This window comes from Allobosea sp. 2KB_26, assembly GCF_052115715.1.
Taxonomy (GTDB): domain Bacteria; phylum Pseudomonadota; class Alphaproteobacteria; order Rhizobiales; family Beijerinckiaceae; genus Allobosea.
Genome location: NZ_JBFRHE010000003.1, coordinates 452,078 through 564,188, shown reverse-complemented (window position 1 = coordinate 564,188; position 112,111 = coordinate 452,078). Strand labels below are relative to the sequence as shown.

Below are 112,111 nucleotides of genomic sequence, written 5' to 3'. Positions count from 1 at the left end.
TCCCGTGGCGCTGTGTACCGCAATCCGGTGACCGGGGTCGGACCGATGGAAGGGCGTCCGCCCGGTGAGTTCTTCGCGCATCAGCGCTGGGAGGAACTCTATCCCCAAAAGGGCTATCTGCTGTCGATCGGGCAGGCCAGGCCTGGCAACAAGTTCTGCGACGGCATGCCCGACCAGAACCCGAACGCGATGTGGAGCTTTGGCTCACGGCAGCCGGGACAAGCCGGCAATATGGCGGGCACGCGCAACGGTCTCGGCATGCCGATCCTGATCAAGGCGCGTTATGGCGAGCCGGTCCTGACCCGGATGTACAATGATCTCCCGGTCGACAGGGCGGCCAATGGCGGCTTTGGCCGGAACGAGATCTCGATCCATTTCCACAACGCCCATAATGGCGCCGAAAGCGATGGCGCCTGCAACGCCTTCCACTTCCCCGGGACCTTTTATGACTATCACTGGGGAATCACCATGGCGCGGCGCGACATGCCGAGCCTCTGGCCGACGGGCGACCGCGACTATGTGCGCAAATGCTCCGGCCCCGACGACGGCGATGGGCTCGTCCCCGTTCCCGGAGATTTCCGGGAAATCCAGGGCAGCCTCTGGTTCCACGACCACCGCTTCTTCTTCACGGCCGAGAACGTCCACAAGGGCATGTTCGCGCTCTGCAATTTCTACAGTGGGCCCGATCGCGGGCGGGAGGATCTCGACGACGGCATCAACCTCCGGCTGCCGAGCGGCGCGCAGTTGAAATGGGGCAATCTCGACTTCGACGTCAACATGGTCATTTCGAACCCTGCCTTTGACGCCGATGGCCAGTGCCGTTTCGACATCTTCGACACCGACGGCTTCCTCGGCGACATGCTTTGCGTCAACGGCACCTACTATCCGCATTTCGAGGTGCTGCCGCGACGCTACCGTTTCCGCTTCCTGAATGCGTCCATGTCGCGCTTCATCAAGCTCGCACTGGGCGTGAACAAGAGCTCACGGTTCTCGCAAGGCACGAAGGTACCGTTCTACTTCATCGCCAATGACGGCAACCTGGTGGTCAACCCGATTCTGCTCACCGAGCTGGACGAGCAGGGCGTTGCGGAGCGCTACGACATCGTCGTCGATTTCTCGGCCTTTGCGCCGGGTGACAGCGTCTTTCTGGTGAATCTGCTGGAGCAGACCGACGGACGCAAGCCCAAGGGCGCCGTCTCCATGGACAAGGCCTTCAAGGGCCGGGATGACGACCCCTGCGTCGGCCCGATCCTCGAATTCAGGGTCGTCAGCCAGGTCCAGAGCGTCGACAACCCCGGCAAGGTCTACAACGCCAATAATCCGATCGACAAGGATCGCAGCGCCAACTTTGCCGATCCCGAGTGGAGGGCGGGGACCAAGACACTGACCGCGCAGATTCCGATCGTCGCGCCGGTTCGCGAGCGGGTGATCGAGTTCGGCCGGTCGGGGGACGGCGATTCACGCGGGGCGGACGGGCAGTGCATCCCCGAATGCGGAGACATCAAGGCCTTCCCCTGGAGCATCAAGGTCAATGGTCAGGCGGCGCACACGCTCAACGCCAACCGTATCTCCGCCCTCATTCCAAAGCCGGGAGAGGTGGAACACTGGACGCTCGTCAATGGCGGCGGCGGCTGGGACCATCCCATCCACCTCCACTTCGAGGAGGGCGTCACCATGGACCGGGGCAGCCTCTCCATTCCGGATACTGAAAGGCTCGTGCGCAAGGATGTCTGGCGCCTGCGGCCCTCGGGCAAGGTGAAATTCCAGGTGCGCTTCGGTGAGTTCGGCGGCGCCTATGTGAACCATTGCCACAACACGGTTCACGAGGATTTCGCGATGCTGCTGCGCTACCAGCTGCTCACCCCGCCGCCCGGGGACCCCAACTACAAGGGGCAGCCACACTATGTGCCGACGATGACGCCGATCCCGACACCCAATGGCGTGGTCTGGAAACAGCCCGAGATTCTGCCGGAAGGCGATCCGAGGTCTGTGAAAGTGGCTTCCAAGACCTGAGTAGGCGCAACCGCCCGAAGGTCGGGCCGAAGTCGAGACCGCCTTCGTTACGATAAGGGGACCGTTCATGCTGAGGCGACTTTTTGCGATCAGCGCCGTTCTTGCACTGTTTGGAAGTGTCGGTGGCAGCATTGCGGCCCCTGGCGGCTCACCCTGGGGTCCGGGCTACCTGCCCAACGTCCCGGTCATCACGCAGGACGGCAAGACGCTGCAGTTCTACGATGACGTCATCAAGGGCAAGATCGTCGTCGTCAGCTTCATCTATACGACCTGTCGAGACATCTGCCCTGTGATGACCGCGCGCCTGGCGCAGGTGAAGGACAAGCTCGGCGACCTCGTGGGCAGTCGGATTTTCTTTGTCTCGATCAGCATCGAACCGGAAGTCGACACTCCCGACAAGCTCAAGAACTATGCCGAGGTGTTCCAGACGGGGCCGGGCTGGGTCTTCCTGACCGGCAATCCCGCCGACATCACCGTGCTCCGGCACAAGCTTGGCGAGAGAAGCCGCAAGGTGTTCGAACACCGCAGCGATATCATGCTGGGCAATGACGTGACCGGCGAGTGGGCCAAGGATTCGGCCTTCAGTGACCTGAACACGCTGGCCATGACGATCAAGTCGATGGATCCCGACTGGCGCAACCAGCTGGGGAAAGCCGAGTCGGCTGCGGAAGGCGGCGCGGCCGCGCGTGGCGAGCGCCCGATCGCGGCCACCTCGACCGGCTTGCCGGGCCAAGCCCTGTTCATCAAGGCTTGTGCTTCCTGTCATACCATCGGCAGCGGCAAGCGCGTCGGCCCCGACCTACAGGCGCTCACGGCTCGCCGGGATCGCGACTGGATTGTGAACTACCTCATCGAGCCCGACCAGATGCGGGCCAAGAAGGACCCGATCGCGCTCGAGCTGTCGGGAGCGTACAAGATCCGCATGCCGACGCTCGGCCTGTCGAAGAATGATGCGGCGGATCTGATCGCCTATGTCGACGCCATGTCCTATGTCTCTGCGTCCAACAAGAAAGACCCTCATGCGGGGCATCGTCACTGACCTGCATCCTGCGTGCCGGTGGTTGCCTGCCGATGGCCCGCAACCACCACTCTCGCTTTGGGAATGACATTTCCGGAGGGCAGCGCCACAGTTCCTGGGTCCTTGCCTTGGATTCGGGCGGCAGATGATGAGAGCACGGCCGAGCCGCTATCCCCATCGTCTGCCTGCGGGAAACCCAAGGGCAGCGGACCGCGCGGAAAGCCGCAACGATAGCGGTTTTGCGTTGCTCGTCGTGATCTGGGCGACCGGGCTCCTTGGCCTGCTGTTCATGACCTACATCGTGGCGGCGCGCTATCGCGCCATCGAGGCCGCGAGCCTGTCGCAGCATGCCCGTGCCGAGGCGATGGCGAGTATCGGCATCAAGATCGCGATCCTCGATCTCCTCTCCGGCACTTCGCAGGGGCGGGCTCGCACTGGCCGCTTCAGTGCTGACGGTTCGCCGCTGGGCTGCAGTCTGGGCGATGGCTGGACATTGGCGATCTCCGTCGCGGACGAAGGCGGCAAGGTCGATCTCAACACCGCCAACATGGAACTGGTCGATGCCCTCATCCGAGGTGTGAGCGCGAACGGCGAGGCGGCAGCCCTGATCGTGCGGAACATCAGGGGATTGCGCGAGCTCTCGCAGGACACGGGCAGCGCGGCATCCGGGAGCTCCTCCTCGGTACGGGCGCTGAAATCAGTGTTCGAGCTCAATCAAATTCCCGGTGTGGGCCGCGATCTGTTTCAGGCGCTTCTCCCCTTGGTCACCGTCAATTCCGGCAGCACCGGGTTCGACCCCACCGTCGCCCCTCTTCAACTGCTTGTGGCCCTGGCGCCGGGGGGGGGCGCCCTGTCGCGGGAGGTGGCCCGACGGGACCTGCCGGCCCTCTACATCTCTGAAACGGCAGGCAGGGCTTTCCTGATCGGGAGCGAGGCGTTGACCGGTTCCGGTGTGCGCGTCGCGCGCCACGCCGTCGTGGAGATCTCGCAGGACCTGCCGACGGGCTATCGTATCCGCGAATGGCGTGAAGGGGCGCCGCGTTCGGATGCTGACGCTGGCGGGCGAATGTCGCCATGCTGAAGCATCGTCTCTAGGGGCTGGGAGATGCCGGATCTCGCTCACCTTGCGGCACTCGCGGTTCTCGCCGGGCTGATCTGCTACGCGGCCGCGGTCGATCTCCGGCAGATGATCATTCCCGATCCGGTCAACCTGGCGATCTTCGCATCGGGGATCGCGGCATCTTTCCTTCTCGGTGTGACCGATCCGGTCTCGGCGTTCGCCGGGGCTGCGCTCGGAGGTGGTGGTCTCTGGCTCGTGCAACGGGCCTTTCGGGCTTATCGCGGCTATGACGGCCTCGGGCTCGGCGACGTCAAGTTCGCGGCCGCAGCAGGGACCTGGACCGGCATGGAGGGCCTCCCCTTCGCCCTCGTCCTGGCCTCGCTCTCGGCCTTGCTTTACCTGCTGGCGCGCCGCTTCCTCGATTCGAGTTTCGATGCCCGGCAGCCACTGCCCTTCGGTCCGTTTCTGGGGCTGGGCGTCGCGTCGGTCGCGGGCTTTGCAATCCTGACCGGTGCATCGATGGCCGAGATCATCGATGCCTGGCTCTGGCGGTTTCACGGCGGCTAGAGCATCGGCCCGAAAAGTGGAGCGCGGTTTTCAGGACAGTCGATGCGATCAATGAAGGTTGGAGCATCAGAGCGGATACAATGTCCGGTCCGAAGATCCAGCGGAGCGCTCAGCGCGTCATCGTCGCCGATTGGCCCTGCGCGCGGGCGTGGAGAGGCAGCGTCACCTGCCGTGCTCCACGGGCCAGCGTCACCATCTCCGGATTGATCGATGCGACGACCCACCCCTCATCGGTCGCTTCGCCCAGGGCGAACCAGCGCCCGGCTTCGCGCAACTGTCGGCGCAGCAGCGCCTTGCTCAAGCCGGAGGAGACGACGACCCCCCCGATCAGATAGTTCGGCGGTGGTTCGAAGACCGGGCTTGCGACCGGCTCTGGCAGGGGAGCCCGGGCGACGACACGTGCCGGCGGCCGCCTGCTGGGTGAGAACAGCGGTCTCGTATTCAACATGCCGGGCTGATAGCGCGGCGACTCGGCCGGCGGAGCGAGCGCATCGCTCGTGATCGATGCGGCCTTCGTCACCGCGGAAGCGGGCGGGGGATCGATTGGGCCCGCAAGGCTCCGCCACGCGAAGTTTCCGGCGAAGACCGTCATCGCGGCAAGGCCTGCGAAGCCTGTCGTCTTGGCGAGGCCAGTCCTGCCGACGCTCAGCCCTTTGACCATCGCGTCACCCCATAGATCTCGATCGTGACGCCCAGTTTGTTGTCGATGGCCTCTGCCTCGCTCGGCGCTGTCAGTTTGGCGTTCCGGATGAAGAAGAACGAAGAGCCGTCTTCGAGACTCGACAGGACTTCGGCGATACGTGGCGTCGCAGCGGTGAACTCGACCCTCGCTCCGATCATGCGGTGTCCGGACCAGTTGCGCGCCGGCAAGGTTGCCACCGAATTGAAGCTCACCGCGTGCTGATCGGCAACTTCGCGAAGCCGGGTCAGCAGGTCGGCGGTCGAAAGGCTCTCGGTATCGCCCTGGAGAAAGCGCCGCCTGGCCCCATCGACATCCTCAGGGCGCAGCGCTGACAACGACTGCCTGCGCGCGACAGCCGAACCGAGATGCTCGATCATGACGGCGTTCTGGGTGATCTGGGTTTCCTGATCCCTCAGGATCTGGAGCGCGGGGTCGATCATGAACAGATAGATCCCCGCCAGGATCAATCCGTTCGCGGCGACGAAGGCGATGAAACGGGTCCAGCTCTTGATTTGTCGCCACATCTCATTTGCCCTCCTCGGCTGGGAGACGGGCCTGGCGCAGGGTGGCGCGGAGCGAGAAATTCTCCTTGCCCGTGCTGCGGTCGAACACTAACGGGCCGGAAAGGGTCGCATTGTGCAGGATCGGCGATTCCTCCAGCAGCTTGATCAGGGCCGGAGCCGCGTCGGAATAGCCGGTCGCGCGCAGAGTGGTGCCGGTGATCTCGAGTTCCGTCAGGAAGGTTGAATCGGGAAGGATGCGGGAAAGCTCGTCCCAGACCTGTACGATGCCGGGAGTGCTCCGCTGCGCGGTCAGCCGCGAGACGTCGTCGGCGAGCCCGAAGACGGACCTGAGGCTTTCCGTTGACTGCTGGGCGGGCCCGGAGATCTCGGCAATCTCCGTCTCCATGCTCTTCAGGAGCTGGGCCTGTCGCCAGGCGAGGGCGAGATACCCTGTCACTGCGCCGAGCACAGAGAGCAGCACGAGCGCGATGGCGATCCGCTTGAACCAGGGAGACGGCCTGTGTGGCTTCTGCGCAAACGGAACCGATGCCGGAGGCAGGCCTTCGAAGGCGGGCCCCTCCAGCGTCGCGATCTCGGAAGGAGCGACAGCCAGGCGCGCCAGCATTTGATCGAGCACCGCGCGGGGAAGCAGCAGATAACGCAGCTCCAGCTTGCTGGCGGCTGCGCCTCTCAGATCATAGCCGACAAAGACCTCGTCCGGCTTCAGCGGGGTCTTCCGGGCGATGTTTTCCCGAACGATGTCTTCGGCACGGACCTGAGCACGCCGTGGGATGACGAGGGACTGAGCGATGGCCTGGGGAGCCGACAGTACGAACCGAATGCGGCTGCTGGGCGCGAACGAGGCTGCCCGGTCCTTCCAGCGATTGAGCACGCTGCGGCTGTATTCAGCCCAACTTGCCCGCTCGGTGAACAGTTCCCGGTTATCCCAAGCGAAGAGCGTGATGCTGACGTGATCCTCGGCAGGGCGGATGACGAGCCGCAGGAGGCGTTCGGGCTTGGCCCAACTGCGGAGCGCATCGGGAAGCGATGCGCGGAGCTCCTTGGCCCAGAATTCCGCGACGGAGGCGATCCCGGAACCCAAGCGTCGGGAGCCGCTCATCGGGTCACGTTTCCGCGCTGCGAGGAAAGCTGCCTTTGAGCCAGGCTATCCTCGCCCCCGCCCGGCCGGTCATTGCCGGCAATGGTGATCGCGAAGCCGCGCCCATCATTCTGCACGGCATAGCCATAGGGCCGGCCCCATGGATCGCGGGGAACAGTCGAGCCCTTGAGATAGGGGCCGTTCCAGGATCGCAGATTCGACGGTGCCGCGACCAGCGCCTGGAGACCCTCCTGTTCCAGCGGGTAGCGGCCGTTGTCGATGAAGAACAGTTCCACCGCGTTCGAGAGCGTTGTGGCCTGGATGCGCGCGGTCGAGACCTTGGCGTCGGTGAGATAGCCGACGACGCGCGGGCCGATCAGGCCGACGACCAGGCCGATGATGCTGAGGACGACGAGCACTTCGACGAGCGTGAAGCCGGCCTGGCTTCGCCCCTTGTGCTGATGGCGGGGCGCCGCAGCCATCCCGCGGGGCGGTTGGTGCAGCGGCCCTGCTGAAGTCGGGGGCTTGAGGCGATGCGGTTCCTGATGATCGCCTCGTCCCGCAATCGCAACCGTCGCCGCCGGCGGGCTTGCCGATTGCGACCCCGGTAGCCAGCCAGACCGCAGCTTCGCTGCACTGGCGAGCATGGTGGCACGCATGCTGTCTGTCATCTTGGTCACGCCATCCCCCGCAGTCGAAGCCAGGCCTGAGGGCGTTTATGGCGGCAACGCCGCCACGACGACCAACCTGGCGCACGGGCCGGGGAAACGCCTCGACGCGCTGGAGCCAGGCCCGGCGGAGGCTATTCGATGCGTGAGGAACAGGCGCCGTATCACGTTAAGCGCTCCCTTCCGTGGTCGCTGATTATATCCCTCCTCGCCAGCGGTTTGGAACGGACCTTGGTCTGACGAGCTGGCCCGCACGCTCCCTCGAAACGTCGGATGAAACGCTTGCCCAAATAGGCGGGACCGATGGTTCCGGCGGACAGGCCTCTGCGCGATACTGGCGCCCCGATCGAGTCGTCTGGCCGCGTCCATGCAACTCGATCTGAGTTCAGCGGGACAGAACGCAATGGCAGGTCAGATGGCCGATGAGGCACTCGTTCAGGTCGAGGTCGAGACGCCGGAGGGGGCGTTCCTCCTCGCCATCGACGCGGCGCGTGCGCCGCTGACCGCCCGGAACTTCCTCGCCTATGTCGATGGCGGGCTCCTCGACAATGCGTCGGTCTATCGGATCGTGACGCTGGCCAACCAGCCGCCAGCGACGGTGCACAAGATCGAGGTCATCCAATGGGGGTGGCCGGCGCCCGCCGACGAGCGCGAGCCGCCCCTTCCGCCCGTGCCGCATGAGCCGACCTCGGTGACCGGGCTGCGCCATCGCGACGGCACGCTCTCGCTGGCGCGGCTGGCGCCCGGCACCGGCGGCCATGGCTTCTTCATCTGCATCGGCGACCAGCCCGAACTGGATGAAGGCGGCGGCCGCAACCCGGACATGGCGGGTTTTGCGGCCTTTGGGAAGGTGATCGCAGGGCGCGACACGATTCAGCGCATTTTCGCACAGGCCGAGCCGGTCGAATATCTGGAGAGGCCGATCCGGATCCTGCACGCGCGGCGCCGAATACAGACCTGAACCCGGCATTCCTCCATCAAAGCAGATCGCCCCCGCGAACAGGGTTCGCGGGGGCGATCTGGGACTGTTCTCCGGCCGGACCATGCAGGCCTCGGACAAGGGCTGAAGGGGCTTACTCGCCCTGGTTCATCACGATCGGCTTCAGGACGTTGCTGGGCAGGCCGTATTTGGCGATCAGCGCGTCATAGGTGCCGTTCGCCTGGAGACGATCGAGCGCACCCTTGACCGCATCGCGCAGCTGCGTGCCCTCGGCGGTCTTCGGGAAGGGGATGCCGGTCAGCGAACGGGTGAAGGGCGTGCCGAGCGGCACATAGGTGTTGGGCTCGAGCTTCTGATTGTGGCTCATCGTCTCGCTGCCCTGGACGCCGCCCTGCAGGCGCTGCGTCTTGAGCTGCGTGCGCGCATCGACCGAACCCTCGGTGCCGACGACGTTGATCGCCGGCTTGCCCTTGGCGACGCAATTGGCCTCGCTCCACTCGCCGATCTGGCGGGGCCAGTTGGTCGAGCGGCTGGCGCCGACGCTCTTGCCGCAGAGGTCCTCAGGCGTCTTGATCGAGCCGGCAAGCGCGGTGACAGTGTAGAACTGGGCGCCCGAGACCATGTAGTCGATGAAGTCGGCAGTCTCGCGACGGGCCGGCAGGTCGCTCATGCCGGCCATGACCATGTCGACGCGGCCGGTATGCAGCGACGGCAGCATCTGGGCGAAGGCGGTCTCCTGCCACTCGGCCTTGACGCCGAGTTCCTTGGCGATGGCCTCGCCGAGCTCGTAGTCGAAGCCGGTCATCGTGTTGGTGGCCGGGTCCTTGTAGACGATCGGCGCATAGTTCGGCTGGGTCGCGATGATGATCTTGCCGGCGGTCTTGATGCGCTCCGGCAGGGCCTGGGCCTGGGCGGACAGCGCGGTGGCGGCGAGCAGCGTCGCTGCCAGGGTGAAACGAAGCATCGGGTTCTCCTTTTTGACCGATTATTTCAGAACGGCGGCAATGAAGTCGCGCGTGCGGGCCTGTTGCGGCGCCACAAGAACGGCATTGGGTGGGCCGCGTTCGACGATCTCGCCCTTGTCCATGAAGACGACGTCGGTCGCGACCTCGCGGGCGAAGCCGAGCTCATGCGTGACGACGATCATCGTCATGCCGCTGGCGGCGAGATCGCGCATCACGGCGAGCACTTCGCCGACGAGCTCGGGGTCGAGCGCCGAGGTCGGCTCGTCGAACAGCATCAGCTTCGGCTTCATCGCCAGCGCCCGGGCGATCGCGATGCGCTGCTGCTGGCCGCCGGAGAGCTCGATCGGGTAGGCGTTGCGCTTTTCGGAGAGACCGACGCGGGCGAGCAGCTTCTCGGCCTCGGCGATCGCCTCCTGGCGTGGCCTCCTCAACACCGTGACCGGGCCCTCGATGATATTCTCGAGCACCGTCATGTGGTTGAACAGGTTGAAGCGCTGGAAGACCATGCCGGTCGAGAGGCGCTGGCGCGCGATCTCGGCGTCGCTCAGCTCATGCAGCTCGTCGCCCTTGATGCGATAGCCGATCAGCTGGCCATCGACCCAGATCGCGCCCTGGTCGATCTTCTCGAGCTGGTTGATGCAGCGCAGCAGGGTGCTCTTGCCGGAGCCCGACGGCCCGATGATGCACTGCACGGTGCCGGGCGCGATGGTCAGCGAGACATTGTTCAGCGCGCGCAGGTCGCCGAAGCGCTTGGTGACGTTGGCGGCGGCGACGATCGCGTTTGCAGGGGAGGCATTCATGCTCCGGCCTCCTCGACGATCCGCGGCTTGGTCCGGCGGTCTCCGCGCCCCTTGGAGAAGAAGCGCTCCAGGAAGAACTGGCCGATCTGCAGCAGTGTGACGACGATCAGGTACCAGCCGGCAGCGACGATCAGGAGCTCGATGACGCGGGCATTGGCATAGTAGATCGTCTGCGCGTTGCGCAGGATTTCGGAGAACTGGATGACGCTGGCGATCGAGGTCAGCTTGACCATGCTGATCACCTCGTTGCCGACCGGCGGGATGATGACACGCATCGCCTGCGGCAGCACGATGCGCCTAAGCGTCGTCAGCCGCGTCATGCCGATCGACTTGGCGGCTTCGGTCTGTCCGACATCGACGGAGAGAATACCGCCGCGCACCACTTCGGCGGTGTAGGCGCCCTGGTTCATGCCGAGGCCGAGCAATGTCGCCATGAACGGGCCGATGACGTCGATGGTGCGCCATTCGACCAGGCCGGGGATGCCGATCGTCGGGAAGACCAGCGCCAGGTTGAACCAGAGCAGGAGCTGCAGCAGCAGCGGTGTGCCGCGGAAGAACCAAATGTAGAACAGCGCGACGCCGCGCAGCACCGGGTTCGGCGACATGTACATGATGGCGAATATGACGCCGAGCGCGACGCCAAGCGCCATGGCGCAGACCGTCATGATGATGGTGTTGACGAGCCCGCTCAGGATGGCGGGCGCGGTGAAGAACTGGCCGACGACCTTCCAGTCGATCTGGCCTTCGGCGAAGGCCTTCATCACCCAGGCCAGGACCAGGATGATCAGCGCGGCGGCGACCCAGCGCCCGTAATAGCGGCGCGGCACGAGCTTCAGCCCGGCGATCCCGGCAAGGTCACGCCCTATTCCAATTCCGACTGCGCTTGTCATCGCTGCGCTCCGCGGGTCCATATGTCAAAATCCGCGAGCCAGCTGCGGAACCGGGTGATCTGTTCGGCAACGCGCGCTGGTGCGGTGCCGCCAAAGCCGCTGCGGGCGGCCACCGCGGCATCAAGGGTGAGACAGGCCCTTACATCCTCACCAAGGCGCGGATCAATGGCGCGGAGCTCGATCGGCTCGAGTTGTTCGAGCTCGCGCCCCATTTCCTCGCAGTAGCGGACCAGCGTGCCGGTGATCTCGTGAGCTTCGGCAAAGGGCACGCCCTTGCGCGCGAGATAATCGGCGACCTCGGTCGCCAGCGCGAAGCCGGTGCCGGCTTGTGCCCGCATCACCTGCGGATGCGCCTCCATGCTGGCGATCAGCCCAGCGAAGGCCGGCAACACCTCGCCCAGCACGTCGACGGCATCGAACGCGGTGCGCTTGTCCTCGGCGAGGTCGCGGTTATAGGCGAGCGGCAGGCCCTTGAGCGCGCCGAGCATGGTGACGAGGTCGCCGGTCAGCCGCGCCGCCCGGCCGCGCGAGATCTCGGCGATATCCGGGTTCTTTTTCTGCGGCATGATCGACGAGCCCGTGGCGAAGGCGTCGTCGAGCGTGACCCAGCCGAACTGGCGCGAGGTCCAGAGCGTGACCTCCTCGGCCAGCCGCGAGAGATTGGTCGCGAGCATGGCGGCTACGAACAGAAATTCCGCGACATGGTCGCGCGCGCCGACGGCATCGACCGAGTTTTCGCAGGGCGCGTCATAGCCCAGCGCCTTGGCGCTGAGTTCGGGCGTCAACGCGATCGCCGAGCCGGCAAGCGCCGCCGCGCCGAGGGGCGACTGGCCGGAGCGGCGCTCCCAATCCTGCAGGCGCGAGGCGTCGCGGGCGAGAACCTGGCCATGCGCCATCAGCCAATGGCCGAATGTCACGGGCTGGGCGCTCTGCAGATGCGTGAAACCCGGGCAGACCGAGGCGGCGTGGGTTTCCGACTGGGTCGCGATGGCGTCGAGCAACTCGGCCAGCATGGCGCCGATCAGCCGAACCTGCTCGCGCAGATAGAGTTTCAGGTTGTTGGCGGCCTGGTCGTTGCGTGAGCGGCCGGCACGGAGCTTGGCCCCGGCGTCGCCGATCCGGGCGATCAGGACTCGCTCGACGAAAGTGTGGACATCCTCGTCATCGGCGCTCGGGCTCAAGGTCCCGGCCTGGACCTCCTGCGAGATGGCTTCGAGCGCGGCGATGATCGCCTGCATTTCGGAGGCGGTGAGCAGTCCTGCCCGCAGCAATTCCGCCGCATGGGCCTTGCCGCCGGCGGTATCCTGAGGGGCGAGACGGGCATGGGCACTGGCGGCGCTGGAAAGCCGCATCAGCCGCGGATCCGGCTGCTTGCGGAAGCGGCCGCCCCACAGGCGTGTCGTCTGGTTCATCGCTCTCCCCTTTGGTCTTTTGCAAAGACTGCCTCTTGACCCGGCAGCCAGCAAACGAAACGATCTCCGGAGGGTAGTCCAAAAAGGAATAGCTGCTGTGGCCGGCAATCGCCTTCCGCCATCGACGACGGGATTGAGGGTTTTCCTCGCGGTCGCGCGGCTTGGCTCCACTGCGAAGGCGGCTGTCGCAGTCAATCTGACGCAGAGCGCCGTCTCCAAGCAGATTCAGGCGCTCGAGGAGCATCTGGGAACGACGCTGTTCGAGCGCACGCCGCAGGGGCTGAAGCTGACCGAAGCCGGCTCTATCTATAACCCCTATGCCGAGGCTGCGATCGAGCAGATGGAGCGCGGCGCGCGGCGCCTGAGCGAACGCGCCGCCCAGGGGCGGCCGATCCGCCTCCACATGATCGCCATCGCCGGGGAGCGCTGGCTGATGGAGCGCTTTCCGGTCTTTGCCCAGGCCCATCCCGAGATCGACGTGCAGTTCACCAATTTCGTCAGCGAGGAGGAGACGGAGGAGCCCGATATCGACATCGGCCACCAGAGCGGGCCACTGCCGGGGCGCGAGTCGCATTATCTCTTCGGACGCCAGGTCGCCCTCGTGGCCGCCCCCTCGCTGATCGAGCGCATGGGCGGTTTCCAGCGCCCGGCCGATATCCAGAAGATGACCCTGCTCCAGCATTTCCAGATGCCGACCTTCTGGGCCGAATTCACCGAGACGCATGGCCTGCGGGGCGCGGTTCCGGCCCATACCGTGCGCTACGGCTATTATTCCGTGATCATCCGTGCGGCGATGGCGGGGCTCGGCGTCGCGCTCGCGCCACGCTGCTATGTGGCAGAGGAACTGGCTTCGGGCGCCCTGATCAACCCGCTCGGTCTCGGCTTCGAGAGCGCGACGGGCTGCTGGCTCACCTTCAGTCCGAATACCGAGCACCGGCCGGGTTTCGAGGCGCTCGTTGCCTGGTTGCGCGAGGAGGCGGGCATCTTCGAGGCGGCGACGCTGGCCAAGGCGGCCAACGATGCATCGGCCGTCGCGGCCTGCACTGCTCCCGCGGCCTGGCAGGCAAGACGAGGCAGCGCGTCCTAAGCCGCACTTCTTGGCCCAGGTTCTGCCGAAACACCCCTACAGGAAGCCCGTCGAGATCCACGGCACGGCGGCGACGATCGCGAGGCCGATGAGCAGGGCGAGCATATAGGCTCCGATATATTTCAGGCCCTCGTCCGGATTGACCTTGCTGATCGCGCAGGCGCCGTAATAGCCGACGCCGAAGGGCGGGGCGAAGAGCCCGATGCCCATCGCGAGAACGACCACCATCGCATAATGGACCTCGTGCACCCCGACCTGCTTGGCGATCGGGAAGAGCAGAGGGCCAAACAGCACGACCGCGGGGATGCCTTCGAGCACGCTGCCGAGGATGACGAAGGCGAGGATGGAGATCGCCAGGAAGCCCCAGGTGCCGCCGGGAATTGCAGCCATCATGCGGGCGAGATCCTGCGAGAAGCCCGATTGCGTCAGGCCCCAGGCCATCGCCGTGGCGCAGCCGATGATGAAGATGATCGCGCCGGTCAGCGAGGCGGTATCGACCAGCATCTTCGGCAGGCGCCGCCAATCGAACTGACGGTAGAGCAGCAGGCCGGCGAGCACGGAATAGGCGATGCCGATGGTCGAGACTTCGGTCGCGGTTGCGACGCCTTCGACGACCGCAGCACGGATGACGAAGGGCAGCGCGATGGCGGGCAGCGCGATCAGCGCGAGCTTGCCGATCTGCCGGCGCGACTGGCGCACGACATGGCCGAGGTCCTCGTGGCGGTAGCGCCACCTGACCACGCAGCAGAGTGCGATGCCGAGCACCATCGCCGGCAGCAGCCCGCCGGTGAACAGGGCCGCGATCGAGACACCGGTGACTGAGCCGATGGTGATCAGCACGATCGAGGGCGGGATCGTTTCAGTCTGTGCGCCCGTTGCCGAAAGCAGGGCGACAAGATCCCCCGGCGCCGCGCCGCGCGCCTTCATCTCCGGGAAGAGCACCGGCGCGATCGCGGCCATATCGGCGATCTTCGAGCCCGAGATGCCGGAGACGAGATACATCGCGCCGATCAGCACATAGGACAGGCCGCCGCGAACATGCCCGAGCAGCCCGGCCAGGAACTCGATCATAGCCCGCGCCATGCCGGTCATTTCGATCAGCGCGCCGAGAAAGATGAAGAGCGGCACGGCGAGCAGCATGATGTGGCTCATGCCTTCATCGAGCCGTCCGACCATGACGATCAACGGCGTCGAGGTCGTCAGCGCGAGGTAGCCGAACGTTGCCAGCGCGAAAGAAAACGCGATCGGCACACCGGAAAAGACGTTCAGCGCAACGACCCCCACGAAGAAGATCACCAGGTTGAGCTTGCCGAGCGGCTTCAGGACAGGGCCGGCGAGCCAGAACAGCAGCAGGAGCGCAACCGTCAGGGCTATCGCGATCAGGGCCGGCTTGAACGAAGGCAGGCGCAGCATCCGGCAGAAGGCGACGACCAGCATCAGGCCGATACCGGCCGGAATTGCGGCTGCGCGCCAGGCATTGGTGATCTCGAGCGCCGGAGTGACGATGAACGCCTCCTCCTCGGCATATTCGAGCGCATGCGGCAGGAGCAGCAGCAGGAAGGCAATGCCGGCAGTGATCGCCAGCGCTTCGAGGCAGGCCCGCGTCTGCGGCCCGACGCGGCTGACCAGGCCCGTCATGCGCATATGCTCGCCGCGCCGGAGCGCAACCACGGCGCCCAGCATGGAGAGCCAGAGGAACAGGATCGAGGCTAGCTCGTCCGACCAGACCAGCGGTGCGTGGAAGACATAGCGCGCCGTGACGCCGGCGCCGAGAAGGCCGATCTCGATGACGACGAGCAGCGCCACGACCAGTTCGACCAGCCCGCCGACGCTGCGGTCGAGAAGGCCGACGGCGCGGCCGAGGCCGCTGGAGGGACCGATGGCAGGCACTTGCGACGCTGCGGCCTGAAGCTCCATGACGATTCTTCCAGTGGTTGTTTTCGTGCCTTATAGGCGTGCGCGCGGCATCAGGCGAGCGCGATGGCAGCCGCCTCCCGGGCAACGGGTATTCGCTGGAGTCCGGCCTGAACCTGGCGAATCCACGGAGCGGGAATTGCGCAGCCGGCGCTGCTATGCTGTTGCGGGCGGCTGCTACCTCAGAAACCCTGCCGCCCCAGAAGCCGAGTGAGCCCGTGATTCCCTGGATCCACATCGATACCGCGACAATGCCGGGCGGCGGCGGCGAAATCCGCCTCAAGCGGCGCGGCACGGAATTCTCGATCATGCTGGGCGCGATCGAGCTGATGAACAGCCGCCTCAGCGGTTCGGAGGAGGCGCTGGCAACGCTGGTCGCGGCGCGTCTTGCCGGCCGGCCGGAGCCCCGCATCCTGATCGGCGGGCTCGGCATGGGCTTTACCCTGCGCGCGGCGCTGGCGGCATTCGGGCAAGGTGCGCAGATCGTGGTCTCGGAGCTCGTGCCGGCCGTCGTCGCCTGGGCGCGCGGTCCGATGGCTCAGGTCTTCGGCGATTGCCTCGTCGATCCGCGCGTCGCCATCCGCGAGGAGGATGTCGCTCGGACGATCGGCGCCGCTCCCGCGGCGTTCGATGCGATCCTGCTCGATGTCGACAACGGCCCGGAGGGGCTGACGCGTCGGGCGAATGACGATCTCTACGACATGGCTGGCCTCGCCGTTGCACGCGCGGCCCTGCGCCCTGGCGGTGTCCTCGCCGTCTGGTCGTCCGGTCCCGACCATGGCTTTACCCAGCGCCTGCGCAAGAGCGGCTTTGCGGTCGAGGAGGTGAAGGCCCGCGCCAACGGCAAACGCGGCGGCGCCAGGCATGTGATCTGGCTCGCGACCCATCCCGGTGTCGTCCAGGCCGAGTGCGCCAGTAGGGCCGGGTCATGATCGCTCCTGACAGGAGGGCGTACGCCGCGCCACTATAGACCCGACATGCCGACGCGTCCGCCAACCCCCCTCTCGATCAGCCCGTCGCAGGCCCGCCGGATCTGGCTGCGCGCCCAGCGGCTCGACACGCTCGCTCCCTTTGGCGACGGTCCCGCCGCCACCCCGGCAGCGGTGGACCATCTCGGCTATGTGCAGATCGACACGATCAACGTGGTCGAGCGCTGCCACCATCACATCCTGTGGACGCGTATCCCGGACTACGAGCGCGCGCATCTGCGCCAGGCCCAGAGCGTCGACAAGAGCATCTTCGAATATTGGACGCATGCGCTGGCCTATGTCCCCACCCGGGATCTGCGCTTCTTCCTGCCCGAGATGAAGCGCCGCCGCGAGAACCCTCCGAGCTGGTTCAGTTCGGTGACGAAGAAGGACCTGCGCAAGGTCATGGGCCTCGTCCGGCGCGACGGGGCACTCTCGATCCGCGACATCGAGGACGACGTGCTGGTCGAGAAGGATCATGCCTGGGCGAGCCGCAAACCTTCGAGGCGCGCGCTGCAGCTCGCATTCTTCAGCGGTGCGCTGACGATCTGCGAACGCGCCGGCATGCTGAAGAGCTACGAGCTTCCGGAGCGGCATTTTGGCTGGGAACGGGCGCCGCGTCCGGCGACCGAGAAGCAGGTTCTCGACTATCTCCTCGACCGCGCCCTGCGCTCGCAGGGCATCGTCAGCCTCGACACGATCTGCCATCTCGACGCGCCGCGCAAGCCCGCGATCCGCGAACTGATCGAGGCGAGGCTACGCCGCCGGACACTCCTGCCCGTCGCGATCGAAGGCGCGGGAAAGCAGGAGCATTGGGCGCAACCGGCGACGCTCGAGCCGATGCCGGCACCGGATGCCGAACTGGTCCATATCCTCTCGCCCTTCGATCCGCTGATCATCCAGCGCAAGCGGCTGAAGCTGTTCTTCGGCTACGATCACCTGTTCGAGGCCTATGTGCCGAAGGAGAAACGGGCAATGGGCTATTTCGCCCTGCCGGTGCTGGTCGGCGACGAGATCGTCGCGGCGATCGACCTCAAGGCCGACCGCACGAACGGGACACTCCTTGTCCAGCAATGGAACTGGGTCGGCAAGGGCTCCGCCGAGCGGCACAAGGCGGTCATCGAGGAGGCGCTGCACCGCTTCGAGCGCTTCCAGCTGGGCACCTGATTGGGCCGGCCCAGGCCTGCGTTCAGCCGAAAAGGTTGCGGAACTGCCGCGGCTGGGAGCGCAGATACTGGTTCGGCGCCTGGACGCTGGCACCGAGATGGGCGGCAGCGTGCCAGGGCCAGCGCGGATCGTAGAGGATGCCGCGCGCCAGCGCGACGAGATCGGCATCTCCGGTGCCGACGATCGCCTCGGCCTGATCCGGCTCGGTGATCAGCCCGACGGCGATACTCGGCATGTTGGTCGCCTGCTTGACGGCCCGCGCGAAGGGGACCTGGTAATTCGGGCCAAGCGGGATCGCCTGCTTGGCCGAGAGCCCGCCGCTGGAGACATGCATGAAGCTGCAGCCGCGCGCTTCGGCGGCCTTGGCGAAGGCGACGGTCTGCTCGACGTCCCAGCCGCCGGGGACCCAATCGGTGCCGGAGACGCGGAAGCCGACCGGGATGTCCGCAGGGACCACGGCCCGCACGGCGTCATAGACTTCGAGCGGCAGGCGCATCCGGTTTTCGAGCGAGCCGCCATACTCATCCCCGCGCTGGTTCGAGAGCGGCGAGAGGAACTGGTGCAGCAGATAGCCATGGGCGGCGTGCAGCTCGATCGCCTGCAGGCCCAGCCGCACCGCACGCTTGGCGGATGCGGCAAAATTCTCGCGAATGCGCGCGATGCCTGCGAGATCAAGCGCCAGAGGCGCCCGCGGGTGATCGCCGAACGGGATCGCCGATGGGGCGAGCGTCTGCCAGCCGCCTTGGTCGAGCCCGAGCTGGCCGCCGCCTGTCCAGGGCGCGGCCACCGAGGCCTTGCGCCCGGCATGGCCGAGCTGGATGCCGATCGGCATGTCGGAATACGCGCGGACTGCAGCGAGCGTCCTGGCCAGGGCCGCTTCCGTCTCGTCCGACCACAGGCCGAGGTCCAGCGGGCTGATCCGGCCCTCCGGCTCGACGGCCGTCGCCTCGATGAACATCAGCGCGGCGCCCGACAGGGCGAGATGGCCGAGATGGATCGTATGCCAGTCGGTCGCCCGGCCATCCTCGGCCGAATACTGGCACATCGGCGCGATCACAATGCGGTTGGCGAGTTCGAGGCCACCGAGCTTGTACGGGGTGAAGAGCTGGCTGGTCATGATGCCTCCGGCGGTTCCATCGCGCCGCGCGGACGGACCCGCCGACCGGCTGTTTCTAGCCGTCTCGCGAGGCCGCTGACTACAGGCAACGGCGCAAGGGCACGGTTGCAGTTGCGAAGAAAGCGCTACGGCGCTCCCGTGGCAGCCGAGACCAGCCAGATCGCGACGGGGAAGGTCAGCGCCGCCAGGGCCGTGGAGAGCACGATCGCAGCCGCGATCGGCCGGCTATCGGTCTCGAAGCGCTCGGAGATGACGAAGACGTTGGCCGCGATGGGCAGGGCCGAATAGAGCACGCCGGCCGTGACCCAGAACGCGTCAAGCTTGAGCACGACCGCAAGCACGACCCAGGTCACCAGCGGGTGCAGAACGAGCTTGCCGACGACCAGTGGGGCAATCCCGAGGGCCGGGAGCTTGCTGCCGCCACCGCTCCATTGTCGCGCCGCGAGGCCGAGCGCGAAAACGCCCACAGGCGCCGCCGCATTGCCGAGGAAGGAGAGGAAGCGGTCGACGGGTTCGGGGATCGCAACTCCGCTGACCGAGAGTGTCAGGCCGCCTGCGATCGACAGCATGAAGGGGTTGAGGATCGTGCCGCGAATGAGCCGGCCGGCAATGGCGGGTGCCGAACCGGCGCCGCGCCCGGCCTCGATCAGCCCGATCGACAAGGGCACGACCAGCGCCGTGTCGCAGATCAGGCCGATGGCGATCGGCGCTGCGGCGCGATCGCCGAGGAAGGCCAGCATCAGGGGAATGCCGAGAAAGGCGAAATTGCCGCCGACGAGGCTTTGCCCGCGCGAGACCGCATTGGGGAAGGGCAGGGCGCGCAATCGCGTGCCGATGAGGATGCCAAGCGCCATGATCGTCACGCCGATCGCTGCCAGCGCCACGAAGAAGGTCGTGTTCCAGAGCTCGGCGATCGGCTGCCGCGACATCACCCGCAGCACCATCGCGGGCGTCGCGATCATGAAGGCGAAGGTGTTGAGCACCCTGACGGAATCGGGGCCGAACAGCGTGCGGCCGGAAACCAGCGCGCCGAGCGCGATCACCGCGAAGAACGGCGTGCTGGTGGCAAGGAATTGAAGCATCGATTGCGCTGACGGCTGGAGAACCCGCGCGTCGTCCCGGCTGGACCTGTCCCGGCAACGGGATGACGCGCATTCGCCCGCTCTCTACCAGCCGGGGTTCGGCATTGGCCATGCGGCCCGATGCCTGACCGCCTGCCGCCAACGCAGGCGTCGCCGTGATCAGTTCGCCTGGAAGGCGCCGATCATGTAGCTCTCGTTGCCGATCTCGGTGACGCGACCCTTCACCTCGTAGCTCGCGAGATCGACGATCCAGACCACGCTGGAATTCGACTTGCCCTTGGGCGCCCCGGTGATCGCGGCATATTTGCCGTCAGGCGTGATTGCGATGCCGCGTGGGCGGGAGGGTTCGCCGCCGGGCGTCTTGAGCTCGACCCGCCTGAGCGTTGCCGGCTGCCCGGCGATGGCCTTGGCGACATCGATGATGTCGATATTGTTCGAGCGGAAATGCGTCGACAGGATGCGCTTTCCGTCCGGCAGGAACGCCGCCACGAAGGGACGCGTCGGCACGGACTTGTCGTCGGTGCCGACCAACACGCGGGCGACCTCGGCCTTGGCGGGGTCCGATAGCGCCTTCTCGACATCGATGATCGAGACGGTATTGCCGGGCATGTCGGTCTGCGCGTTCTCGCGGGAGGCATGCGCCACGAGCTTTCCGTCCGGGCTGGTCGAGATGCCGAAGCCACCCGCCTGAACCGGGATACGCGCAATCTCCGCCCCGGCTTCTCCGGCTATCGCCTTCTGCAGGCTGATCACCGAGATATCGTCCGTGCCGCCATTGGCGCCGAAGATCGTGCCGCCGCCGAGCGGACTGATCGTCACGCCGTTGGTGTCGGGGAAACAGCCGAATTTCGGATCGGGTGCGCGGTGCGGCACCGGATCGGGAGGGCAGGGGAAGCCCGGCTTGCCGAAAGCCTGCTCGACCCGACGAATGACCTTGTTGCTGGCGAGGTCGACGATGCTGATATGGCGGCCGCCATCCTCGTCGCCTTTCTGCTCAGCATGGGCGAGCGCGGCATGCCGGCCGTCCGGCGCGATCGCGAAACCGGTCGGCCCAAAACCTTCCGTCTCGATATAGCCCTCGACGGCAGCAAGCGTGCCGTTGCTCGCCGGATCGAGCGCCTTCTTGAGATCAACGATGGTGACGGTGCCGGCATGGCCATGCTGGAAGGCGGCGGCATCCGCCGGTCTGGTGCGGCCGGAATGATTGACCACATAGGCGCGCCGGTAATCCGGCGAGATGGTGATGGTGATCGGTTGGCCGCTGGAGATCGTGTCGGCCTTGCCGGCCCCAGTCGCGTCGATATCGGGCGTGACGCGGATGCGGTTCACCACCGCTTTCGGCGTGCCGTCATTGGCCGGATCGATCGCCTTTTCCAGGTCGATCACCAGGACGACATTGTCCCACCGCCCGCTTGCGAGGAAATAGTCCTTTGCCATGGCAGCCTGTATTCCTCCGGCAGCGATCAGCGCCGTTACGCCAGTCAGAAGCATCGTCCTTAGCATCGTCCGTCCTCCTTCGGCTTAACCCGTTTGTCCGGGTCCTTGGTTGGGATGCCTGCTCTCGCTCCGGCCTTTCGCGTCAGCCCTCCAGCGCCATGTCGAGCACGCGGGCGACATGCAGCGCCTCTCGGCCGGCACCATCATGGATCTGGTGGCGGCAGCTCGTGCCGTCGGCGACGACGAGGTCTTGCGCTTCGGCCTTGCGCACAGCCGGCAGCAGCGAGAGCTCGGCCATCGCCAGCGAGACATCCATGGTGTCCGCGCCATAGCCGAAGGCGCCCGACATGCCACAGCAGCTCGACTCGATCGGCCTGATGTCGAGACCCGGAATCGCACGCAGCGTCGCCTCGACGGCGCCCATCGCCGCGAAGGCCTTCTGGTGGCAATGCCCGTGCAGATGAACGACGCGACCCGCCTGGTCCTTCAGCGGCAAAGTGGTCGTCCCGGACTTGATGTCGGCTGCGAGCAGCTCTTCGAGCAGGAAAGCCGCGCTGGCCGCAGGTTCCGCCAGTTCCTTGGGCAGGATCGCGCCAAACTCGTCGCGGAAGGTCAGCAGGCAGGAGGGCTCGAGTCCGACGATGCGCGCACCCCCGGCGATATAGGGCGAGAGCGCATCGAGCGTGCGCTTGGCCTCGGTGCGCGCCTCGTCGACCAGCCCGGCCGAGAGGAAGGTCCGGCCGCAGCAGAGCGGCCGGCCGCCGTCAGCCGGTTCGACCTTGTGGATGCGATAGCCGCCGGCGGTGAGCACGCGCTCCGCCGCCTCGAGGTTCTCGCGCTCGTAGTAGCGGTTGAACGTGTCGCCGAAGAGCACGATGTCGCGCCCGTCGCCCTTCACATCGCTTGCCGTCGCCGGCTTGCCGGCCTGCGCCCAGGGCTTGCGCCAGACCGGCAGCGAACGCCGCGCGCTGAAGCCGAGCCAGCGCTCGCTCAGTTTGGCGAGAGCCGGGATGCGATCGCGCAAGTTCATCAGCGGCGCCAGTTTCGCGGCATAGGGCGCGTAGCGCGGCAGCCAGGCGATCAGCCGCTCCTTCAGCGGCAGGCCATGGCGCTGGTGATAGTGGTGGAGGAACTCGATCTTCATCCGCGCCATGTCGACGCCGGTTGGGCAGTCGCGCTTGCAGCCCTTGCAGGAGACGCAGAGATCGAGCGTCTCCTTCATCTCCGGCGAGGTGAAGGCGTCGGGTCCGAGCTGCCCGGAAATCGCGAGGCGCAGGCTGTTGGCGCGCCCGCGCGTCAGATGCGTCTCGTCCCTGGTGGCGCGATAGGACGGGCACATCGTGCCGCCGGAGAGTTTCCGGCAGGTGCCGTTGTTGTTGCACATCTCGACGGCGCCGCCGAGCCCGCCCCAGTCGGACCAATCGAGCGCGGTTGCGGCCGGGATGGGCGTCGCATACCCCGGCGGAAAGCGCATCAGGCTGCGATCGTCCATCTTGAGCGGCCGCACGATCTTGCCGGGGTTCAGACGGTTTTCCGGGTCGAACCCGTCCTTCACCGCCTCGAAAGCGCGCGTCAGCGGGCCACCGAACATCGGTTCGACGAATTCCGAACGGGAAATGCCGTCGCCATGTTCGCCGGAATAGGAGCCCTTGAACTGGCGCACGAGATCGCAGGCGGCCTCGGCGATGCCGCGCATCGCCTTGACGCCGGCCTCGTCCTTCATGTTCAGGATCGGGCGGACATGCAGGCAGCCGACTGAGGCATGGGCGTACCAGGTGCCGCGCGTGCCGTGGCGGGCAAAGAGCTCGGTCACCGCGTCGGTGTAGTCGGCGAGATGTTCGAGCGGGACCGCGCAATCCTCGATGAAGGAGACCGGCTTCCCGTCGCCCTTCATCGACATCATGATATTGAGGCAGGCCTCGCGCACCTCCCAGACCGGCTTTTGCCGCGCCGGCTCGACGACCTCGACGACCGCATCGGCAAAGCCGTGATCGGCCATGCACTGGTCGAGCCGCTTCAGGTCGCGTTTCAGCGCCGAGAGATCGTCGCCGGCGAATTCGACCAGCAGCAGGCAGTTCGGCTGGCCCCTGGTGATGTCGGCGAGCGTCCGCACGAAAAGCGGGATGTCGGCGCCGAGCACCAGCACATTGTTGTCGACGAGCTCGACCGCGACCGGGCCCAGAGCCACGATATGCTGGGTCGTCTCCATCGCCGCGCGAAAATCCGGGAAATGGCAGACGCCCATGACGCGGTGCGTCGGCAGGGGCGAGAGCCTCAGCGTCGCCTCGGTGGTGATGGCGAGCGTGCCTTCCGAGCCGACCAGCAGATGCGACAGGTTCGGCCGGGCCGGGAGCAGCTCGTCGAGATTGTAGCCGCCGACCCGGCGCTGCACCTTCGGGAAGATGCGCTCGATCGCGTCGCGGTGCCCGTCGGCCAGCGACAGCATCCGCGTCATCAGGTCTCGCGCCCTGACCGAGGCATTGTCGCCGACCGGGCTCTCGCCCAGCGCAAAGGCCTCGCCGTCATGGAACTGCGCCCGCAGGGCGATGACATTGTCGACCATCTTGCCGTAGCGCAGGGAGCGCGCGCCGGAAGAGTTGTTGCCGGCCATGCCGCCAATGGTGCAGCGGCTCGCGGTCGAGGGCTCGACCGGGAAGAACAGGCCGTCCTTCTTCACATGGCTGTTGAGTTGCTCCAGCACGATGCCAGGCGCGACCGAGACCGTGCGCGAGGCCGGGTCATAATCGCGGATCGCGTTGAAATGCCGGCTCATGTCGAGGATCAGCGCGTCGCCGATCGGCTGCCCGTTCTGTGACGTGCCGCCGCCGCGCGCGATCACCGGAACGCCATGCTCGGCCGCGATCTGGAGCGCGGCCGCGATGTCGGCCTCGCTCTTCGGGAAGGCGACGCCCTGCGGGATGATCTGGTAGATCGAGGCGTCGGTGGCATAGCGCCCGCGTGTGAAGGCGTCGAAGCGGACCTCGCCTTCGAGCGCTTGGGCCAGGCGTCGTTCCAGCCCGAGATTGCGCGAGCCCTGTTTGGCGAGGGGGGCGGCATGGGTCATCGCGTCACGTATCCATTCCAGTTCATCTCGACCCGGCTCTGAGCGTCGCTCGCGCCGGGACGACCCGCGTTCCCGTGGAAACGCTCACGCTATTCGGCTGCTTCTGCCGCTTTTCCGGCCCGGCCGCTTCTCCGCCGCACCGCCCCGATCAGATCCGACACCGGCCCCCAGAAGAGCAGGATCATCGCCAGCGCAACCAGCGTCGTGACGAGGCCGTTTGCAATGAAGACCCCGAGACTGCCGCCGGAGCCGAGCAGGGCCTGCCGGAAGGCGTCCTCGGCCCGGTCGCCCAGGACGAGCGCCAGCACCAGCGGCGCGAGCGGGTAGTCGAGCTTCTTGAAGACATAGCCGATGATGCCGAAGATCAGCATCAGCCAGATGTCGAAGATCGAGTTGGAGATCGTATAGGCGCCGATGGCGCAGACGATCAGGATCACCGGCGCGACGAAGGAGAAGGGGATGCGCATGATCGCGGCAAAGAGCGGTACGGTCGCCAGCACGATGATCAGGCCGGCGAGATTGCCGAGATACATCGAGGCGATCAGCCCCCAGACGAAGTCCTTCTGCTCGACGAAGAGCATCGGGCCGGGCTGAAGCCCCCAGACCAGCAGGCCGCCGAGCAGCACGGCAGCCGTGGCCGAGCCGGGAATGCCGAGCGCTAGCATCGGCAGCAAGGCGCTGGTGCCGGCGGCATGCGCTGCGGTCTCCGGCGCCAGCACGCCCTCGATCTCGCCCTTTCCGAAATTGGCGCCGCGTCGCGAGAAGCGCTTGGCAAGGCCATAGCCCATGAAGGAGGCGGCGATCGCGCCACCCGGCGTCACGCCCATCCACATGCCGACGAGGCTGGAGCGGACGAGCGTCGCCCAGTAGCGCGGCAGCCCGGCCCAGGTCCGCAGCACGACCTTGAGATCGATCGTCGCCTGCTTGCCCTTGAAGACCAGTCCCTCCTCGACGGTGAGCAGGATCTCGCTGACGCCGAACAGGCCGATCACGACGATCAGGAAGTCGAAACCGCGCATCAGCTCGGTCGAGCCGAAAGTCATGCGCAAATCGCCCGAGATCGAGTCGAGCCCGACTGCCGCCAGCAGGAAGCCGATGCAGAGCGAGGCCAGGATCTTGGCCCGGTTCTCACGGCCCATGCCGATGAAGGAGCAGAAGGTCAGCAGGAAGACGGCGAAGAACTCGGCCGGCCCGAAGCGCAGCGCAAAGGAGGCGACCAGGGGCGCGACGAAGGTGATCAGGATGACGCCGGACAAGGCTCCGATGAACGAGGCCGTGAAGGCGGCGGTGAGCGCCTCGGCCGCCTTGCCCTGCACCGCCATCGGATAGCCGTCGAAGGTGGTCGCGACCGACCAGGCCTCGCCGGGGATATTGAACAGGATCGAGGTGATCGCGCCGCCGAACAGCGCCCCCCAGTAGATCGAGGAGAGCAGGATGATCGCCGAGGTCGGGTCCATGCCGAAGGTCAGCGGCAGCAGGATCGCGACCCCGTTCGGACCGCCGAGGCCCGGCAGCACGCCGACGATGATGCCGAGCACCACGCCCATCACCATGAATCCGACATTGTGCCAAGACAGCGCGACCTGGAAGCCGGCGATCAGCGAGGAGAGGTCTTCCATCAGCGTAACCTCAATAGCCGAGCATGGCTTCGAGCGGACCCTTGGGCAGGGGCACGCGGAACTGCTGTTCGAAGATCCAGAAACAGACGATCGGCACGAGGATGGCGGTGAGCACGATGCTCCACCAGCGCGAGGTCGCGACGACGGCCATGAAGACGAGGATGAAGATGCTCGCGGCGACATAGAGCCCGAGCGGCTGGATCAGCGCGACGAAGAGAACGAGCGGGCCGAGCACGCGCGAAACCTGCCCGAGCTGCGCGAAGGTGACGAAGACGCTGTTCTCGGTGCGAAAGGACTGCACCAGGATGAACAGCGAGGCGGCCAGGAACAGCCAGCCGACGCGGGCCGGAAAGAAGCCGTTCTGCGGACCATTGTCCCAGCCCGCTCCGCGGCCGTAGGAATCCCAGAGCACGACGAAGGCGAGGCCGATCAGGATCGCGGCCGTGACGAGTTCGACGGGGCGGCGCGAGAGGCCGCGCGGCGTTTCGCCTTCAGGATGAGCGGACATCGGGATCTCCGTCGGCAGAGGGAGGAGGCCCGCCGTGACGGCGGGCCGGTCGAGCTCAGGCCAAAGCATCGGCCCGAAAAGTGGATCGCGGTTTTCGGGAAAGCCGATGCAAACGCGGAAAGGCTGGAGCATCGGCCCGAAAAGAGGGGCGCGGTTTTCGGAAAAGCCGATGCAAACGTAGAAGGCTGCATGATCGGATCGGATATGGTTCCGGTCCGATCATGCAAGGGCTACTTCGCCGTGAAGCCGGCCTCGCCCATCAGCTTGGCGTGCTTCTCCTCATCGGCCTTGAGGAAAGTGACGAAAGCCTCGCCGTCGCGATAATCCGGAACCAGCGCGCTGCGGGCGAGGTAGTCCTTCCATTCCGGCGTCTCGGAGACCTTCTTGAACAGGTTCACGTAGAAGGCCTGCTGCTCCTTGGTGACCTTGCCGGGCATGAACATGCCGCGCAGCATCTGGTAGGTGACGTTCAGCCCCTGCGAGGCGCAGGTCGGGATGTCGGCCCAGGATTTTCCGTCGGCGACCGGCGTCGAGTAGGTCATCTTCTGCTCGGAGAAGACACAGATCGGCCGTGTCGCGCCGCCCCGCCAGTTGGCGACGTCCTCGGCCGGGTTGTTGGTGCTGGCATCGATGTGATTGCCGGACAGCTGGGTCGAGGCCTGGCCGCCGCTGGTATGCGGGATATAGGCGAACTTGACCCCGCCGGCCTTCTCCATGCCGAAGACGATCAGGTTGTCCTCGCGCTTCGACGAGGTGCCGCCGATCTTGAGCGGGGGCGAGGCTGCCTTCGCCGCGGTCATGAAGTCGCCGGCGGTCTGGTAGGGCGCCTTGGCGTTGACCCAGAGCACGAAGGAATCCTGCGCCATCATCGCGATCGGCGTGTATTCGGTCCAGTTCAGCGGCAGCTTGGTCGCCATCGGCGTCATGAAGATGCCGCTCGACGTGGTGATCAGCTTGTGCGGGTCGCCCGCCGCTTTCTGGATGTCGAGCATGCCCTCGGCGCCGCCGGCGGCCGGCTTGTTGACGACGATGATCGGCTGCGAGGTCAGGTTATTCTTCTGGATGATGCCCTGCATCGTCCGCGCCATCTGGTCGGAGGCGCCGCCGGCCGAGAAGGGCACGACGATTTCGATGGCCTTGGTCGGCTCCCAGGCCAGTGCGGGTGTCGTCACGGCTGCGAGCGCCGCGCCAGCGGCAAGCCAATGCTGCTTCATCTCTTCCAACCTCCCTGCAACGCGCTCTGTCGGCGCCGTAGCGAGAGCCTAGAATCAAAAAATTTTGCATTCAATCTGAAAAATGAAGATGGCCGGATTGACGACGAGCGGTCTCCGATCGGCGCTCGGCGCAAATGCCAATGAGGTCTGAGCGCGCAGCTGACTCAGGCCGAATGGCTCTCTTCGTCCAGCTCGCCCGTCTGCGTGGCGCTCTGATGCTGCGCCGCCTTTCGCTTGTTGCGCAGATGCAGGAACATGATGTCGCTGAGTTCGCTGCCGGCGCGCCGGCGCAGGGCATCGAGGATGGCCTCGTGCTCGCGCATCGCCTCGCCCCAGCGGTCGCGCTCCTTGTCGAGATTGGCGGAATAGCGCACGCGCCGGATGCGTCCGGCAATGCTGTTATAGGTCGCGCTGAGCGTCGCATTGCCGGCGGCAGCGACGATCATGCGGTGGATGTCCTGATTGCACTGGAAATAGCCGTGCATGTCGCGCCGCAGGTAGAAGCGGTACATTTCGTGGTGACTTTGCTCGATCTCGGCGATTTCCTCGTCGCTGATGCGTTCGCAAGCCAGGCGTCCCGCCAGGGCTTCAAGCCCACCCATTACGTCGAACAATTCGCGTAGATCGTCGGCGCTCAGGGCGCGCACGCGTGCGCCGCGATTGGGCAGGAGGTCGATCAGCCCCTCCGCGGCCAGGACCTTGAGCGCCTCGCGCAGCGGTGTGCGTGAGATGCCGAACCGGTCGCAGAGCAGGCGCTCGGGTACGCGCGCGCCATCGGCGAGATTGCCTTCGACGATATAGTCGCGCAGCGCGGCCAGGAGTTCGCCGTGCAGCGATGTCTGCCCGGCGCCGTCCTCGCGTCGCAGCGACGGGCCTTCGGTCGTCTCAGTGTCGAGGGCGATGTTCGTCATGCTGGTTTGCTACGCGAGTGGGCGGCCCCATGTCGAGATCGATCGGCGTAATATTGCACGCGCGGGCGGTGTTGCCAAAGGCAAAAATGAATGCAAAACATCGGCCATCACGAGCGGCGAGCCGGAAGTGCCGCCACGTCCGAATAGGGAGTTATCGCCATGGCATCGCAGCAGGGCCGCCATTTCCTTCAGATTCCTGGCCCGAGCCCGGTTCCCGACCGCATCCTGCGGGCCATGGACATGCCGGTGATCGATCATCGCAGCGCCGAGTTCGCGAAGCTCGGGCGCGAGGTGCTCGCCGGCGCCAAGTCGGTGTTCAAGACCAGCCAACCGGTGGTGATCTATCCGTCCTCGGGGACCGGTGCCTGGGAAGCGGCGATCGTCAATACGCTCTCGCCCGGCGACACCGTGCTGATGGCCGAGACCGGCCATTTCGCCACGCTCTGGCGCCAGATCGCCGGGCGTTTCGGCATCGAGGTCGATTTCATTCCGGGCGACTGGCGCCGTGGCGCCGATCCGGCCGCGATCGAGGCAAAGTTGGCCGAGGACCGCGGCCACAAGATCAAGGCGGTGATGGTCGTCCATAACGAGACCTCCACCGGTTCGACCAGTCGGATCGCCGAGATCCGCAAGGCGATCGACAAGGCCGGTCACCCGGCGCTGTTCATGGTCGACACCATTTCCTCGCTCGCCTCGGTCGACTACAGGCACGACGAGTGGCAGGTCGACGTCACGGTTTCGGGCTCGCAAAAGGGCCTGATGCTGCCGCCGGGCCTCAGCTTCAACGCGATCTCGGAAAAGGCGATGGCCGCCTCGCGGGCGAACACAATGCCGCGCTCCTATTGGGACTGGCAGGAGATGGTGAAGATCAACGCCAACGGCTTCTTCCCCTACACGCCGGCGACGAATCTGCTCTACGGCCTGCGCGAAGCCGTCAGGATGCTGCATGAGGAAGGGCTGGATGCCGTCTTCGCCCGCCATGAGCGCCTTGCCGCGGCGACGAGGTCCGCGGTGAAGGCCTGGGGGCTGGAGATCCTCTGCGAGAACCCCGCGGAATATTCGCCGGTGCTGACCGCTGTGCTGATGCCGCCGAGCCACGACGCCGACCATTACCGCAAGGTGGCGCTCGAGAAGTTCAACATCTCGCTCGGCTCCGGCCTCGGCAAGGTTGCCGGCAAGGTCTTCCGGATCGGCCATCTCGGCGAATGCAATGAACTGACCCTGCTTGGCGCGCTGTCCGGCGTCGAGATGGGGCTGGCGGCCGCCGGCGTGCCGCATCGCAGTGGCGGCGTGCAGGCGGCGATGGCCGCGCTCGAAGGCCGCGAAGAAGCCAATACGCCAAAGGCTGCGGTGGCCTGACGAGGGGAGAAGTCCCGGGGGCCCTCTGAACCGAGAGGGCTCCCGGGGCTTCGCGCTCGCCTTGCGAGCATTTCTGCGCTTCCGCTGCGCAGGATTCGGAGTGCCGCAGGCCGAATTGCCCATGGTAGAACCGGGCAGTCGCCGCTCCGGAACCCGCCGATGACCGATCCTTCCTCGTCCATCCTGTTGACCGTCGAGGCCGGCGTCGCGGTGCTGACGCTGAACCGCCCTGAGGTGCTGAATGCCTTCGACGCGGCCATGGCGGAAACCTTCCTGGCCCGGATCGAGGAGATCGCGGCACGCCGGGATGTCCGCGCCATCCTGCTGAAAGGCGCGGGCAGGGGCTTCTGTGCTGGCGGCGACGTTTCGCAATTCAGCGCCGGCGGCGACCCCGAGGCCGCGATCGAGGCGATCATCACTCCGCTGCATGCCGGGCTAAGACGGCTCGATGAACTACCGCAGCCTTCGATCGCCTGCCTGCATGGCGCGGTGGCCGGAGCGGGTTTCAGCCTGGCGCTCGCCTGCGATCTCGCGATCGCCGCCGAGAATGCAAAGTTCACGCTGGCCTATGCCCGCATCGGCGCGACGCCGGACGGGTCCGGGACCTATCATCTGCCGCGCATCGTCGGCATGAAGAAGGCCAAGGAGCTGGCGTTGCTGGCCGAGACGATCGATGCCGGCGAGGCGCTGCGGCTCGGCCTGATCAATCGCACGGTGGCGGCCGAGATCCTCGATGCCGAGGCCATGGCGCTGGCGCGCAGGCTCGCTGCCGGGCCGACGCAGGCCTATGGCCGGATCAAGGCGCTGCTCGGTGCTTCGCTCGGCAACAACCTGGGCAACCAGCTGGACGCCGAGCGCGACGCCTTCCACGCCTCGACCCGGACGACGGATTTCAGCGAGGGAGTGGCGGCCTTCCTGGAGAAGCGGCCAACTCACTTCACGGGCCGCTAGGGGATTTGAGATGCAGGACTCCCATCGCGTTCTCTTCACGAGCCCGGCCGAGTTCGTCGACAGCGACCATCCGATGGTGATCGCCGAGGCGCGCCTGCTGACTTCGGGCATCAGCGACCCCGCCGAGCAGGCTGGTATTCTCTATCAGGCGGTACGCGACGGCATCCGCTATGACCCCTATGGCGACTATCTCAATCCCGAGACCTATCGCGCCAGCTCCGTGCTGGCGGCCGGCATCGGCTACTGCGTCGGCAAGGCCGCGCTTTACGCTGCCTATTGCCGGGCCCTCGGCATTCCCGCCCGCCTCGGGCTCGCCGACGTCAAGAACCATCTCGCCACGCCGCGCCTGCTGGAGGCCGTCGGCACCAATGTCTTCGCCTATCACGGCTATACCGAGGTTTTCCTCGACGGGCGCTGGCTGAAGGCTTCTCCGACCTTCAACGCGCGCCTCTGCGACAGGCTCGGCGTTGCGACGCTCGGCTTCGACGGCAAGAGCGATGCGCTGCTGCAGAGCTTCGATGGGCAGGGCCGCAGTTTTATGGACTATGTCGCCCAGCACGGCAGCTTCTTCGATGTGCCGGTGAAGTTCCTGATCCGCGAGATGTCGCGGCTTTATCCGAAGCTTTGCGTTCCCGGCGGACTGCGCGGCAGCAGCATGGAGCAGGAGGCGCGGCCCTCGGCGCCGGGCTGAACGCGAAACGCGCTGTCCCCTGGGCGAGTGCGTAAGACTCAGCGCGCGTCGTGAAAGATCAGCCCGGTGGTGTAGCGCTCGCCCGAGCGCACCCGGCTGACGCCGTGGCGGAGATTGACGCGGTAGGTGCCGCGGGAACCCCGCATCGGCCGGTGCTGCACGGCGAAGATCGCGGCTTCTCCCTGAGCCAGCGGCACGACCTCGGGCCGCGACTGCATGCGCGGCCGCTGCTCGACCAGAGTGAACTCGCCACCGGTGAAATCGACTCCTGGCTGCGAGAGCAGGATGACCATCTGGAACGGGAAGAACAGGTCGCCGTAAAGGTCCTGATGCAGGCAGTTATAATCACCCGCGCCGTACTTCAGCAGCAGCGGGGTCGGCCGGGTCTGCCCGGCCTCGTGGCAGAGCGCGAGGAATGCGTCGAGAGCCTCGGGATAGCGCTGCGCGATCCCCAGCGTCTCGTTCCAGCGATTGGCGACGGGAGCGAGGCGCTCATAGATGACTGGGCGCAGAGCCGCGAGCATCTCCGGCAACGGATGGGCGAAGTACTGGTACTCGCCACTGCCAAAGCCGTGCCGCGCCATGACGATGCGGCTGCGGAAATGGCTCTCATCGGCATAGAGCGCAGCCAGCGCGCGGCACTCCTCCGGGCTGAGCAAGGGGCCGGTCAGGCCGACGCCATGCGAGTCGAGTTCCGCCTCGATGCGGCGCCAGTGCAGCGCATCGACGCGGGATGCGAGGGAGGGGACTTCCGTCGGTCTTGCTGCGGCGGGCATGGCGGGAGCCTTCTTCGACTGGCATGTGCGTGTCGAGGAAGGCTCCCATGCCTCGGGCATGGGCTTCCACCCGGTTTCTGCGCGGCCTGCTGAATCTCCGGCGGGAAAACCGCGATCCACTCTTCGGGGCGATGCTTTAACCCGCAGGCTTGAGATAGGGCATCTTTACGCCCTGTTCGGCCATCGTGCTGCGATTGCTGGCCTGCCGCTTCTTGATCTCGGCACGGGCGACCGTGCGCAGATGCACCTCGTCCGGCCCGTCGATGAAGCGCAGTGCCCGGCCCCAGCTATAGATGAAGGCGAGCGGCGTATCGTTGGAGAGGCCGGCGGCGCCGAAGACCTGAATGGCCCGGTCAGCGATCTTGGTCTGCAGTCGCGTCGCCACGACCTTGATCGCGGAGACCTCGGTGCGCGCGGCCTTGTTGCCGTGCTTGTCCATCATCCAGGCGGCGCGCAGGCAGAGCAGCCGAGCCTGGTCGATCTCCATGCGCCCTTCGGCAATCCAGTCCTGGACATTGGCATAGTCGGAGAGATGGCGGCCAAAGGCCTTTCGCTGCAGCGCGCGCTCGACCATCAGTTCGAGCGCGACCTCGCATTGGCCGATCGTGCGCATGCAGTGGTGGATGCGGCCGGGCCCGAGCCGCGCCTGGGCCAGCGCAAAGCCGGCGCCTTCCTCCCCGAGCATGTTGGCGGCCGGGACGCGGACCGTGTCGAAATCCGTTTCGGTATGGCCTTCGGGCGAGTGGTGGTTGAGGAGCGGCAGGTTGCGCATCACGGTCACACCGGGCGTATCCATCGGCACGATCACCATGGAATGACGTTTGTGCGGATCGGCCTCCGGGCGCGTGTCCGAGAGACCCATGACGATGCAGAATTTGACGTTCGGGTGCAGGGCGCCGGTCGTCCACCATTTCCGGCCGTTGATGACATAGTGGTCGCCGTCCCGGGTGATCGTGGTCTGCAGGTTGGTGGGATCGGAGGAGGCGACGCCGGGTTCGGTGATGCCGACGCAGGAGCGGATCTCGCCCTTCATCAACGGCACGAGAAAGCGTTCGCGCTGCGCCGGCGTCGCGAACATATGCAGGATTTCCATGTTGCCGGTGTCCGGGGCGTTGCAATTGAACACCTCCGACGACCAGAAGATCCGGCCCATGATCTCCGCCAGGGGGGCGTATTCGAGGTTGCTTAGCCGCGTACCGGGCTCCTCGGGCTTCAGCGCCGGCAGGAACAGGTTCCACAGGCCCTCGGATTTGGCCTTCTCCTTCAGCCCGTCGATCAGCGCCAGGGGATAGCGCCCGGCCTCGACCTCATGTTTCCACGCGGCATCGGCCGGTTGCACATGGGCATCCATGAACGCTTGAAGCCTCGAGCGCAGCTCTTCGACCTTGGCGGAATAGGCGAAATCCATGGCGATCCCCGTTCAACTCTGGTCGATGATAACGGCAGCCTGCCGCGCAAAGCTCTCGGCCATCTCGCCGACCGCGACCGCATTCTCTGCCGCCGCATTGCCGGCCCTGGCGCGCGCCGCGATGCCATCGAGGATGACGGCAAAACGGAAGAGCGAGAAGGCGAGGTGGAAGCGTCCCGGACCGTCCGTGCGTCCCGCCGCCGCGCAATAGCGGGAGAGGTACTCGGCTTGCGTCGGGATGCCGAGCGCCTCCTGGTCGAGGCCCATGATGCCCTGATACATCGCAGGTCCGGAATGCCAGGGCAGGCAGGAAAAGGCGGCGTCCGAGAGCGGATGGCCGAGCGTCGAGAGTTCCCAGTCGAGCACGGCGACGATGCGCGGCTCGACCGGGTGAAACATCAGGTTGCCCATCCGGAAATCGCCATGGACGATCGTCGTCTCCGCGCTTTCGTCGAGATGGGCGCTCAGCCAGTCGATCAGCCGATCGATCTCGGGAATCTCGCGAGTTTGGGTCTCGCGCCATTGCCGGCCCCAGCGCGCGAGCTGGCGGGCATAATAATTCCCCGGCTTGCCGTAATCGCCGAGGCCGGCCGCCTGCCAGTCGAAGCGATGCAGCGCAGCCAGGGTCTCGGCCATGGCGAAATACATCTGCTGCCGCTCGGCCGGCGCCACGCTAGGCAGCGCCGCATCATGGAAGACGCGGCCGTCGAGCCGTTCCATCAGATAGAAGGGCGTGCCGACGATATCGTCCTGGGCGTGGAACAGGAGCACCGGCGGCACCGGCACCTGCGAGCCCGCGAGCGCCTTGAGGATGCGGTATTCGCGGTCGACCGCATGGGCCGAAGGCAGCAGGGGGCCGGGCGGCTTCTTGCGCATGACCAGCCGCGTGCCGGCTTCGGGAAAGGACAGGAAGAAGGTCGGATTCGACTGCCCGCCGCTGATCCGCTCCAGCACCATCGCGCCGGCCGCCCGGACGGGCAGGGCGGAGCGCAGGAAGGCTTCGAGCCGGGCAGGGTCGAACTCGGGAGCGGCGGAGGTGGAGCCGGAGGACATGCCGGCATCATCGGGGCGGGATGAGAAGAGGTCAACGCGGCAGGGCGCGTGAAGGCCTGGCGGAACGCGCCACGATCAGAGCCGCGAGGATGTTCGCGCAGGCGCTGACCAGGATCGCGATCGCATAGCTCTGGTTCAGGTCGAAGATGAGCCCGGCGGCGGTCGGTCCGATCAGGGTTCCAAACGCGACGCTGGTATAGAGAATGCCGATGATCCCGCTGACATTGCGCCCGCCGAAATGATCCATCACGACCGCCGGCAGGACAGCGACCCAGCCGCCATAGAAGACGCCATAGAGCAGCGCGAAGACGGCCAGCATCGCAAAACCGCTCGAGAGCCACCAGATGCCGAGCGCGCCGGCCATGCCCATGAACATGACCAGAAGTGCAGTGTTGCGGCCGATCCGGTCCGCCAGATTGCCGAGGCAGAAACGGCCGGCGGTGCTGCCGACACCGATCAGCGCAAGCAGCAGGACGGCCCGGCCCTGCGGGACGCCACGATCCAGCGCATAGGGCACAAGGTGAACGAAGGGAACGAAGGCTCCGAACGAACCGATCAGGCAGGCTGCGTAGAGCCGGATGAAGTGCTGAGATCTCACGGCCTCGCGAACCGATAGGCCGGATGCCTGGGCCGTCACGCCGCCCGGGGGCAAAGCGTCTCCGTCCGGCAGCAGGCCGCGCTGGCGCGGATCGCTTTCGATGAGGAGCGACATGGCTGCACCAATGACGGCCGCAAGCGCGCCGAGCGCGAAATAGGCGTTACGCCAGCCGATCTGTTCGATCAGCAGCGATGCGAGGGGCGGCATCACCAGCGTGCCGACACCGATGCCGCTGACCGCGATACCCGATGCGAAGCCGCGGCGCTTGACGAACCAGTGCTGCACTGCGCCCAGCGCCGGAACATAGGAGCAGCCGATGCCGAGTCCGACGCCGAGCCCATAGGCCAGATAGATCTCGGTCAGACTCCGCGCCGCTCCGGCCGCCGCCATGCCAAGCCCGGTGAGCAGCATGCCGAGGAACACGAGCCTGCGGGCTCCCCAGCGATCGGCAAGCGGGCCGCTGATCAGTCCGAAGCCGAAATAGAGAAAGCCGGCGAGCGAAAAGACCAGGGAAACCGAGGCGCGGGAGGCGGAAAAATCCTTCTGCAGGGATTCGACGAAGGCGCTGAAGCTGTAGGCGCTGCCGAAGCCGACAAAGGTGACCGCAAAGGCGGCCGCGACGACAAGCCAGCCATGGAAGATTGGGGACACTCGGCCCGTCGGATGGATGCTCATGACGGGTTCTCAAAGGGCGGGATGGCGGCGGTGCCACGTGGTCGCTGCCTGGAAGGCTGCGCCGGCACGGATCAGCATGGCTTCGCCCAGCTCTGCTGCAACGAGCTGGAGCCCGATCGGCATTCCCTCGGAGAAGCCGCCGGGCAGCGTGAGCGTCGGGTTGCCCGTCATGTTGAACGGGCAGGTATAGCGCTGCAGGTCGGCGATCAGCCCGGGCTGCTCGCCTAATGTGCTGATCGTCGCCAACGTCAGCGGCGGCACGGGCTGAACCGGGGTCAGCAGCAGATCGATATCACCGAACAGGGCGGCAACGCGCCCGCGGAAGGCCATGCGTCGCAGCAGGATGCGCTGATAGTCCAGGCCCGACAACACGCGCCCCGCCTCGATGACCGAGGCGAGAACCGGACCGTATTCGCCCTTCCGCGCGGGATAGGTCGCATCATGGGCGACAGCGGCTTCCACCGCGCAGTTCGGCGCCCAATCGGCGACGATCTGTTTCACATCCGGGACATGGACCTCGATGATCTCGGCCCCGAGCGTGCGATAGGCTGCGATGGCCTCGTTCAGGACCGCCTGCGTCGTCGCGTCGACACCTTCGCTGTTCCATGCGCGATCGACGCCGATCCGCACGCCGCCGATGCCGTGCCGGGTCGCTGCGAGATAGTCGGGAACGGCCGCAACGAGCGCGGTCGGATCAGCGGGATCGGCACCGGCGATGACCTGCAGGATCGCGGCGACATCCCTGGTATCGCGCGCCATCGGCCCGACATGATCCAGCGTCGCCGCCAGTTCGAATGCTCCGTGACGGCTGACCCGGCCCCAGCTCGGTTTCAGTCCCGTCAGGCCGGTCGCGGCGCAGGGCCAGCGGATCGACCCTCCGGTATCGGAACCGAGCGAGCCGTAGCACAGGCCGGCCGCCGTCGCCGCGGCCGAGCCGCTCGACGAGATTCCGGTCCAGTACGCGGCATTCCACGGATTGCGCGGCGGCGTCACCAGGGGGTGGTGGTCGGAATAAGCCCCTTCCGTCATCTGCAGCTTGCCCAGCAGCACGGCTCCCGCCTCGCGCAAGCGGCGCACCACCGTGGCGTCCTCCCGCGGCCGGTGCCGCCTATGGATCGTGGTTCCTGCCGCCGTCGGAAAACCCTGCGTCCAGAACAGGTCCTTCACGGCGATCGGCACGCCATGCAGGGGGCCGCGATAGCGCCCGGCCGCGATCTCTGCCTCCGCGGCCTCTGCCTCGGCCAGCGCGGTATCGGCCATCACGCCGGCAAAGCTGTGAAGCTCCGTATCCAGGCGTTCGATGCGCTGGAGCTGCGACCGCGTCACCGCCACGGGCGAGATGTCGCGTGCCTGGATGCGCGCCGCGAGCTCCGACAATGAGAGGTAATGCGTCGCATCGGGAAGACTGGGCATGCACGGGCTCCGGCCGGAATGGATAGGCTAACGATTGAGTTTTTCTCTTGTCGATCATTTCAAGGCGGTGGGTGATCCGCTGCAGCGAAGTGATCAGTATTGACCAATTTGACGAGTGACTAGGCCGGAGGCAAACTAGCAATCCTGCGAAAATAAGTTAGAAAAACTAAATGAAAATCTATCGGCTGCCACCGTTGAATGCCCTGCGCGCCTTCGAGGCGACGGCTCGGCATCTCTCCGTGAAGGAGGCTGCCGATGAGCTCTGCGTGACGCCGGGCGCGGTCAGCCAGATGCTCAAGGCCCTGGAGCTTCATTTCGGCACGCAGCTCTTCCTGCGGATCAATCGGGGCATGGTCCTCACGCCCGCCGGACAGAGCCTGATGCCGCCGGTGCGCAACGCCTTCCGGCAGATCGCCGAGGCATCAAGGCGCATCGCGGCCGATCCCGGCACGGGCCCGCTGACGATCAGCACGACGCCATTCTTCGCAAGCGCCTGGCTGGTGCCACGCCTCAAGCAGTTCCACGACGCTCACCCCGATATCGACCTGCGGGTCGTGACCGGTACTGCACTGGTGGATTTCAGCCGCGACGGGGTCGATGTCGCGATCCGCCATGGCTTCGGCCATTATCCGGGATTGCGCAGCGAGCATCTCGTTGCGGTCGAGGTTGTTCCCGTCGCGGCTCCGGCCCTGCTCGCGAGCCTCGGCCGGCCAAGGGATGCGGCTGGCCTGGCGCATTGGCCGCATGTCCATGACAGCGAGCGCAAGGCCTGGCAGCGCTGGTTTCAGGCGCAGGGCATCGAGGAATTCGGTGCGCCGCGCGGGCCGTCCTTCGACGATTCAGGCCTGATGCTGAAAGCGGTGCTCTCGGGGCAGGGCGCGGGATTGCTGCCGGCGGCGATGATCGAAACCGATATCGCGGACGGGCGGCTCATCCAGCTCGCGAATGTCGCGCTGCTGGAAGATTTCGCCTATTTTCTCGTCTTCCCCGAGACGAGCCGGGCGCGGCCCGGGGTTGCCGCGTTCTGCGCCTGGATGCGGGAGGTCGCCGCCGCCTATAGGCAGGCGGCGTAGCCGGACTCCCCGCTGATCGCCTCAGGCTGCGTCCAGCCCATAGAGCGAGTGCAGCGTCCGCACCGCGAGCTCGGTATAGGCGGCGTCGATCAGCACCGAGAACTTGATCTCGGAGGTCGTGATCGCGCGGATGTTGATGCCCTTCTCGGCGAGCGCGTGGAAGGCGCGGGCCGCGACACCGGCATGGCTGCGCATACCGACGCCGATGGCCGAGATCTTCACCACGTCGGTGGCGCCCTGCAGGCTCTGATAGGCGATGCTGTCGTGGCGGCTCTCGAGCAGCGTCTTGGCGCGCTCGTAATCGGCGGTCGGGACCGTGAAGGTGATGTCGGTGGTCGCCTGGTCGTCCGAGACGACCTGGATGATCATGTCGACATTGATGTTCGCATCGGCGAGCGGACCGAAAATGGCCGCGGCCACGCCCGGCTTGTCGGCGACACGCCGGAGCGTGATCTGGGCTTCGTCGCGCGAAAACGCGATGCCGGTGACGATCTGCTGTTCCACGATGTCGTCCTCGTCGCAGATGAGGGTGCCTGGATTGGGGTTTTCTGGGTCGTCGAAGGAGGAGCGCACATAGGTCGGCACGCGCTGGACCATGGCGATCTCGACCGAGCGCACTTGCAGCACCTTCGAGCCGAGCGAGGCCATCTCCAGCATCTCCTCGAAGGAGACCTTGTCCATGCGCCGGGCCTTCGGCACGACGCGTGGATCGGTGGTGTAGACTCCGTCGACATCGGTGTAGATGTCGCAGCGATCGGCTTTGAGGCCGGCGGCAAGCGCGACCGCGCTGGTATCGGAGCCGCCGCGCCCGAGCGTGACGATGCGTTTCGTCGTCGCGTGCACGCCCTGGAAGCCGGAGCAGACCGCGATTTCACGATTGCGGTCGAATCCGGCGAGGATGCCGGCGCCGTCGACTCCCTCGATGCGGGCGGAGCCATGCGCGTCAGAACCGAAGAGCGGGATCTGCCAGCCCTGCCAGGAGCGCGCCGGCAGGCCCATGGACTGCAGCACGATCGCCATCAGGCCGGAGGTGACCTGCTCGCCCGATGCGACCACGGCGTCATATTCCGCATGGTCGTAGAACGGTGCCGCCTCCTTGCACCAGGCCACGAGCTCGTTGGTCTTGCCCGACATGGCGGAAACAACGACTGCGACCTCGTTGCCGGCGTCGAACTCGCGTTTGACGTGGCGGGCGGCATTCTTGATACGCTCGACAGTGGCGACGGAGGTCCCGCCGAATTTCAACACCAGACGGGCCATAGCGGTCCAAGGGCTCTCTAGAAACGCCCGGCGACGTGCCGGGACGAAAGGTCCCCCTCGCGCCGGGCGAAGGGCGGGTGTAGATGACGGGCAGCACCGCAAGTGTCAATGCGGTCCGCGCCCTATTGGCACAAAGGGGGAATCACCCATGGCATTCGCAGCGTCTCAAACCGGCTCGACGATCGATGCTGCCGAGGTCGCGCGCTTCGATGCCATGGCCAGGACCTGGTGGGACCCGAAGGGCCCCATGGCCGTGCTGCACAAGTTCAATCCGGTGCGGCTCGGTTTCGTCAAGGCTCTTGCCTGCGAACGTTTCGGGCGCGATCCGAAATCGCTGCAGAGCCTGGAAGGGCTGGCGCTGGTCGATATCGGCTGCGGCGGCGGCGTGCTGTCGGAGCCCCTGGCGCGGCTCGGCGCCGAGGTCACGGGGCTCGATCCGGCTCCGACCAATATCGCGGTCGCCCGGACCCATGCCGAACGCAGCGGGCTTGCGATCGACTATCGCGAGACGACGATCGAGAGCCTCGTCGCCGAGGGCCGGCGCTTCGACATCGTGCTCGCCATGGAAGTGGTCGAGCATGTCGCCGATGTCGAAGCCTTCGTCGGCGCCTGCTGCGCGGCAGTGAAGCCCGGCGGGCTCCTGGTGATGGCGACGCTCAACCGCACGCTGAAATCCTACGCACTGGCGATCGTCGGGGCAGAATATGTCCTGCGCTGGCTGCCCCGCGGCACGCATGACTGGGAGAAATTCGTCACACCGGCGGAACTCGAGGCCGCGATCGCGCGCAACGGGCTGGAGCTCGGCGAGAGCACGGGCGTGGCCTACAATCCCTTCACGGATCGCTGGTCGGCGTCGCGCGACATGGATGTGAACTACATGCTGGCAGCGGCGCGGCCGGTCTGAAGCATTGGCCCTAAAAGTGGCTTGCGGTTTCCGGGAAGGCCGATGCTGACACAGAAAACCAGGGCGTTCACCTCGTCCCGGTGGTGAATGTATACTTCTCTGGTCAGTGGTTTTTAGCTATACTAAGAATAAGACTGGCGAGCCCCAGCAGTAGTTTCAGCACAAGTATGATGAGGCTAGCCAACAGGAAGCCTTCAGCAACAGCTATCGCTGTTGGATCAGTCACCCCCATTTCGGCGGCAGCGATGCGAACGATGTCCCGGATCATGGCTTGCCAGACCCCGTAGGGTTCCCCTCTGTCTGCGCTTTTGGTTCTGAAACAGGCTTGTGCTTCACGATGTTGCGGAGAGCGGTGTTGGATTGTCCTGCGCGTTCATCCGCTTTCATTTCGCGCGCAGCATCGCCTGTTCCAGGGCGTTCATGTCGTCGAGAAACCACAGGGCCTGGCCCTGATTGGCCTCGCGGACGAAGTCGCGCAGCGCCGCACTCTCGGCGCTCCAGCGCGAGATGTCGCCGATGATCGCGAGCTGCATCCGGTAATTGACGAATTTCTGGGCGACTTCGCCGGCAAGACGCGTGCTGAGCTTGAAGAAGTCGTTGCTCAGGCGCGCGACCGGGATCACGACCATGTCTGCATCTTCGGCCCAGGCCGCGCCCAGGAAATCGCCGATGTCACGCTCGCTGGCGAGCAACGGGCCGTCTTCGGCGCATATCAGCACGCGCCGGCCGCGAATCACGGTCGATCTGTCCATGCCGACGATTGTCTTGACCCAGCGGCAGGAACGCAAGCGGCATCAGATCACCCGCTTGGCGACGCCGCCGGCCACGAGCGCGAGAATCCCGGCCGCAGTGGCGGCAATGGCGGTAGCCGTCTGCCGGTTGGCGATGACCACGTAACCAAACCTTCGCCACAGGATCGCGCCGATGATGGCGCCGCCGACGAGGACGACCGCATTGGGAATGATTCCGAAGCCGTGCTCCCCAAGGATCCCGTCGGCGATCCAGCCCAGCAGCAGCGCGCAGCCGGCAGCGAAGCCAAGGAAAACCAGGAATTCCGGAAGTGGAAGGTCAGGAAGGCCGAGCAGCAGTAGCAATTGACGCATGGTCGATCGCTCCAAAGTATTTGCGGTCTGAAATTAGCACGGCTGTGCCGCCGATCATGCGGGCTCGTGCTGATGAGGTTAAAAAACGTCTGCAGATCGTTTCAAAATTCACGGCGAAAGACGTGAGGTTGAGGGGGCAGATCTTCGGCTGCAGCGCATCGGCAGGCGTCTGAGGCCTATTGGGCGGCGATGAAGCAATCGCCTCAGGCGCAATCTTCGTGTTCGGTCGGAACATAAGCCGGGATTCGGACTTGTTTTTTGCAGTGCGACATAATTCCTTAGGAGGATAGCGCAGCGCAGCATCGAGCCGCATGATCGCCTCAACTCCGTCGGCCGCCCTCTGGCGGCGCAAGGCGGCGAGGAAGACGAAGGGGAGAGAGCCATGTCCAAGCCGCAGCCTGTTCCGCACCGCCCGCTCAAGGATCTCTACGAGCTGAACGAGCTGCCGCCGCTCGGTCATGTCCCCGCCACCATGTATGCCTGGACCATCCGGCGCGAGCGCCATGGTCCGCCGCAAGAGAGCTTCCAGGTCGAGGTCGTGCCGACCTGGGCAATCGGCGAGGAGGAGGTGCTGCTGCTCGTGATGGCCGGCGGCGTCAACTATAACGGCATCTGGGCCGGTCTCGGCCAGCCGATCTCGCCCTTCGACGTCCACAAGGCATCGCTTCATATCGCCGGCTCCGATGCGTCCGGCATCGTCTGGGCGGTCGGCTCCAAGGTGAAGCGCTGGAAGGTCGGCGACGAGGTCATCGTCCATTGCAATCAGGACGATGGCGACGACGAGGAGTGCAATGGCGGCGACCCGATGTTCTCGTCCTCCCAGCGCATCTGGGGCTATGAGACGCCGGACGGCTCCTTCGCCCAGTTCTGCCGGGTGCAGTCGCGCCAGCTGATGCTGAAGCCGAAGCACCTCTCCTGGGAGGAATCGGCCTGCTACACGCTGACCCTGGCCACCGCCTACCGGATGCTCTTCGGCCATGCCCCGCACACGATCAAGCCGGGCGACAACGTGCTGATCTGGGGGGCCTCGGGCGGCCTTGGCGTCTTCGGCGTGCAGCTCTGCGCGGCCTCCGGCGCCAATGCGATCGGTGTGATCTCGGACGAAAGCAAGCGCGACTACGTGCTCGGTCTTGGCGCCAAGGGCGTGATCAACCGCAAGGAGTTCAACTGCTGGGGCCAGATGCCCAAGGTCAACTCCCCCGAATATGGGGAATGGACCAAGGAAGCGCGCAAGTTCGGCAAGGCGATCTGGGACATCACCGGCAAGAAGGATGTCGATATCGTCTTCGAACATCCCGGCGAGGCGACCTTCCCGGTCTCCTGCCTCGTCGCCAAGCGCGGCGGGATGATCGTCTTCTGCGCCGGCACCTCGGGCTTCAACATCACCTTTGACGCCCGCTATGTCTGGATGCGGCAGAAGCGCGTGCAGGGCTCGCATTTCGCCCATCTCAAGCAGGCGAGCGCCGCCAACCAGTTCGTGCTCGACCGTCGTATCGACCCCTGCATGTCCGAGGTCTTTCCCTGGGACAAGATCCCGCTCGCCCACCACAAAATGTGGAAGAACGAGCACGCTCCGGGCAACATGGCCGTGCTGGTCTATGCCCCCCGCACCGGCCTGCGGAATTTCGACGATGTCGCGGAGGCGCTTGGCGGCTGAGGCCACAGTGTCAGCAACGGCTCCGTCATGACCACTGCGCTGGCCTGATCGGGAGGAACGCTTCCGCGTCCGAGCCCGATGCGTCGCGTGCAGCCCAGCTGGCTAGCGCGCCAACAAATGTTTCGACTACGGTGACGCAAGGCTAGGTCCACAACGGATTCGGCCGGGACGCTTCGCGACGGCTGAACCCTTGCTCCCTGAAGCGCCCGCAAGACTGGCAGGTGAGATTCATGGCGCTTCATCGTTTCGTCCCGAATTCCTATTCCAATGTCATGGCCACGCTGCCTCCGGTTCTCACGGTCGCCAGCGGCGACACGATCGTGACGACGACGCTCGATGCCGCCGGCATCGACCATGAGGGCGTCCAGCGTGCCCCGCGGGGCAACCCGATGACCGGTCCGTTTGCCGTTACCGGAGCCGAGCCGGGCGATGCGTTGGTCGTGACGATCGTCAGGATGACCCCGAACCGCAAGACCGGCTGGACCTATTCGCCCCTCTCGCAGCAAGTGGTCGATCCGCGCACCGTGGCCGATCTGCCGAAGAGCGAGCGCTTCGAATGGGCGATTGATGCGGAAAAGGGCACGGTCAGCCTGATCGGCGGTTCGGAGCGCATCTCCGGCTGGAGCTTTCCGCTGTCCCCGATGATCGGCTGCTTCGGCGTGGCTCCGGCCGGCGGTCAGGCGATCTCGACTGCGACGAGCGGGGCCTATGGCGGCAATATGGACTATCGCCGCTTCGGGCCGGGCGCGAGCATCGCCTTCCCCGTCTCCGAGACGGGCGGGCTGTTCTTCCTGGGGGACGGGCATGCCTGCCAGGGCGATGGCGAGATCGTCGGCACCGGCATCGAAACCAGTTTCGAGATCGAGTTCACCCTGCATCTGCGCAAGAATGCGCCGGGTCGGTGGCCGCGTTGCGAGACCGCGACCGAAATCATGACCCTGGCCAGCGGCCGCCCGCTCGACCAGCCGCTCCAGTTCGCGACAACCGAGATGCTCCGCTGGATCGTCGACGACCTCGGTGTCGATGCCGTCGAGGCGAGCCATCTGCTCGGCCAGCTGGTGCGCTACGACGTCGCCAACATCTTCAACCCCGCCTATTGCGTGGCCTGCCGGCTGGAGAAGAACGACATCACCAGGGCGATGTCGCTGCTCGGCACGTGACCCTGGCGAGGCGGCGCCCGGCTGGCAGCCCACCGCAACAAAGGCCGGGCAAGGGCTCAGCCGGGCTGTAGCCGCTTGCGATAAAACACCCCGCGCTCGGTTTCTTCGAAGCCGAGCGCTTCATGCGCCTGCTGGGAGACGGCATTGGTCAGGCCCGTGTCTGAGGCGAGTTCGACACAGCCATGGCCCCTTGCCCAGGCCTCGACAGCTGCGCAAAGCGCGCGGGCGACGCCGTGAAGCCGCCAGTCGGGCGCGACATAGATCCCTTCGAGGAAGCCGACGGGCGAGGTCTCGCAGCCATTGACGTAGTCATGTCGCAGCGCTGCCTCGGCGAGTCCGATTGCTGCGCCAGCACCGTCCCATGCGATGAACGCGGTCTCGTTCAGGCTTTCGAGAATGCCCGCGGCGGCGTCGCGATGCTCCTGCACGGTCGAATCCGGCCACAGCGCCAGGCGCAGCCGGACCCAGTCCTCCAGCATCCCAGCGGTGCAGGTTTCGATCAGCATCGGGCCAGCCGCGTCCTCCTTGCCTCCGGACCGGTAACAGCGCGACCGCGCTCGCCAGTCACGATGCCAGGCGCTCCAGCATCGTGTAGGGGCCGCCCTTGTAGGTGGAGCTTCCGAAGGGCCGGTAACCGAACTTCTCAGCCAGGCGCAGCGAGGCGGCATTGTCGGGGTTGATGATGCAGACGGTGCGGGCAGGCGCGTGCGTGCGGGTAAGCCAGTCATGGCTCGCGGCGACCGCTTCTGCTGCCAAGCCCCGTCCATGCGTCGAACGCGCCATGATCCAGGAGGCTTCAGGGACGCCGTCGAAGCGCTCGCCCAGGCCGCGGTGGAAATCGGCGAGGCCGACATCTCCGACCAGTTCGCCGCTCGCCTTGTCGAAGACGGCGAACATGCCGTAGCCGAGCAGCGACCAGTGGCCGGCATAGCGCAGCAGCCTGTTCCAGCCATCCTCCCGCGACAATTGCGGCACGGCAATGAACCGGAACAGCTCCCGGTCCGAGAACATCGCGTACCAGGGTTCGAAATCCTCCAGCGCATGAGGGCGCAGGAGCAGGCGTGGCGTCTCGATCATGGGCGGACAGAAAGCAGCAGCACGACTCGGCGTCAACGCAGGCGAACGCCCTACAGCCCTGCGATCGCTTCGCCGGGGTCGGCCCTTGGCGCCCGCGCGATCGCGAAGGCGGCGTTCAGCTCTGCGCCATAGAGGAAGATCGCTGCGAGCCAATACAGGAAGACGAGCGCGATCATCGCCGTCGCAAGGCCGGCATAGGTCGTGACATAGGCGCCGGCAAAGCCGTCGAGATACCAGCCGAAGCCGAGGCCGCCGACGAGCCAGAAGGCCAGCGTCACGAGGATGCCCGGCCAGAGCGTCCGGATATGCGGGGCGCGGGCCGGGAGCGTGCTGTGCGCGACGATCAGCGCCAGGACGATCAGCAGGGTCGCACCAGCAACGCGCAGGAAGCTGAGCAGGATGGAAAGCGGCGCCAGCCAGGGCGCGAAGCCGATCAGCCAGCGCAGCACAAGCGGCCCGAGCACCACGAGAAACGCGAAGGAGAGCATGAACACGGCGCCGCCGATCACGTAGAGGATCGATTCCAGCCGCGTATGCCACCAGGCCCGCCATTCATAGGCCTCATAGGCGCGGTTGAGGCCGATGCGCAGCGCCTCGACGCCGGACGAGGAGAAATACAGCGCCAGGAGCGCGCCGAATGTCAGCGCGTCGCTGCGCACTGCCGTCAGCACCGAGCGCACCTCGCGCGCAATCGGGATGGCGATCTCCTTGGGCCAGGCTTCGAGGAGCAGCGCCGTGGCTTCGTCGGCTGCATTCTGCGTGCCGAAGACACCGCCGAGCGCGGTGACCAGGATCAGGAAGGGGAAGAGCGACATCAGTACGGAGAGCGCGATATGGCTGGCGATCGCCCAGGAATCATGGGCGACGAAGCGCTCGAAGGCGAGGGCGGGGACAGACAGCAGCGACATGCGGAGACTCGGGCGGGCGGTCGCCGATTGTGACCTCAACCCGCTTCGGCGTCATCCAGGTCTGTGCCTGATCCCCTCGGGCCCCCTTGCTGGTCCCGCATGACGCATCCGTTCCCTCGCCTCGACATGCCGTCCCGGCGTCGTCGGACGGCGACAAGCGCTTGCGCCGGGCTTATCAGGACGATCAGCGAAAGCCGGTGCCCATGCTCGAATCGCCCCTGTTCCTGCGCGTCATCCCGCTCGTCTTCACGCTGCTCTGGTCGAGCGGCTGGATCGTTGCAGGCTATTCCGCGCGCTATGCCGACCCGCTGACCTTCCTGGCCGTGCGCTATGCCTGTGCCGGCCTGCTGCTCATCGGCCTGGCGCTCGCCGTCGGTGCGCCCTGGCCGAAGGGCCGCCGCGCGATCATCGACTGCATCGTCACCGGTATCCTGCTGCATGCCGTCTATCTCGGCGGCGTCTGGTGGGCGGTGCGTCATGGCCTGCCGGCCGGTGTTTCCGGCCTGATTGCCGGCCTCCAGCCCGTGCTGACCGCGCTGTTTTCCCCGCTTCTGGTCGGCGAACGCATCTCGCCCGTGCGCTGGGCCGGGATTCTCTGCGGTTTCCTCGGCATTGCCCTGGTGCTCGAGCCCAAGCTGGTCGGCGTCGATCCGCAGGCGCTCGCCGGCATCCTGCTGCCGGTCGGCGTCAATATCGTCGCGATGTTCGCGGTGACCTTCGGCTCCTTCTATCAGAAGAAACGCATCGTCACCGGCGACCTGCGGACCGTGACCGCCTGGCAGTACACTGCGGCCTTCCTCGTCACGCTGCCCGTCGCCTATGCGCTCGAACCGATGCGGATCGAATGGAACCTGACCATGGCCCTGGTGCTGGCCTGGTCGGTCCTGGCGCTCTCGCTCGGCGGTATCGGGCTCTATCTCTGGCTGATCCGGCGCGGCGAGGTCTCGCGCACCGCGACCTTCCTCTATCTCGTGCCGCCGGCCGTGGCGGTCGAGGCCTGGCTGCTCTTCGGGGAGACGCTGACGCCGCTCCAGCTCGTCGGCATGGCGGTTGCGGTGCTCGGCGTCGTGCTGGCCAGTCGAAAATAGTCTGGCCCCCAGCCGAAAGGTGGATTTCGGATTCGCCGGATTCTCTCCTATGCTGCGTCGCAACAAAGGGAGAGAGATCATGAGCGCCAATGTCGCCCGCAACTCCGAAGCCCCTGGCTCCGCCGTCGACTTGATCGGTGCCGCTCTGCCCGGATTCGAGACGCTGCTGGACCAGGCGATCGCCGCGGTACGCCAGAAGGTGCTGGTCGACGGCAAGATCTCGTCTTCGAGGCTCGAAGCCGAGCAGCACGCGGCGCATGGCCTGTCCTGGCTCGCGACCTATGTCATGGCGCTGCGCGAGATGAAGGCCTATGGCGAGCGCCTGCAGGCTGAGGATCGCTACGGCGCCACCGAGGATTACGCGCTGCGCGTCGGCGCCGGTGAATATGCCGCCCAGATCTTTGGCGGCATCCCGATGAGCCAGGGCGAGATCATCAGGCTCTCGGCGCTCGGCCTGGGCCAGAAGGCGATCGCCACTGCCCGCGGCGAAGCGGCGGAAGCCCTGATCGCGCAGGGCAACACGCCGGAAAACCGTTCGCGCCTCGTCGCCCTGTTCAGCCAGTCGCAGGGGCTGGCCAGCGTCGGCGATCCCGGCCTCGACGAGACCCTGGAAGCGATCCGCTCCGAGATGCGCCGTTTCTGCGAGGCGGAGGTGACGCCGTATGCGCATGAATGGCATCTGGAGAACCATTACATCCCGATGCCGGTCGTCGAGAAGATGGCCGAGCTTGGCGTCTTCGGCCTGACCATTCCCGAGGAATTCGGCGGCATGGGCCTCAGCAAGGTCTCGATGTGCGTCGTCTCGGAGGAGCTTTCGCGCGGCTATATCGGCGTCGGCTCGCTCGGCACCCGCTCCGAAATCGCGGCCGAGCTCATCCTCTGCGGAGGCACGCCGGAGCAGAAGGCGCATTGGCTGCCGAAGATCGCCGCGGGCGAGACCTTGCCGACGGCCGTCTTCACCGAGCCCAATACCGGCTCGGATCTCGCTTCGCTGCGCACCAAGGCGGTGCGGGATGGCGAAGTCTTCAAGGTCCATGGCAACAAGACCTGGATCACCCATCCCGTTCGCGCCGACATCATGACGCTGCTTGTCCGCACCGACCCGGACGCTCCGGGTTATCGCGGCCTGTCCATGCTGATTGCCGAAAAGCCGCGCGGCACGGACGAAGACCCGTTCCCGGTTGCCGGCCTGACCGGCGGCGAGATCGAGGTGCTCGGCTATCGCGGGATGAAGGAATACGAGCTCGCCTTCGATGGTTTCGAGGTCAAGGCCGGGAACCTGCTCGGTGGTGTCGAAGGCCAGGGCTTCAAGCAGCTCATGCAGACCTTCGAAGCGGCCCGCATCCAGACGGCGGCGCGCGCCATCGGCGTGGCGCAATCGGCCTTCGATCTGGGGCTGCGCTATGCCCAGGAACGCATCCAGTTCGGCAAGCCGCTGATCGCCTTCCCGCGCGTCGCCGACAAGCTCGCGATGATGGCGGCCGAAATCCTGATCGCCCGCCAGCTCACCTATTTCGCCGCCCGCGAGAAGGATGCCGAGCGCCGCTGCGATCTCGAGGCCGGCATGGCCAAGCTGCTCGGCGCCCGTGTTGCCTGGGCCGCAGCCGATAACGCGCTGCAGATCCATGGCGGCAATGGTTTTGCGCTGGAATACCCGATCAGCCGCGTCCTCTGTGACGCCCGCATCCTGAACATCTTCGAGGGGGCGGCGGAGATTCAGGCGCAGGTGATCGCGCGACGGCTGGTCGAGGGCTGAGAGCGCCCCGGGCTGGCTATCGCTTCGCCTTGCCGACAGGCTCCAGGGCGGTTGTGCCATCGAACGGGTAGGCCGCGCCGGAAACCTCGATCGCCACATGCGTTCCCGGTTCCGGCGGTGCCGGGTCGGATGAGCGCAACTGCAGCAGGGTGCTCGTGTCCGCATCGAGCGCGATCGTGACGAGGCTGCTGGCGCCACCGAACTCGACTTCGACGATCCGCCCCCCGGTGCCGCCAGCGTGCTCGGGGTTGTCCGGCCGCAGGCGAAGCTGTTCGGGGCGCAGCAGGATCGTCGCCGGGCCGCGCCGGGTTCGGTCGGCGATCGAAATCTGCCCGAGTGCGCAGCGCGCCGCGCCGTCGGCGAGCTCGGCCTGCAGCAGGATCGCGTCGCCGAGGAACCTTGCGATCGCGGGGTCGCGCGGTTGCAGGTAGAGCAACCGCGGAGGCCCGGCCTGGACCAGGCGGCCCTCCTTCAGCACGACGAGTTGGTCGGCGAAGCCGAGCGCTTCGCCCTGGTCATGCGTGACGAGGATCGCGGTCACCGCGAATTCCCGCAAGACCTCAGCCACCTTGCGGCGCATGGTCTCGCGCAGCCCGGTATCGAGGGCAGAGAAGGGCTCGTCCAGAAGCATCAGTCGCGGCCGCCGGGCGAGCGCACGGGCCAGCGCGACGCGCTGCTGCTGGCCGCCCGACAATTGGTGCGGGCGCCTCTCTGCCATGCTCCGCGGCAGTTCGACTGTGTCCATCAGCTCTGCAATTCGGGCGTCGCGGTCGCTCTGGTTCCGCGTCAGTCCGAAGCCGATATTCTCGGCAATGCTGAGATGCGGGAACAGGGAGCCGTCCTGCGTCACGACCCCGATCCCGCGCAGATGGGCGGGGACGCCCAAACCGCCATCGACGATGATCTCGTTGCCGAGGGTCACGGTTCCGGAATCTGCCGTCTCGAAGCCTGCGATGATGCGCAGCAGGGTCGTCTTGCCCGATCCCGAGGGACCGACGATCGCGGCGCGCACGCCGGGGGCGACCGAGAAGCTGATATCGTCGAGCGCGAGCGTCGCACCGTACTGCTTGCTCAGGCCGGAAACGGTCAGGACGCTCACAGGCCGTTCGCCTTTCGCGACTGCCGATGCAGCATCGCAGCCATCGGGATGGACAGGATGATCATCAGGACCGCATAGGGCGTCGCCGCGACATAGTCGATCTCGCCGGTCAACGACCAGAACTCCGTCGCCAGCGTCCGCGTCCCGTTGGGCGAGAGCAGGAGCGTCGCGGTCAGCTCGGTGGTGATTCCAAGTCCGACCAGCGCCATCGCCGCCGCCAGGCCAGGGGCGGCCAGGCGCAGCGTGACCTGCAGGACCGCCAGCAAGGGAGGCCGCCCGAGAGCCGAGGCAGCCCATTCGAGCTCGACCGGTACCTGCGCGAGACTGCCGCGCAGGCCGATCAGCGCGCGCGGCAGGAAGATCAGTGCATAGGCGACGAGCAGCATGAACCAGCTCTGGTACAATGGCAGCGCGACGCGGACGGTAATCGTGACCAGCGCCAGCGCGACGACGATGCCCGGCAGCGAGCCGACATAGACATGGCAGGCTTCGATCCGGCGCTGCCAGAGCCCCGGCCGCCGCACGCACAGCCAGGCGATCGGGATGGCGGCAGCACTCGTGAGGGCGGCACCGGCCAGGGCATAGAAGACGGTCGTGCCAAAGGCGCCGGCGAGATCGGAGATCCGCCAGGCGTCCGCTCCGCCGAGAACGAGCCAGCGTCCGAGCGTCAGGCTGGGGACGCCGAGCGAGAGCAGTGCATAGGTGAGAAGCAGGCCGAGGCACGGCAGCGTCCAGATTCGGCCGGGCTTCAGCCGGGGAGCCGTACGCGGCGCCCCACTGCCGACGCGGGCCTGACGCTCGCGGCCGCGCAATGCACGGTCGAGCACCAGCAGGCCGAGACAGCACAGCACCAGAACGCCGGCCAGCATGTTGGCCGCAGGGCCGTTATAGCTCGACTGGAACTGGTCGATGATCGCCGTCGCGAAGGTGTCGAAGCGGATCATCGCGAACAGCCCGTATTCCGCCAGCAGGTGCAGGCCGATCAGAAGTGCTCCGCCGGAAACCGGGAGACGCAGCTGCGGCAGCACGACCTGGGTGAAGACCTGGCGGGGCGAGCGTCCGAGGGAGGTCGCAATCTCTTCCAGCGCCGGGTCGAGCCGGCGCAGCTGCGCGACCACGGGCAGATAAATGAAGGGCGTATAGGCCAGCACGGAGATCAGGGTCGCGCCGGGCAGGCCATGGAGGTGCGGGGCAAAGCTCGCCCAGGCATAGCCCTGGACGAAGGCCGGTACCGCCAGGGGCGCGACGGCAAGCCATGACCAGGCGCGTGCCCCGGGGATCGTCGTCCTCTCGGTGAGCCAGGCGAGCAGGATGCCGAGCACAGCCGCAGCCGGAACGACGCAGAGTTCGAGCAGCAGCGTGTTCAGCAGGAGTTCGCCGACGCGCGCGCGGAAAACCAGCGCGACGACGGTGTCTGCGCCGGTCTGGATCGTGATTGCGATCAGGAATGCGAGCGGCGCCAGGCAGAGCAGGGCGACAAGCGCGGCTGCAACCGTCACGGCCTCGTTCAGGCGCCCGTGCAGCGGCCGCAGGGCGGGGTGTCTCTGCAGCGACGTGCTGACAGCGGGCTCGGATACCGTGCTCATGAGATTCTCGATTTGCACGGGCAGCGATGGCGGCTCGCTGCCCGGCAGAGGGCTGTCAGAGCAGCCCGGCCTTGGTCATGAGTTCGGTGACCGCCTTGCTGTCAAGCTTGGACGGTTCGACCTTCGGCGCTTCGAGCTGCGGCAGGGGCACGAGCTTGGGGTGGGATTCCGCGCCCTTGGAAACGGCATACTCAAAGGAATCCCCGGTCCTCAGGATGTCCTGGCCACCCTTGCCGGCGACCCATTTCACGAAGGCCTCGGCCTCCGGCTTGTGCTTGCTGGACGCCAGCACGCCGGCGCCGGAGACGCTGACGAAGGCGCCCGGATCCTGATGCCGGAAATAGTGCAGTGCGACATTGCCGCTGTTCTCGGCGGTCTTCGCCTGATCGCCGAAGAAGTAATAGTGGTAGATCACGGCGCCTTCGACTTCGCCCGTATTCACGGCCTTCATCGCGACGCTGTTGCCGCGATAGGGCTTGGAGCCTGCCTTCATCGCCGTGAGCCAGGTCGCAGTCTCCGCCTCGCCCTTGAGGACGAGCATGGCGCCCACGATCGCCTGGAAATCGGCGCCGGACGGCGAGGCGCCCCAGCGATCCTTCCAGGCCGGCGAGGCCAGATCCATGATCGACTTCGGCAGCTTGTCCTCGCTCAGCTTCGTCTTGTCATAGGCGAAGACGGTCGAGCGGGCCGCAACGCCGAGCCATTTTCCATTGGCCGGACGCAGCGCCTCGGGGACGAGGTCCAGCGTGGCGGGCGAGAGTGGGGCGAACAGGCCGGCATTGTCGACCAGCACCATCGCGGGCGAGTTCTCGGTGATGAAGACATCGGCCGGCGAGGCCGCGCCTTCCTGGACGATCTGGTTGCCGAGTTCGGTATCGCTGCCCTTGCGGAGCGTCACCTTGATCCCGGTTTCCTTGGTGAAGGCGTCTGACCAGGCGCGCGTCAGGCTCTCATGCTGGGCGTTGTAGACGACGATTCCCTCGGGGCTGGGGGCCGGCGCCGCCTGGGCGAGCGCAAAGCTCGAAACCCCGGACGAGAGGATGCCCAGCATCAGGGCGGACGCCAGATGTCGGAAGGAGAAAGCCATGGCGCGTCTCTGGGTTGAAATCTATCGGCGCGACAGTTGATGTCGCGCGAATACGTATTGGCATCAAAAATATCGCTGTCAACGAAGATGACAGTCATTAGAATTCGTCTAAACTGAGGTTTGGGAAGGTAAGGTGATTTACCGACAGCTTGCTCTCTGTATTAACGACTGCTTGCTGTGCGTGATGTCGTAAGGTTATCTTACAGAAGGCGGTACTTCACGAATCCGTCACCACCATCGCCGGCCGGTTGCGCCTTCAAATCAGCTGGCAGTTTTCTGGCTGCAGTTGGCGAAGTCAGGAAGGTGACGTTCACGCCGGCCGGCAGTGCTACCAGCGACCAGTTGCCATCGGCCTTGGGTTCGATCGTCTTCTTCTCGATGATGTAGCGTATGATCACGTCGCGGTTGAGATCGGGCGCCTCCAGCACCACGGTTGTCCTGGTGCCGGGAAAGTTCCCGCCGCCGGAGGCGCGGTAGTTATTGGTCGCGATGATGAACTCGGCCTGGTCGTCGATCGGCTTGCCGGCATAGGCGAGGTCGACGATGCGGTGGGCGTCGCGCGCGACCAGTGCGCCATTGCCGTCATAGCGCGAGGGCTGTGTCACATCGATCCGATAGGTCACGCCGTCGATCACATCGAAATTGAAGGGAGGGAAGCCCGGGTCGATCAGCGGCTGCTCCTCGGTCTTGGCCGGGTCAATGCGGTTGAAAATGCCGGCCGAGCGCTCCAGCCATTCGCGGACCTCGGCGCCGGTGACCTTCACCACCTGCACCGAGTTCGGGTACAGGTAGATGTCGGCGACGTTCTTGATCGCGATCGGGCCGGCCGGGATATCGGTGTAGAAGCTCGGCCCCGCGCGCCCGCCGGACTTGAAGGGCGCGGCCGCAGAGAGCACGGGCAGCCCCTTCCACTGCGTCTGCGCCATCAGGCCTTCCACATAGGCGGTCTGGGCCTCAGCCACGATCTGGACCGAGGGATCGTCGGCGACAAGCGCGAAATAGCTGTTGATCGGGCTTGCCGTCGTGCCGACCGGCTCGCGCATATAGATCAGCGTCGCCTCGTGATCGGCCTTCACGGTTGCGAGCACCGATTGTTCGGTGGCCGCCTTCGACACGATCTTGCGGTCCGGCGTGCGCTCGAAGATCGGGCGCGGCTCGACCTTGAAGCCGGCAACTTTCCAGCGCCCGTCGCGCTTTTCCAGTTCGAGATCGATCAGTCCGAGATGCGAACCCCAGAAGCCGGGTTGGCAGGCGGGCTTGCCATGCAGAGAGCCCAGCTTGTTGTCGACACCCTCGATGCCGTCAAAGGCCTTGCCGCCGGGGAAGACGAGGTGCTGGTGGCCGGTCAGGATCACGTCGATGCCGTCGAGCCTGGCGAGATGCAGCGCCGCATTCTCCTCCATGCCCTTGCGAACGCCGCCTGCGATGCCGGAATGACAGAGCGCGACGACGAGGTCGGGGCCGGCCCTGAGCAGGTCGGGCAGGTGCTTGCGGGCGGCATCGACGATGTCGGTCGCGACCAGCTTGCCGTCGAGATTGCCCTTGTCCCACTGCATGATCTGCGGCGGCACGAAGCCGATCACCCCGATCTTGAGCAGCTGCTTCTGGCCGGCCTCGTCCTCGAAGCTCTGGTCGAGCATGATCCAGGGGTCGATCAGCGGTGTGCCTTCGGGGCGCGTGACATTGGCGCAGACCAGCGGGAATTCCGCCTTGGCGAGGCCGGTCTCGAGGAACGGGAGGCCGTAATTGAACTCGTGATTGCCGAGCGTACCGCAGGCATAGGGCAGGGCGTTCATGGCAGCGAGCATCGGGTGCATCTCGCCGGGCTTCAGCCCCTTCTTGTAGGCGATGAAATCGCCGAGCGAGGAGCCCTGCAGGAAGTCGCCATTGTCGAACAGGATGCTGTTCCTGGCCTCCGCCTGCGCCAGCTTGATCAGGCTCGCCGTCTTGGCGAGGCCGACGGTGTCGTCGGCGGCATCCCGAAAATAGTCGTAGGGCACGACGTTGACATGGAGATCGGTGGTCTCCAGCACGCGCAACTTGAGCTTCACGGGGCTCTGGGCGGCGAGGCCGGAAGGCAGCGTCGCTGCGGCGGCCATGGCTGCTCCGGCCTTCAGGGTTTCACGGCGGCTGAATTCGGTTGCGCGTAACATCGGACCCAGCCTCTGGATATCTGTTCTGAATGTCGCGAGGCTAGAGCATGCTGCGAAAAAGTGGCAACGGTTTTTCGCATAAAGCATGCTCTAAACTATTAGAGTCGATCGCGTTTCCTGCGTTTGGATGATTTCGTCCAAACGCAGCTTGGGCGAGCATCGTGCCGGTCGCATGGCACGCCAAAGATGCGGGGCTGCTTGCAGCTCTTCCGCCTTGCTTGCCTGGACGCGTCGGCCGATGGCAGGCTTCGACAGGAGGCGCGCGCATGATCCTGATCGGCCAGTATGATTCCCCCTTCGTGCGGCGCGTCGGCATCGCATTGAGGCTGTACGGACTGCCCTTCGAGCATCGGCCCTGGTCGGTCTTCGGCGATGCCGAGAAGATCCGGCCCTACAACCCGCTGACGCGCGTGCCGACGCTCGTGCTGGATGACGGTCTCGCGCTGGTCGAAAGCCACGGCATCCTCGACTATCTCGACGGTCTCGTCGCCGCCGAGCGCCGACTGTTCCCGGTCACGGAACCGGCCCGGCACCGGGCGGTGCGCACGGCCGGTCTGGCGATGGGCTTCGCCGAGAAGGCCGTCAGCCTGTTCTACGAGTTGAAGCTGCATCGGGAGGTGTCGCAGGTCTGGGCCGAGCGCTGCCGTGCCCAGATCCTCGCGGCGCTGTCCGTCCTGGAGACAGAGCGCAGCCAGCACAGTGCAAGCGGTGCGTTCGCCGGGCGTGTCGGGCACGCCGATATCGCGCTTGCGGTTGCCTGGCGCTTCCTGATGGAGGCCCATCCCGGTATGGCCTCGCCCAGCGACTACCCGACACTTGCCGACGAGGCCGCAAGGCTGGAAGCGCTGCCGGTCTTTCAGGCGATCGCGCAGCCCTTCATTCCCCCGGCCTGACCGCTACGCAGCGCGGCTGATGCCTTCCATGCGCACCCGGCCATCGGACCCTTCGGTCCATGCCGCGATGCCGCCATCGGGCAGGCGCCTGGCCTTCACCAGGAAGTCGTCGCCTGCGATCAGTGGCGCGATGCCGCGGTAATCCAGCTTGATCGGTTCGCCGCCCGACAGCGTGGCGATGATGTTGAGCAGCAGCGTCGCCTGGATCGGCCCATGGACGACGAGGCCGTCATAGCCTTCCTCACCCGTCACATAGGGATAGTCGTAATGGATGCGATGGCTGTTGAAGGTGATCGCGGAGTAGCGGAACAGGAAGACCGGTGAACTCGCGACCTGCCAGACCAGATCGGCCGGTCGCGGGTCCTCCGGTGCCGGCGCGGGGGAGGCCGGCGCGCCCGGCCTTGCGGCCTCGCGGTAGACGATGTTGTGGCGCTCGCGAAGCGCGATGCCGCGCGGCGTAACGAGTTCGTGGTCGACGGCGACGAAGCAGAGCGGCCCCGTGCGACCCTGCTTGTAGGAGATGTCGCCGATCGCCGAGCGGCGCGTGACCTCGTCGCCCGTGCGCAGCGGCGCAAGGGTCTCGATCGTTCCGCCAGCCCACATCCGGCGCGGCAGCGGCACGGGCGGCAGGAATTCGCCCTTCGCCGCATGGCCATCGGTGCCGATTGCGCCCATCGCTGCGATCGGCGGGGCCAGGCACCAGTGCAGGGCAAGCGGCGCCTCGCCCTCGGCATAGGGCGCCAGATGCGGCGCGAAGGTCGCCTCGAAGCTCCGCACCAGACGCGGTGTGACCAGGTCGGTGGCTGCTTCGGTCCTGCCGGTCCAGCGCTTGAGGGCGTCAAGATCGATGCTCATCTCAGTAGGACCTCGGCATGCCCAACACATGTTCGGCGAGATAGGACAGGATCAGGTTCGTCGAGATCGGCGCGACCTGGTAGAGCCGTGTCTCCCTGAACTTGCGCTCGATGTCGTATTCCTCGGCAAAGCCGAAGCCGCCATGCGTCTGCACGCAGGCATTGGCCGCCTCGAACGAGGCGTCGGCCGCCAGCATCTTCGCCATATTCGCTTCGGCCCCGCAATCCTTGCCCTGCTCGTAAAGCCGCACTGCCTCGCGCACCATCAGCTCGGCGGCGCGCATGTTGGCGTAGGCCTTCGCGATCGGGAACTGGACCCCCTGGTTCTGGCCGATCGGCCGGCCGAAGACCTGCCGCTCCCTGGCATAGTTCGAGGCTTTCTCGATGAACCATTTCGCATCGCCGACGCATTCGGCGGCGATCAGGATGCGCTCGGCATTCATGCCGGACAGGATGTAGCGAAAGCCCTTGCCCTCCTCGCCGATCAGGTTCTCGGCAGGCACGCGGACATTGTCGAAGAACACCTCGGTCGTGGCATGGTTCATCATCGTGCGGATCGGCCGGATGGTGAGGCCGGCTTTCAGCGCTTCGCGCATGTCGAGGATGAAGACCGAGAGCCCATCGGTGCGCTTGGCGACCTGCTCGCGCGGTGTCGTACGCGCCAGAAGCAGCATCAGGTCGGACTGTGCTGCCCGGCTCGTCCAGATCTTCTGCCCGTTGACGACATAGTGGTCGCCCTCGCGCCGGGCGAAGGTGCGCAGCGATGTGGTGTCGGTGCCGCTCGTCGGCTCGGTGACGCCAAAGGCCTGCAGCCGCAGGGCGCCGGACGCGATCCTGGGGAGATAGTTGCGCTTCTGTTCGGCCGAACCATGCCGGAGCAGCGTGCCCATGATGTACATCTGGGCGTGGCAGGCGCCGCCATTGCAGCCCTGCCGCTGGATTTCCTCCATGATCACGGTCGCGGCCGAGAGCGGCAGGCCGGCCCCACCATATTCCTCCGGGATCAGCGCTGAGAGGAAGCCGCTTTCGGTCAGCGCGGTGACGAACTCGGCGGGATAGGCCATCTCGCGGTCGAGCTTGCGCCAGTATTCGCCGGGGAAATCGGCGCAGAGTTTTGCGACGGCGTCGCGGATCTCGGTGTGATCTAGGTCTTGCATGGCGTGCTGCTTGTCTCAGGCGGATTGGGCGGCGGCCGTCACGGCGAATTCGGCGCGCAGAGCGGCTTCATGCTCGCCGAGCTCCGGCACGCGCCGCATCTCCGCGCGCTTCCCGTCGACGATGGCGGGAGGGGCCAAAACCTCGATCGAGCCCGCCGGCGTCTCGACCGTCAGCGTCGTCGCGGCCGGATGGGTGATCAGGTCGCCGACGCTCGAGACCGTGCCATAGGCGATCGCGGCCTGATCGAGGGCTGCGGTGACCGCTGCAAAGGGCCTTGCGATCAGGATAGCCTGGATCGCGGCATCGAGGGCTGCCCGTTCCCGGACGCGCAGGACATTGCTGGCGAAACGCGGATCATTGGCCAGGGCCTCGTCCCGAAGCACCTCGCGCGCCAGGACCTGCCATTCGCGCTCGCTCTGCACTGCCAGAAGCACATTGCCATCGGCGAGCTCGAAGACGCCATAGGGTGCGATGGAGGGATGGGCGAGGCCGAGGCGGGGCGGCTCGATCCCGCCATAGCGGCGGGTCAGATAGGGCACGTTCATCAGGTCGGCGATGGTGTCGAACAGCGAGAGCGCGATCTGCGAGCCTTCGCCGGTGCGGGCACGCCGGAGCAGAGCCTCGAGAATCGCGGCGTAGGCGGCATTCCCGGTGGCGATATCGGCGATGGAGACGCCGATCCGCGTCGGCCCGGAGCTTTCGTTGCCGGTGATCGAGGACAGGCCGGCCTCCGCCTGGATCAGCAAATCATAGGCCTTGCGGGTGTAATGCGGCGTGCCGGGCGCATAGCCCGAGACGTCGCAGGTGATCAGGCGCGGGTGGCGCTTGCGCAGCTCGGCGCTGCCGATGCCGAGGCGGCCGGTCGCGCCGGGAGCGAGATTCTGGATGAAGACATCGGCCTTGGCCAGCATCGCCTCGACCATGGCGAGGTCGTCGGGCTGCTTCAGGTCGACGCGGCAGGATTCTTTGCCGCGGTTGATCCAGACGAAATAGGAGGACAGGCCATTGGCGTAGTCGTCATAGCCGCGCGAGAAGTCGCCCTCCGCCCGTTCGAGCTTGATGACGCGCGCCCCCGCATCGGCCAGCCGGCAGGTCGCCACCGGCACGGCGACGGCCTGTTCCAGCGCCACGACCAGGATTCCTTCGAGAGCATGCGTCATCACGTTGAGCCAGTTGGTCTTGTCCTGCGGGCGAAACGGACCTTTCGAGCCACGCAAGTCAAATAGAGTTTTGCGATGGCATCCATAGCGCGGCGAACAGAGCGCGTCCGGCGGACGGACTATAGAAAATCGCTATGGCCTTCATCGCTTTATTCTTCTTGTCGGCCTCTTTCGCCTATGCGCCCCTTTCGGCCCCGGGAGACGCGCCGCCGCAAGAGCGCGCCCCAGCGCAATGAGGGAGACGCACCATGGTGAGGATGAAATGGGCGGCGGCGCTTGCCGCTGCTGCGATGCTCGGCGCGCCGGCGCTGGCGCAGGACAAGCCGAAGGAACTCGTGGTCGGCATCGCGACCTTCCTCTCCGGCCCGGCCTCCGTCTTCGGCGTGCCGGGAAAGAACGCGGCCGATCTCTTGATCGAGGAGCTCAACGCCAAGGGCGGCGTTCTGGGCGTGCCGGTGAAGCCGGTCTATGTCGACGAGGGCGCGGGCACGAACCAACTCCTCTCGGAATACCGCCGCGTCGCGCAGGAGCAGGGCGCGCAGGTGATGTTCGGCGCGATTTCGAGCGGCAGCTGCAATGCGCTTGCCCCCGTCGCAGAGGATCTCAAGGTCGTCAACGTGATGTGGGATTGCGGCACGCAGACCATCTTCGAGGAGGGCAAGTGGAAATACTCGGTGCGCACCCAGGCCCATGCCGGCGCCGAGATGATGTCGACCCTGCTCTACCTGATGAAGGCCAAGCCGGACTTCAAGACGATTGCGGTGGTCAACCAGGACTATGCCTGGGGGCGTGAATCCTGGGCCCTGTTCCAGGCCGGGCTGAAGGCGCTGAAGCCGGATGTGAAGGTCGTGGCCGAGCTCTTCCCGAAATTCGGTGCTCCCGACTTCTCGACCGAGATCACGCGCCTCTCCGCCCTGCGGCCCGATGTCGTGCTCTCGACCTCCTGGGGCGGCGATCTCGACACCTTCGTCCAGCAGGCGGCGGCGCGCGGCCTGCTGAAGCAGTCGACCTTCGTGCTGCCTCTCGCGGAGAGCTCGCTGGAGCGCCTCGGCAACGTCCTGCCCGAGGGCGTGATCATCGGCGGGCGCGGCGACCATTACTGGCTCCACCCCAAGCACAAGAACTCGCCGGAGATGCTGTCCTTCGTGAAGAAGTACAAGGACAAGACCGGCGTCTACCCGATCTATCCGACCTTCCACATGGCGCAGGCCGTGATCGGGCTCGCCAAGGCCTATGAGAAGGCGGGCCAGGCCACGGGCGGAAAATGGCCGAGCAAGGAGCAGGTGATCGCGGCCTTCGAAGGGCTCGAGTTCAAGAGCCTGACCGGGACGATCTCGATCCGCTCGGACCATCAGGGGCTCGAGGACCAGTTGCTCGGCACCACCAAGCGTGTGCCGGACTATCCCTTCGCGGTCTACGACAAGATGGCGCTCTATCCCGGCAAGCTGGTGACGACGCCGCTCGGCGAGAAGTCGCTGGAATGGTTCGCCAAGGTCAAGCCGGAGCTGGTGACCGACAAGTCGATCGAGACCTTCGACTACGCGAAATGAGGCGGATGGCGGGCTGTCCCGGTTCGAGCCGGATCAGCCCGTTCACCCCTTCAAATCGTGGCCGTCCTTGCGGGCGGCCCGGAAGCCATCATCGATCCCGGCCTTGCGCTTCGCCGCAGCCGAGATGACGCTTCACCTCTGGGCCTAAGCACGAAAAGCGGGTTCATGCCTCCTGAAATGCTCCTTCTCGCCGCGCTCGACGGCCTCGCCTACGGCTCGCTGATCTTCCTGGTCGCGGTGGGCCTGTCGCTGATCTTCGGCGTGCTCGGCGTGCTCAACGTGGCGCATGGCAGCTTCTATGCGATCGGCGCCTATGTCGCGGCCGCCGGTGTGCTCGCCTTGACCGGCATGGGCTTGCCGCCCTGGCTAGCCTTTCCCTTCTTCATCGTCGCAGCTGTGCTGGTCGGCGTCATCGTCGGCGGGCTGGTCGAAACCCTGCTGCTCCGGCGGATCTACGGCAAGGAGGAGGTGCTGCAGCTCCTCGTCACCTTCGCCGTCTTCATGATCCTCGAGGATGCGCAGAAGGTCGTCTTCGGGGTGCAGCCCTATTTCGCCAATGCGCCGATGAACTGGCTCGGCACCATTGAGGTCTTCGGCATCTTCTACACCCAGTACCAGCTCATCCTGATCCCGACCGTGGCGCTTCTCGTGCTGGTGGGCTTGCGCCTCTTCCTGCGCCGCACAGCCTTTGGGCGCGCCATCGTAGCGGTGACGCAGGACCGCGAGGCGGCAACCGCGATGGGGATCGACGCGACGCGGGTCTACCTGATCACCTTCATCATCGGCGCCTCGCTTGCCGCGCTTGGCGGCGCACTCTCCTCGGCCACGACCTCGCTCACCCCCGGAATCGGCTCGGGCATGATCGTGCTCTCCTTCGCCGTGGCGGCCACCGCCGGGCTCGGTCGCATCGAGGGCGCGGCGGTCGCGGCCTTGCTGATCGGGCTCGGCCGCTCGGTCGCCGTCTATTTCGCGCCCGAATTCGACGTGCTGATCCCCTATCTGATCATGGTCGCGGTGCTGCTGATCAAGCCCGAGGGCCTGTTCACCACCGTACAGACGAGGAAGGTGTGATGGCCCGCCAGCTCATCATCGGCGCGGGCCTGCTCGCGGCGCTCATCATCTTCCCGCTGCTCTCGCCCTGGTCGACGGTCATCCTCACCGTCGCGGTTTGCGAGGGGCTGGCGGCGCTCGGCATCCTCGTGCTGCTGCGGGCCGGGCAGGTCTCCTTCGGCCATGGGCTCTATTTCGCCTTCAGCGCCTATGTCGTCGCCTTCATGGCGGCGGCGCGCTTCGGCCATGAGGTGCTGATCCTCGTGCCGGTCGCAACCGCCGCCTCCGGGCTGCTCGCGGCCCTGGTCGGGCTCTTCGTCGTGCGCTACCGGGCGATCTTCTTCGGCATGCTGAACCTCGCCATCTCGATGGTGTTCTTCTCGCTGCTGGAGAAGCTGTTCTCGATCACGGGCGGTGCCGACGGCAAGCGCGTCCCGCGCCCCACGCTCGCCGGCATCAGCCTCGAGCGTGCCGAGTTCGAGCTCTGGATCTTCTACATCACGCTGGGCCTGGCGGTTCTCGCGGCGCTCGGTGTCGCACGCTACCTCCTTTCGCCCGGCGGCAAGGCGCTGGAGGCGATCAAGTCGAACGAGACGCGGCTCGAATATCTCGGCGTCTCCAGCCGCAAGGTGCTCTTCGGCGCCTATGTGCTGTCGGGCCTGCTGGCGGGGCTCGGCGGGGCGGTCATTGCGCTCGTCTCCGGCCATGTCACGCCGGAACTGGCCTATTGGGTCCGTTCGGGCGAGTTCGTCTTCATCGCCATCCTGGGTGGGGTCGGCGGCGTCGTCGGCCCCTTCCTCGGGGCGTTGATGTTCCAGATCATTCGGGGCTATGCGGCGGTCTATGCGCCCGAGACCTGGCATGCGGTGCTCGGCGTGATGCTTCTCGTCATCATCTTCTTCGCGCCGAACGGGCTCCATGGCCTGATGACCGGCCGCAAGCCGGCGGGGACGGGCCAATGAGCGCACTCATCCTCGAAGCCCGGGACCTCGAACTGCGCTTCGGCGGGGTGCAGGCCGCGAATGGCGCGAGCCTCAAGGTCCACGCCAATGAGCGGATCGCGATCATCGGCCCCAACGGCGCCGGCAAGACCACCTTCATCAATCTCTGCACCGGCTATCTCAAGCCGCAGGCGGGGCGGGTGTTCTTCGGGGGCAGCGACATCACGGCGCTCTCGCCGCGCGCCATCACGCGGCTCGGGGTCGGCCGCTCCTTCCAGATCCCGCAGCTCTTCCTCGAGAATACGGTGATCGAGAACCTTTTGCTCGCGCTCAGCGCCCGGGAGGGAACATGGTCGCCCTTCCTCAGGCTCGACCGTCATCCGAAGACCGAGGAGATGTGGGCGCTGCTCGACATCGTCGGGCTGAAGGATGCCGGCCGCCGCATCGTGCGCGAGCTGCCCGAGGGCATGCGCAAGCTCATCGACATCGCAGTCGCGCTCGCGCTCGAGCCGAAGCTGATCTTCATGGACGAGCCGACCAGCGGCGTTTCCAGCCATGAGAAGTTCCAGGTCATGGATACGCTCACCCGCGCCCTCGATGCCCGCGCCACCACCGCCATCTTCGTCGAGCACGACATGGATGTGGTCGCGCGCTACGCCAGCCGCGTCGCGGTCTGGGCCGGCGGGCGCATCGCCCATGAGGGGACGCCCGACGAGATCCTGAACCATCCCGAGGTCCGCGAGACCGTCATCGGCGTGGGAGTCTGATCATGCTGGAGATCAAGGGCCTGACTGCCGAGATCGAGGGCGTGCAGGTGCTGCGCAAGGTCGATCTGTCCCTGGCCGAGGGCGCGACGGTGGCGCTGATCGGCCGCAATGGCGCGGGCAAGACCAGCCTGCTGCGGGCCGTCATGGGCTTCATGAAGGTGACGGCAGGCGAGATCTCCTTCGACGGCAGGCCGTTGCTGCAGGTCAAGCCGCATGAGCGCCCGCGCCTCGGCATCGGCTACGCCCCGGAAGACCGCCGCCTGTTCTCGACCTTCACCATCGAGGAGAATATCCGCCTGCCGGCCGAGGTGATGAAGGTGCGCGAGGCCGAGATCGCCAGGCGGCTGGAGGGTGTCTACCAGGTGCTGCCGGAACTCGCAGATCTGCGCCACCGGCCGGCCGCCGGCCTCTCCGGCGGGCAGGGCAAGATGGCTGCGCTGGCGCGCGCGCTGATGGTCGGCACGCGCATCATTCTGCTGGATGAGCCGTTCCAGGGGCTCGCCCCCGTGCTTGCCAATCGTTATGCCGCTGCCTTGCGCGCCCTGCGCGACAGCCATCCCGACATCGCCTTGCTCATCACCGAATCCAATCCCAGCCTGCTCCGGACCTTCGCCGAACGCAGCTATGCGATCGAGCGCGGCGAGGTGACCGAGATTGCCGGCGGTCTGGCGGCGAGTTCGCTGGAAGCCGCAGGCCTGCACTGACTTCGGAAGGACACTCTATGACGCAGCATTTCATCAATGGCCGCCATGTTGCCGGCCGCACCGGCGAAACCATGGCGGTGCTCGCGCCTGCGACCGGCGAGGAATTCACCCGCATCGCCTGCGGCACGGCCGACGATATCGACGATGCGGTGAAGGCGGCACAAGCCGCCTATGAGGGTGCCTGGGGTAAGCTGACGGCGGCCGAGCGGGGCCGGCTGATCGCGAAGCTTGCGATCAAGGTGCAGGACCATTTCGACGAGCTGGCCAGGATCGAGGCTGAGGATACCGGCAAGCCGATGGCGCAGGCCAGGGCCGATATCGAGGCGACGGCCCGCTATTTCGAATTCTATGGCGGCGCGGCGGACAAGGTGCATGGCCATGTCATCCCCTTCATGAACGGGTACAGCGTCAGCGTCGTGCACGAGCCGCATGGCGTCACCGGCCATATCCTGCCCTGGAACTATCCGGCGCAGATGTTTGGCCGCTCGCTGACGGCGTCACTCGCCATGGGCAATGCGGTGGTGCTCAAGCCCGCCGAGGAGGCCTGCCAGACGGCGCTCAGGCTGGCCGTCCTCGCCTCCGAGGTTGGCTTTCCCGATGGCGCGATCAATATCGTCACCGGGCGCGGCCATGAGGCGGGCGCTGCGCTCTCGGCCCATCCCGGCATCGGCTTCATGTCCTTCACCGGCTCGCCCGAGGTCGGCAAGATGGTGCAGAAGGCCTGCGCCGAGAACCTGATCGGCTGCACGCTGGAACTCGGGGGCAAATCCCCGCAGATCGTCTTCGATGATGCCGATTTCGACGCGGCGGTCCCGATCGTCTGCAAGGCCATCGTGCAGAATACCGGGCAGACCTGCTCCGCCGGCAGCCGCGTGCTGGTCCAGAAGAACGCCTATGACGCATTCGTCGGCGCGGTTGCCAGGCAGTTCTCCACGCTGCGTGCCGGAACGCCGGAGATGGATCTCGATTGCGGGCCGGTGATCAACGCCAGGCAGCAGGGCCGGGTGCAGAGCTTCATCGACCAGGCCCGCGAGCAGGGCATCCCGGTCCTCGCCGAAGGGCAGATCGCGCAGGGCGTGCCGAATGGCGGCTTCTACGTCACGCCGACCCTGTTCGGCCCGGTGCCTCGCGGCAACCGCCTGGAGCAGGAGGAGGTCTTCGGGCCGGTGCTCTCGGCGTTCCCGTTCGAGGACGAGAGCGACGCCATCCGCCTTGCCAATGCGACCGCCTATGGCCTCGTGGCCGGCATCTGGACCGGCAATGGCGGGCGCCAGCAGCGCGTCGCCAAGAGCGTGCGCGCCGGACAGGTCTTCATCAACGGCTATGGTGCCGGCGGCGGCATCGAGCTGCCCTTCGGCGGCACCGGCAAGAGCGGTCATGGCCGCGAGAAGGGCTTCATGGCGCTGGAAGAGTTCGCGGTGACTAAGACGATCGTCCACAAGCACGGCTGACTCTTTCACGGTGAAGCGCCGGAACCTCGCCAAAAATCCTCTCCGATAGTGATAGGGAGGGGACTCGCGCCCCACCTTCTCCCCTTGCGGGAGAAGGTGGCCCGAAGGGCCGGATGAGGGGGCGCGGCGTCCTTGCCGGTTATTGCCCCGCAAGCCTCAAACCTTCCAACGTCGCGCGACCCCTCACCCCAACCCTCTCCCGCAAGGGGAGAGGGGGGCAGGTCGCGCCGAATCCCGCCTCGCGCTATTGCGCAGGCGTTTCAACACGAGGGGCAGGCTCCGCCTCGAAGCGGCGGACACCTCGTCCCTCTCTCCTCTCCTTCCAGGAACGGGGTTCTTCGCGCCTTGCCGCCGCGCCGTCATCCTCCCCTCAGGCGTGCTTGACGCGGTTCGGCCACTCCCGGGTGACGCCTGGCTGGACGGGGCGTTCCAGATAGGTCGACAGCACGACATAGCTGCGCGTCGCCTTCACGCCTGGCGTGTCGTAGAGCCGGGCGAGCAGACCTTCCAGCGCATGCGTGCTCTCGGTCCGTACCTTCAACAGCATGCAGGTATCGCCCGCGACGGAGTGGATTTCCTCCACTTCCGGATGGGACTCGATTGCCAGAAGCGCTGTCGTCTTGCCCCAGCCGGTGGTGTCGACATGAACGAAGGCGAGAAGCGTCTTGCCCGTGGCCTCCGGTTCGATCAGCGCCGCGACCCGCCGGATCGCGCCGGACCGGCGCAGCCGCTTCACCCGCTCATGCGCTGCCGGCGGAGAGAGACCGACGCGCTCGCCCAATTCCGCGTAGCTCGTCGTCGCGTCCTCGACGAGAACGCCTAACAGCTTTCGGTCCATGGCATCGAGATCGCGCCCTTCTGCCCTGCCACGCCGAATGGCATCTGTTTTTTCGTTCATTCGCCCCTCATGGGTTGAAGCCGAATTCTGTTCGGTCATTCTGAAGGAATGTCGAACCTTGATCAAATTGGCCTGCCTGCAACCGATCATCCGGCACGCATTCCGCTCGCGGCCTACGTCTTATGCCTGTGCATCGGCATTGTCGGCGCGAACTCTTTGGCTCTGGGGCCGATCGCGCCGCGTGTCGCGGAGAGCTTCATGGTGTCGGTACCCGCCGTGATGTCGGCCTCGGCCGTGTTCGGGATCGGCACCGCCGCGAGCGCCCTGTTCCTGGCCGGGGCGATCGACCGTTTCGGAGCCGGCCGGACGTTGCGGGGTGCATTGCTGCTCTTTGCACTTGCGCTCGCCGGCTGCGCTGCCGCGCCGGGGCTCGCCATCTTCGTCGGCGCGCAGTTCGTCGCCGGGATCGCCGCGGGGCTCGCCTTGCCCGCGATCTATACGCTGGCTGCGGTCGCGGCACCGCCAGGCCGGGAGAGCGATACGCTCGGCGTCGTCCTCTCCGGTTGGACCTTGAGCATGGTGGCAGGCGTGTCGCTCTCCGCTGTCCTCGCCGATGCAGCGGGCTGGCGCGTCGTCTATGCCGCTGTCTTCGTCGCGACGCTTCTGTCCTTCGCTGCGGCGGCCGGGCCGATGGCGCTTGCTCCGCGGCGCTCGGCCTCGGTGCAGTCGCCCCTCTCGGCGCTGCAAGTGCCGGGCATTGCGCCACGGCTCGTGGCTTGCGTCGCCTTCATGATCTCGTTCTACGGTGTCTATGCCTATATCGGCGATCACCTGCACCGAGGCCTCGGCCTGCCGCTCGGCGCCAATGGCCTTCTGGCGCTCAGCTATGGCCTTGGCTTCGGCGCGGCGGCCTTTCTGGACCGGCTGATCGACCGTTTCGGTCCCGGTCGGCTGCTGCCGGCGCTCTTTCTGGCGGTCGGCGCCATCTACCTTGCGATGGCCGCGGCATCCAGCACGCGCTACGGCCTGTTCGGCATCGCCTTCGTCTGGGGGCTGGCCAATCACGTGGCGTTGAACGCGCTGATCGTCAGCCTCGGCTCGCTCGATCCGACCCGGCGCGGGGCGATCATGGGCCTCAACAGCGGCGTGACCTATCTTTCGCTTTTCGCCGGCACGGCCGCATTTGGGCCGCTCTACGATCATGCCGGGTTCGCGGCGCTGGCAGTGGCGGCTGCCGCCCTGATGCTTGGGGCGACGCTCGCTGCCGCGCTGGCGCGGCGCGCGTCGGCGCCCCCCAAAGCATGAGCCTCGAGGTGGATGCCTACATCAGGATCACATGGCGGATCGTGCGGCCCTCGGCCAGCGCGTCAAAACCCTCGTTGATCTCGTCGAGACTGCTCGTGCTGGTCAACAGCTTGTCGACCGGCAGCTTGCCGCGCTGGTAGAGGTCGATGAAGCGCGGGATGTCGCGGCCGGGGATGCAGCTCCCGACATAGGATCCCTTCAGGGTCCGCTCCTCGCCGACCAGCTTGACCGGAGCGAGCGCGAGCGTGTGGGCCGGGTTTGCGAGGCCAGCCGTGGTCGTCGTGCCGCCGCGCCGGGTGATCTGATAGGCGAGGTCGAGTGCCTTGACCGAGCCGGCCATCTCCAGCCCGTGGTCGACGCCGCCCTTGGTCGCCGCCCGGATCGCCTCGACGACGCCGGGATCGCCGGCATTGAACGTGTCGGTCGCGCCAAGCTCGCGGGCGATCCGGAGCTTGTCCTCGGAGAGGTCGACCGCGATCACGCGGGACGCGCCGCAGGCGACTGCCCCCAGCAGCGCGCTCAGCCCGACGCCGCCAAGGCCGACGACGGCGACTGTCTCGCCGGCGCGGATCTTCGCCGTATTCACGGCGGCGCCGACCCCGGTCAGCACCGCGCAGCCGAACAGCGCCGCGATCTCGTGCGGGATATCGGCCTCGATCTTCACCAGGGAGTAGCGCGAGATCACCGCATGTTCGGCAAAGGCCGAGACGCCGACATGATGGTTCACCGCCCGGCCATTGGCCGAGAGCCTGCGCCCGCTGCCGAGCAGCTCGCCTGCGCCATTGGCCGCATTGCCGGGCTCGCACAGGGCAGGGCGGCCCTCGCTGCAGGGCGCGCAGTGGCCGCAGGACGGCACGAAGACCATGATGACGCGGTCGCCCGCCTTCAGGTCCTGCACGCCGGGGCCGGGCTCGACGACCTCGCCGGCCGCCTCATGGCCGAGCACCATCGGCACTGGGCGCGGCCGGTTGCCGTCGATCACCGAGAGGTCGGAATGGCAGAGCCCGGCGGCCCGCACGCGGACCAGGACCTCGCCCGGGCCGGGTGGCGCGAGCTCGATCTCCTCGATCGCAAGCGGCCTGGAGCGTGCATAGGGCGCGGCGACGGGGCTGGCATTCAGGACGGCGGCGCGGATCTTCACGGGCGTTTCCTCGGGCAGGCTGAGTTCTATGGCCGGTGTGAAGGTCGGGCGCGATGCGACCCCTGTCAAAGAGGAAATCGCGATCAGCCGTATAAGGCCGGGCGATCACCGTCCTCCCCCAGCGTCGCCGTCCAGGTTTCGTCGGCCACAAGCCCGCGCAGGATCTCCCAGGAGAGCTGGCCGATGGCGCGCGCCGCAGCCGGCATCGGGCGCTCGGTCGAGTAGGCGAGATAGACCTTGCGATGGAGGGCAGGCCGGTCGATCCCCCAGGTCTGGAAGATGCCGGCCCTCGCCTGAGCGCTGACCGCCATGCGGGGCAGGATGCCGTAGCCCAGCCCGCGCTCCGCCAGCCGCTTGATCTGCGAGTAGGATTCGATCTCGATCGCCGGGTTGATCGTGGCGTGGACGCCAAGCGCGGCCTCGTCGATCTGGTCGCGCAGCCCGTGCCCCTGGCCTGGAAGGATGAGATCGAGCCCGGCGGCCTCGGTCAGGCTGACGGTGCCGCCGGCTGGTGCCGCGACAGCATTCAGCGATGGCGCTCCGAACAGGCAGAGCTCTTCGGTCAGGACATGGTGGATGCCGAGCCCCTTGGGGTCGGAGGTCGAGTAGATCACGGCCAGGTCGACCTCGCCACGGCGCAGCCAGTCGAGCACGAAGCCGCTCATCGCCTCGGCGATGCGGATGCGCACGGCTGGGTAGCGCTCCCGCGCCGCCTCGATGAGCGGCACGCTGAACTGTTCGCTGACGGTGCCTGGCAGGCCGATGCGGACCTCGCCGCCCGGCGCGGCTGAAACGCCGCGCACGCTGTCGCGCAGCTCTGCGAATTCAGCGAGGATGGAGCGGGCCCGCGCCAGCAGGCGCTCGCCCGCTTCGGTCGGAATGACACCGCGCGTGCCGCGATGCAGGAGCGGCACGCCGAGCTCGTCTTCCATATGGCGCAGATGCTGGCTGAGCGCCGGCTGGGCAACGCGCAGCTTGGTCGCAGCCTTCGAGAACGAGCCCTGTTCGACGATCGCGGTGAAATAGCGGAGCTGGCGCAGATCCATCGCGGCTTCATCTCTCCCGGCGACCCATGAATGAGCGCCGCATGGTGGTAGCGTCCGCGGCGCGCGAAGGCCAGAGCTGGCAGGGCGATGCAACGGCCAAGCCGCGCCGCGATGCGCAGCGAAGTTCCATGAAATCAGCGCCTTGTCGTGCAGTCCCTGAAACACTCTCGCCGGGGGCGCCCAAGCTTTCGGTTATGCGCGCCAGAGCGAAGCCTTATTGGCCGTCACGCAACGGCACGTGCATCCTCCCGGTGTGGCGTGGGCTGGAGGCTTTCTTCAAGGACGCCTCATCCGGAACGCCCAGCAGCAACCGGCGCCAGACGCCGGATGGTCACGTTCAGGAGGAATGCCATGTCCAGGGATCTGATCTTGCCGAGCCTTGCCAGCCGCCGCGGTTTTCTAGGCGGCGCTGCCGCGCTGGCTGCGGGGGCGACACTGCCGATGGGCGCCACGTCCTTCGCCAAGGCGCCGCTCTCCAACAATCAGGCGCCCTATTTCTACCGTTTCATGCTTGGCTCGTCCGAGGTGACGGTCATCTCCGACGGGCCGCTGCCGCTCGGGGACCCCGGCACCAACTTCGTCGGCGTGTCGAAGGACGAAGTCTACAGGATGCTGGAGACGAATTTCCTGCCGAAGGACAATGTCGTCCTCGAGCAGAATGTCCCGGTGGTGAATTTCGGCGACCGGCTGGTGATGTTCGACACCGGCATGGGCTTCTCGAAGGCCTTCGGTCCGACGACCGGGCGTCTGCAGAAGAGCCTGCAGGAAGCCGGCATCAAGCCCGCGGATATCGACGCCATCGTCTGCAGCCACGCCCATATCGACCATATCGGCGGCATCTGTACGGCAGACGGCAAGGCCAATTTCCCCAATGCGCAGATTTATATCAGCCAGATCGATTTCGATTTCTGGACGGACGAGGGCAAGCTCGGCTCGCCTCTCAAGGCCTTCGTCGAACACGCGCGCGCCAATCTTCTGCCGGTGCGCGATCGCATCGTCTTCTTCAGGGATGGGCAGGAGTTCCTGCCGGGCATCCAGGCCATCGCGGCGCCGGGGCACACCGCCGGGCACCACATCTTCATGGTGTCCTCAGGCGGAAAGACCTTCGCGTTCCTCGGCGATCTGACCCACCACGCGGTGCTGCTGCTCGAGAAGCCGCTGATGGAATTCGCCTATGACAGCGACCCAAAGCAGGCCGCGCAGTCGCGCGTGAAGCTGCTCGGCATGCTGGCGGCCAACAAGACACCCGTCATGTCCTATCACTTTGCGTGGCCGGGTTTCGGTAATCTGGCCAAGGCAGGCGATGGCTACCGTTATTTCGCCGCACCGATGGACATGCTGCGTGGGTGAGTGAGCTGCGCTGCGGTGCTCCTCCCCGCTGCGGCGCCTCACCGGGGCCGGGGTCTGCACGAATGCTTCGGCCTTCGCGCAGGCTCCGGCCTTCCCTTGCGGCCGGGCCCTTCAGTCCCGCAGGGGGCGGGGCACCGTCACCGGGCGTGCCTCGCGGGCCTGGGCGGCAAGGCGCATCGGCGCATTGACCGCGCCAAAACCGGAATAGCCGCCGCGGCGCTCGACGATCTCGAAGAAGAAGCGCTGGGCGAAGACATGGGTGTAGACCTGCAGGAACTCGGCCTCGCCGTCGCGGTCGTAGAGAATGTGGTGCTCGCGCAGCCTGTCGATGAAGGCGGGCTCAAGCCCATGCCTGGCTTCCAGGTCGTCGTAGTAGTTCTCGGGGATGTCGAGGAAGGACAATCCTGCGGCCCGCATCGCCGTGACCGCGGCAAAGATGTCGGGCGCGCTGAAGGCGATATGCTGCACGCCCGAGCCGAAATGCTCGGAAACGAAGCGTGAGGAGAGCGTCCGCGTCGACTGCGAACCGTTGAGCACGAAACGGACCGCACCGTCACCGCTGATGATCGGCCGGCTCGAGACCAGTCCGGCGGGATCGGCGACGTCGGTCTGCTGGATGCGCTCCAATGCGAAGAGCGAGGTATAGAACAGCAGCCAGGACAGCATCTCCTCGTAGTCCATCGACTGCGAGATGTGGTCGACGCTGGCCAGGAGGGCGGGAGAGGGCGCTGACGCATCTGCGGCTGCGATGAACTCCTTTTCCCAGACATGGCCGAGTTCGCCCTTGGGCTCGGTGAAGTAGAACAGCGCGCCGCCGACGCCGCGGATCGCCGGAATATGCATCTCGCCGGGTGCAACCGGCTGCTCAAAGGCTGCGATCCTGAGCTGCTTTGCCCGCGCCATGGCCTGCGCCACATCCGCCACCCGCAGCCCGATCGCGCAGACGCCGGGGCCGTGCATGATCGCATGCGACTGGGCAAAACCGTCCTTCTCGGTGTTGAGCACGAGATTGATGGCGCCCTGGCTCCAGCGGGTCACCGCCTTGCTGACATGGTGCCCGGTCTGCCGGAAGCCGAGTGCGGCGAAGAGTTCCGCCAGGCTGTGGGCGGTCTCCTCGTCGAGCGCGAACTCGATGAACTCAACGGCGAGGCAGCGCGCGCGCGGCGGCAGCTCCGGCGCCACCTGGTCGGCGAGCTGGATGAGGGAGCGTATGCCGTCGCTCGCAAGCCGCCGGGCCGAACCGGCGCGAAACTGATCGTTGAAGACCTCGAGCGAGAGCGGCCCGGAATAGCCCGTCGCCTCGACGGCCCTGACGAAATCCGCGACCGGCAGATCGCCCTGTCCGGGGAAACAGCGGAAATGCCGGCTCCAGCTCAGCACATCCATGTCCAGCGCAGGCGCATCGGCGAGCTGGACCAGGAAGATCCGATCTCCGGGGATCGTCGTGATCGGCCCCAGGGGCGAGCGCCGCGCAAGCGTGTGGAACGAGTCGAGGATCAGGCCGATGCGCGGATGGTCGGCCCGGCGCACGATCTCCCAGGCGTCACGGTAGTCATTGATATGTCGGCCCCAGGCCAGCGCCTCGAACCCGACCTTGACGCCATGCTTCTCCGCCAGCGCACCGAGCTCGCGCAGATCGGCCGCCGCACGGTCGATGCCGCCCTCGGCCTGCGGCGAGACATTGGAGCAGATCAGCATCAGCTCGGCGCCGAGCTCGTTCATGATCGCGAATTTGCGCTCGGCCCGAGCGAAGGCGCGAGCGCGCTGCGGCTCCGGCATGCCCTCGAAATCGCGGAAGGGCTGGAAGGCGGCAATGCCCAGGCCGAGATCGGCGATCATCCGGCCGACATCGCGCGGGCTGCCGTCGAAGGTCAGGAAGTCGTTCTCGAAAACCTCGACTGCATCGAAACCGGCCGCCGCAATGGCTTGCAGTTTCTCGGCAAGATCGCCGCTGAGCGAGACGGTGGCGATCGAGGTCGGTTTCATGCTGCGTCTGTCCCGGACAGAGCCCTGAGCGGAGCGGGCTTGACGGTTGCGCCGGTTCGGGCCGCCTCCGCAACGGCCTCGACGACGGCCAGCGTTCGGGCGGCATCGGCTGCGCCGGTCAGCGGTGCTTCGCTCCCGCGAATGACGGCGCAGAAATGCCGGAGCTGCTCGGCCAGCGGCTCGACTGGCGCGACGCCGCGGTTCTCGTGCTGGAGCGGCTCCCACCAGCCGGCCTTGTCCTGGTAGTGCCAGAAATCGAGCTTGGGCAAGGCCAGCGAGCCTTCGCTGCCGGCGATCAGGTAGCAATGGCCCTCGCGCTGCGGATAGGCCTTGTTTTCGCCGGAGCTGAGCTCCCAGCTCCAGGGCGAGGGCGTTGCGTCCGAGACGGTTGCGGTGCCGAGCGCGCCATTGCTGAAGCGGAAGATCAGGGCGGCGCTGTCCTCGACGGCAAAGCCGCGTGTCGCGTTGGAGGTGATGGCCTGCACGCTCTCGATCTCGCCGCAGATGAAGCGGAGATTGTCGATGTCGTGGATCAGGTTGATCAGCACCGGCCCACCGCCCGGCTCGCGCCGCCAGGCGACGTCGAAATAGTCGTCCGGCTTCTTGATGAGGAACAGCGCATTGACGGCAACAAGCCGGCCGATGCCGCCTTCGCTGACGATCCTTCGCGCCGATTTGACGATCGGGTTGTGACGGCGGTGATGACCGGCGAGCACGGCGACACCCGTGCGCGCCTGTGCATCGACGAGCCTTTGCGCCGCAGCGACGCTCTCGGCCAGCGGCTTCTCGACCAGAACCGGCACGCCGGCCTCGAGGCAATCGATCGCGCCCGGAACATGCAGCGCATTCGGCGTCGCGATGATGGCGCCGTCCGGCTTCATCGCAGCCAGCATCTCATGCTGCGACGGGAACCAACGCAGATTCCGCTCGGCCGCGATCGCCTTCGCCGCCTCGGTCGGGTCGCAGATGGCGGCCAGCACGCATTCCGCCGAGGCCTCGATGCGCAGGAGATGGGCGCGGCCGATCAGGCCGGCGCCGACGAGCGCGATTTGGAGAGGTTTGCTCATGCGGCCTCCGTCATGGCGCCGCCGAGGAAGAGCTGGCCGACGCGCGGATCGGCGAGGATGTCGGCGGCTGGTCCCTGCATCCTGGTCTGGCCCAGCTCCAGCACAAGCCCTTCATCGGAGATCTCCAGCGCCGAGCGCGCATTCTGCTCGACCATCAGGATCGTGACGCCGCGCGTGCGCAGGTCCTGCAGGATGCCGAAGGTCTCCTGCACCATCATCGGCGAAAGCCCGATCGAGGGTTCGTCGATCAGCACGAGCTTGGGGTCGAGCAGAAGTCCGCGCACGATCTCCAGCTGCTTCTGCTCGCCGCCCGAGAGGGTGGACGCCTGCTGGTCGGCCTTGCGGCGCAGCGCCGGAAAGCGATCGAGCGCGGCTTCGAGCCGCTTCGGCATATCGGTGATGCGCGAGCCTGCCGCGACGGCGCCGAGCTCGATATTGTGGCGCACGGAGAGCTCCGGGAAGATGTTGCGTCCCTGCGGCACATAGCAGATGCCGGCCTCCAGCAGCTTGCGCTGGTTCCAGTGGGTGATCTCGGTGCCGTCCAACCGGATATGGCCCTCACGGACCTTGAGCAGGCCGAAGATCGCCTTGAACACGGTCGACTTGCCGGCGCCGTTGGGGCCGATCACCGTGGTGATGGCGGCGCGCCGGATTTTGAAGGTCGTGCCGTTCAGGATGGTCATGGCGCCATAGCCGCCGACCACGCCGTCGAGTTCGAGGATATGGGCGTCCATTCCAGTCGCTCCTCAATGGCCGAGATAGGCTTCGATGACTTGGCGGTTGGCCCTGACTTCGGCAGGCGTTCCCTCGGCCAGGACCTTGCCTTCCGCCAGCACGAGCACGCGGGTGCAGAGCGACATGACGAAATCCATGTTGTGTTCGATCACCACGAAGGTCGCGCCCTGCTCGGCATTGATGGCGCGCAGGCGCTCCTTCAGGTCGCCAAGCATGGTCAGGTTGACGCCACCTGCCGGCTCGTCGAGCAGCACGAGGCGGGGCCCGGCCATGAAGGCCATCGCGGCATCGAGCAGCTTCTGCTGGCCATAGGAGAGCCCGCCCGCCTTGGCGTCGACGAGATGGCCGAGCTTGAAGAAACCGATCATCCGGTCGGCCTTCTCGGTCAGCCCGGCATCGCGCCGCCCGAAGAAGCGCGAGAGCATCGTGCCCTCATGTTCCTGCCCGGCGAGGATCAGGTTCTCGCGCACCGAGAGCTCGGGGAAGACCTGGAGCAGCTGGAAGGTGCGGCTGACGCCGAGGCGGTTGAGGTCGGAGGGGCGCATGCCCGTGACCTCCTTGCCGTCGAGCTTCACCGTGCCCTCGGTCGGGTCGAGCTGGCCCAGGATGCAGTTGAACAGGGTCGACTTGCCGCAGCCATTCGGCCCGATGATGCCGAGGATCTCGCCCTCCTTGACGGAGAAGGAGACGCCGTTCACCGCCTTGATGCCGCCGAAGGCCTTGTGGATGTTCGAGACTTCGAGGACCGGGCTCATGAGCGGCCTCCCGTGTTGGCGGCCACGCTCTTGCCGGCCACGGTCTTGCCGATCTTGCCCTTGCCGGTGAGCTTCGCCCAGCCGCGCTCGAGCAGGCCGCTCACGCCCTGCGGGCAGGCGATCAGCAGCAGCATGACGATGGTCGCGAAGATGATCAGGTAGAGCGATCCGACGACGCGCAGCCATTCCGGCAGCACCACGCCGAGCAGCGCGCCGATGAACGGGCCGAGCAGGTAGCCGGCGCCGCCCGCCACCACCATCAGCAGCAGGAAGAAACTCTGCGACAGCGAGAAGGGCGAGGGGTCGATGAACTCGACCAGCGGAGCGTAGAGCGCGCCTGCAAAGCCGGCATAGGCCGAGCCGATGGCGAAGGCGAGCAACGTGTACATGCGCGTGTCGATGCCGAGGCTGGCGGCCCGGATCGGGTTCTCGCGCAGCGCCGTGAAGGCCCGGCCCCAGGGAGAACGGATCATCCACCACAGGGCGACCGCCAGGATCAGGGTGACGATGACGACGAAACGGTGGAAGGCGAGCGCGCCGTCGAGCTTGAGCCCGAAAAAGCTGGGGCGCGGGATGTTCGAGAGGCCGAAGACGCCGCCGGTCAGCCATTGCTCGTTGCGCAGGATCAGCCAGATCAGTGTCGAGAAGGCGAGCGTGACGAAGGCAAGGTAATGCGCCTTGACCCGCAGCGCCGGGAAACCGAGCACCAGCCCGACGGCGAAGGTCAGCAGGCCGGAGAGTGCGAAGGAGGCGTACCAGTTCAGTCCGACCTTGGTGGTCAGCAGCGCCGTCGTGTACGCGCCGAGCCCCATGAAGGCGGCCTGCGCCAATGACTTCAGGCCGGCATAGCCGAGCGTCAGGTTCAGGCCCATCACAGCGATGCTCATCACCAGCCAGAGCGAGAGCACATAGGTGCCGTAGCGGCCCATGCCGGCCGGGGCGAACCAGAGGATGACGGCGCCGAGCATCAGCGTGATCAGAGTGCCGTCGGCGAAGGCGGCAAGGGACGGCACTCTTGCGAGGCGGCCGCGCTGCTGCGGCAGGCTTCCCTGGGTCGCAGGCGCGGTCATACGCGGCGCTCCTCTTTGCGGCCCATCAGGCCTTCCGGCTTGAGCAGGATGATGACGACGAGCAGGACGAGCGGCACGGCCAAGCGATAGGAGGATGAGATATAGGCCGCCGCCATGCTGTCGACGATGCCGACCACGAGCCCGCCGACCAGCGCGCCGCGCACCTGGTTGAAGCCGCCGACGATGGCGGCGATGAAAGCGAACAGGCCGATGACCTCGCCATTCGAGAATTTCGCCAGATAGATCGGCGAGATCAGCACCGAGGCGACGACGGCAAGCGCGGCGTTGATCACGAAGGTCAGCAGCACCATGCGCTCGACCGGGATGCCGAGAATGCGGGCGACGGTGGGGTTCTGGGCCGTGGCCTGCATCTGCCGGCCCAGCCGGGTGCCGCCGACGAACCATTGCAGCAGGCCGATCACCGCGAAGGCGACGACGATGATGGCGATGTGCTGCAGCGAGATCGAGGCGCCGAAGACCGAAATGGTCTGGGTCGGCACGAAGGAGGGGAAGTTCTGGGCCTCGGCCGAGAAGCCGTCCTTGGCGCCTTCCTTCATGATGATCGAGAGCGCCATCGTGGCGATGGCAAGCGGCAGGACGCCGTGCCGGATCATCGGATCGACCACCGCGACCTTGAAGCCGACGCCGAAGATCAGGATGAAGGCGGCGATGCCGATCAGAGCGCCCAGCCAGATCGGCGCGCCGAACAGCTTGATGGCGAGCAGGACCAGCACCGCCGGCAGCATGACGAACTCGCCCTGGGCGAAATTGATCGTCTGCGAGGTCTGCCAGACGAGCGTGAAGCCGATCGCGGCCAGCGCATAGATCGCACCCGTGGCGATGCCGGCAATGAGATAGGCGATGAATTCAGCCATGGCGCGTCCTCGTGCTGTTGGCGCTGCCTGTGTTCCGACCTGCCGTCGTCATCGCGGCCCGGGTGGCCACTGGCCGCGCGGAGCCGCAAACCAGGGCCCGAGCGCGTGGCGTCCGCTTCTGGACCCCGGGCTTCCGTTCGGCTGCCCGAGGATGACGTGGCGAGGTGTCTTCGTCTTACGCCTTTGCCTTGCGGCTTGGTCTTACGGCTTGATCTTGGGCAGGGTCGCGTTGATCACCTGCTTGCCGTTGATCACCTCAGCGAGGAAGCTCTCGCGGTCGAGGTCGCCATTGCTTTCGATCGTGGTCTCCATCAGGATTCCCGGCTCGTCCGAAGGCTTGATCGTCGCGCCGCGCAGCGTATCGGCGACGCCCTTACTGTCGAATTTCTTCTGTTTCTCGGTCGCCCACTTGATCATGTAGACGGCCATGTAGCCCTTCAGGCCGTTATGGTCGGAGGCGTAGTTGTACTTGGCCTGGTACTTCTTGCCGAACTCCTGGAAGGCCGGGATCGGCGCGTCGATCGAGAGGCCGACATGGCCCTTGACGCCGTTGGCGGCGTCGCCCGCGAGCTCGATCACCTTGGCGCCGAGCAGCGTCGTCTCGCCGACCATCGGCTTGTTGATGCCCTGCTGCTTGGCGGCACGCAGGAAGCGGGCGCTCTCTTCCTCGTTGAGATAGACGAAGATCGCGTCGGCATTCGAGTTCTTGATCTTGATGGCGTCGGCGGCGAAATCGGCCTGGCCCTGTTCGGTCGCGACATCGGCCGCCACCTTGATGCCGGCTTTCTCGAGCTCGGGAATGATGGCGTCGCGCCCGCCCTTGCCGAAGTCGTTATTGACCCAGACGACCGCGACCGAGCCCGCCTTGACCGTGTTCTTCAGATAGTTCGCGATCTTCGGCATCGCCGCGGCCTGGCTGAGCGAGGTGCGGAACAGGTACTGGTTGCCCTGTTTGGTCAGACCTGCCGCCTCGCCGCCGACGAACTGGGCGATCTCTGCGCGCTGGGAGATCTGCATCGAGGCGCCGATCGGGCCGGAGAAGACCGGGCCGAGCACGGCATAGGTGCCCTCGTCGATGGCGCGCTGCACCGCGGCGCGGGTGTTGCCCGGATTGGTCTGCGTGTCGTAATGGACGATCTCGATCTGCCGGCCGAGGATGCCGCCCTTGGCATTGATATCGGCGACGGCGAGGTCGATGCCATTCTTCCAGTTGGTGCCGGCGGTCGCGCCCGCACCCGAGAGCTCGACGACGTCGACGAGCTTGACCTTGTCCTGCGCCAGCGCGGGAGCTGCGAGCCCGGCGCCGAGCGCTGCGGCGATGATCCATTTGGATTTCATGATGTCTCCTCCAGTTGTCCGGTTTCTTGTCTCCGCCCGGTCTCGCCGGGGCGTCGCTCAGGCAGCGCGATCGATCGTCGTGCGCGCCGCCATGATCCTGTCGAAGGCCTCGGTCATTGCATTGTCCGAAGGCTCTGCGCCGGTGATCTCGATCAGCCGGCACTGCGCTTCGGACCTGGCGGCCCCTGCGGCCGCCTCGTGCATCGCCAGTGACGCGGAATGCGCGATCGGCGAGCCGAGCAGCCCGAGCAGCACACGCTTGGTCCCGTTGGCGACGGCGATTGCCGGCATGTCCGATCCCTCTTGGCTCGCCCATCATGGTCGCAGGCGTTGCCATACGTCACATAAACCGATTTAGGCTAGTAACGCGATAACCAATTCAATCGCATTCCCTAACCTGATGTTATCTTTTCCACCGCCTTTGCCGGGGCGCGAAGGCGTGGCGAAACCACCGCGTTCATCTCTTCGCGCAGCAGGGTGACGAAGGTTTCGGCATAGAGCGAGGGCGCCTTGTCGTTCTTGATCGCAACATAGGTCTGGAAGCGGGTCGGCTCCTCGATCGGGATCGCCGTGATGCCCTGCATCGAGCCATGCGCGACGGTGAACTGGTCGATGATGGCGATGCCGAGCCCGGCCCGCACGAGCGAGCAGACGGTGGTGCCGAAGCGGGCCTTGATCCGCATGTCATAAGCCAGGCCCTGCCGGCTGAAGATCTCGCTCATGACCCGGCCATAGGGATCGTTGGGATCGATGCCGATCAGTTCGTGCCGCACGATTTCGCGCGCCGACAGCGAAGTGCGGCCGACAAGCTCGTGGCTGTCGGGGACGATGCAGAGCAGTTCGCCCATCGCAAGCGGGATGAAATCGATGCCGGGATGGTCGAGCTTGTAGCTCATCGCGGCGATCTCGCCCTTGCCGAGCAGGAGATAGTCGAGCGCTTCCTCGATCTTCAGGATGTTGATGTCGATGCGCAGGTCCGGATGCTTGCGCCGCAGCCGCTCGATCGCACGCGGCACCATGACATGGCAGATGCTCGGCACGGAGCCGAGCTTGAGTTCGATCTCGCCGCCGCGCTCGATGCGGGCGAGCGTGTAATGCAGATCGTCGACCTTCTTGTAGACCCCGTTGATCTGCTCGAAGATATCATTGGCCTCAGGAGTCGGAATGTAGCGTCCGTGCCGGCGCTCGAACAGTTTCAGCCGCAGCGTGCGTTCGGTATGCTTCATCAGGCGGCTGATGCCCGGCGCCGAGACGCTGAGCAGCTTGGCCGCTCCGGCAATCGTGCCGGTGATCATGATGGCGCGGATCACCTCGATCTGGCGCAAGGTCAGCATGACCGGCGTATCCTTCCCCATTCTGTTTTGCGACAAGCGGAGGCGAGGGCCGGGTGACTGTCAAGCGGGCCGGACGGGGAGCAGATCGTGGACGTCGAGATCAGGCGGGTAACCGCGGCGGATATGGCCCTGTTCGGTCGCGTCGACGAGGATGTCTTCGATGAGCCGGTCGATCCGGCAAGGCTCAGCGCCTATCTCACCTCGCCGGGACATCTCATGCTTGTCGGGCTTCGCCAGGGCGTGGTGGTGGCGCAGGTCGCTGCCGTGATCCATCGCCATCCCGACAAGAAGACGGAACTCTATATCGATGAGGTCGCCGTTGCCCCCGCGCTGCAGCGCCAGGGGCTGGCGCGGCGGATGCTCGCCGACATGTTCGCCTGGGGGCGCGAGCTCGGTTGCGAGGAGGTTTGGGTCGGAACCGAACTGGAGAACGAGCCGGCGCGCGCGCTCTACGAACGGCCATTCGGACCGGGCGGCGTCTTCGTCATGTATGCCAGTCTGCTCTAGGCTGATCGACGCTTGGATCGAGCGGGCGTGGGGCGAGGCCGGCTGGGCCGCCCGATAGCGGCGGCCCACTCCAACTTCGGGCTACAACATGAACAGTCCGAGACCTTGGACAACCTCGCGTTTCGTTGCTTCGGTCCGGTTCCGCGCCTTTTCCGTGCCGCGGCGGATCACGTCGACCACATAAGCCGGATCTTCGGCCAATTGCGCCCGCCGCTCCCGGATCGGGGCGATCAGCGCTTGCAGAATGCCTTCAAGGCGCCGCTTGATCCGGCCATCCCCCAGCCCTCCGCGCCGATACTGCGCCTTCAGGCTTTCCAGCCCCGCGCGATCTTCGTCGAACGCGTCGAGATAGGTAAAGACGACATTGCCCTGCACCTTGCCGGGATCCTCTACCCGCAGATGGTTCGGGTCGGTGAACATCGCCCTTACTGCTGCCGAAATGGCATCGGGCGAGGCTGAGAGCGCAATGGCGTTGCCGCCGGATTTCGACATCTTCGCCTTGCCGTCCACGCCCGGCAGACGGCCGGATTGCGGAATGACGGCCTGTGCTTCCGGCAGGATGGGCCTTCCGGCAGTCGCGTTGATGCGGCGAACGATCTCGTTGGTCTGCTCGATCAGCGGAGCCTGATCCTCACCCACCGGCACGATGGTTGCCTTGAAGGCAGTGATGTCCGCGGCCTGCGCCGCCGGGTAGCACAGGAAGCCTGCGGGAATGTCGCGCCCAAAGCCGCGCGCACGGATCTCGTCCTTGATCGTTGGGTTCCGCTCCAGCCGGGCGACGGTCACGAAATTCAAATAGAGCATCGAAAGCTCGGCCAGGGCGGGAAGGTGCGACTGCAGGCAGATCGTGGTCTTCGCGGGGTCGATCCCGACCGCCAGGTAGTCCAGCGTCACTTCGATGACGCTACGCCGCACCTTGTCCGGGTCATGGGCGTTGTCGGTGAGTGCCTGGGAATCGGCGAGAAGCAGGAACTGCTCGTGGCTGTCTTGAAACCGCAGACGGTTGTGCAGCGATCCGGCGTAGTGCCCGATATGCAAAGGGCCGGTGGTTCGGTCGCCTGTCAGGATGGTTGGCTTGGTCATCGGTATCCTCTGGGAATGAGGGGGATACCGCATGGGGGGATCATCAAAACGAAGGGCCGCCCTTGCGGCGGCCCCAGATCGAACGAAACGCCTGGCCGCCCTGTCAGCAGGCCAGCCACCAAAGTTTGGCGATGATCATCGTGCGCTTCATGGAAATCCCCTAGGCACTGCGCTGATACGGGTCAACCGATCGCCGCGCGAGACGGCAAGGGCTTCAAGTGATCGTGACATCCGTCCGATCGATGGGGCCTGACCCTGGGGTCAGGATCTGGCTCTGGCGAAATATGGCGGGTGCGGCGTCAACGTTCGCGCGCATCGCCAAGGGGGCGACAGCAAGGGGCGACGGATGGATGACGACGCGACTGCGATGAAACTCGGCGAGGACGAGCTGCGCGAGATCGCGCTCTATGCTGCAAGCTGCGCCAGGCAGGTGCTGTCGCTCTTCGAATCCAGTCACCCCGCCGATCACCGTCCGCGGGAAGCGATCGAGGGAGCGGAGGCGTTCGGGCTTGGAGGCAGGCGGACCGCTCTGTTGCGCTCGCAGGCCTGGGCGGCGCATGCCGCCGCTCGCGATACGCAGGATCCTGCCGCGGCCGATGCCGCCCGGGCCGCAAGTCTCGCGGCCGCGGCCGCATATCTGCACCCCAAGGCCACCGCGCACCAGGTCAGGCACATCCTCGGCGCGGCGGCTCATCAGGCCCGGGCCCTGGAAAGCGCAGCGGGAGATGACAAGACCGTCGGCAATGAGCAGCTTCGCTGGGCTCTGAAACACGCGCCTCCGGCTGTTCGCGACGTCTTGCGGCGCATGCCGAACGTGCCCGCCGGTCGAGGCCGCATGGGAGATTTCCTCCGCGAGCTCGACACCGGGCTCCGGCGCTAGCGGCCGGCTCTTCTGCGAAAACGCGCGCAGGGGTGGCAATCGCTCTTGGGGGGCGGACGAAGATGTTCGAGACGACGGCGTGCCGGGGATAGCCCCTCAGTTCGCGCCCGGCAGCTTTTGCGTGAGCTCACCCTGCGTTTGCAGGATCGGCAAGGTCTTGCCGGCAAAACCCTTCAGTTCGGCATCCGAGCCAGCCTGGGCATAGCTGGAGAAGAGCGCCATCGCCTCGTCCTGGGCTTGCTTCTGCGCGGCGACATAGGCGCGGTCGAACTCGGCCCCTTGCTTCTCGCCGAGTTCGCGCAGGATGTCCTGATGTGCCTGGTCGGGTCGCTCGGGCAGGGCGATGCCCGAGCGCTTCGCCACGATCTGGCGCAGGCCGGTGCCTGCGGTCGTGCGGTCGTTCACGGCCTGATGCGCAAAGGCCTTGATCTCGGGAGAGGAACTCTTCTGCAAGGCCAACGTGCCGAGCTCGACGGCCATCATATTCGAGATCGCGGCCTTTTTGACGAATTCATCGGCCTGCAGCGGCTCCTGTGCCGGAGCATGGGAAACGCAAAACACCAGTGCCACCAGGGCAAGCAGGACTGCTCTCATCAATTCCTCGCAGGTATGCGGCCCCCCAATGAGGGATAACCTGCAATCCCCGCCGAGGTTCCGAATATCGGGGTTAGAGGACGTCGCTGACACGCAGCCGTGTCGAGTCCATGTGCCGGCCAATGACGTCCGCCAGTGCGTCCGCGTCGCGCTTCTTCAGCGCGACGATCATCTCCTCATGCTCCGCCACGGCCCCGGCCCATTTCACCGGGCCCTCATTGCCGATGAAGCGCAGCCGCTTGATCCGCGCCTGCAGGGTCTCGTGCATCTCCATCAGCACGGCATTTCCGGAAGCGGCCACGATGGCGCTGTGGATCGCCTGGTTGAGCTTGAAATATTCGAGCCGGTTCTTGGTCTCATAGAGCTCCAGCATCTGCCTGTGCAGTGCGTGGATCGCCTCGATCGTCTCGTCGCTGGCGAGCTGGCAGGCCATCCGGCCTCCCAGCTGCTCGAGCGTCTTCAACACCTGCAGGATCTGGGCGAGATCCGTGTCGGTGAAGCGGCGCACGATCGCGCCCTTGGCGGGCAGGATCTCGACCAGGCCCTCGCTCGCCAGCGTCTTGATCGCCTCGCGCAGGGGTGTGCGCGAGACGCCGAGCTGGGCGCCGACCTGCCCTTCATTGATCCGCTGGCCGGGGGCCAGCCGGCCTTCGATGATCATGTCGCGCAGGCGCTCCAGGACCTCGTCATGCAAGGTGCGCCGGGTGATCCGTGGATAGATTTCCGGCGTGGCCCGGGTGATGTCGGCTTCGTTTGTCATCGCCGTCCCTCGTTTTCATCGTTACGGCATGGGGTCGTCAGCCTGTCAACGCGCCGCAGCTGCGCGCTCCACCGGGCTTTCGGCGAAGATCTCGTCCTGCCTGCGCCGGGTCTGGAGCAGGACCGAGCCCTGATCGATCTCGACATCGCCGAGTTTGATCGCGGCTCCGGCCGCTACGGCGCGAACCAGCTTGCGGTTGGCAACCAGGTAGAACGGGGCAGGGCGGTCATCGGCGAGTGCGGCGGCTGGGCGCATTTCGGCGCCGACGCTCTCGATGCTGTGGTGATGGCCGCCCATGGTCAGCACCGTGCCGGCCGGCAGGTCCCGCTCCGCAACAGCAACCAGGTCCCAGCGCGGACGATAATCCTCGCCATAGCCGGACCGGCCGAGCCCCGCCGCGTCGAGGATACTGGTCGCGGCCTCGACGCCGAGGAGATGGCGCGGCAGGTACAGCATCGCGGTCTTGGCGCTGCGGCTGGCCACATGGCCCTTGCCGGCAAGCATGTCCCAGGTGGCATCGTCCTCGCAGCGCACGACGATGAAGACGCCGCCGGCGAAGCTCGCTTCCTCCGCCAGGCGGAGATGATGGAAGACATCAACACGGCGCGTGCCGGCGCTCAGGCCACCCTGGCGGCGCTCGGCGAACAGGTCGGCGATTTCGGGGATGCGGGCCGGTGGGGCATGGAAGCCGGGCGTATCGGGGCCAAGCCCGGTCGCATTGGCGACAAGCGTCATTTCGCAGAGATCGGGCACGGCCCGGAGCGGAAAGGCGCTGCCCAGGATGCGGGCACGCTCGGCGGCATTGCCGACGATCGAACGCGAACCGGGCAGCCAGTGCTCGCGCAGTTCAGGGAGCGAATGCGTCACCCCGTTGCAGGTCACCGCACCGGTCGCCGCATCGAGAACGAAATCATATTCGCTCGACTTGCCGGCGGCGATGACCTCCAGCCCGAGCACCTCGGCCCAGGTGACGAGAGCGATCAGCAGGCTCGGCTGGTCGCCGTCCACCGGCGTGACGACGACGCCCTTGTCCTGCGCCATGCGGGCGAGGCCGGGGCCGACGACGCTGTCTGCTTCCTTGGACACGAGCGCGACATGGCGCCCGGCCTCGATCGCCGCCAGGCTGTGGCGGGTGGCGGCTTCCGGGCTGCCGGTTGCCTCGATCAGCAGGTGGAAGGGCAGGTCGATGACGGTCTCAAGCCGTCCGGCAGCAATATGGCGCCCGGCCGCCCAGGCCGCCTTGGCCTCCGCCGGCGTTTCGCAGGCGGCGATTTCGGAGGCGGGGATGCCGGCGGCCGCCATGGCACGGGCCGCGCCCTCGGGCGTCATGTCCACCGCGATGCGCGCATTGACCAGCCTGATCCGCCTTGCCTGGCCCAGGAAGCTCTGACCGAAGCCGCCGCTGCCGACCAGACAGCTCTCGATCGGGGTTTTGATGCCGCTGTAGAGCGAATGAAAATTCATGGGCAGATCCTCCGGGGCGCCGCGTCGCGACTCTGAACCGGCCGCCACTTTGCGCTCAGCCTATAGCACGATGGATATGCTGCATACAGCATACTTGTAGCGTTTGGAGCGCTATGCTAGGTCGATGGCCAAGTCTGGCCCTGATCACATCCGGCCATGTGGGAGAATGAGAGCGATGAATATGCGCGCAAACGGAGCACTGCCGACGATCGCGGTCGCGATGGGAGATCCGTCCGGCATCAGCCCCGAATTGCTGGCGCGCATCCTGATCGAGCCCGATCTGCGCTCGTCTGCCCGCTACGTCGTCTTCGGCGACAAGCGCCTGCTCGATCTCGGAGCTGCGGACGCCAAGGTCGACCCGGATGTGCTGGTCATTCGCGAGGGCGATGAGATCCCGGCGCAGTCGGCGAAGCCGGTCTTCATCGACCTCGCCAATCATGATCCGGCCGCGCTCGAGCGTGGCAAGGCGACGCTGGCCGGCGGCCAGGCGGCGACCGACAATTTCCGACGCGCGCTCCGCTTCGCTGCGGAAGGCAAGGCCGATGCCGTGTTCTTCACGCCCTTCAACAAGGCTGCGATGCGCTTCGCTTATCCCGGCTATGACGACGAGATCCGCTTCGTGCGCGACGCCATCGGCTATGAGGGTGATGCCAGCGAGTTCAACATTCTCGACGGGCTGTGGAACGCCCGTGTCACCTCGCATATCCCGCTGTCCGAGGTTGCGGCTGCGATCAGCCAGGAGCGCATCCTCAAGGCGCTGACGCTGGCCGACGGCAACCTGCGTGCTGCCGGTTTCAACCCGCCGCGCATTGCTGTTGCCGGTATCAACCCGCATGCTGGCGATGGCGGCAATTTCGGCCGCGACGAGATCGAGACGATCGAGCCCGCGGTGAAGCAGGCCAAGGCCCGGGGCTTCACCGTCGAGGGGCCGTTCCCCTCCGACACCGTCTTCCTGCGCGCCAGGAACGGCGATTTCGATGCCGTGCTGACGATGTATCACGACCAGGGCCAGATCGCGATGAAGCTGATCGGCTTCGACCGTGGCGTCACGCTGATTGGCGGCTTCCCGTTCCCGATCTGCACGCCGGCGCACGGCACCGCCTATGAGATCGCCGGCAAGGGCATCGCCAATCTCGGCGCGACCCGTGCGGCGCTCAGCCTCGCCATCAAGATGGCGAATGAAGGAAGGGCCGCACGCAAGGCGGCCTGAGTTTAGCGCGGCCGGGCAGCCGTTTCATGAGCCGTCCGGCATCTAATCACGAAGGGAGAGACGAATGAAGAAGACGAGCATTGCGGCTGGTATGGCAGTCGCGTTCAGCCTGGCCGGTGCAACCGCTGCGCAGGCCTGGCAGCCCACCAAGCCGGTGGAATTCGTGGTCACCTCGGGCGCCGGCGGCGGCACCGACAATTTTGCCCGCGTCATCCAGTCGATCATCACCAAGCACAAGCTCTTCGACCAGCCGATCGTGGTGGTCAACAAGGGCGGCGGCAGCGGCGCCGAAGGCTATATCCATGGCCGCGCCGGCAAGGGCGACGCCCACCGCGTCATCTTCGGCACCAATAACGCCTATCTGCTGCCCTACGTCGCCAAGCTCGGCTACAAGCTCTCGGATCTGACGCCGGTTTCGGCGCTGGCGCTGGACGAGTTCATCCTCTGGGTCAACGGTCAGGCTCCCTATGCCGATGCCAAGAGCTATATCGACGCGGTCAAGGCCAAGCCCGGTTCGCTGAAGATGGGCGGCAGCCAGTCGAAGGACACTGACCAGACGCTGACCTCGATGATCCAGGAAGCCGCTGGCGTGAAGTGGATCTACGTGCCGTTCCAGGGCGGCAGCGCGGCCGCCGTGCAGCTCGCCGGTGGTCACATCGACTCCAACGTCAACAACCCGAACGAGAATATCGGCCAGTGGAAGGCCGGCCAGGTGAAGCCGCTTTGCGTCTTCAGCCCGGTGCGTCTCGCCAAGGGTGAGGCGGTCTTCGAGGGCAAGGGCTGGGGCGATATCCCGACCTGCAAGGAAGCTGGCCTCCCGCTCGAGACCTTCCAGATGCCGCGCACCGTCTGGCTGCCGGCCGAAGTCCCCGCCGATGCGGTCGCTTACTACGCCGACATCATGGAGAAGGTCAGCAAGACCCCGGAGTGGCAGGAATTCATCACCCGCACTTCGCAGACGGGCCGCTTCATGAAGGGCAAGGAATTCGCCGACTTCGTCGCCAAGGACGAGGCCGCGAACAAGAAGACCTTCGAAGCCGAAGGCTGGGTCGTCAAGTAAGACGGTTCCCTGCCGCCGGCTGGCCTACGGGCCGGCCGGCGGCAGGTCGTTTCCTGATTGGCCTTGCCCCGGCGCCTTCAACAGGACCGGGGCAGGCGTGATGAACGCGAAGAGACGGCCTGAAGCCGTTCGCTGGAGGAGGCTGCCATGATCACCCGCTTCTGGGCTGAATCCGCCATGGCCGTGGTGACGATGATCTTCGGGCTCGGCATCGTCTATGGTGCGCTCGACTTCGGCGTCGGCTGGGATTCGTCCGGGCCGCAGCCGGGCGCCTTCCCCTTTTATACCGGTCTGCTTGTCGCGGCCGCGAGCCTTGGCACCTTGGTGCTCACGCTCGGCAAGCGCTTTGCCGGAACCGGCAATCTTCAGGACGTCTTTCTCGATCGCGAGCAGGGCAAGCGCGTTGCCGCCTTCTTCCTGCCGATGCTGGCCTTCGCCGTGCTGAGCGTGACGCTCGGCATGTATGTCGCGACGATCCTCTACCTCGTCTTCACCATGCGCTTTCAGGGTCGCTACAGCTGGTTCGCCTCGCTCGGCACCGCCTTCGTGACGGCCGTGCTGTTCTATCTCGCGCTCGAAAAGTTCTTCCAGATCGGCCTGCTCAAGGGGCCGGTCGAGTCTTTCCTCGGCCTGTGACCATCTCCCTTTCCGGATCGGTGCCGCCTCATGGATAATGTCGCCTCCCTGATGCACGGCTTCTCGGTCGCGCTCACCACTCACCACATCCTGCTGATGATGGCGGGCGTCCTGCTCGGCATCCTGGTCGGTGTCCTGCCCGGCCTCGGCGCGCCCAACGGCGTCTCGCTGATGCTGCCGCTGACCTTCTCGATGGACCCGGTCTCCGCGATCATCCTGCTGACCTCGCTCTATTGGGGTGCGCTCTTCGGCGGCTCGACCACCTCGATCCTGTTCAACATCCCGGGCGAACCATCCTCAGTCGCGACCACATTCGACGGACACCCGATGGCGAAACAGGGCAGGGCGACCGAAGCCTTGTCCTTCGCGTTCCTCTCCGCCGGCTTCGGCGCGATGGCGGGCGTCATCCTGATCACGCTGCTCTCCGGCTGGGTCGCCAAATTCGCGTTGAAATTCTCCTCGCCCGAGTATTTCGCGGTCTATTTCATGACCTTCGCGAGCTTCATCGGCCTGGGCGGTGCCACGCCCCTGAAGGCGATCGTCTCGATGGGCGTCGGCTTTGCGCTCGCCTCGGTGGGCATGGACTCGGTCTCAGGCAGCGTCCGGCTGACCTATGATCTCGACGTGCTGCTCGCAGGCGTCAGCTTCCTCATCGCGGTCATCGGCCTGTTCGGCATCGGCGAGTTGCTGCTGACCATGGAGGAGGGCCTGAAATTCGACGGGGTCCACGCCAAGGTCAGGATCAGCGATGTTCTGAAGACCGCGGCCAAGCTGCCGCGCTACTGGCTGGCACTGCTGCGCTCCAGCGTCATCGGCATCTGGATGGGCATCACGCCCGGAGGCCCGACCGCGGCCTCCTTCATGAGCTATGCCATGGCCAAGCGTTCGTCGCGCAATCCCGAGAAGTTCGGCAAGGGCGAGCCGGAAGGCGTGATCGCGCCCGAGACCGCCGACCACGCAGCCGGTTCGGCCGCGATGCTGCCGATGCTGGCGCTCGGCATTCCCGGTTCGGCGACCGCCGCCGTGATGATGGGTGGCTTGATGATCTGGGGGCTCAATCCCGGCCCGATGCTCTTCGTCGAACGGCCGGATTTCGTCTGGGGCCTGATTGCCTCGATGTATCTCGGCAATGTCGTCGCGGTCATCGTCGTGCTGGCGACCGTGCCGCTCTTCGCCTCGATCCTGCGCATCCCGTTCTCGATCGTCGGGCCGCTGATTGTGATCATCTGCTTCATCGGTGCCTTCACCGTCGCCAGCAAGGAATTCGACATCTGGCTGGCGCTGATCTTCGGGATCGTCGGCTACCTCTTCAAGAAGCTCGATTATCCGATCGCGCCGCTGGTGCTCGCCATGGTCATTGGCGACAAGGCCGAGGATGCCTTCCGGCAATCGATGATCTTCTCGCAAGGGGCGCTCTCGATCTTCTGGTCGAACCCGTTGGTCTCGACCCTGATGTCGATCGGTGTCCTGCTGCTGGTCATGCCGCTGCTCGGCTCAGGCTTGCGCCGACTCAAGGGCGGCCGCGCCACGCGCCCCGCCTGACCGTTGCTTCGACCCTCCGTCTCAACCGGCAAAACAGAGACCGACCATGACCGAACCCTACAAGGGCATTCTGCCGATCGCTCCGACGATCTTCCACGACAATGGCGACCTCGACATCGAGGGCAACCGGCGCGTCATGGACCTGATGGTCGATCAGGGCGTCGACGGCATCTGCATCCTGGCCAATTTCTCCGAGCAGTTCCTGCTGACCGACGAGGAGCGCGACCAGGTCATGCGCCTCTCGATCGAGCAGGTCGCCGGCCGCGTGCCGGTGATCGTCACGACCTCGCATTTCTCGACCCGGATCGCGGCGCAGCGCGCCAAGGCGGCGGCGGATGCCGGCGCGAAGATGCTGATGATGATGCCGCCCTATCACGGCGCGCTGCTCAAGGCCGACGAGCAGGGCATGATCGAGCATTTCAAGCATGTCACCGATGCCTGTGGCCTTCCGGTCATCCTGCAGGACGCGCCGCTCTCCGGCGTCACCATGACGGTGCCCTTCATGGTGCGGCTGGCGAAGGAGGTCCCGCTCGTCCGTTATTTCAAGATCGAGGTCCCCGGCACGGCGAACAAGCTGCGCGCCCTGATCGAGGCGGGGGGCGAGGCCGTCGTCGGCCCGTTCGATGGCGAGGAGGCGATCACGCTGATGGCCGATCTCGATGCCGGTGCGTCCGGCACGATGACCAGCGCCATGATCCCCGACCTGATCAAGCCGATCCTGGCCGCGCATGCCTCGGGCGATCGCAAGACGGCGGCGGCGCTCTATCGCGACGTGCTGCCGATCATCAACTACGAGAACCGCCAGTGCGGCCTGCGCTCGGCCAAGGCAGTGATGAAGGAGGGCGGGGTGATCAGGAGCGACGCCGTCCGCCACCCTCTGACGCCACTGCACCCGAAGACCCGCGAGGGCCTGATCGAGCTGGCGCGCGAACTCGACCCGCTGGCGCTGCGCTGGGGGAAATGACGCGGCGCGCCGCTGCGGCGCCCGCCTGAGAGACGATCAGCGTCGGCTCAATAGGACCCGATGCCGCCGGAAGGCGGCGGCAGGTTGCCGCGACGGTCTCTCGTGATGAATTCCGGCGTCACCTGGAACGCCCGGGACAGCCAGGTGATATAGGCCGACAGCAACTGCTCGATGGCACGCATGGGTTGCCTCCACATTTGCAGAGGCAACCCTAGCATGAAACGTGGCGTCTTGCCCGGGATTTCGGACGAGGGCGTCTATGCCTTCGTCCAGACCGCAAGCTCGTAGCCGTCCGGATCGGCGAAGTGGAAACGCCGCCCACCGGGGAAATCGAAGGCCGGCTTGACGATGCGCCCGCCGGCGGCCTCGACCTGCGCCTGTGACGCGGGAAGATCATCGGCATAGAGGATGATCAGCGGCCCGCCGGGCTGCGGCGTGCCCTGGGTGGTGAATCCGCCTTCGAGACGGCCGTCGGCGAAGGCGCAGTATTCGGGGCCGTACGCGGTCATCGTCCAACCGAAGGCCTTTTCGTAGAAGGCGCGCGCCCGGCCGAGATCGGCAACGACGAATTCGACATAGTCGATGCGCCTGTCATTGGGCGATGGGCTCATGACGTTCTCCTTCGATTCATGTTCATCTGATTTCATGGAGCAGCCTTCGGTCATGATCCGGCAGGAGGCGAAGGATCAGGGGCGCTGCTAACGCGCATCTTGTTCAAGGGCGCCGTGCTGCTGTAGCAGCTTGGCAATCACCGGGCCTCCTGTGCACGATGCACATCCACAGGCTCAGACTGACAGGGGCAAGACGCATGCCGACGACGACCGAAACCTCCTTGCGCGAAGCCTTTGTCCAGGCGCGCCGCAGCCGCAGCCTCGTCGACATCGAGACGCTTCCCGTTCCGGCCGATCTCGAAACGGCTCTGGCGGTTCAGGCCGATGTCAGTAGCGACATGGGCTATGCGCATCTCGGCTGGAAGGTCTCGATCACCGATGGACGCGGCCTCGTCGGCCTGATGCCCGGGCCGTTCCTGAAGCCGGGCGATACCTATCGCTCGGTGCCCGGAGCCGAGCTGCGGCTCGAGGTCGAGCTCGCCATCCGCCTCGGTCGCGACATGCCGCGCCGGCCCGGCAAGCCCTATAGCCGGGCCGAACTGCTCGAGCATTGCCACAGTGCCTTCGTCGGCATCGAGATCATCGAAAGCCGCATCGCCGACTGGACCCATGTGCCGTTCCCGCTCTGGCTGGCGGATTCTATGGGCCATGGCGGTTATCTGATCGGCCAGGACGTTCCCTTCGAGGTTTTCGACGAGGTCGCCGATCTCACCTGCACGGTCGAGCTCGACGGCGACGTGCTCTATGACAAGCCCGCTCATCACGCCAATGGCGATCCGCTCACCCCGGTGCTGGCCTGGGCCAATCGTGAGACCGAGAGCGCGCTTGGCGGCCTCGTCGCCGGCCAGATCATCACCACGGGCAGCCTTTGCGGCGGCGTGCTCGCGCCGAATCTCGGTCCGGTCATCGTCAGGCTCGATCCGCTGGCCGCGATTTCCTTCGCGCTGGCCTGATATCGGGACCGGCATTGCAGGCCGAGTCAGCTTGCAATCGAGCTCGATTTCGCCGCGCATTCCGAGGCAATTGTTGCGGGTTGCAGGAGCGCCCGGGACAGCTTTGACGAGCAGAATTGTGGTCATGCAGAGGCGTGACCACAAAATCATCTCATTCTATTGGTCTTGATAGTGTTGCGTTGGAGGATTGATGCGGGGTTTGCGGCGTAGGGTGCGCAGGGTTGCAGGCGGAGGCGGTTACGCTTTCGCCGCTATGCTTGCAATCCAGCCTGCGCCCGCCGAGGCTTTCGACCTCTCCTCGCTCGACATATTCGGCTTGTTCGGCTCCACGGAGAAGCCGCCGGCGGTCAGCAGCACGACGCTGCCCTATCAGCTCGCATTCGAGGTGAGCGGGACCGACGATGCCAAGGCCCTGACGCAGACGCTGCGTGACGCCTCCCTGCTTTATCGGCTCAGGCAGGATGCGCCGCCCGATGGCGAAACCCTGGCCCGGCGCATGGTCGCCGATCTCAATCCGCTGATCGATGCCCTTTGGTCACTCGGCTATTTCAACGCGGATGTGACGATCGCGGTCGACGGCAACGGTCTGCGCCTCGGCAGCGAGCCTGGCCCGGCGCTGGTGCGCGCGCTTGAAGCCTATCGCAACCGGGCACCGGTGCCGATCTCCGTGCGGGTTGTGACCGGCCCGCTCTTCAGTCTGCGCAATGTCGAGGTCGTCGAGCAGGGCAAGGGTGGGGGCGGTGCCATTGCCGATCCCCACAAGGTCGCGCGCCTGAAAACGGGCGATCCCGCGACCTCGGCCGCATTGCGTTCGGCGCAGTCGTCTCTGGTCGATCATCTGCGCAACCAGTCGCGCCCGCTCGCCAGGGTGGTTGCGCTGCGCCCGGTCGTCGATCACGCGGCGAAGATCATGGATGTGACCTATGTCGTCGAGCCCGGGCCGGTCGCCGGTTTCGGCGACGTCGGGATCGAGGGCACGGTCGACGTCCCGCCGCATGTCGTTCGCTCCTTCATCTATCTGGAGCCGGGCGACCCCTATTCGCCCAAGGCACTGGCCGACACGCGCAAATCGATCGCCTCGATTCCCGCGATCGGTTCCGCCCGCATCCGTGAGGCCGACCGGCTCGACGCCAATGGCAACCTGCCGATCTTCGTCGACATCACCGAGCGGCCGAAGCGGCTGATCGGCTTTTCCAGCCGCTATTCCACCATCGATGGTCCGGCGGTCAGGACCTATTGGGAACATCGCAATCTGCTTGGCGGTGCCGAGCGGCTCAGGCTGGAAGGCGATCTCTTTCTCGCCCCGCGGATCGACGGCACCACGATCCAGAGATTCGGCGATTTCGAGCAATCCGACATTGGCGGGCGCTTTGGGTTCAGCTTCATGAAGCCGGCGCTGAACGGAACCCGCTACGACCTGCTGGTCGACGGCTTTGCGACGCGCGAGCGTGTCGGTACCAACCGTTATGGCGGCTATACCGCTCGCTACGCCAATGTCACCACCAGCATCCGCCGGCGTTTCAGCGATACCTTCTCGGTCCAGGCCGGCCTCGAGGTCGAGCGCGGTCAGACCAGCGACGTGCTCGGCCAGGTCACCTACACCCTTGTCGGCATCCCGCTTTCGGTCCGATACGACACGACCGACAGCCTGCTCGATCCGACGCGCGGTGTCCGCCTCACGGCCTCCGTGGCGCCATACCCGACCTTCATGGGATCGACGGTCGGCATCGTCCAGACCAAGGGCGCGATCTCCGGCTATTACGCGCTTGATGAGGAGGCCCGCTATGTGCTGGCCGGGCGCATCGGCTTCGGCTCCGTGGCCGGCGCGGCGCTCGACGAGATCCCGTCGACGCGGCGCTTCTATGCCGGCGGCGGCGGTTCGGTGCGCGGCTACGGCTATCGCACGCTGTCGCCGCTTGGCCCGTACAACCAGTTGATCGGCGGACGCAGCCTGTTCGAAGCCTCGGTCGAGGCGCGGATCAAGATCACCAACACCATCGGCATCGTGCCGTTCTTCGATGTCGGTACGGCATTCGAGGAGAGTTTCCCGACCTTCGACCAGACGCTGCGGATGTCGGCCGGTCTCGGGTTGCGCTACTATACGCCGATCGGCCCGATCCGGTTCGACGTCGCCGCCCCGCTCAATCCGCGCAAGGGCGACAAGCCGGTCGCGGTCTATATCAGCATCGGGCAGGCCTTCTGATGCGCAACCGGCTCACCCTTCCGCGCCTGGCGCTTCTGGCCCTGCTACTGGTGGCGGGTCTGGTCGTCTCGGCGCGCTTCGGCGGTTTCGCCCAGAACGCGCAGAATGATCGCGGGGTTCTGGCCGACCTGATCTCGCGCGCCCTGTCGACACCGAACAGCCAGGTCTCGATCGGCGCGGTCGATGGCGCGCTATCCTCCGACGCGACGATCCGTGATGTGGTTCTCTCCGATCGCGATGGCGCCTGGCTGAGGGTCGACCGCGTGCGGCTGATCTGGACCCGCACGGCCCTGCTGCTCGGCAGGCTCGAGGTCGACCGGCTCGAGATCGGCAAGCTCGAGATCCTGCGCAAGCCGATTGCCGACCCGGGCGCCGCGCCGACCAGCGACCAGCCGCTTCTGCCGGAGCTGCCGGTCAAGGTGAACATCACCGCCTTCCAGCTCAATGAGTTGTCGCTGGGCGCCCCGATCGTCGGCGTGCCGGCGCGGTTGGGCGCGACCGGCGCCGCGTCGCTGGGCGCTCCGTCCGAGGGGCTTTCGCTGCGTCTCGAGGCGCGCCGGCTCGATGCGCCGGGCGAGTTCACGCTCAGGCTCGGTTTCGTGCCGCAGACCACGCGCCTGCAGATCGCCGGCAAGGTCGACGAGCCTCAGGGCGGCCTGATCGCGCGTGTCGCCAATCTCCCGGACCAGCCGCCGGTCAAGCTCGACCTCAATGGCGATGGCCCGCTCGACGCCTTCCGCTCGACCCTGACATTCACGGCCGGCCCGACCATCGGGGCGCAGGGCTCGGCCAATCTCTCACGCGTCGGCACTGGCCGTGACCTGGTCCTGGCCCTCGATGCCCGCATCGAGGGGCTGATGCCGGCGCCGGCCGCACCGATCTTTGCGGGCTCGACCCGTCTCGACGGCACGGTCGGCTTCGTCGATGACGGTGCCGTCGACCTGCGCAACATCGCGCTTGTCTCGGCACTGGCGCGTCTCGATGTCACTGGGCGCTACGGAGCCGACAAGACCCTCGATATCCGCGTCACCGCTGCGGCCGTGCCCAATGCCAACGGCCGCACTGTTGCCGCGGGCAGCGAGATCGGCAAACTCGCCCTGGATGCCACCATCAACGGCCCGGTGAACGGGCCGCGCGTCGTCGCCACGCTCGACGCGCGGGATCTGCGCCTGCCGACCGGTCGCCTTGGCAAACTCGTGGCGCGCTTCACCGCGACGCCGAACGGATCGATCGGCAATGCCGACACGCGCATCGCGCTTGTCTCGGATGGGGAGGCGACGGGCGTGGCGCTGGCCGATCCCAAGCTCGCCCGCGTGGTTGGCGACCGCATCGTCTTCACGCTGCGCGGGACAGGGCGGGGCGAGGGGAGTGCCGATTTCGAGACCCTGCGGCTCGCGATGTCCGGCGTGGAGCTCGACTACAAGGGGGAGCTCGGCAAAGCCCGCATCCTGGGGCAGGCGCGCGCGGTCCTGCCCGATCTCTCGCGGCTCAGCGGTCTTGCCGGTCGCAAGCTTTCAGGCAAGGCGCAGCTCGGCGCCGATATCGATGCCGTGCCGCGCCAGAACATCTATTCCGCGACCCTCGATGGCCGTGGCGATCAGATCGGGACCGGGGAGGCGGCGCTCGACCGGCTGCTCGCCGGCAATCTGACGCTGGCCGGGCGCGTAGGGACACTCGCTGACGGCGGTGTGAATGTCAGTGGTCTTCGTCTCGCCGGGCAGCATGTCGCCCTCACTGCCGATGGCGGCATCGGCCGCGAGCGCTCGGATCTGCGGGCCGCGATCACCCTGCCTGATCTGAAGCGGGCCGATCCACGCCTCTCCGGCAAGGGCGAGGTCACGGCACAGCTTACCGGACCGCAGAACAAGCTCGATGCCTCGGCACGGATCGCGGTGACGAATGCGAGCGCGCTCGGTCGCCCGATCCCGCGCCTGTCGATCGATGCCGTGATCCGCGACCTGCAGGGCGCGCTCGAGACGCGGGCGACGCTTGCCGGTGAGGTCGAGGGCAAGCCCGCGACCGGCACGCTGCAATTCGCGCGACTGCCCGATGATGCCTGGGATCTGTCGAAGCTCGATCTCGCCATCGGCTCGGTCAAGCTGACCGGAGCTGTGACGCTCGACCAGGCCAGGCGAGCCGCCGGCCGGCTGACGCTCGCTGCACGCAATCTCGACGATCTCTCGGCGCTGGCCCTCACCAAGCTCGGCGGACAGCTCGATGCGGATATCATGCTCGCTCTTGTCGAGGGGCGGCAGAACCTGGACCTGAAAGCCAAGGGCACGCGCATCAGTGCCGCCGGGGTCTCGCTCGACAAGCTCGATGCCAGCGTCGCTGCCACGGATCTCCATGGTCGCCCGGCGATCGATGCCGCCATCGCCATCGATCGCGCGGTGATCTCCGGCGAGGCGATCAATGCGATCCGCTTCGATTCGAAGGGCGGGCCGGATGCGAGCGCCTTCACCCTCAGCGCCAATGCCCGGGGCTTCACGCTCAATGGCGCCGGCCAGCTCGTTCCCGGTGATCCGCTGCGGCTCGACATCGCCTCCTTCGATGCCCGGCGCGAGGGCAAGCGCATCACGCTCGCCAACCCGGCCTCGCTGGGCTTTCCGGCCGGCGGCGTCGAGATCTCGAAGCTGGCGCTTGCGATCGATTCCGGCCGGCTCAGCCTGGACGGCCGAGCGGGTGAGACGCTCGATCTGCGCGTGAATGCAAAGGACATCCCGCTTTCGGCAGTCAAGCTGGTGGCCCCGAAGCTCGAGCTTTCCGGCACGCTGAACGCCGAGGCGCAGATTTCCGGCAAGCCGGATGCTCTCGCCGGCCCCTGGCAGATCCGGGTCGCGCGGCTGGTGACGCCCGAAACCCGCAGCGCCGGCCTGCCTCCGGTCGAGATCAGCGGCAACGGTCAATTCTCCGGCCGGCAGACCAGCGTCGAGGCGACGCTGACGGCCGGTCGCGGCGCCAATCTCGCGGTTCGTGGCACGGCGCCCCTGAGCGCAAGCGGCGCGCTTGCTCTCACCATTCAGGGCAAGCTCGACGCGGCTCTCGCCAATGCGCTGCTCGCGGCGCAGGGGCAACGGCTGACCGGCGCTGTGACGCTCGACCTTCGGGCTGGCGGCACTGCGGCAGCACCCGAACTGAACGGCGCCGCGACGCTTGCCAATGGCAGCTTCACCGACGCGCTCCAGGGCGTGCGGCTGACCGGGATCGAAGCGCGCATCGCGGCCAATGGCGACAATCTGCGCATCGAGCGCGCGGTTGCCCGCACCGCCAATGGCGGCACGCTGTCGGCGTCAGGCCAGGTCCGCGTCGATCCCGCCGCCGGTTTCCCGGGCGAGATCAAGATCGAGGGGCGCCGGGCCCAACTCGTCTCGAACGGCATCGTGACATCGGTTGCCGACCTCAATCTCGCGATCGCCGGCCCCCTGGCGCAGCGCCCGCGCGTCGATGGGCGTGTCGATATCATCTCGCTCGATGTCGCCGTGCCGGATCGGTTGCCGGCTTCCTTGCGCCCCGTCGACGGGATTCGCCACGTCAATGCGAAGGGCGCTGCGGCGGTGCGGCTTGCCGCGCAACGCAAGGCGGCGCGCAGCGCCGGCAAAGGCGGACGAGCGGCGCCTGCCTTCGATGCCGCACTCGCCGTCACCATCTCCGCGCCGAACCGCGTCTTCATCCGTGGTCGCGGAATCGATGCCGAACTTGGGGGCGAGCTGCGCGTCGGCGGCACGCTCTCTGCTCCCGTGCTTGATGGCGGGTTCGATCTCAGGCGCGGCCGCTTGTCGGTCGCGAGCCAGCGGCTCGATTTCAGCCGCGGCCGCCTGACCTTCACGGGCGGCGTGATTCCCGAACTCGATTTCGTCGCCGAGACCCGCGCCTCGGACGTGACCGCGCGAATCCTCGTCACCGGGCCGGCGGACCAGCCGGCCTTTGCCTTCACCTCCCAGCCCGAGTTGCCGCAGGACGAGGTGCTGTCGCGCCTGCTCTTCGCCCGCGCCTCCGGCTCGCTCTCGCCGTTCCAGGCCCTGCAGCTGGCACAGACGGCCGCGCAGTTCGCGGGGACCGGCGGCGACGATGCCTTCGAGAAGCTGCGCAAATCGCTCGGCGTCGACAATCTCGACATCCAGATGGGCGCCGGCGGCCCGACGGTCGGTGTCTCCCGCTACATCGGCGACAACGTCTCGATCGGGATCAAGGCCGGCGCCAAGCCCGAGGATAGCGGCGTCTCCATCGGCATCGACGTGACGAAGCGGCTTCGCATCCAGGCCGAGACCGGTGCGGATGGCAGCGCCGCCGTCGGCGTCGGCGCCGAATGGGAATACTGACGGCGCCGGCGTGCTCCCTTCCGGATGCTGCGGCTTGAGTCGGTCATTCCGATTCGAACAGGCCGTGATTCTGCCGTCTTTTGCCTGCAGGACGTGCCCAGCCGGGGCACGCGGTTAACCGCTGGTAAATTTCGACCCTCAAAGCGTGGCGCGCCTGCAACACCGGGTTTCAAAGCACCCCCTCGGACCTCGCGGCGGCGTGATCTCGGTTGATCGGCCACCCGGCATTCGTATGGTGAAGATGCGTCGGGACGTTCCCGGTCGCTGTTTTTCGTCTTCGCCTCTGAATGGTTCAGGGACGTGGGCGAAAGACCGGGATAGGCGGGTTCGCCGGTTTGGTCTCCTGGGGCCGATCGTCAAGAACACGCTGAAGCCCGAGGGTCTCGAAACTCTTTTGGAGGTTACCAATGAAGCTCGTTAAGAGCCTCCTCCTCGGTTCTGCCGCCGGCTTCGCCGCGGTCGCCGGGGCTCAGGCCGCCGATCTTCCCTCGCGGAAGGCCGCTCCGGTCGAATACGTTCGCGTCTGCACCGCCTATGGCAGCGGCTTCTTCTACATCCCGGGCACCGATAGCTGCCTGCGCATCGGCGGCCGTCTCCGCGCTGAGTACACCTTCGGCGAGCGTTGGGGTGACCTGCAGGACTCGTACGGCACCCGCGCTCGTGGTCGTCTGAACATCGACCTGCGCACCGCCACCGCTTACGGCACCCTGCGCACCTTCATCCGTTATGACGTGACGGTTTCGACCGGCCCGTACGGCTACGGCGCGCTGAACGGCGGCGCGATCTTCGCCAACGGCGCGGCCGGCGCCAACAGCAACTCGACGGGCATTTCGCTCGACAAGGGCTTCATCCAGTTCGGACCGATCACCGCTGGTCGCGCGCAGTCGTTCTTCGACTTCTACGCCAACGACCTCGGCTTCAGCTCGCTCCGCGGCTCGGACAACAGCCCGAACCTGTTGGCCTACACCGCGACCTTCGGCTCGGGCTTCTCGGCCACGATCTCGCTTGAAGACCGCCTGGCCGGCCGTAACGCGATCGCTCGCAACGCCCTCGCCTTCAACACCGGTTCTGTCGCCCTCGAGGGCAGCCAGGCTCCGGACGTCGTCGGTGCGTTGAACGTGACCCAGGGCTGGGGCTCTGCTCAGCTGTCGGGTGCCATCGGTCAGCGTAACATCGCCAGCTTCCCGGTTGGTGTTATCGGCAATCCCGCCATCATCCGTGGTGGTGACGAGACTGCTTGGGCCATCCAGGGCGGTCTGAAGTTCAACCTGCCGATGCTCGCCGCTGGCGACGTCCTGTGGTTGCAGGCCGCTTACGCTGAGGGCATGAACTCCTACCTCGGCTACGGCAGCATCTATGGCTACGGCCGTCTCGGTGCGCTCACCGCTGCCGACATCGTCGTCGACCAGACCACCGGTCGCACGAAGCTGACCAAGGGCTTCGCCATCACCGCTGGCCTGAAGCACTACTGGACCCCGACCATCCGTTCGGAAGTCTATGGTTCGTACTCCCAGCTCGACATCGGCGCTGCGATCCAGAACGGCCTCGGCGCGGTCAATGGCACGCTCAATGGCACCGCGGTTCCGGTCAAGCTGAACCCGAAGGAGTTCATCATCGGCACCAACCTCGTCTGGACCCCGGTTTCGGGTCTCGATATCGGCGTGGAAGTTCTCTACTCCAAGGTTGAGCTGAAGAACCGCATCGGTCAGGTCGACAACTTCGGCAACCGCAACAACAACCTGCTGATCAAGAGCGACGACGCCCTCACCGGCCGTCTGCGCATCCAGCGCGACTTCTGATCGGTTCTCCGATCCTAGTCGGAAGCCCCGGGGAAACCCGGGGCTTTTTTCGTTTGGATATCGTGGGTTAGGCCTGTTCACTCACTTGACAGGGGCAGCCGAACCGTCCTGACTTGGCAGCCTGGGGACGGTGATCGGTAAGGGCCTGACAAGTCTGTGCCGACGCGGGGAGCGGGAATGGCGCAGCCGGCAAACTGGTTATGGGGGCTCGTGCCGCTGGCGCTGCTCTGGAGCGCCGGCAACTTCTATCTCGATGAGCCGATTCAGGACGATGTCAGCCGCCGTGCCATCGCGGTGGCGACGCAGGTCGCCGGCGAGGCACCAGGCGCAAGGCCCGTCATGGCGCTCGTTGCCGGACGCGATGTGCTGATCGTAGGTGAGGCGCTCTCGGCCGATGGCGCTGCCAAGGCCATGGTGCAGTTGCGCGGTGAATTCGGCATACGCCGGGCGCTCGGCGGCCTGTCCCAAGTCGTCGCGCAGAAACCCTATAGCTGGTCGGCGACGCGCGAGCGCGATGCGGTGACGCTGACCGGCTTCGTTCCCGACGAGGCGACGGCGACCGCCAATGTTGCCGCGGCGAGTGCGGCGGTACCGGGACTGCGCGTCGACGATCGCCAGATGCTTGCTTTCGGCGCGCCTGCCGGTTTTGCTGCCGTGACGCAGAAAATGCTGGGTGAGCTGGCTGGTCTCTCGAGCGGCAAGGTGGCGCTGGACGACACGCGCTTCTGCATCGAGGGCAAGGCAACGACGCCGGAGCGCTTCCTTGCGCTACGCGAGAGCACTGCATCCCTGGGGCAGGGTGGGTTCACCGCAGTCGAGTGCAGCCTCGAGCCGCCGACGATCGCACCTTATCGCTGGGCTGTGGAGAAGGGCGCAGATGGTGGGCTGAGCGTCACCGGCTTCTACCCGTCGGATGAGGCCAGGCAGCAGATTTCGGCAGCCTTGCGGCGGAGCTTTCCCGAGCCCGCTCGGATCGATGATCAAAGCAAGCCGGCCCTTGGCGAGCCGGGCGCTTTCCTGGCCAAGGTTACGCGCGCCATCGGCGATCTTGCCCGGCTTCGCAGCGGCAAGGCCGAGCTCGATGCCGGCACCTACAGGCTGTCCGGCGACGGGCCCGAGGATTTCGAATCCTGCCAGGCCTTGCAACTGCTGATCGCACAGACGGACGGGCCGGATTCGGTTGCGCAGGCCAATATCATCTGCCCGCCCGCGCCCCCTCCCATGCCACCGCTGCCGGAGATTCCGCCGCTCTTCGTTCCGGCCGAGCCTCCAGCGCCTTCGGAGCCTTCAACGCCTCCTGCACCTCAGCGCGGTGAGTTGCCATCGCCCGGCAACTCCCACGCCAGCGCTGGCGAGATGAAGGCGGCGATCCCGGTACTCGCAGTGCCCGAGCGTACGGTTCCGCTGCAATGGCGGGCGGAGAAGACCGAGCAGGGCGTCGTGCTGAGCGGCCTTGTTCCCGACGAGGGGGCGAGACAGGGAGTGCTGCAATCTGTCGACCGCGGGGCGGCTGCGATTCGGGTCACCGATCGCATGACCGGCGAACCGAAGCTGCGTGAAGCTCCGGATTTCGGCACGGCCACCAGCTTCCTGCTGGACCTGCTCGGCAAAATGAGCAGCGGCGTGGTGTCCATCGAAGGGACGCAGGCTTCGCTGTCCGGTGCCGTTGCCGACGAAGAGGCCTGGCGCGCGATCGAGGCCGCACTCCGGCAACAGCCTTTGCCGGGAGGCCTCACCGGCACGCCAGACCTGGCTGGCCTTGGCCTGCGCCCCTTTGGGCTTACGATATCGTCGGATCGGTCTGGCGTCGGCCTGTCCGGATATCTTCCCGATGAGCAGACGCGCTCGGCGCTTCTAGGATTGCTGGACGGCTCGCCCTTGCAGGGCAAGGTCGTGGACGAGACGCGTATCGTGCCCGGAGCGCCTGCCGGTTTCGGCGGCGCGGCGCGCATCGCCGTGACCGATCTGCTCAGGCTGGATCTCGGCACAGCGCGCCTGGTCGATGGCAAGGTCGAACTCCAGGGGCTGACCTGCCGCGAGCTGATCAAGGGCGAGGTCGAGACCAGCGCCGCGAGCGGTCTGCCGGCCGGTTTTGCAGGCCGGGCCGAGATCGGCTTGCGCCAGACAGGTTGCGTCACTGAACCGCCCAATACCTGTCAGAACGACCTTGATGCCCTGACCAAGCGCCAGTCCGTGCTGTTCGGCCAGGGCACCGCAGCGGTCGTGCTCGATGCGACGACGGAACGGGCCATGGCGGAAGCCTCCGCGATCCTCAAGCAATGCCCGGATGTGCGCGTCACGATCGAGGGGCATGCCAATCTCGATGGCGAGCGGCGCGGGTTCGATAATCTCGATCTTTCGAACCGGCGTGCCCGGCGCGTGCTTGATGAGCTGGTCATTCGCGGCATCAGCGCTGCCCGGCTCGAACCGAAGGGCTTTGGCGCGCAGCGACCGCTCGTTCCCCATGACGAGCCGGAGGCGAAGGCGATGAACCGTCGCGTCCAGTTCACGGTCGAGAAGTAGGGAACGCTGGCATGCTCTATCTGGCCACCCAGTTCGCCTGGTTCCTGCTCGCGGCCTTTGGCATCGGCCTCGCCATGGGCTGGATCACCTGCACAGGCGGGAAGGTCCGTTTCTGGACCGGTCCGATTCCCCTGCTGGTCGGCGCCTGGGCCGCGGTCGCCGCGCTCACCTGGTTGCAGGTGGTGAACGGCGTTGCCGCGCTCTGGCTGGAAACCGCGCTGCTCTATGTCGCGGCCTATCTGGCAGGCTGCTGTCTCGCCTGCTTTGTCCGCACGCTCTTCGCCCATCGCGATTCGGTCCTCGCCATTGCCGGCGCCAATGTCGGCTCGATCCCTGAGGCCCCGGCTGCGCCTGCCGTCGCTGCGGTGAAGCCGGTTTCGACGCAGTCGGCCCCACTGCTGGACAAGGTCGAGGGCGAGGATTTGATCCCCGGCAGGCGGCCATCCGGCCTTGTCGCAGCCCGCAGCGGGAAGGCTGACGATCTCAAATTGATCCGGGGTATCGGCCAGCAGAACGAAGGCAGGCTGCATGGCCTCGGGATCTGGCATTTCGAGCAGATCGCAGCCTGGACGTCCGAGAACATCGAATGGGTCGGCCATTATCTCGCCTTTCCCGGCCGGATCGAGCGTGAGGACTGGGTTGCCCAGGCCCGTTCGCTCGCAGCCGGCATCGAGACGGAATTTTCGACACGGGCCCGTGCCGGCGAGGTCGCGACCTCGCGTGACGATGGTACGCAGGGGCAGGGCAATGTCGCCGGCATCTCCGAAGGAGGAACCGACGGCAAGCGGCGGTAAATCCTCGATTTCAGTCGGCCCCGGCGTGTTGCGACCGCCGGGCGCTGGCCGGGAATGGACCGGCCCAAGGCTCAGGCGGCGCGCTTTTCCGCCTTGCCGATCAGCTTGCCGATGCGCCGCACCATATCCTTCGATCCGAGCAGGGGCGCATGGCCCTGTCCCGGTGCGACGAAGATCTCACAATCGGGATGGCGCGCACCCATCTCACGCAGCGTCTCCTCCGAGAGAAGATCGGAATTGGCGCCGCGGATTGCCAGGATCGGCACGGCATTCAGGCCGGCGAAATAGGTCCAGAGCACGGGCAGAGGGGCTTCGAGGTCAAGCTCCTCCAGGATCTTCATCAGATTGGGGTCGTAATCGGTGACGAGATGTCCGTCGCGCTCGGTCCAGGTCCGTCGCGCCATGGTCTCCCACTCCCGTTCGCCGAAAGCCGGGAATTGCTGGTCAGACAGGCGCTTGAGGATTTCGGCGCCTTCGACAAAGCTGCGCGGGCTTGGCAGCTTGCCGACATAGCCGCGGATCCGCAGCAATCCGCGCGCATCGATCACCGGGCCGACATCGTTCAGCACGACGCCCTTGATCATGGCCGGTCGCGCCGCCGCCAGCGCCATCGTCAACAGGCCCCCGCGCGAGGTTCCGACGAACACAGCGGCTTCGATGCCGGCCGCCGTCAGCAGCTGCATCATGTCGTCCAGCTCGACGCGGATATCGTAATTGGCCCAGTTCTTGTCATAGGCGGAGCGTCCGCGCCCACGGTAATCGAGCGCCAGGACCCGCCGTGGCCTGCCCTCGTCCTGGGCGAGCGCCGTTGCCAGTTCGTGGAAGTCGGCAGCCGTGCGCGCCAACCCCGGCAGGCAGACCACCGGCAGGGCGTGGGAGGCGAGGGGGCCGTAATCGCGGGCGTGGAGTTTCAGGCCGTCGCGGGCACTGATGAAGAAGGAGCGGAAACCGCTGTCAGAATCCATTCGCCCTCCGGCGGCACTGCAGGAGGCTGGACTAAAGCATCTTCAGGCGAAAGGAGCACTGGTCCCAGTGAAGAAAATGGACCGGAACAGAAGGGGCGAGGGGCTTTCCGACCTCTCGGGGTCGGAAAGCGCCGCCTAATCCCGCGTCCAGGTCCGCTTCAGGTCGTAGTCGATCAGATAGGCGGTGCGCTGGTTCAACCGCTGCCGATAGACCTGCAGGTTCTCCATCACGCGCTGGACGTAGTTGCGGGTCTCATAGATCGAGATGCGCTCGACCCAGTCGACCGCGTCGATACCCGGTTTGCGGGGGTCGCCATAGGCGTCGATCCAGCGCTTCACATTGCCGGAGCCGGCATTATAGGCCGCGAAACTCAGGATGTAGGAGCCGCGCCATTCGCGGATCAGGTCGTTGAGATGGGCCGCGCCCATCTGGGCCGAGTAGAGCGCATCGCTGCCGAGCCGCGGCAGGTCGAACGGCATATTGGCGCGCCGTGCCGTCTCCCGGGCTGTTGCGGGCATCATCTGCATCAGTCCGCGCGCGCCGGCATGCGAGACCGCATTGGGATCGAATGCGCTCTCCTGCCGGGCGATGGCATGGACGATCGCCCGCTCCATCGGGTCGCCCAGCACGGGGAAGTCCGGCACGCCGGAGGTGGGGAATGCGGCCGTGTCGAGGGGGAAGCCGCGCTGCAGGGCGGTCTTGCCGATCGTCAGCAGGGTCCTGACATCCCCTTCACGGCTGGCGATCGCGGCCACGGCTTCCAACGCGGTCGTCGTATGCAGGCGCTGCGACAGGTCGACCAGCATGGTTGCGGCAAGGTCGCGCGCGCCGATCTGGTAGAGCAGGCGCACGCCCTGGTGGCCGGGCAGATGTTCGAGTGCTGCCGACTCCGTCGTCCGGATCGGCAGGTCCGGCAGGCCGAGCTTGGCCCGGGCGAGCTGGCCGTAATAGGCGACGGAATGAACCGCCGCGCGTTCATAGGCTTCCTGCGCGCGCTCGGTCAGCCCGATCGCCTCGGCTGCGCGGCCTTGCCAATAGGCGACGCGCGAGACCGAGACCGGCGTTTCCGCCCATTTGGCTGCCTCGTCGAAATGGGCGAGAGCCAGGCCAGGCTGATCCCGGAACCGCAGTGCGATCCAGCCTGCGTGCCATTCCGCGTCGATACGCTCGGCGGCGCCTTCGGCGCCGTGACCGGCTGCGACCTCGTAGGCCTTGGCGGCATCGCCTTCGTCGAGAAGCTTGCGCGCGATCAGGCGACGCTCCGTCCACCATTCGTCGCCATCGCCGAGCAGGGCGGGGTCGCGCGGCACCTTGGCGAGAATCTGGGCGGCTTCGCCGGCCTTGTTGGCGCGCCGGGCCTGCTGGGCCTGCAGAAAGGCGAAGGAAAGGTCGTTGCGGAGCGACGCCGGCACGGCCGCCACCAGTGCGGGCGCGATCGTGCCCTTGGATTGCGCGCTCGCGAGCCGCGCCTTGGCGAGCAGGACATAGTCGGCAGAGACGCGCGCGGCATTGCGCAGTGCCGCCGCATTGTTCTCCTGAAAGAGATAGCGTTCCGTGCGCAGGCGATGGTCGGTCACTGTGAGCCGGTCGCCGAAGCTGTTCAGGACGATCGCCTCCAGCGGCTGGCCGAGATGGTCGCGCTGCCAAGTCTCTCGGATCAGAGCCATCGCATCGTCGGGCTTGCCATCAGCCTTCAGGGCCATGGCCAGCGCCACGCGGCCGACCGGGCTGACCGGCCGCTGCGCATGGAAGAAGGCCCGGATCACGGTCACGCTCTTCTTCTCGGCGATCAGCGCGGCCTCGGCGCGGCGGCGGAACAATGTCGTTGCCGGATAGTTCGGATAGGCCTCGAGAAAGGCGTTGATGCGGGAAAAGCCCACCGTGCTGCCGCCGAAACGGATGGCGGCCCATTCGAGCATGGCGCGCGTCCCGCGGTCGTCGAAGGCCGAGGCGAGGGTATCGCCCTCGGCCACCGCACCGCGGCGGTAGGCCTCGACGGCAGTCTTGAGAGCGTCCTGATTGGTCGGCGCGCCGGCGCGTAACTGCTCGTCGGGCGAGCGCAGGAGCGTCGCCGTCGTCGCAGGATCGGCAATGGCCGCAACACGGTCCCGTTGCTGGACGTGGTCGGCGTCGTTGGTCGCTTGGGCGCTCGCAGTCACAAGGAGCGCAGGCACGGCCCATGAAAGGAGCCGTCGAGAGGCAGGCAGCCGTACCATGGTGGATTTCCCCGGGATGGCGCTTGGACTTCGATGGTCGGCGAAGGGTCTTGATGGACCGTTAACTGAGGTGCAAGCGATTTTTGACGGGCTTTCGCCTTTGCGCATGCGGTGGGAGGCGGTATGTCTGTCGCCCGCTACACACGGATTTTGTTCTTAGGACGGCTCGATCATGACCAAGCATGCGCCCATCACCGGCTCGCTCACAGCCTTGGTGACGCCGTTCAAAGGCGGGAAGATCGACGAAGATGGCCTGCGCGCGCTGATCGCCTGGCAGATCGAAAGCGGCAGCCACGGCTTCGTCCCCGTGGGCACCACCGGCGAGAGCCCGACGCTCAGCCATGACGAGCACAAGCGGGTCATCGAGATCTGCATCGATGCGGTAAAGGGTCGCGTCCCCGTCATCGCCGGAGCCGGCTCGAACAATACGGCCGAGGCGATCGACCTCGCGATCCACGCCGAAAAGGCCGGAGCGCCGGCGCTGCTGGTCGTCACGCCCTATTACAACAAGCCCACGCAAGAGGGCATGTACCAGCACTTCAAGGCAGTGAACGACGCCGTCGGCATCCCGATCATCATCTACAACATTCCGCCACGCTCGGTGGTCGACATGTCGGTCGAGACCATGGCGCGGCTCTACGAGCTGAAGAACATCGCTGGCGTCAAGGATGCGACCGCCAATCTCGCGCGCGTTTCGCAGCAGCGCCACGCCATGGGGCCGGATTTCATCCAGCTCTCGGGCGAGGACATGACGGCGCTGGCCTATATGGCGGCTGGAGGCCACGGCTGCATCTCGGTCGTCGCCAATGTGGCGCCGAGACTCTGCTCCGAACTGATGGTCGCCGCGCTGAAGGGCGATTTCGCTGGTGCCCTCAAGGTCCAGGATCGGCTCGTGCCATTGCACGACGCGGTGTTCAAGGAGCCGGGCCTTGCCGGCGCCAAGCATGGGCTCAAGCTGCTTGGCCGGATCGAGGAGGAGCTTCGCCTGCCGCTGCTGCCGGTGACGCCCCCGACCGGCAAGGTTATCCGCGAGGCCATGGTTCACGCCGGGCTGTTGAATGCCTAGATAGAGAGTTGCGTTCGTCCGGGGTGCTCGGCGAACCGCCCCGGAGCCGCTGATGTACGAACCGAGCCATTTCAAGGTTGAAGACCGGGACGCGTTGCACGGCGTCATTCGCGCAAATCCGCTCGCCATATTGGTGACGGCCGGCGTCGACGGCCTTCTCGCCAACCCCGTGCCTTTCGTGCTGCATCCGGAACTCGGCGAGCAGGGGCTGCTGCGCGCGCATCTGGCGCGCCCGAATCCGCAATGGCGCGCCATTGCCGCCGGAGCCGAGACGCTGGTCGTCTTCACCGGAGTGGAGCGCTATGTCACACCGGCCTGGTATGCCTCGAAGCAGGAACACGGCAAGGTCGTGCCGACCTGGAACTATGTCACCGTGCAGGTGCGCGGCCCGGCCCGCGCCATCGAGGATGGTGCGTGGCTGCGCGATCAGCTCGAGTCCTTGACGCGGCAGCAGGAAGCGCCGCGCTCCGAGCCATGGTCGGTCTCCGATGCGCCCGAGCCCTTCATTGCGGCGCAGGCCCGCGGCATTGTCGGCATCGAGATCGAGATCGCCTCGATCATCGGCAAGTTCAAGCTCAGCCAGAACCGGCAGGACGCCGACAGGCTGGGAGTTCTCAACGGCCTGAGTGCTGACCCCGAAACGGAGTCGCAGGCCATGGCGGGTCTCGTGAAGACCTATGGATTTGGTCACCCGGCATGAGCAAGCCTGATCCCGAGCGCTATCGCCTCGCGGCCGATAACCGCAAGGCGCGTTACAATTACGAGATCATCGAGACACTCGAGGCCGGCATCGCGTTGCAGGGCACCGAGATCAAATCGCTGCGCGGTGGCAAGGCGACGATCGGGGAGAGCTATGCCGGGCCGATGGGGACCGAGCTCTTCCTGTTCAACGCCCATATCCCGGAATATCTCGAAGCCAACCGCTTCAACCACGATGTCCGCCGGCCGCGGAAGCTGCTGCTGCATCGCCGGCAGATCAACAAGCTGATGGGGGCGATCCAGCGCGACGGCTTCACGGTGATCCCGCTCAAGGTCTATTTCAACGACAAGGGCCGCGCGAAGGTCGAGCTTGGGCTTGGCCGCGGCAAGAAGCTGCATGACAAGCGCGAGACCGAAAAGACCCGTGACTGGAACCGCGACAAGGCGCGGATCATGAAGACGGGCGGCTGAACCGACAGGCCTTTCCGCAAGGCGACCGTCACGGAAAAGGGCCGCTCGCGCGGCCCTTTTCCTTTGACAGGACGTCTGGGGAAGCCTGCTGCCAGAGCATCGGCCCGAAAAGTGGACTGCGGTTTTCGGAAAGGCCGATGCAATCAGGGAAGGCTGCATCGGCCCGAAAAGTGGACTGCGGTTTTCGGGAAAGCCGATGCAAGAACAGAAGGTTAGACCATCGCCTTCTTGAAATTGGCGTTGGCCTTGTCCCAGTTCACCGTCTTCCACCACGCCGCCAGATAGTCGGCGCGGCGGCTCTGGTGCTTGAGATAATAGGCGTGTTCCCAGACATCGACGCCGACGACAGCCTTGGCGCCGAGTTCGAGCGGGGTGTCCTGATTGGCGGTGCTGACGATCGCGAGCTTCTTGTCCTTGCCGACGACCAGCCAGGCCCAGCCCGAGCCGAAGCGGCCCAGGGCGGCGGCGTTGAGCTTGGTCGCCATATCACTGACGGAGCCGAGCGAGGCCTCGATTGCGCTCTTGAGTTCGGGCGAAGGCTGCTCCGCGCCGCCCGGAGTCATCAGCTCCCAGAAGAACGTGTGGTTCCAGTGGCCGCCGACATTGTTGCGGACGCCGGTGCGAACGTTTTCGGGAACCGCGCCGAGATCGGCCAGCACGGTCTCGATCGGCGTCGTCCTCAGGTCTGCCCATTGAATGGCCAGCGCGTTGGCGTTGTTCACATAGGCCTGATGATGGGCGGTGTGATGGATACGCATGGTGGCCGCGTCGATATTGGGCTCCAGCGCCTCATAGGCATAGCCCAGCGGCGGCAGCGTGAAGGCGGGTGCAGCCGCCGGCGCGGCGGGGGCAGGCGCAGCCTGCGCCAGGACGAGAGCGGGCTTGGCGATGATGAAAACGCCCGCGGAGCCCCCCGCGAGCCCCGCGAGAAAATGACGGCGATGCATGATGAAGCCTCCCAGTCCCGTTGCTGCCATAGCCCGGCCCGGCCGAATCACATGGCGGCCTGGGGCCTCGCTCCAACGGTCGTATCACAGCCCCTGACCACGCGTCAGTGGCGTGCCGGAATCAGCCTTCGACCGGTTCGTCGCCCTGGCGGATGCCATAGCGGCGTTCCAGTCCGGGATGGCCGGGCGTGCCGGCCGCGGCACCGCGCGGAGCGCGCTCCGAGGGGTCGCGCCCGATTTTCGCCATGAGATGCGAAAGATCGAGGAACTCGTCGCATTGGCGGCGCAACTCGTCTGAGACCATGGGAGGATTGGTCGTGATGGTCGAGACCACCGAGACCTTCACACCCTTGCGTTGCACCGCTTCAACCAGCGGGCGAAAGTCACCATCGCCCGAGAACAAGTAGATCTGGTCAAGATGGGGAGCAAGTTCGAGCATTTCGATGGCGAGCTCGATGTCCATATTGCCCTTGACCCGGCGGCGGCCAGTCGCGTCGGTGAATTCCTTGGCCGCCTTGGTGATGACTCGGTAGCCATTGTAATCGAGCCAGTCGACCAGGGGTCTGATCGACGAGTACTCTTCGCTCTCGACCAGCGTGGTGAAGTAGAAGGCCCGGATGAGGTTGCCTCGTGCCTGGAATTCCTTCAACAGTCGACGGTAATCCATGTCGAAGCCAAGCTGCTTCGATGTGGCATACAGGTTGGCCCCATCGATAAAAAGCGCGATGCGCGGCTCCGCCATGGGAACGACTCCAGTAAAAAACGACTCAAATACGTCAGATCGAAAGGATAGCGGTCAGGCAATGTCGAAAGATCGGCGAATTCTGATCAGCCAAGCACTAATTATGTGGCCACTTGCTGGAGTCTTGCAAGTGCGCCTGCTCAGGCTGGTTTCCTTCAGCTGGCCAGGGTCCTTCAGCTGGCCAGGGTGCTTCA

102 protein-coding genes (2 of these 102 cut by a window edge) are annotated in these 112,111 nt (G+C 66.2%); 42 read left to right on the top strand and 60 right to left on the bottom strand.

The features are described from left to right. The 4 genes from AB4099_RS13420 to AB4099_RS13405 form a co-directional block, all read left to right on the top strand. Positions 1 to 2,013 carry the 3' portion of a multicopper oxidase domain-containing protein gene (locus tag AB4099_RS13420; RefSeq protein ID WP_441478445.1) on the top strand. Its footprint begins 390 nt before the window's first position, so only the last 2,013 of its 2,403 coding nucleotides appear in the window; its start codon lies beyond the left edge, outside the window; it ends in the stop codon at positions 2,011 to 2,013. Positions 2,014 to 2,080: 67 nt separating this feature from the next. Beyond that, positions 2,081 to 3,052 carry an SCO family protein gene (locus tag AB4099_RS13415; RefSeq protein ID WP_441478444.1) on the top strand — a complete coding sequence of 324 codons (972 nt, stop codon included), beginning with the start codon at positions 2,081 to 2,083 and terminating at the stop codon, positions 3,050 to 3,052. Between the two features lie 124 nt (positions 3,053 to 3,176). Further along, complete coding sequence (locus AB4099_RS13410) at positions 3,177 to 4,112, top strand: hypothetical protein (protein ID WP_441478443.1); 936 nt, start codon at positions 3,177 to 3,179, stop codon at positions 4,110 to 4,112. Positions 4,113 to 4,136: 24 nt separating this feature from the next. Beyond that, positions 4,137 to 4,658, top strand: coding sequence for a prepilin peptidase (locus tag AB4099_RS13405; protein WP_441478442.1), 522 nt, complete (start codon positions 4,137 to 4,139; stop codon positions 4,656 to 4,658). Positions 4,659 to 4,767: 109 nt separating this feature from the next. Here the strand turns inward: AB4099_RS13405 and AB4099_RS13400 are convergent, their stop codons facing one another. From AB4099_RS13400 to gspG, 4 genes are read right to left on the bottom strand one after another with little or no spacing between them, the layout of a single operon-like run. After that, positions 4,768 to 5,319, bottom strand: coding sequence for a hypothetical protein (locus tag AB4099_RS13400; protein ID WP_441478441.1), 552 nt, complete (start codon positions 5,317 to 5,319; stop codon positions 4,768 to 4,770). Then, on the bottom strand, positions 5,304 to 5,864 hold the full coding sequence (gene gspM, locus AB4099_RS13395; RefSeq protein ID WP_441478440.1) for a type II secretion system protein GspM: 561 nt from the start codon (positions 5,862 to 5,864) through the stop codon (positions 5,304 to 5,306). The genes AB4099_RS13400 and gspM overlap by 16 nt, the downstream gene beginning before the upstream one ends. A 1-nt stretch (position 5,865) precedes the next feature. Beyond that, the gene (locus tag AB4099_RS13390) at positions 5,866 to 6,963 is read right to left on the bottom strand and encodes a PilN domain-containing protein (protein ID WP_441478439.1); all 1,098 of its coding nucleotides are present in this window, start codon (positions 6,961 to 6,963) and stop codon (positions 5,866 to 5,868) included. Beyond that, the gene (gspG, locus tag AB4099_RS13385; protein WP_441478467.1) at positions 6,960 to 7,613 is read right to left on the bottom strand and encodes a type II secretion system major pseudopilin GspG; all 654 of its coding nucleotides are present in this window, start codon (positions 7,611 to 7,613) and stop codon (positions 6,960 to 6,962) included. The genes AB4099_RS13390 and gspG overlap by 4 nt, the downstream gene beginning before the upstream one ends. A 400-nt stretch (positions 7,614 to 8,013) precedes the next feature. Between gspG and AB4099_RS13380 the strand changes: the two genes are divergently transcribed. Further along, positions 8,014 to 8,571, top strand: coding sequence for a peptidylprolyl isomerase (locus AB4099_RS13380; protein WP_441478438.1), 558 nt, complete (start codon positions 8,014 to 8,016; stop codon positions 8,569 to 8,571). 112 nt (positions 8,572 to 8,683) lie between these two features. On the opposite strand, the gene AB4099_RS13375 is transcribed toward AB4099_RS13380, so the two are convergent. The 4 genes from AB4099_RS13375 to argH are packed head-to-tail and all read right to left on the bottom strand — an operon-like array spanning position 8,684 to position 12,617. Further along, positions 8,684 to 9,514, bottom strand: a complete 831-nt coding sequence (locus AB4099_RS13375) for an ABC transporter substrate-binding protein (protein ID WP_069877090.1) — start codon at positions 9,512 to 9,514, stop codon at positions 8,684 to 8,686. A 21-nt stretch (positions 9,515 to 9,535) separates the two neighbouring features. After that, positions 9,536 to 10,315, bottom strand: coding sequence for an amino acid ABC transporter ATP-binding protein (locus AB4099_RS13370; protein ID WP_069877089.1), 780 nt, complete (start codon positions 10,313 to 10,315; stop codon positions 9,536 to 9,538). After that, positions 10,312 to 11,205 (bottom strand): amino acid ABC transporter permease, encoded by an 894-nt coding sequence (locus AB4099_RS13365; RefSeq protein ID WP_113518271.1) that lies wholly within the window; start codon positions 11,203 to 11,205, stop codon positions 10,312 to 10,314. Before AB4099_RS13365 ends, AB4099_RS13370 begins: the two co-directional genes overlap by 4 nt. Beyond that, positions 11,202 to 12,617 (bottom strand): argininosuccinate lyase, encoded by a 1,416-nt coding sequence (argH, locus tag AB4099_RS13360; RefSeq protein WP_441478437.1) that lies wholly within the window; start codon positions 12,615 to 12,617, stop codon positions 11,202 to 11,204. The genes AB4099_RS13365 and argH overlap by 4 nt, the downstream gene beginning before the upstream one ends. A gap of 97 nt (positions 12,618 to 12,714) precedes the next feature. Between argH and AB4099_RS13355 the strand changes: the two genes are divergently transcribed. Further along, positions 12,715 to 13,704 carry a LysR family transcriptional regulator gene (locus tag AB4099_RS13355; protein ID WP_441478436.1) on the top strand — a complete coding sequence of 330 codons (990 nt, stop codon included), beginning with the start codon at positions 12,715 to 12,717 and terminating at the stop codon, positions 13,702 to 13,704. A 36-nt stretch (positions 13,705 to 13,740) separates the two neighbouring features. Here the strand turns inward: AB4099_RS13355 and AB4099_RS13350 are convergent, their stop codons facing one another. Further along, on the bottom strand, positions 13,741 to 15,621 hold the full coding sequence (locus AB4099_RS13350) for a TRAP transporter large permease (RefSeq protein WP_441478435.1): 1,881 nt from the start codon (positions 15,619 to 15,621) through the stop codon (positions 13,741 to 13,743). 215 nt (positions 15,622 to 15,836) lie between these two features. Here AB4099_RS13350 and AB4099_RS13345 point away from each other — a divergent pair, with 215 nt between their 5' ends. Continuing rightward, positions 15,837 to 16,550, top strand: coding sequence for a spermidine synthase (locus tag AB4099_RS13345; protein ID WP_441478434.1), 714 nt, complete (start codon positions 15,837 to 15,839; stop codon positions 16,548 to 16,550). Positions 16,551 to 16,595: 45 nt separating this feature from the next. After that, the gene (locus AB4099_RS13340) at positions 16,596 to 17,753 is read left to right on the top strand and encodes a winged helix-turn-helix domain-containing protein (protein WP_441478433.1); all 1,158 of its coding nucleotides are present in this window, start codon (positions 16,596 to 16,598) and stop codon (positions 17,751 to 17,753) included. A gap of 22 nt (positions 17,754 to 17,775) precedes the next feature. On the opposite strand, the gene AB4099_RS13335 is transcribed toward AB4099_RS13340, so the two are convergent. From AB4099_RS13335 to AB4099_RS13300, 8 genes are all read right to left on the bottom strand, one after another. Next, complete coding sequence (locus AB4099_RS13335) at positions 17,776 to 18,873, bottom strand: NADH:flavin oxidoreductase/NADH oxidase (RefSeq protein WP_441478466.1); 1,098 nt, start codon at positions 18,871 to 18,873, stop codon at positions 17,776 to 17,778. A gap of 122 nt (positions 18,874 to 18,995) precedes the next feature. After that, positions 18,996 to 19,952: an AEC family transporter gene (locus tag AB4099_RS13330; RefSeq protein ID WP_441478432.1), complete on the bottom strand. Its 957-nt coding sequence runs from the start codon at positions 19,950 to 19,952 to the stop codon at positions 18,996 to 18,998. A 159-nt stretch (positions 19,953 to 20,111) separates the two neighbouring features. Continuing rightward, the gene (locus tag AB4099_RS13325) at positions 20,112 to 21,455 is read right to left on the bottom strand and encodes a YncE family protein (protein WP_441478431.1); all 1,344 of its coding nucleotides are present in this window, start codon (positions 21,453 to 21,455) and stop codon (positions 20,112 to 20,114) included. Between the two features lie 76 nt (positions 21,456 to 21,531). Continuing rightward, entirely contained in the window at positions 21,532 to 24,453 is a 2,922-nt protein-coding gene (locus tag AB4099_RS13320) for an FAD-binding and (Fe-S)-binding domain-containing protein (protein WP_441478430.1), read from the bottom strand. Between the two features lie 89 nt (positions 24,454 to 24,542). After that, entirely contained in the window at positions 24,543 to 26,072 is a 1,530-nt protein-coding gene (locus tag AB4099_RS13315) for a tripartite tricarboxylate transporter permease (protein WP_441478429.1), read from the bottom strand. A gap of 10 nt (positions 26,073 to 26,082) precedes the next feature. Then, entirely contained in the window at positions 26,083 to 26,580 is a 498-nt protein-coding gene (locus AB4099_RS13310; RefSeq protein ID WP_441478428.1) for a tripartite tricarboxylate transporter TctB family protein, read from the bottom strand. A gap of 230 nt (positions 26,581 to 26,810) precedes the next feature. Continuing rightward, a complete protein-coding gene (locus AB4099_RS13305) occupies positions 26,811 to 27,794 on the bottom strand; it encodes a Bug family tripartite tricarboxylate transporter substrate binding protein (protein ID WP_113518261.1) in 984 nt (327 codons plus the stop codon). Positions 27,795 to 27,958: 164 nt separating this feature from the next. Next, a complete protein-coding gene (locus AB4099_RS13300) occupies positions 27,959 to 28,705 on the bottom strand; it encodes a GntR family transcriptional regulator (RefSeq protein ID WP_441478427.1) in 747 nt (248 codons plus the stop codon). A gap of 159 nt (positions 28,706 to 28,864) precedes the next feature. On the opposite strand from AB4099_RS13300, the gene AB4099_RS13295 reads away from it, so the two are divergent. The 3 genes from AB4099_RS13295 (at position 28,865) to AB4099_RS13285 (ending at position 31,706) form a co-directional block, all read left to right on the top strand. After that, positions 28,865 to 30,064, top strand: a complete 1,200-nt coding sequence (locus tag AB4099_RS13295) for a pyridoxal-phosphate-dependent aminotransferase family protein (protein ID WP_441478426.1) — start codon at positions 28,865 to 28,867, stop codon at positions 30,062 to 30,064. 159 nt (positions 30,065 to 30,223) lie between these two features. After that, complete coding sequence (locus AB4099_RS13290) at positions 30,224 to 31,015, top strand: enoyl-CoA hydratase/isomerase family protein (RefSeq protein ID WP_113518258.1); 792 nt, start codon at positions 30,224 to 30,226, stop codon at positions 31,013 to 31,015. Between the two features lie 10 nt (positions 31,016 to 31,025). After that, a complete protein-coding gene (locus tag AB4099_RS13285) occupies positions 31,026 to 31,706 on the top strand; it encodes a transglutaminase-like domain-containing protein (RefSeq protein ID WP_113518257.1) in 681 nt (226 codons plus the stop codon). Between the two features lie 38 nt (positions 31,707 to 31,744). Here the strand turns inward: AB4099_RS13285 and AB4099_RS13280 are convergent, their stop codons facing one another. The 5 genes from AB4099_RS13280 to AB4099_RS13260 form a co-directional block, all read right to left on the bottom strand. Next, positions 31,745 to 32,482 (bottom strand): 2OG-Fe(II) oxygenase, encoded by a 738-nt coding sequence (locus AB4099_RS13280; protein WP_113518256.1) that lies wholly within the window; start codon positions 32,480 to 32,482, stop codon positions 31,745 to 31,747. A gap of 136 nt (positions 32,483 to 32,618) precedes the next feature. Further along, positions 32,619 to 33,890: an acyl-CoA dehydrogenase family protein gene (locus tag AB4099_RS13275; protein WP_441478425.1), complete on the bottom strand. Its 1,272-nt coding sequence runs from the start codon at positions 33,888 to 33,890 to the stop codon at positions 32,619 to 32,621. Positions 33,891 to 33,902: 12 nt separating this feature from the next. Continuing rightward, positions 33,903 to 34,943 (bottom strand): phosphotransferase family protein, encoded by a 1,041-nt coding sequence (locus AB4099_RS13270; protein ID WP_441478424.1) that lies wholly within the window; start codon positions 34,941 to 34,943, stop codon positions 33,903 to 33,905. A gap of 31 nt (positions 34,944 to 34,974) precedes the next feature. Beyond that, complete coding sequence (locus tag AB4099_RS13265) at positions 34,975 to 36,216, bottom strand: MFS transporter (RefSeq protein WP_441478423.1); 1,242 nt, start codon at positions 36,214 to 36,216, stop codon at positions 34,975 to 34,977. A 9-nt stretch (positions 36,217 to 36,225) separates the two neighbouring features. After that, on the bottom strand, positions 36,226 to 37,629 hold the full coding sequence (locus AB4099_RS13260; RefSeq protein ID WP_441478422.1) for an amidase: 1,404 nt from the start codon (positions 37,627 to 37,629) through the stop codon (positions 36,226 to 36,228). Between the two features lie 170 nt (positions 37,630 to 37,799). On the opposite strand from AB4099_RS13260, the gene gcvA reads away from it, so the two are divergent. Further along, positions 37,800 to 38,702: a transcriptional regulator GcvA gene (gene gcvA, locus AB4099_RS13255; protein ID WP_441478421.1), complete on the top strand. Its 903-nt coding sequence runs from the start codon at positions 37,800 to 37,802 to the stop codon at positions 38,700 to 38,702. Positions 38,703 to 38,723: 21 nt separating this feature from the next. Here gcvA and AB4099_RS13250 read toward each other — a convergent pair whose 3' ends face one another. Then, positions 38,724 to 39,962: an aspartate kinase gene (locus AB4099_RS13250; protein ID WP_441478420.1), complete on the bottom strand. Its 1,239-nt coding sequence runs from the start codon at positions 39,960 to 39,962 to the stop codon at positions 38,724 to 38,726. A gap of 148 nt (positions 39,963 to 40,110) precedes the next feature. Here AB4099_RS13250 and ubiG point away from each other — a divergent pair, with 148 nt between their 5' ends. Next, a complete protein-coding gene (ubiG, locus tag AB4099_RS13245) occupies positions 40,111 to 40,866 on the top strand; it encodes a bifunctional 2-polyprenyl-6-hydroxyphenol methylase/3-demethylubiquinol 3-O-methyltransferase UbiG (protein ID WP_441478419.1) in 756 nt (251 codons plus the stop codon). A gap of 103 nt (positions 40,867 to 40,969) precedes the next feature. On the opposite strand, the gene AB4099_RS13240 is transcribed toward ubiG, so the two are convergent. From AB4099_RS13240 to AB4099_RS13225, 4 genes are all read right to left on the bottom strand, one after another. Continuing rightward, complete coding sequence (locus AB4099_RS13240; RefSeq protein ID WP_441478418.1) at positions 40,970 to 41,134, bottom strand: hypothetical protein; 165 nt, start codon at positions 41,132 to 41,134, stop codon at positions 40,970 to 40,972. A 115-nt stretch (positions 41,135 to 41,249) separates the two neighbouring features. After that, on the bottom strand, positions 41,250 to 41,618 hold the full coding sequence (locus tag AB4099_RS13235) for a DUF4180 domain-containing protein (RefSeq protein WP_441478417.1): 369 nt from the start codon (positions 41,616 to 41,618) through the stop codon (positions 41,250 to 41,252). 42 nt (positions 41,619 to 41,660) lie between these two features. Beyond that, positions 41,661 to 41,960: a hypothetical protein gene (locus tag AB4099_RS13230; RefSeq protein ID WP_441478416.1), complete on the bottom strand. Its 300-nt coding sequence runs from the start codon at positions 41,958 to 41,960 to the stop codon at positions 41,661 to 41,663. Then, positions 41,935 to 42,282 (bottom strand): hypothetical protein, encoded by a 348-nt coding sequence (locus tag AB4099_RS13225; RefSeq protein WP_441478415.1) that lies wholly within the window; start codon positions 42,280 to 42,282, stop codon positions 41,935 to 41,937. Before AB4099_RS13225 ends, AB4099_RS13230 begins: the two co-directional genes overlap by 26 nt. A gap of 69 nt (positions 42,283 to 42,351) precedes the next feature. Here AB4099_RS13225 and ccrA point away from each other — a divergent pair, with 69 nt between their 5' ends. Both ccrA and AB4099_RS13215 read left to right on the top strand, forming a co-directional pair. Next, a complete protein-coding gene (ccrA, locus tag AB4099_RS13220) occupies positions 42,352 to 43,626 on the top strand; it encodes a crotonyl-CoA carboxylase/reductase (RefSeq protein ID WP_113518246.1) in 1,275 nt (424 codons plus the stop codon). Between the two features lie 230 nt (positions 43,627 to 43,856). Then, on the top strand, positions 43,857 to 44,786 hold the full coding sequence (locus tag AB4099_RS13215; RefSeq protein WP_441478414.1) for an acetamidase/formamidase family protein: 930 nt from the start codon (positions 43,857 to 43,859) through the stop codon (positions 44,784 to 44,786). Between the two features lie 56 nt (positions 44,787 to 44,842). Here the strand turns inward: AB4099_RS13215 and aac(6') are convergent, their stop codons facing one another. From aac(6') to AB4099_RS13200, 3 genes are read right to left on the bottom strand one after another with little or no spacing between them, the layout of a single operon-like run. Further along, positions 44,843 to 45,292: an aminoglycoside 6'-N-acetyltransferase gene (aac(6'), locus tag AB4099_RS13210; RefSeq protein WP_441478413.1), complete on the bottom strand. Its 450-nt coding sequence runs from the start codon at positions 45,290 to 45,292 to the stop codon at positions 44,843 to 44,845. A gap of 58 nt (positions 45,293 to 45,350) precedes the next feature. After that, positions 45,351 to 45,863, bottom strand: a complete 513-nt coding sequence (locus AB4099_RS13205; protein ID WP_441478412.1) for a GNAT family N-acetyltransferase — start codon at positions 45,861 to 45,863, stop codon at positions 45,351 to 45,353. A gap of 50 nt (positions 45,864 to 45,913) precedes the next feature. Beyond that, a complete protein-coding gene (locus tag AB4099_RS13200; protein ID WP_113518242.1) occupies positions 45,914 to 46,771 on the bottom strand; it encodes a YihY/virulence factor BrkB family protein in 858 nt (285 codons plus the stop codon). Positions 46,772 to 46,974: 203 nt separating this feature from the next. Here AB4099_RS13200 and AB4099_RS13195 point away from each other — a divergent pair, with 203 nt between their 5' ends. Both AB4099_RS13195 and AB4099_RS13190 read left to right on the top strand, forming a co-directional pair. Beyond that, positions 46,975 to 47,859, top strand: a complete 885-nt coding sequence (locus tag AB4099_RS13195) for a DMT family transporter (protein ID WP_441478411.1) — start codon at positions 46,975 to 46,977, stop codon at positions 47,857 to 47,859. Between the two features lie 79 nt (positions 47,860 to 47,938). After that, on the top strand, positions 47,939 to 49,615 hold the full coding sequence (locus tag AB4099_RS13190; RefSeq protein WP_441478410.1) for an acyl-CoA dehydrogenase family protein: 1,677 nt from the start codon (positions 47,939 to 47,941) through the stop codon (positions 49,613 to 49,615). Between the two features lie 16 nt (positions 49,616 to 49,631). Here the strand turns inward: AB4099_RS13190 and AB4099_RS13185 are convergent, their stop codons facing one another. From AB4099_RS13185 to AB4099_RS13170, 4 genes are all read right to left on the bottom strand, one after another. Then, a complete protein-coding gene (locus AB4099_RS13185; protein WP_441478409.1) occupies positions 49,632 to 50,714 on the bottom strand; it encodes an ABC transporter ATP-binding protein in 1,083 nt (360 codons plus the stop codon). Then, entirely contained in the window at positions 50,711 to 52,300 is a 1,590-nt protein-coding gene (locus tag AB4099_RS13180) for an ABC transporter permease (protein ID WP_441478408.1), read from the bottom strand. Before AB4099_RS13180 ends, AB4099_RS13185 begins: the two co-directional genes overlap by 4 nt. 55 nt (positions 52,301 to 52,355) lie before the next feature. Next, positions 52,356 to 53,351, bottom strand: a complete 996-nt coding sequence (locus AB4099_RS13175; protein ID WP_441478465.1) for an iron ABC transporter substrate-binding protein — start codon at positions 53,349 to 53,351, stop codon at positions 52,356 to 52,358. Positions 53,352 to 53,587: 236 nt separating this feature from the next. Continuing rightward, complete coding sequence (locus AB4099_RS13170; RefSeq protein ID WP_441478407.1) at positions 53,588 to 55,540, bottom strand: bifunctional 2',3'-cyclic-nucleotide 2'-phosphodiesterase/3'-nucleotidase; 1,953 nt, start codon at positions 55,538 to 55,540, stop codon at positions 53,588 to 53,590. Positions 55,541 to 55,806: 266 nt separating this feature from the next. Here AB4099_RS13170 and AB4099_RS13165 point away from each other — a divergent pair, with 266 nt between their 5' ends. Continuing rightward, complete coding sequence (locus AB4099_RS13165; protein ID WP_441478406.1) at positions 55,807 to 56,433, top strand: glutathione S-transferase family protein; 627 nt, start codon at positions 55,807 to 55,809, stop codon at positions 56,431 to 56,433. 3 nt (positions 56,434 to 56,436) lie between these two features. Here the strand turns inward: AB4099_RS13165 and AB4099_RS13160 are convergent, their stop codons facing one another. The 3 genes from AB4099_RS13160 to AB4099_RS13150 are packed head-to-tail and all read right to left on the bottom strand — an operon-like array spanning position 56,437 to position 59,605. Further along, positions 56,437 to 57,288 (bottom strand): HTD2 family dehydratase, encoded by an 852-nt coding sequence (locus tag AB4099_RS13160; RefSeq protein ID WP_441478405.1) that lies wholly within the window; start codon positions 57,286 to 57,288, stop codon positions 56,437 to 56,439. A 1-nt stretch (position 57,289) separates the two neighbouring features. Then, positions 57,290 to 58,444 carry an acyl-CoA dehydrogenase family protein gene (locus AB4099_RS13155; RefSeq protein ID WP_441478404.1) on the bottom strand — a complete coding sequence of 385 codons (1,155 nt, stop codon included), beginning with the start codon at positions 58,442 to 58,444 and terminating at the stop codon, positions 57,290 to 57,292. A 15-nt stretch (positions 58,445 to 58,459) separates the two neighbouring features. Next, positions 58,460 to 59,605, bottom strand: a complete 1,146-nt coding sequence (locus AB4099_RS13150; protein ID WP_441478403.1) for a CaiB/BaiF CoA transferase family protein — start codon at positions 59,603 to 59,605, stop codon at positions 58,460 to 58,462. Positions 59,606 to 59,853: 248 nt separating this feature from the next. On the opposite strand from AB4099_RS13150, the gene AB4099_RS13145 reads away from it, so the two are divergent. The 6 genes from AB4099_RS13145 (at position 59,854) to AB4099_RS13120 (ending at position 66,068) form a co-directional block, all read left to right on the top strand. Then, entirely contained in the window at positions 59,854 to 61,155 is a 1,302-nt protein-coding gene (locus AB4099_RS13145; protein ID WP_441478402.1) for an ABC transporter substrate-binding protein, read from the top strand. Positions 61,156 to 61,320: 165 nt separating this feature from the next. After that, positions 61,321 to 62,226, top strand: a complete 906-nt coding sequence (locus tag AB4099_RS13140; RefSeq protein ID WP_441478401.1) for a branched-chain amino acid ABC transporter permease — start codon at positions 61,321 to 61,323, stop codon at positions 62,224 to 62,226. Then, positions 62,226 to 63,167: a branched-chain amino acid ABC transporter permease gene (locus tag AB4099_RS13135; protein WP_441478400.1), complete on the top strand. Its 942-nt coding sequence runs from the start codon at positions 62,226 to 62,228 to the stop codon at positions 63,165 to 63,167. Before AB4099_RS13140 ends, AB4099_RS13135 begins: the two co-directional genes overlap by 1 nt. Further along, the gene (locus AB4099_RS13130) at positions 63,164 to 63,913 is read left to right on the top strand and encodes an ABC transporter ATP-binding protein (protein ID WP_441478399.1); all 750 of its coding nucleotides are present in this window, start codon (positions 63,164 to 63,166) and stop codon (positions 63,911 to 63,913) included. The genes AB4099_RS13135 and AB4099_RS13130 overlap by 4 nt, the downstream gene beginning before the upstream one ends. Positions 63,914 to 63,915: 2 nt before the next feature. Then, positions 63,916 to 64,617: an ABC transporter ATP-binding protein gene (locus AB4099_RS13125; RefSeq protein ID WP_441478398.1), complete on the top strand. Its 702-nt coding sequence runs from the start codon at positions 63,916 to 63,918 to the stop codon at positions 64,615 to 64,617. A gap of 17 nt (positions 64,618 to 64,634) precedes the next feature. After that, positions 64,635 to 66,068 (top strand): aldehyde dehydrogenase family protein, encoded by a 1,434-nt coding sequence (locus AB4099_RS13120; protein ID WP_441478397.1) that lies wholly within the window; start codon positions 64,635 to 64,637, stop codon positions 66,066 to 66,068. A 370-nt stretch (positions 66,069 to 66,438) separates the two neighbouring features. Here AB4099_RS13120 and AB4099_RS13115 read toward each other — a convergent pair whose 3' ends face one another. Beyond that, positions 66,439 to 66,966: an Lrp/AsnC family transcriptional regulator gene (locus AB4099_RS13115; protein ID WP_113510802.1), complete on the bottom strand. Its 528-nt coding sequence runs from the start codon at positions 66,964 to 66,966 to the stop codon at positions 66,439 to 66,441. 48 nt (positions 66,967 to 67,014) lie between these two features. Between AB4099_RS13115 and AB4099_RS13110 the strand changes: the two genes are divergently transcribed. After that, a complete protein-coding gene (locus tag AB4099_RS13110) occupies positions 67,015 to 68,211 on the top strand; it encodes an MFS transporter (protein ID WP_441478396.1) in 1,197 nt (398 codons plus the stop codon). A 16-nt stretch (positions 68,212 to 68,227) separates the two neighbouring features. Here the strand turns inward: AB4099_RS13110 and AB4099_RS13105 are convergent, their stop codons facing one another. Both AB4099_RS13105 and AB4099_RS13100 read right to left on the bottom strand, forming a co-directional pair. Next, complete coding sequence (locus tag AB4099_RS13105; RefSeq protein ID WP_441478395.1) at positions 68,228 to 69,352, bottom strand: zinc-dependent alcohol dehydrogenase family protein; 1,125 nt, start codon at positions 69,350 to 69,352, stop codon at positions 68,228 to 68,230. Between the two features lie 83 nt (positions 69,353 to 69,435). Beyond that, a complete protein-coding gene (locus AB4099_RS13100) occupies positions 69,436 to 70,398 on the bottom strand; it encodes a LysR family transcriptional regulator (RefSeq protein WP_113510805.1) in 963 nt (320 codons plus the stop codon). A 351-nt stretch (positions 70,399 to 70,749) separates the two neighbouring features. Here AB4099_RS13100 and AB4099_RS13095 point away from each other — a divergent pair, with 351 nt between their 5' ends. Next, complete coding sequence (locus AB4099_RS13095) at positions 70,750 to 71,748, top strand: MBL fold metallo-hydrolase (protein WP_113510806.1); 999 nt, start codon at positions 70,750 to 70,752, stop codon at positions 71,746 to 71,748. A gap of 111 nt (positions 71,749 to 71,859) precedes the next feature. Here the strand turns inward: AB4099_RS13095 and AB4099_RS13090 are convergent, their stop codons facing one another. The 9 genes from AB4099_RS13090 to AB4099_RS13050 all read right to left on the bottom strand — a co-directional run bounded on the left by AB4099_RS13090 (position 71,860) and on the right by AB4099_RS13050 (position 80,908). Beyond that, on the bottom strand, positions 71,860 to 73,734 hold the full coding sequence (locus AB4099_RS13090; RefSeq protein ID WP_441478394.1) for a bifunctional sugar phosphate isomerase/epimerase/4-hydroxyphenylpyruvate dioxygenase family protein: 1,875 nt from the start codon (positions 73,732 to 73,734) through the stop codon (positions 71,860 to 71,862). Further along, on the bottom strand, positions 73,731 to 74,801 hold the full coding sequence (locus AB4099_RS13085; RefSeq protein WP_441478393.1) for a Gfo/Idh/MocA family protein: 1,071 nt from the start codon (positions 74,799 to 74,801) through the stop codon (positions 73,731 to 73,733). Before AB4099_RS13085 ends, AB4099_RS13090 begins: the two co-directional genes overlap by 4 nt. Beyond that, positions 74,798 to 75,535, bottom strand: coding sequence for an ABC transporter ATP-binding protein (locus AB4099_RS13080; protein ID WP_441478392.1), 738 nt, complete (start codon positions 75,533 to 75,535; stop codon positions 74,798 to 74,800). Before AB4099_RS13080 ends, AB4099_RS13085 begins: the two co-directional genes overlap by 4 nt. 12 nt (positions 75,536 to 75,547) lie before the next feature. Next, the gene (locus tag AB4099_RS13075) at positions 75,548 to 76,291 is read right to left on the bottom strand and encodes an ABC transporter ATP-binding protein (RefSeq protein ID WP_113510810.1); all 744 of its coding nucleotides are present in this window, start codon (positions 76,289 to 76,291) and stop codon (positions 75,548 to 75,550) included. Continuing rightward, positions 76,288 to 77,361, bottom strand: coding sequence for a branched-chain amino acid ABC transporter permease (locus tag AB4099_RS13070; RefSeq protein WP_441478391.1), 1,074 nt, complete (start codon positions 77,359 to 77,361; stop codon positions 76,288 to 76,290). The genes AB4099_RS13075 and AB4099_RS13070 overlap by 4 nt, the downstream gene beginning before the upstream one ends. Beyond that, positions 77,358 to 78,236 carry a branched-chain amino acid ABC transporter permease gene (locus tag AB4099_RS13065; RefSeq protein WP_113510811.1) on the bottom strand — a complete coding sequence of 293 codons (879 nt, stop codon included), beginning with the start codon at positions 78,234 to 78,236 and terminating at the stop codon, positions 77,358 to 77,360. Before AB4099_RS13065 ends, AB4099_RS13070 begins: the two co-directional genes overlap by 4 nt. A 201-nt stretch (positions 78,237 to 78,437) precedes the next feature. Beyond that, entirely contained in the window at positions 78,438 to 79,574 is a 1,137-nt protein-coding gene (locus AB4099_RS13060; protein WP_441478390.1) for an ABC transporter substrate-binding protein, read from the bottom strand. Between the two features lie 57 nt (positions 79,575 to 79,631). Next, entirely contained in the window at positions 79,632 to 79,865 is a 234-nt protein-coding gene (locus AB4099_RS13055) for a hypothetical protein (protein WP_441478389.1), read from the bottom strand. A gap of 101 nt (positions 79,866 to 79,966) precedes the next feature. Next, on the bottom strand, positions 79,967 to 80,908 hold the full coding sequence (locus AB4099_RS13050; RefSeq protein WP_441478388.1) for a LysR family transcriptional regulator: 942 nt from the start codon (positions 80,906 to 80,908) through the stop codon (positions 79,967 to 79,969). A gap of 87 nt (positions 80,909 to 80,995) precedes the next feature. Between AB4099_RS13050 and AB4099_RS13045 the strand changes: the two genes are divergently transcribed. Then, positions 80,996 to 81,415 (top strand): GNAT family N-acetyltransferase, encoded by a 420-nt coding sequence (locus AB4099_RS13045; protein WP_113510814.1) that lies wholly within the window; start codon positions 80,996 to 80,998, stop codon positions 81,413 to 81,415. Positions 81,416 to 81,496: 81 nt separating this feature from the next. On the opposite strand, the gene trpS is transcribed toward AB4099_RS13045, so the two are convergent. Further along, complete coding sequence (trpS, locus tag AB4099_RS13040) at positions 81,497 to 82,498, bottom strand: tryptophan--tRNA ligase (RefSeq protein WP_441478387.1); 1,002 nt, start codon at positions 82,496 to 82,498, stop codon at positions 81,497 to 81,499. Between the two features lie 346 nt (positions 82,499 to 82,844). Between trpS and AB4099_RS13035 the strand changes: the two genes are divergently transcribed. Then, complete coding sequence (locus AB4099_RS13035) at positions 82,845 to 83,378, top strand: putative immunity protein (protein ID WP_441478386.1); 534 nt, start codon at positions 82,845 to 82,847, stop codon at positions 83,376 to 83,378. Between the two features lie 96 nt (positions 83,379 to 83,474). Here the strand turns inward: AB4099_RS13035 and AB4099_RS13030 are convergent, their stop codons facing one another. The 3 genes from AB4099_RS13030 to AB4099_RS13020 form a co-directional block, all read right to left on the bottom strand. Further along, positions 83,475 to 83,972, bottom strand: a complete 498-nt coding sequence (locus tag AB4099_RS13030) for a DUF4142 domain-containing protein (RefSeq protein ID WP_441478385.1) — start codon at positions 83,970 to 83,972, stop codon at positions 83,475 to 83,477. Positions 83,973 to 84,045: 73 nt separating this feature from the next. Next, entirely contained in the window at positions 84,046 to 84,732 is a 687-nt protein-coding gene (locus tag AB4099_RS13025; protein WP_441478384.1) for a GntR family transcriptional regulator, read from the bottom strand. A 45-nt stretch (positions 84,733 to 84,777) separates the two neighbouring features. Further along, complete coding sequence (locus AB4099_RS13020; protein WP_441478383.1) at positions 84,778 to 86,196, bottom strand: SAF domain-containing protein; 1,419 nt, start codon at positions 86,194 to 86,196, stop codon at positions 84,778 to 84,780. Between the two features lie 181 nt (positions 86,197 to 86,377). Between AB4099_RS13020 and AB4099_RS13015 the strand changes: the two genes are divergently transcribed. The 5 genes from AB4099_RS13015 to AB4099_RS12995 all read left to right on the top strand — a co-directional run bounded on the left by AB4099_RS13015 (position 86,378) and on the right by AB4099_RS12995 (position 91,608). Further along, entirely contained in the window at positions 86,378 to 87,406 is a 1,029-nt protein-coding gene (locus tag AB4099_RS13015) for a 4-hydroxythreonine-4-phosphate dehydrogenase PdxA (protein ID WP_113510830.1), read from the top strand. Between the two features lie 64 nt (positions 87,407 to 87,470). Further along, positions 87,471 to 88,466, top strand: coding sequence for a Bug family tripartite tricarboxylate transporter substrate binding protein (locus AB4099_RS13010; protein WP_441478382.1), 996 nt, complete (start codon positions 87,471 to 87,473; stop codon positions 88,464 to 88,466). Between the two features lie 147 nt (positions 88,467 to 88,613). Further along, entirely contained in the window at positions 88,614 to 89,102 is a 489-nt protein-coding gene (locus tag AB4099_RS13005) for a tripartite tricarboxylate transporter TctB family protein (RefSeq protein WP_441478381.1), read from the top strand. A 30-nt stretch (positions 89,103 to 89,132) separates the two neighbouring features. After that, entirely contained in the window at positions 89,133 to 90,644 is a 1,512-nt protein-coding gene (locus AB4099_RS13000) for a tripartite tricarboxylate transporter permease (protein WP_441478380.1), read from the top strand. Between the two features lie 46 nt (positions 90,645 to 90,690). Beyond that, positions 90,691 to 91,608 (top strand): dihydrodipicolinate synthase family protein, encoded by a 918-nt coding sequence (locus AB4099_RS12995; protein ID WP_441478379.1) that lies wholly within the window; start codon positions 90,691 to 90,693, stop codon positions 91,606 to 91,608. Positions 91,609 to 91,655: 47 nt separating this feature from the next. On the opposite strand, the gene AB4099_RS12990 is transcribed toward AB4099_RS12995, so the two are convergent. Next, positions 91,656 to 91,790, bottom strand: coding sequence for a hypothetical protein (locus AB4099_RS12990; RefSeq protein WP_441478378.1), 135 nt, complete (start codon positions 91,788 to 91,790; stop codon positions 91,656 to 91,658). Positions 91,791 to 91,865: 75 nt separating this feature from the next. After that, complete coding sequence (locus AB4099_RS12985) at positions 91,866 to 92,219, bottom strand: VOC family protein (protein ID WP_113510831.1); 354 nt, start codon at positions 92,217 to 92,219, stop codon at positions 91,866 to 91,868. Positions 92,220 to 92,416: 197 nt separating this feature from the next. On the opposite strand from AB4099_RS12985, the gene AB4099_RS12980 reads away from it, so the two are divergent. The 6 genes from AB4099_RS12980 to AB4099_RS12955 all read left to right on the top strand — a co-directional run bounded on the left by AB4099_RS12980 (position 92,417) and on the right by AB4099_RS12955 (position 104,810). Next, the gene (locus AB4099_RS12980; protein WP_162767910.1) at positions 92,417 to 93,172 is read left to right on the top strand and encodes a fumarylacetoacetate hydrolase family protein; all 756 of its coding nucleotides are present in this window, start codon (positions 92,417 to 92,419) and stop codon (positions 93,170 to 93,172) included. A gap of 253 nt (positions 93,173 to 93,425) precedes the next feature. Beyond that, positions 93,426 to 95,375 carry an autotransporter assembly complex protein TamA gene (locus AB4099_RS12975; RefSeq protein ID WP_441478377.1) on the top strand — a complete coding sequence of 650 codons (1,950 nt, stop codon included), beginning with the start codon at positions 93,426 to 93,428 and terminating at the stop codon, positions 95,373 to 95,375. Then, the gene (locus tag AB4099_RS12970) at positions 95,375 to 99,694 is read left to right on the top strand and encodes a translocation/assembly module TamB domain-containing protein (RefSeq protein WP_441478376.1); all 4,320 of its coding nucleotides are present in this window, start codon (positions 95,375 to 95,377) and stop codon (positions 99,692 to 99,694) included. Before AB4099_RS12975 ends, AB4099_RS12970 begins: the two co-directional genes overlap by 1 nt. Before the next feature lie 407 nt (positions 99,695 to 100,101). Next, positions 100,102 to 101,493 carry a porin gene (locus AB4099_RS12965; protein WP_441478375.1) on the top strand — a complete coding sequence of 464 codons (1,392 nt, stop codon included), beginning with the start codon at positions 100,102 to 100,104 and terminating at the stop codon, positions 101,491 to 101,493. Between the two features lie 177 nt (positions 101,494 to 101,670). Further along, positions 101,671 to 104,016, top strand: coding sequence for an OmpA family protein (locus tag AB4099_RS12960; protein WP_441478374.1), 2,346 nt, complete (start codon positions 101,671 to 101,673; stop codon positions 104,014 to 104,016). Between the two features lie 11 nt (positions 104,017 to 104,027). Further along, on the top strand, positions 104,028 to 104,810 hold the full coding sequence (locus tag AB4099_RS12955; protein WP_113518161.1) for a hypothetical protein: 783 nt from the start codon (positions 104,028 to 104,030) through the stop codon (positions 104,808 to 104,810). A gap of 71 nt (positions 104,811 to 104,881) precedes the next feature. Here AB4099_RS12955 and AB4099_RS12950 read toward each other — a convergent pair whose 3' ends face one another. Continuing rightward, positions 104,882 to 105,775: an alpha/beta fold hydrolase gene (locus AB4099_RS12950; protein WP_441478373.1), complete on the bottom strand. Its 894-nt coding sequence runs from the start codon at positions 105,773 to 105,775 to the stop codon at positions 104,882 to 104,884. A 135-nt stretch (positions 105,776 to 105,910) separates the two neighbouring features. Next, complete coding sequence (locus tag AB4099_RS12945) at positions 105,911 to 107,992, bottom strand: lytic transglycosylase domain-containing protein (RefSeq protein ID WP_162768423.1); 2,082 nt, start codon at positions 107,990 to 107,992, stop codon at positions 105,911 to 105,913. Positions 107,993 to 108,164: 172 nt separating this feature from the next. On the opposite strand from AB4099_RS12945, the gene dapA reads away from it, so the two are divergent. Genes dapA through smpB form a run of 3 tightly spaced genes read left to right on the top strand, consistent with a single transcriptional unit; the run spans position 108,165 to position 110,228 of the window. Continuing rightward, a complete protein-coding gene (dapA, locus tag AB4099_RS12940; RefSeq protein WP_113518164.1) occupies positions 108,165 to 109,058 on the top strand; it encodes a 4-hydroxy-tetrahydrodipicolinate synthase in 894 nt (297 codons plus the stop codon). A gap of 52 nt (positions 109,059 to 109,110) precedes the next feature. After that, positions 109,111 to 109,758 (top strand): FMN-binding negative transcriptional regulator, encoded by a 648-nt coding sequence (locus tag AB4099_RS12935; protein WP_113518165.1) that lies wholly within the window; start codon positions 109,111 to 109,113, stop codon positions 109,756 to 109,758. Then, positions 109,755 to 110,228: an SsrA-binding protein SmpB gene (gene smpB / locus AB4099_RS12930; protein ID WP_069877022.1), complete on the top strand. Its 474-nt coding sequence runs from the start codon at positions 109,755 to 109,757 to the stop codon at positions 110,226 to 110,228. Before AB4099_RS12935 ends, smpB begins: the two co-directional genes overlap by 4 nt. Positions 110,229 to 110,440: 212 nt before the next feature. On the opposite strand, the gene AB4099_RS12925 is transcribed toward smpB, so the two are convergent. From AB4099_RS12925 to pyrE, 3 genes are all read right to left on the bottom strand, one after another. Then, on the bottom strand, positions 110,441 to 111,175 hold the full coding sequence (locus AB4099_RS12925) for a superoxide dismutase (protein WP_441478372.1): 735 nt from the start codon (positions 111,173 to 111,175) through the stop codon (positions 110,441 to 110,443). A 121-nt stretch (positions 111,176 to 111,296) separates the two neighbouring features. Continuing rightward, positions 111,297 to 111,917, bottom strand: coding sequence for a LabA-like NYN domain-containing protein (locus AB4099_RS12920; RefSeq protein ID WP_441478371.1), 621 nt, complete (start codon positions 111,915 to 111,917; stop codon positions 111,297 to 111,299). 191 nt (positions 111,918 to 112,108) lie between these two features. Next, positions 112,109 to 112,111, bottom strand: partial view of an orotate phosphoribosyltransferase gene (pyrE, locus tag AB4099_RS12915; RefSeq protein WP_113518167.1) — the end only. It continues 582 nt past the right edge of the window; only the last 3 of its 585 coding nucleotides appear in the window; the start codon falls outside the window, past its right edge; it ends in the stop codon at positions 112,109 to 112,111.

What these genes read in the sequence shown, in the direction of transcription:
- AB4099_RS13415 (WP_441478444.1), top strand. Translation starts at nt 2,081, where the DNA reads ATGCTGAGGCGACTTTTTGCGATCAGCGCCGTTCTTGCACTGTTTGGA.
- AB4099_RS13410 (WP_441478443.1), top strand. Translation starts at nt 3,177, where the DNA reads ATGATGAGAGCACGGCCGAGCCGCTATCCCCATCGTCTGCCTGCGGGA.
- AB4099_RS13405 (WP_441478442.1), top strand. Translation starts at nt 4,137, where the DNA reads ATGCCGGATCTCGCTCACCTTGCGGCACTCGCGGTTCTCGCCGGGCTG.
- AB4099_RS13400 (WP_441478441.1), bottom strand. Translation starts at nt 5,319, where the DNA reads ATGGTCAAAGGGCTGAGCGTCGGCAGGACTGGCCTCGCCAAGACGACA.
- gspM (WP_441478440.1), bottom strand. Translation starts at nt 5,864, where the DNA reads ATGTGGCGACAAATCAAGAGCTGGACCCGTTTCATCGCCTTCGTCGCC.
- AB4099_RS13390 (WP_441478439.1), bottom strand. Translation starts at nt 6,963, where the DNA reads ATGAGCGGCTCCCGACGCTTGGGTTCCGGGATCGCCTCCGTCGCGGAA.
- gspG (WP_441478467.1), bottom strand. Translation starts at nt 7,613, where the DNA reads ATGACAGACAGCATGCGTGCCACCATGCTCGCCAGTGCAGCGAAGCTG.
- AB4099_RS13380 (WP_441478438.1), top strand. Translation starts at nt 8,014, where the DNA reads ATGGCAGGTCAGATGGCCGATGAGGCACTCGTTCAGGTCGAGGTCGAG.
- AB4099_RS13375 (WP_069877090.1), bottom strand. Translation starts at nt 9,514, where the DNA reads ATGCTTCGTTTCACCCTGGCAGCGACGCTGCTCGCCGCCACCGCGCTG.
- AB4099_RS13370 (WP_069877089.1), bottom strand. Translation starts at nt 10,315, where the DNA reads ATGAATGCCTCCCCTGCAAACGCGATCGTCGCCGCCGCCAACGTCACC.
- AB4099_RS13365 (WP_113518271.1), bottom strand. Translation starts at nt 11,205, where the DNA reads ATGACAAGCGCAGTCGGAATTGGAATAGGGCGTGACCTTGCCGGGATC.
- argH (WP_441478437.1), bottom strand. Translation starts at nt 12,617, where the DNA reads ATGAACCAGACGACACGCCTGTGGGGCGGCCGCTTCCGCAAGCAGCCG.
- AB4099_RS13350 (WP_441478435.1), bottom strand. Translation starts at nt 15,621, where the DNA reads ATGGAGCTTCAGGCCGCAGCGTCGCAAGTGCCTGCCATCGGTCCCTCC.
- AB4099_RS13340 (WP_441478433.1), top strand. Translation starts at nt 16,596, where the DNA reads ATGCCGACGCGTCCGCCAACCCCCCTCTCGATCAGCCCGTCGCAGGCC.
- AB4099_RS13330 (WP_441478432.1), bottom strand. Translation starts at nt 19,952, where the DNA reads ATGCTTCAATTCCTTGCCACCAGCACGCCGTTCTTCGCGGTGATCGCG.
- AB4099_RS13325 (WP_441478431.1), bottom strand. Translation starts at nt 21,455, where the DNA reads ATGCTAAGGACGATGCTTCTGACTGGCGTAACGGCGCTGATCGCTGCC.
- AB4099_RS13320 (WP_441478430.1), bottom strand. Translation starts at nt 24,453, where the DNA reads ATGACCCATGCCGCCCCCCTCGCCAAACAGGGCTCGCGCAATCTCGGG.
- AB4099_RS13315 (WP_441478429.1), bottom strand. Translation starts at nt 26,072, where the DNA reads ATGGAAGACCTCTCCTCGCTGATCGCCGGCTTCCAGGTCGCGCTGTCT.
- AB4099_RS13310 (WP_441478428.1), bottom strand. Translation starts at nt 26,580, where the DNA reads ATGTCCGCTCATCCTGAAGGCGAAACGCCGCGCGGCCTCTCGCGCCGC.
- AB4099_RS13305 (WP_113518261.1), bottom strand. Translation starts at nt 27,794, where the DNA reads ATGAAGCAGCATTGGCTTGCCGCTGGCGCGGCGCTCGCAGCCGTGACG.
- AB4099_RS13300 (WP_441478427.1), bottom strand. Translation starts at nt 28,705, where the DNA reads ATGACGAACATCGCCCTCGACACTGAGACGACCGAAGGCCCGTCGCTG.
- AB4099_RS13295 (WP_441478426.1), top strand. Translation starts at nt 28,865, where the DNA reads ATGGCATCGCAGCAGGGCCGCCATTTCCTTCAGATTCCTGGCCCGAGC.
- AB4099_RS13290 (WP_113518258.1), top strand. Translation starts at nt 30,224, where the DNA reads ATGACCGATCCTTCCTCGTCCATCCTGTTGACCGTCGAGGCCGGCGTC.
- AB4099_RS13285 (WP_113518257.1), top strand. Translation starts at nt 31,026, where the DNA reads ATGCAGGACTCCCATCGCGTTCTCTTCACGAGCCCGGCCGAGTTCGTC.
- AB4099_RS13280 (WP_113518256.1), bottom strand. Translation starts at nt 32,482, where the DNA reads ATGCCCGCCGCAGCAAGACCGACGGAAGTCCCCTCCCTCGCATCCCGC.
- AB4099_RS13275 (WP_441478425.1), bottom strand. Translation starts at nt 33,890, where the DNA reads ATGGATTTCGCCTATTCCGCCAAGGTCGAAGAGCTGCGCTCGAGGCTT.
- AB4099_RS13270 (WP_441478424.1), bottom strand. Translation starts at nt 34,943, where the DNA reads ATGTCCTCCGGCTCCACCTCCGCCGCTCCCGAGTTCGACCCTGCCCGG.
- AB4099_RS13265 (WP_441478423.1), bottom strand. Translation starts at nt 36,216, where the DNA reads ATGAGCATCCATCCGACGGGCCGAGTGTCCCCAATCTTCCATGGCTGG.
- AB4099_RS13260 (WP_441478422.1), bottom strand. Translation starts at nt 37,629, where the DNA reads ATGCCCAGTCTTCCCGATGCGACGCATTACCTCTCATTGTCGGAGCTC.
- gcvA (WP_441478421.1), top strand. Translation starts at nt 37,800, where the DNA reads ATGAAAATCTATCGGCTGCCACCGTTGAATGCCCTGCGCGCCTTCGAG.
- AB4099_RS13250 (WP_441478420.1), bottom strand. Translation starts at nt 39,962, where the DNA reads ATGGCCCGTCTGGTGTTGAAATTCGGCGGGACCTCCGTCGCCACTGTC.
- ubiG (WP_441478419.1), top strand. Translation starts at nt 40,111, where the DNA reads ATGGCATTCGCAGCGTCTCAAACCGGCTCGACGATCGATGCTGCCGAG.
- AB4099_RS13240 (WP_441478418.1), bottom strand. Translation starts at nt 41,134, where the DNA reads ATGATCCGGGACATCGTTCGCATCGCTGCCGCCGAAATGGGGGTGACT.
- AB4099_RS13235 (WP_441478417.1), bottom strand. Translation starts at nt 41,618, where the DNA reads ATGGACAGATCGACCGTGATTCGCGGCCGGCGCGTGCTGATATGCGCC.
- AB4099_RS13225 (WP_441478415.1), bottom strand. Translation starts at nt 42,282, where the DNA reads ATGCGGCTCGATGCTGCGCTGCGCTATCCTCCTAAGGAATTATGTCGC.
- ccrA (WP_113518246.1), top strand. Translation starts at nt 42,352, where the DNA reads ATGTCCAAGCCGCAGCCTGTTCCGCACCGCCCGCTCAAGGATCTCTAC.
- AB4099_RS13215 (WP_441478414.1), top strand. Translation starts at nt 43,857, where the DNA reads ATGGCGCTTCATCGTTTCGTCCCGAATTCCTATTCCAATGTCATGGCC.
- AB4099_RS13205 (WP_441478412.1), bottom strand. Translation starts at nt 45,863, where the DNA reads ATGATCGAGACGCCACGCCTGCTCCTGCGCCCTCATGCGCTGGAGGAT.
- AB4099_RS13200 (WP_113518242.1), bottom strand. Translation starts at nt 46,771, where the DNA reads ATGTCGCTGCTGTCTGTCCCCGCCCTCGCCTTCGAGCGCTTCGTCGCC.
- AB4099_RS13195 (WP_441478411.1), top strand. Translation starts at nt 46,975, where the DNA reads ATGCTCGAATCGCCCCTGTTCCTGCGCGTCATCCCGCTCGTCTTCACG.
- AB4099_RS13190 (WP_441478410.1), top strand. Translation starts at nt 47,939, where the DNA reads ATGAGCGCCAATGTCGCCCGCAACTCCGAAGCCCCTGGCTCCGCCGTC.
- AB4099_RS13180 (WP_441478408.1), bottom strand. Translation starts at nt 52,300, where the DNA reads ATGAGCACGGTATCCGAGCCCGCTGTCAGCACGTCGCTGCAGAGACAC.
- AB4099_RS13175 (WP_441478465.1), bottom strand. Translation starts at nt 53,351, where the DNA reads ATGCTGGGCATCCTCTCGTCCGGGGTTTCGAGCTTTGCGCTCGCCCAG.
- AB4099_RS13170 (WP_441478407.1), bottom strand. Translation starts at nt 55,540, where the DNA reads ATGTTACGCGCAACCGAATTCAGCCGCCGTGAAACCCTGAAGGCCGGA.
- AB4099_RS13165 (WP_441478406.1), top strand. Translation starts at nt 55,807, where the DNA reads ATGATCCTGATCGGCCAGTATGATTCCCCCTTCGTGCGGCGCGTCGGC.
- AB4099_RS13160 (WP_441478405.1), bottom strand. Translation starts at nt 57,288, where the DNA reads ATGAGCATCGATCTTGACGCCCTCAAGCGCTGGACCGGCAGGACCGAA.
- AB4099_RS13155 (WP_441478404.1), bottom strand. Translation starts at nt 58,444, where the DNA reads ATGCAAGACCTAGATCACACCGAGATCCGCGACGCCGTCGCAAAACTC.
- AB4099_RS13150 (WP_441478403.1), bottom strand. Translation starts at nt 59,605, where the DNA reads ATGACGCATGCTCTCGAAGGAATCCTGGTCGTGGCGCTGGAACAGGCC.
- AB4099_RS13145 (WP_441478402.1), top strand. Translation starts at nt 59,854, where the DNA reads ATGGTGAGGATGAAATGGGCGGCGGCGCTTGCCGCTGCTGCGATGCTC.
- AB4099_RS13140 (WP_441478401.1), top strand. Translation starts at nt 61,321, where the DNA reads ATGCCTCCTGAAATGCTCCTTCTCGCCGCGCTCGACGGCCTCGCCTAC.
- AB4099_RS13135 (WP_441478400.1), top strand. Translation starts at nt 62,226, where the DNA reads ATGGCCCGCCAGCTCATCATCGGCGCGGGCCTGCTCGCGGCGCTCATC.
- AB4099_RS13130 (WP_441478399.1), top strand. Translation starts at nt 63,164, where the DNA reads ATGAGCGCACTCATCCTCGAAGCCCGGGACCTCGAACTGCGCTTCGGC.
- AB4099_RS13125 (WP_441478398.1), top strand. Translation starts at nt 63,916, where the DNA reads ATGCTGGAGATCAAGGGCCTGACTGCCGAGATCGAGGGCGTGCAGGTG.
- AB4099_RS13120 (WP_441478397.1), top strand. Translation starts at nt 64,635, where the DNA reads ATGACGCAGCATTTCATCAATGGCCGCCATGTTGCCGGCCGCACCGGC.
- AB4099_RS13115 (WP_113510802.1), bottom strand. Translation starts at nt 66,966, where the DNA reads ATGAACGAAAAAACAGATGCCATTCGGCGTGGCAGGGCAGAAGGGCGC.
- AB4099_RS13110 (WP_441478396.1), top strand. Translation starts at nt 67,015, where the DNA reads ATGTCGAACCTTGATCAAATTGGCCTGCCTGCAACCGATCATCCGGCA.
- AB4099_RS13100 (WP_113510805.1), bottom strand. Translation starts at nt 70,398, where the DNA reads ATGGATCTGCGCCAGCTCCGCTATTTCACCGCGATCGTCGAACAGGGC.
- AB4099_RS13095 (WP_113510806.1), top strand. Translation starts at nt 70,750, where the DNA reads ATGTCCAGGGATCTGATCTTGCCGAGCCTTGCCAGCCGCCGCGGTTTT.
- AB4099_RS13090 (WP_441478394.1), bottom strand. Translation starts at nt 73,734, where the DNA reads ATGAAACCGACCTCGATCGCCACCGTCTCGCTCAGCGGCGATCTTGCC.
- AB4099_RS13085 (WP_441478393.1), bottom strand. Translation starts at nt 74,801, where the DNA reads ATGAGCAAACCTCTCCAAATCGCGCTCGTCGGCGCCGGCCTGATCGGC.
- AB4099_RS13080 (WP_441478392.1), bottom strand. Translation starts at nt 75,535, where the DNA reads ATGGACGCCCATATCCTCGAACTCGACGGCGTGGTCGGCGGCTATGGC.
- AB4099_RS13075 (WP_113510810.1), bottom strand. Translation starts at nt 76,291, where the DNA reads ATGAGCCCGGTCCTCGAAGTCTCGAACATCCACAAGGCCTTCGGCGGC.
- AB4099_RS13070 (WP_441478391.1), bottom strand. Translation starts at nt 77,361, where the DNA reads ATGACCGCGCCTGCGACCCAGGGAAGCCTGCCGCAGCAGCGCGGCCGC.
- AB4099_RS13065 (WP_113510811.1), bottom strand. Translation starts at nt 78,236, where the DNA reads ATGGCTGAATTCATCGCCTATCTCATTGCCGGCATCGCCACGGGTGCG.
- AB4099_RS13060 (WP_441478390.1), bottom strand. Translation starts at nt 79,574, where the DNA reads ATGAAATCCAAATGGATCATCGCCGCAGCGCTCGGCGCCGGGCTCGCA.
- AB4099_RS13055 (WP_441478389.1), bottom strand. Translation starts at nt 79,865, where the DNA reads ATGCCGGCAATCGCCGTCGCCAACGGGACCAAGCGTGTGCTGCTCGGG.
- AB4099_RS13050 (WP_441478388.1), bottom strand. Translation starts at nt 80,908, where the DNA reads ATGCTGACCTTGCGCCAGATCGAGGTGATCCGCGCCATCATGATCACC.
- trpS (WP_441478387.1), bottom strand. Translation starts at nt 82,498, where the DNA reads ATGACCAAGCCAACCATCCTGACAGGCGACCGAACCACCGGCCCTTTG.
- AB4099_RS13035 (WP_441478386.1), top strand. Translation starts at nt 82,845, where the DNA reads ATGGATGACGACGCGACTGCGATGAAACTCGGCGAGGACGAGCTGCGC.
- AB4099_RS13030 (WP_441478385.1), bottom strand. Translation starts at nt 83,972, where the DNA reads ATGAGAGCAGTCCTGCTTGCCCTGGTGGCACTGGTGTTTTGCGTTTCC.
- AB4099_RS13025 (WP_441478384.1), bottom strand. Translation starts at nt 84,732, where the DNA reads ATGACAAACGAAGCCGACATCACCCGGGCCACGCCGGAAATCTATCCA.
- AB4099_RS13020 (WP_441478383.1), bottom strand. Translation starts at nt 86,196, where the DNA reads ATGAATTTTCATTCGCTCTACAGCGGCATCAAAACCCCGATCGAGAGC.
- AB4099_RS13015 (WP_113510830.1), top strand. Translation starts at nt 86,378, where the DNA reads ATGCGCGCAAACGGAGCACTGCCGACGATCGCGGTCGCGATGGGAGAT.
- AB4099_RS13010 (WP_441478382.1), top strand. Translation starts at nt 87,471, where the DNA reads ATGAAGAAGACGAGCATTGCGGCTGGTATGGCAGTCGCGTTCAGCCTG.
- AB4099_RS13005 (WP_441478381.1), top strand. Translation starts at nt 88,614, where the DNA reads ATGATCACCCGCTTCTGGGCTGAATCCGCCATGGCCGTGGTGACGATG.
- AB4099_RS13000 (WP_441478380.1), top strand. Translation starts at nt 89,133, where the DNA reads ATGGATAATGTCGCCTCCCTGATGCACGGCTTCTCGGTCGCGCTCACC.
- AB4099_RS12995 (WP_441478379.1), top strand. Translation starts at nt 90,691, where the DNA reads ATGACCGAACCCTACAAGGGCATTCTGCCGATCGCTCCGACGATCTTC.
- AB4099_RS12990 (WP_441478378.1), bottom strand. Translation starts at nt 91,790, where the DNA reads ATGCGTGCCATCGAGCAGTTGCTGTCGGCCTATATCACCTGGCTGTCC.
- AB4099_RS12985 (WP_113510831.1), bottom strand. Translation starts at nt 92,219, where the DNA reads ATGAGCCCATCGCCCAATGACAGGCGCATCGACTATGTCGAATTCGTC.
- AB4099_RS12980 (WP_162767910.1), top strand. Translation starts at nt 92,417, where the DNA reads ATGCCGACGACGACCGAAACCTCCTTGCGCGAAGCCTTTGTCCAGGCG.
- AB4099_RS12975 (WP_441478377.1), top strand. Translation starts at nt 93,426, where the DNA reads ATGCTTGCAATCCAGCCTGCGCCCGCCGAGGCTTTCGACCTCTCCTCG.
- AB4099_RS12970 (WP_441478376.1), top strand. Translation starts at nt 95,375, where the DNA reads ATGCGCAACCGGCTCACCCTTCCGCGCCTGGCGCTTCTGGCCCTGCTA.
- AB4099_RS12965 (WP_441478375.1), top strand. Translation starts at nt 100,102, where the DNA reads ATGAAGCTCGTTAAGAGCCTCCTCCTCGGTTCTGCCGCCGGCTTCGCC.
- AB4099_RS12960 (WP_441478374.1), top strand. Translation starts at nt 101,671, where the DNA reads ATGGCGCAGCCGGCAAACTGGTTATGGGGGCTCGTGCCGCTGGCGCTG.
- AB4099_RS12955 (WP_113518161.1), top strand. Translation starts at nt 104,028, where the DNA reads ATGCTCTATCTGGCCACCCAGTTCGCCTGGTTCCTGCTCGCGGCCTTT.
- AB4099_RS12950 (WP_441478373.1), bottom strand. Translation starts at nt 105,775, where the DNA reads ATGGATTCTGACAGCGGTTTCCGCTCCTTCTTCATCAGTGCCCGCGAC.
- AB4099_RS12945 (WP_162768423.1), bottom strand. Translation starts at nt 107,992, where the DNA reads ATGGTACGGCTGCCTGCCTCTCGACGGCTCCTTTCATGGGCCGTGCCT.
- dapA (WP_113518164.1), top strand. Translation starts at nt 108,165, where the DNA reads ATGACCAAGCATGCGCCCATCACCGGCTCGCTCACAGCCTTGGTGACG.
- AB4099_RS12935 (WP_113518165.1), top strand. Translation starts at nt 109,111, where the DNA reads ATGTACGAACCGAGCCATTTCAAGGTTGAAGACCGGGACGCGTTGCAC.
- smpB (WP_069877022.1), top strand. Translation starts at nt 109,755, where the DNA reads ATGAGCAAGCCTGATCCCGAGCGCTATCGCCTCGCGGCCGATAACCGC.
- AB4099_RS12925 (WP_441478372.1), bottom strand. Translation starts at nt 111,175, where the DNA reads ATGCATCGCCGTCATTTTCTCGCGGGGCTCGCGGGGGGCTCCGCGGGC.
- AB4099_RS12920 (WP_441478371.1), bottom strand. Translation starts at nt 111,917, where the DNA reads ATGGCGGAGCCGCGCATCGCGCTTTTTATCGATGGGGCCAACCTGTAT.